Genomic DNA, 88,870 nt, shown 5'->3' with positions numbered 1-88,870 from the left:
GGGATTCGGGATTCGGGATTCGGGATTCGGGATTCGGGATTCGGGATTCGGGATTGGGGATTGGGGATTGGGAAGCGGGAAGCGGCTGTAGCAGCACACGAGCACGTTGCACACCGACGCCAGCCAGCCCCTGATTCATACCGTGTCGGCCGCGACACAGCGGCGCATCCCCGGCGCGGCCTGACGTGTCCGGTGGGGGACCGCGCCCGGCCGCCCGGCATCAGCGTGATCCCGGTCACGCGACTTCCACCAGTGCCCTTGGCGGACACGCGGCGGTCAAACAGCCGCGCTACACCTGCAGGCAGCCGCCGCTGACTGAAGGACTGCCCATGTCTGCCTCCGATCCCACCCGCCGCCGCTTGCTGCAAGGCTTAGGTGCCGGCCTGCTGTTGCCGGCCACAGCCGGCTGGTCCACACGCACGTTGGCCGCGCCGTCCGGGCGGCCGCTGATCACCGATGGCGTGCAAAGCGGCGATGTGCAGGAGGGCCGCGCGATGCTGTGGAGTCGCTGCGATCGCCCGGCGCGGTTGCGGGTGGAATGGGATACGCGCCCGAGCCTGCGCCGTGCGCGGCGGATCGACGGCCCGCTGGCGCTGCCCACCCAGGATTTCACCGCACGCGTGGACCTGGCCGCGCTGCCGCCGGGGCAAGACATCTTCTACCGGGTGCGCTTTGAAGATGCGCACAGCGGCGTGTTGAGCGCACCGGTGCACGGGCATCTGCGCAGCGCGCCACAGGCGCGCGACAACGTACGCTTTGTGTGGAGCGGCGACACCGTGGGCCAGGGCTTCGGCATCAATCCGGACATCGGCGGCATGCGCATCTATTCGGCGATGCGCGCACGCAACCCGGACTTCTTCCTGCACAGCGGCGACACCATCTATGCCGATGGCCCGGTCCCGGCCGAACTCACGGTGGAAGACGGCAAGCGCTGGCGCAATCTCACCACCGCGGCCAAGAGCAAGGTGGCTGAGACCCTGGACGAATTTCGCGGCAATTACCGCTACAACCTGCTCGACGACCATCTGCGCCGCTTCAATGCCGAGGTGGCGCAGGTGTGGCAATGGGACGACCACGAAACCACCAACAACTGGTCGCCCGGCAAGCAGCTGGATGCGCGTTACCAAGTGCGCGATATCGAGGTGCTGGCGGCGCGCGCACGCAAGGCCTTCCTGGAATACGCGCCGATGCGCGGCGTGCGGGCCGACGGCGATGGGCGCATCTACCGCAAGATCAGCTATGGCCCGCTGCTGGATGTGTTCGTGCTGGACATGCGTAGTTATCGCGGTGCCAACAGCGACAACCTGCAACCAACGCCCGGCGCAGATGCCGCGTTTCTCGGCCCGCAACAACTGGCCTGGCTGCAGCGCGAACTGGCCGGCTCGCGCGCGCAATGGAAAGTGATTGCCGCCGACATGCCGATCGGGCTGCAGGTTCCCGACGGCCAGGACGCGGATGGACGTGCGCGCTGGGAAGCCATCGCCAATGGCGACCCGGGCGTGCCGCGCGGCCGCGAGCAGGAGATCGCCGCATTGCTACGCTTCATCAGCACCGCGCGCATTCGCAATACGCTTTGGCTCACTGCCGACGTGCACTACTGCGCGGCGCATTACTACCACCCGGATCAGGCCGCGTTTCAGCAGTTCGAACCGTTCTGGGAATTTGTCGCCGGCCCGCTCAATGCCGGCAGTTTCGGGCCGAATGCACTGGATGCCACCTTCGGCCCCACGGTGGTGTTTCAGAAGGCGCCACCGGCACCGAACACCTCACCGTTGGCAGGCTTTCAGTTCTTCGGCGAGGTGGAGATCGACGGCCACAGTGGCGTGCTCACGGTGACCTTGCGCGACCTCGATGGCGTGGCGCAGTTTCGCCAGCCGATCCTGCCGCACGGTGCATTGCCGCCTCACACCGCCAACGGGTAACAGGCCAGCGCCGCGCGGCAGTCGGGCGCGGCCAGCCATTCGTGCAGCTGCCAGCGCGCAGCCTCGCCCAGCGCCGGGTCGCACCAGTGCAGCCGCAGCGCTCCGGAGGCAACCGGTGCAAACGCCAACCGGTGCAGGCCGAACGATAGCCCGTGGCCATGGGCCTTGAGCAGCGCTTCCTTGGCGCACCACAGGCGAAAGAACAGCGCCTGTTGCGTCTCGGCGGGCAGCGCCGTCAGCCAGGCGATTTCGTCCGGGTGGAAGAACCGCTGCGCGATGTCCAGCAAGCGGGGGCGTTCGCGGATGCGTTCCAGATCCACACCCAGCCGCACGCCCTGGCCCAGCCCTACCAGCAGGTGATCGCCGCTGTGGCTCCAGCCGGTGTCCCACTCGGGCAGGGCCGGCTGCAAGGTCGGCCGCCCACGCGCGTCACGCAGCAGCGGCACCTGCGCCGGGTCCAGTCCCAGCGCCTTGCCCAGCAATTCGCGCGCCTGCGGCTCGCCGCGTTCGCCGTGCCGATGCGCACGCCGCCAGACCTGGGTGGTGCCGAATTGCCAGTGGTCCGCCTCCGCGGCTGGCTGCATGCCGGACGCCATCACGTGGCCTGCACCAACCCGAACCGCAGGCCGCGCCGTTCAGCGCGCTGCACAGGCGTTTCACGGCCGGCTGCGTTGAATGGCGCCCACGCACCAGCTCCGGTGCGAACGAACGAGGAGAGTGGCGGCATGGGCATCATCATCTGGTTGATCGTCGGTGGGATCGTGGGTTGGCTGGCCAGCATCATCATGCGACGTGATGCGCAGCAGGGCATCATCCTCAACGTGGTGGTGGGCATCGTGGGTGCGTTGATTGCCGGTTTTCTGTTCGGCGGCGGCATCAACCAGGCCATCACGCTGTGGACCTTCGTGTGGTCGCTGGTAGGCGCGGTGATCCTGCTGGCCATCGTCAATCTGTTTACCCGCGGACGCGTGCGCTGAGTCCAGCGCACGGCTGTGAGCACAACGCCCGGGCTTGCCCGGGCGTTGTTGTTTCAGCCGACCAGGGGCTCACTGCGGCGCAACGCGATCGGCCGGGTGATGGATGCCGTCTTCCACCGGCACGGTGATGTTCAACGCGTACGGGTTGACGCCCTCCAGGCAGCCGACGTTGTAGCCGTATTCGTTGGGATTGGAACGCCGGCGGTGGTGCGTGTAGATGCCGCACACCCCACAGAAATAATGCGCCGCCGCATGCGTGTTGAACTGGTACAGCCGCAACACGTCCTCGCCTTGACGCACGTGCAGGCCTTGCAGCGGCACCGACGCGACGATGGCCCCACGCCGGCGACACATCGAGCAATCACAGCGGCGCGGATCCACCAGGCCGTGCGGCAGGTCCAGATCGATCTGCACCGCCCCGCAGTGGCAATTCAACCGATGCACGGCGCCCAGCGTGACATCGCCCACCTTGTGCGTGCTGCGCCGTAGATGCCGCTCGCTCATGCGCCTGCCTCGGCCAGCCGCACCCACGCCGGTGCGTGGTCGCTGGGGCGCTCCCAGGTGCGCGGTTCGCGGTCGATGCCCGCTTCCACCGCGCGGGCGCGCAGCGCATCCGACACCAATGTCAGGTCGATGCGCAGCCCCAGGTTGCGGCGGTAGGCGGCCTGGCGGTAATCCCACCAGCTGAAGTGGCCGGCATCGTCGTGATGCAGGCGAAAGGCATCGTGCAGGCCCAGCGCCAACAGCTTGTGCAGTGCGCCGCGCTCGGCGGTGGAGGTGAGGATGTGGTTGTCGCTCCACACCTCCGGCTCGTACACGTCGCGCGCGTCCGGGGCGATGTTGAAGTCGCCCAGCAGCACCAGCTGCGGGTAGCGTTGCAGCTCCTGCGCGATCCAGTCGTGCACCGCCTCGAGCCAGCGCAGCTTGTAGGCGTACTTGTCGGTGCCCACGTCCTGGCCGTTGACCACATACAGATTGATGATGCGCACGCCATCGACGGTGGCGGCGATCACGCGCTGCTGCACGTCATCGAACCCGGGGATGCCCATCTGCACGTCCAGCGCCGGCGAGCGCGACAGGATCGCTACGCCGTTGTAGGTCTTCTGCCCGCAAAACACGCTGCGGTAGCCCAGCGCGGCCAGTGCCGCATCCGGGAACTTGTGGTCTTCCAGCTTGGTTTCCTGGATGCCCACCACGTCCGGCGCAAAATCCGCCAGCCACTGTTGCAGGTGCGGCAGGCGCACGTTGAGCGAGTTGACGTTCCAGGAGGCAATCTTCATGGCGCGGACCGTGGTTCAAACCACCAATGGTACCGCGCCCTCGTCCATGGCCCGATCCGCCCACCCGCCCACGACGCTCAAGGCTTCCCGTCATGGACGCGGTTTGACCACCCGGTATTGGCTGCGTTCGCCGCTGCGTGGCCCGCGCGCATCGACATTGGCGCACAAGCGGTCACCACATAGAACGACATCGCTGTTGGCCACCGCCTGCAGCACCTTGGCATCGAGCCGGTAGCGCGTCAGGTCCCGGCGCGCTTCGGTCAGCAGGTACACACTCGAGGCACAGGCCAGCACCGTCGCAACGATCAACCCGGCGCAGGTGAGCCAGGCACGGGTGAGCCACCGCCCGCGCAGCGCTTCGTGCGCGGTTTCCACCGCCTGCAAGGCCGTGCCGGAGCGCGAGATCACCGCGTCCAACCGGCGCGCGGCGGGTGCGAGACTGCTATCGAGCGCCTGCTGCCAGGCCTGCTGCAGCTGCGGCACCGCGCCGCCGACCAGGCGGTTGATGTCATCGCCGTTGCGCGCAGCCAAGGCACGCAGCGCTGCCATGTCCCGCTCCAGTGCCGCATGCTGGCGCTGGTCGCGCGCTTCGATCGTAGCGGCCAGCGTGCCCAGCGCCCTGGCAAGTTCCTTCAGCTCTTCTTCGCGCATCCGTCGTCTCCGTCACCGCGCATCGCCAACGCGCATCCGCCTTGCCGCACATACCGGTGCCTACCCGCCACCGCCGCCTCCACCACCGCCCCCTCCTCCGCCATCACCGCCACCACCACCGCTATCGGCGGCGGCCATCGCCGGCCCCTGGTGCATCAGGCTCATCACGCGTACCGGCCCGTGCGCCATCTGCACATCGGCCGGCTGCATGTCGGCCGGGGTCCAGGCCATCTGATTGGTCACCGCCTCCTGCTCGCGCTGCTGCATCAACGCCTGCCCCTCCTGCAGCAGCGCTTGCCCTTCGGGCGAATACCGGATCCGCTCGGCCGCCTTGAATACCCCCGCCTCGTCGTGATTGCGCAGCGCCTGCAGCATCGCGTCGATATCCGCATCGCCGGTCCGCAGCGCCGTCGGCGCCTGCGGATCCTGCTGCGCAGCCGTGCGTCCCTGGCCCAGGACCTGGCGGGCCTGCTGTTCTTCCGCATCGATCCGCGCCTGCAGGCTCGGTACCACCGTCTCGGTCATCAGGTGGCGTTCCAGCGCCTCGTGCAGCGAGCCTTGGCCATGCACGGACAAGGTGGCCGTCTGCGCCACATTGCCAAGATTGTGCGGGGTGCTGGGCGTGAACCGGAGTTGGGTGGCAGCACCGGCGGCCAGCAGCGCACCTTCCAGCGCACCGGCGCTGGGCGCATGCGCGGTGAGACCGGCGAGCGCATCGCCGCCAGCATCCAGGGTGCGATTCAGGCGACCGCCAACAGCGTCCAGCACCTGCTGCGGCAGCGCCGACGCGGTACGCACCTGATCCGCGGCGGCCGTTGCCATGCCTGCGGTCGTGTGCATCAAGGTCTCTGCCTGCCGCGCGCTATCTTCGCGCAGCCGCGCGGCGTGCTGCTCGGCCTGCTGGCGGTCCGCCTGGGCCTGGCGCTCCAATGCCTGGGCCTGCTCCAGCAGGGCGGCCTGGGCGGTATCGGGCAACCAGCGTGCGGCACCGCGCAGTGCGACCGCGGCGGTGTCCTGCGCCTGCGCCTGGGCCTGCAACGCCCAGCGTTGCGCGCTGGCATCCAACTCGCCTGCAACCGCACGGCCTGCGGCCAGGCCACGGCCCAGCGTGTCGCCACCGGCTTCGAGTGCCGCACCCGTAGCGCTACCGCCATGGCGCACGGCCGCACCACCCATCTGCATGCCGCGCGCCGCGCCGTCGCCGGCCGCATCCAGCGCCGCATCGCCCGCCCGCCCCAGCGCGGCGCTGTGTTCGCCCAGGCCACGTCCGATCTGCGCACCGGCAGCGCCGGCCCGCAACACGCCCAACGCCGGGCCAGCCAGGTACAGGCTCTCCTGCAAGGTCAGCGCCTGCGCGCGGTCCACCAACGCGCCATCCTGGCCCTGCATCTTGGCCGGCAACACCGGCTCGATGCGGCCGGCGGCCAGCGGCAGCTGCTGCAGCAACTGGGCGGTATCGCCCTGCGCCAGCCGGTCCACGAACGCATGCACCGCCGGCTGTGCATTCACCGGCACATCGCGGGTCAGCGCTTGGTCGAGCAAGGCCTGCCCCTCCGGCAAATTGCGCATCAGGGTGGCGGTGTCGCCCATCACCGCCGCCAGCTGCTGGCGCCGCGCCGCATCCAGCCGGTGGATATTGTCCTGAATGCCGTTGTTGAGCATTTCGCCCTGGACTTGATAAGCCACGACGGTGTCGGCGGTGTCATAAAGCTGTACACCGGGTGTGCTCTTGGCAAAACGCTGCGCAGTCGCCGGATGCAACCCTGCAGCGTTGAACGTGGTTGCCGGCACGCCACTCACCGCCGAGCCTGCCGAGCCCATGCCGCCGCCCAAGGAATGGCCGGCAATTTCGAAATCGACGTTCTGCAACTTTAATTGCGATGCCAAACGCATGGCACGGTCGTAGTAGTCGGTCTGCATGCCAACCGACTGCGGGAAGTTGTTGGCCAGAAAATCTTCGGCGCTGGTATCGCGCAGACCACTGGCGGTTGCCACTTCACCCGCCGAGCCTTTGTAGACCACGGTGGGCTTGTAGCCGGGCCCGAGGATTGCCGGATCGGGAATGTAGATTTCGGCACGGAAGCCAGATTGTTCAGGCCGGAGAAGGTCCCGAAGCTCCTCATCGTTTACCCTCGCCAATTCCGGGATGCCGTCACGAAGCCTATCGAGATTCTCGCTGCCGCGAACCCATCCAGCTGGCGCCTGTCCATATCCCTTTGCAGAGTCGTAGACATCGTCTGCAAGCGAAGCCATCTCGTGCGCGTGATAGAGCTGCTGCAGCTCGGCAGCGCGAGATGCAGCTTCCGCAGTGCCGCTGGCACGCAGATCGTTCAACAGTTGCTCGCGTTGTCTGTGCAGATCTGGCGTTTGCATGCGATCAATCCTTGCGCATGGAGGTCAAAGCAGCGGAATCTCTTTTTCTTCCGAGGGGAAGTGGAACGCCTTGCGCATGCGTTTGTAGTGCTCCGGCATCGCAGGCCGCGCGTATCCACGCGCGAGCAGCCATTGCTGGCACTTTCGTTGCCAGCGGGGATCCTTTGGATTTCCCGGATGCCAATAGATCGATGTGATCGTGCGCGAATCCAGTTTCCTCGTCGCAGTCCGTCCGGAATACTCAATCCGTGGATCCGCCCCGTGCTCCAATAACCAAAACGCTGGTTCGAACCCGCCCGTACCAACGTAGTTCTCGATAAGAGTCCCTCCCATTCCTGCTAGCGCATTGACATCGGCACCACGCTCCACCAACAACTGGATATTCGGCCACTTGTCTTGCTTGATGAGCGCGTGAAACAACAAACTCTCGTTGTTTGCATTACGCGTATTGGGATCACCGCCATGATCCAGCAGCATTTTGAGATAGATCGGGTCGTCCTGCTCGGCTGCCCACACCATGGCATTCGGATTATTGCGAACGCCTCGATCCAGCGTTTGATAAGGCAGCGCCACATTCGGATCAGCCCCATTGTCCAGCATCGCCTTTAGCCCGGTCGGGTTGTGGGTGAAGATCGGCCAGAACAATAGTGGATATCCATCCTTGGAGAAGATCGTGTCCGGGTTCACGCCCTCCACCTTCATCAACCGCCGCACTTCCTCGGCATCGCCCTGCTCGGCCGCCAAGGCCAGTGCCAGGGCTTTGGGGTCGGTGAAGTTGCGCTCGGGCGCATAGCGCGATTGCGCGGCAGGCGAACAGCCGGTGATGGCCAGCAGCACCACGCAGCAGAACCGGATGAAACAATGCGATGGCTTCACGCGCGCCTCCGTTGCGGCTGATTGCATAGGGACAGGATGGTAAGCCAGTTGGCCGCTTGCAGCGCAGGACCTGCGCTGCATTTCGTGTGCGCTGCGTCTCCTCGGTGCTGCGGTGCCGGCTGGGTGGGCGTTTGCATGCGATCAATCCTTGCGCATGGAGGTCACAGCAGCGGAATCTCTTTTTCTTCCGTTGGGAAGTGGAACGCCTTGCGCATGCGTTTGTAGTGCTCCGGCATCGCAGGCCGCGCGTATCCACGCGCGAGCAGCCATTGCTGGCACTGTCGTTGCCAGCGGGGATCCTTTGGATTTCCCGGATGCCAATAGATCGATGTGATCGTACGTGAGTCCAGTTTCCTCGTCGCAGTCCGTCCGGAATACTCAATCCGTGGATCCGCCCCGTGCTCCAATAACCAAAACGCTGGTTCGAACCCGCCCGTACCGACGTAGTTTTCTATAAGAGTCCCTCCCATTCCTGCTAGCGCGTTGACATCGGCGCCATGCTCGACCAACAACTGAATGTTCGGCCACTTGTCTTGCTTGATGAGTGCGTGAAAAAGCAATGTTTCGTTGTTTGCATTACGTGTATTCGGATTACCACCATGATCCAGCAGCAACTTGAGATAGATCGGGTCGTCCTGCTCGGCTGCCCAGACCATTGCATTACTGACATTGGTCTGATTTCGTCCAGGCTCCGGGGGATAGGGCTTGGCCACATTCGGATCAGCCCCATTGTCCAGCATCGCCTTTAGCCCGGTCGGGTTGTGGGTAAAGATCGGCCAGAACAACAGTGGATATCCATCCTTGGAGAAGATCCTGTCCGGGTTCACGCCCTCCACCTTCATCAACCGCCGCACTTCCTCGGCATTGCCCTGCTCGGCCGCCAAGGCCAGTGCCAGGGCCTTGGGGTCGCTGAAGTTGCGCTCGGGCGCATAGCGCGATTGCGCGGCAGGCGAACAGCCGGTGATGGCCAGCAGCACCACGCAGCACAACCGGATGAAACAATGCGATGGCTTCACGCGCGCCTCCGTTGCGCCGTGTCCGCTGGTTGGACGCGGTAAGGGTGACCGCTGCACCGCGCGGCCTGCCACTGATTGCCGTGGCAACGAACTGGCGAATGCAAGCGATACTGACGGACGCAGCATAGCGCAGACGGGTGGCCTGGCAAGCGCATCGCGCGCTTACTTTACGGGTATAGCCGCATCGGCAGACCGGTGCGATGGCGCCACGGTGTGCCGGCCGGCGCGTCACCGAGGTTGATAAAAGCTTGGCGAACTTTCGCCACGGGACTGTGGACGATGCGGGCAGTCGTGCGTGGACGCGTCATCCACGCCGCATCCAGAAAGGCAGCACCTGTCTGGCACCCGCTTGTCAGGTTTTGTCGGTGGCTTTCAGTCAGCAGGCGCGATGCGCACGCCGAGCTGGTTGGCCACCGGGCGCTCGCGGCCCGGGATGCCGGTGTGGATGGGGCGATTGAGCGCGCGCACGTCGCCGTCCACGCGTGCGGCCAGGGTGCTGGAGCCGCCCCCATCGAGATTGATCGCCGCACGCGCGCCGAGTTGCTCGAACACGGCGGTGAGCGCGTCCAGTGTCATGCCGGCGCTGTAGCCGGGCTGGCGCCCGTCGGCCACCACCATCCACAGGGTGTGGCCGCTGCGGTCCAGGCCCACGGCGCTACGCGGTTCGGGGCCATCGTAATAGGCGGCGCGGCTGGCTTCGCGCGGTTGGCGCTTGCCATCGAGCAACAGCAAGGGGCCTGCACCCACGCCCAGCCGCGACCCGGCCGGGCAGCTGCCGCGCACGATGCGCACCACCTCGCGCTGGCTGACGCATAGCGCCGCGTTGACGCGGGGGTCGCTGGTGTCCGCCGCCGAATCGGTGCGGCCGGCGTCGATAGCCAGACCTTCGGCGGTGACGCCCTGGCCGGCGGCCGGCACGAACGGCTTGTCCAGCAGATGACCGCCATCGAAGGGCAGGAAGTAGTCGGCATTGATCGCCAAGGCCAGCGCGCCGTCGCGCACGAACGCGGTGGTGGGCGTGGCGCGGAATTCGCCGCCGTCGCTGCGGTCGCCGGGGGTGCCGACCAGCTGCAGGCCCGGCGTGGTGAGGTCGATCTGGGCGATGTGCAGCATCACCGGCTGCGCCCCGCCGATGGCTTGCCGCCAATAACGCACCCCCGGTGCCAGCGTGAGCGGTGCGGTGGGTGCGGGCACCGGCGCGACCAGCGGCTCGATGGTGACGCGCGCACGCGCCTGGGCCTGATCCAGCACCGCGAGGACGTTGTCCAGTTGCGCCGGCGGCACGCGCAAGAGCAAGCGCTGGGTGGGCGCCAGCTGCAGCACCTGCAACAACCCGGCGCAGCGCGCGCCCGTGCACGGCGTGGCATCCATCCCCACCCGCGCAGGGCCGCGCGCCTCATCGCGCACCTGCAATGCAAGGCGGTTGCCTTCGGCCGCTTTGCAGCGACTCACCGCCGCCAGCACATCCTGCGGCCACTGGCCCCAGCAGTCGCCGCTGACCACGGTTTCGATCGGCACGAACGGCACGCTGGCAGCGGGTGTGTTGGTCTCTGCACCGGCGGCAGCGCCGATCGGGGCCAGCAGTGCGCACAGCAACGCGGCAGCACGCAACGGGTCAGAACGCATAGTCCACTCCAAGGTAATAGGCACGGCCGTTGTCGAGCTGCTCCCGCATGAGTTGTTGCTCTGCACCGATCACGCGGGTGAGCCGCGCATTGCTGAGGTTGCGGCCCTGCAGGGTAAGCCGCAGCTGCGCGCTCAGGCGCCAGGCCAGCTGCGCGTCGTAGCTGCTAATGGCGTCGTAATAGCGGTCGTTGACGCGGTTGTCGGTGGCTGCGGAAATCAGCTGCGCGCCAGTGTAGTTGGCGCTGATGCGCGCACTGAACGGGCCCACGTCGTACAGCAATGACGCGTTGGCGCTGCGCTTGGGCGATTCCATCAGCCCGGGCAAGCCGCGCTGGCTGCCATCGGCCATCTGTATCTCGGCCGTGCGCGGGTCGAGCACGGTGAGGTTGAGCATCGCGCCCAGGTTGGACCAACCGCCGGGCAGAAAATCGAAGCGGCTGTCGATGGCGGTGAACTCGATGCCCTGCACCTGCGCGGTGCCGGCATTGATCGCTTGGGTGGTGGTCACCTGGTAAGTGCCGCTCAACCCGCCGGGATCGCGCTGGGTGTCGGTGCTGGTGGTGCGCACGATCTCGTCGTCGATGCGCTTGTGGAACAGCGCCACCGACAGTTGCGAGTCGCGGTCCGGGTACCACTCCAGCGACAGATCCAGGTTGTCCGAGCGGCGCGGGCGCAATTGCGGGTTGGCGATGCTGCGGTTGATGGTGAAGCCGGTGACATCCACCACCGGGCTGCTGTTCTGGCCGATGTCGCCATAGGTGGGCAAGCCAATCGTGCGGCTGCCGGCCATACGCAGCTTGAGTGCCTGGGTGATGTCCCAGGCGAAGTTCGCCGATGGCAGCAAGAAGCGGCGGTCGCTGTCGGCCGATTGCTGGACGTAGTTGCTGGTGCTGGTCAGCGGCTGCGGCACCGCGCTGAGCACGGTGCGCTGCAGGTATTCGTTGCGCAGGCCCAGCGTGGCCTGGGTGCGTGCGCCATGCCAGACGCCCATCGCATACGCGGCGCCATTGCGCTCATCGATGCGGAAATCACTGATCGCGCTGTTGCGCGCATTGGTATTGGCCAGCACGTAGGCGCCAGGTGCTGCAGCGGCGAATGCGGCCACCTTGCCGGGGTCGACCAGCAGCAGGCAGTTGAAATCGGCGAACGGGCAGATGCGCGCGTCATCGGTACCAACAGTGGCCAGCGTCACGCGCCCGGATGGATTGCGGCGCACTTCGTCCAGGTTGTAGCGCTGTTGCAGATCGCGGTACTGCAGGCCGGTGCGCAGCCCCCAGCCTTGCGCGTCCGCATCGGCGTTCTGGCTGTAATCCAGCTTGACCGTGGTGGTGTCGGTGCTGCTCTTCTCAGTGCGGGTCAGGAAATACGACTGCGTGTAGTTGGCCGGGTTGGCGTAGTACGCCGGGTCGGCCAGCGTGATGGTGGGCCGCGTGTCGCTGCCCAGCGCATAGCCAAAGCCCAGCCGCGCGGACGCGGCCGCCGCAAAGACGTCTTCGCGGGTGTCCTGCACATAGCGCCCGGTGGCGCGGTTGAGCACCAGATCCACATGGCCTTCGGGATTGAGCCGGAAGCTGCCGCCAAGCTGGGCGTAACGCAGCGTGCGGGTCTGGTCGAAACGGTTGGCATCCACCTGCGCGCTGCCCTGCGCGAACCGGCCGCTGTCGGCATCGGTCACCGCCGCATTGCCGACGCGGTTGATCCACTGCGAACGGCGCTGCTCGTCGTTGCTGTGCTCGAACACGCCGGCGCTGAGCGCAAGTTTCAGGCTGTCGCCATCGTCGTATTCCAGTTTGCCGAACGCGCTGCGGCGCTGGCGCACGTTGTCGTAGCTGAGCGGGCGAAACCGGTCCGGCGCGATCGCCAGACCATCGGTGTCTAGCGTCGGGGTGAGGTCCTGGCGGCGGCCGTTGGCGTAGTAGCTGTAACTGTCGATGGCAGTGTTCAACGACGACGAATCGCGGCGAAAGTAGTCCGCCGACAACACCACGCCGAAGTGATTGTCCGGCCCGAAGGTCTGGCTGAAGCTGCCCTGCACCTGCCCGGACGGCTTGCTGCCCTGCAGCTGCCGGCGGTTTTCCCAATCAGCCACATTGGCCCGCACGGTGGCGAAGCGGCCGTCGTGATCGAAGGCGCTGCGCGTGCGCAACGCGGCGATGCCGCCAATGGCATTGCTGTCCATGTCGGCGTTGAAGGTCTTGTAGATATCTACCTGCTGCGCGAGCGAGGCGGGAATGACGTCCAGCGATTGCACGCGCCGGCTGGTTTCGGTGGACGGCAGCGCCACGCCGTCGATCAGCACCGTGTTGTAGTCCGGGTTGAAGCCACGCAGGCTCATGAACTGCGCTTCGCCGCGGCCGTTGTTGACCACCATCGAGACACCGGGCACGCGCTGCAGCGCCTCGCCCAGGCCGAAGTCCGGGATCGAGCCGATGTCATCGGCCGCCACGCCGTCGGAGACCACCGCCGCCTCGCGCTTGGCGCCAATCGCCTGGCGGATGGACAGGTGCTGGCCGGAGACCTGCACGGCATCCAGCTGCACCGGGGCGGTCTCGCCCCCGGCCGCGGCCACCACGGGTTCGGCGGCCTGCGCACTCAGGCTGGCCGCGACACCCAGCGCCAGCAGACCGCGACGAGGGCAAAGAAAGGGGCTGAAACGTGACATGGCGCAACCAATGAGGGCGGAAGCTGCCAATTTAATAACTTACTGTGAATTAATTATTTCAGCCGCAGCGGCTATGCTTGCGCGTTGCTCCCCGCCCTGCTCGCCCATGCCGTCCTCGACCGCCTTCGCCGCGCCCGCGCACCGCCAGCCCTTCGAAGGGCTGAGCCTCAATGAGCGCGACATGCTCAACCGCCTGCGCCTGGCCGGCGTGCTGACCCGTGCCGACCTCAGCCGTGGCACTGGGCTGACCGTGCAGACCGCGGTGCGGTTGATCGAAAGCCTGCAGGCGCGCGGCATGGTGCGCATGGGCGAGGGGCTGGCGCGGCCCGGCCGCGGCAAGCCGGGCATCGCGGTGTCGTTGCGCCCCGGCCACGGGCACACGCTCGGGGTCTCGATTGCCACCGACGCGCTGACCCTGGCGCTGATGGACTTCGCCGGGCAGGTGCTCGGCGTGCAGGAGCTGCCGCTCACCGATCCCAGCGCCGCCGGCGTGCTGGCGCAGCTGCAGGCCGGCGATGCCGCGCTGCTGGCCAGCCTGCCGCACGCACCGGGGCCACGCCTGGGCATCGGCGTGGCGATGACCGGGTTCTTCACCGGCCAGGACGGGCGTATCAATCCGCCCGACCCGTTGCGTGCGCTGGGCGAGTTCGCACTCTGCCCGTGGCTGGCCGAGGCCTGCGCGCAGCCGGTGTGGATGGACAACGATGGCAGCGTGGCCGCCGCCGGCGAGGCGATGCTGGGGGTAGGCCGGCGTCATCGCGACTTTGCCTATCTGTATCTCAGCTACGGCCTGGGCGGCGGCCTGGTGATCGATGGCCGGGTGCTACGCGGCGCGCGCGGCAACGCCGGTGAATTCGCCGGCATGCTGCCCGCGCAGCGGCTGGAACGCGCCACGCTGGAATTGCTGCGCGAGCTACTGGCCGAAGACGGCGTGGAGCTGCCGGATATCCGCGCACTGCTGGCCGCCTACGACCCGCGCTGGCCGGCGATCGAACGCTGGCTGGCGCGTAGTGCCCCGGGTGTGTCGCTGATCGTCTCGGCCATCACCGCGGTGTGCGACCCGGAGGCCATCGTGTTCGGCGGCCGCCTGCCTGCGGATCTGGCGCGCCGCCTGATTGCCGCGGTCCGCATCGACAACCTGCCACGCCGCGGGCAAGCACGCCCGATGCCACTGCTGCTGCCGGCCGAAGCACCGGCCGATGCCTGCGCGATTGGTGCGGCGACATTGCCGTTGCAGGCGCGCTATTTCGGTTGAGCAATTGCACCGCGGTTAGGTGCGTCATCGGCTGCACGACGACAGCAGGCATCGAAGATCCCCCACGCCAGGGTGCGTGCCTGCGCGCCCTGCTGTTCGCTCAAACCGTCGAGCAGTTCCTCCTCGCCTTGCAACGCTGTGGAAGCATCGTGCGATGACCCCGCAGGTTGGCGCGCGGCCAGGCGCCAGGCCGCGGCATACACCGGGTCAGGCGCACGCAGCAGTGGTGATGCCACCACCTGCGCCAGGCTCTCGATGGCATCGGGCAGCGCCAGCAACTCCAGCGCACTGACGGTCGAATCTCTCATCCCCCAAACGCAAGACGCCGGCACAAGGCCGGCGTCTGCGTGACAGCACTCAGTGATGCGGTGGATCAGTGACCGGAGGCACCGGACGCACCCAGGCCGGTTTCGGCACGGATCTGCTGTGCCTTGAACGCGGCGCGCTCGTTGGCCGCCTGCGGGCTGCGGTCCAGGACCGAGAACAGCCAGATACCGACGAAACCAATCGTCATCGAGAACAGCGCCGGCGAGGTGTACGGGAACGGCGCCGAACCGGCTGCGTTACCCAGCGTGTCCACCCACACCGACGGCGACAGCACCGTGAGCACCAGCGAGGAGATCAGGCCCAGGAAGCCGCCGACCACCGCACCACGCGTGGTGCAGTTCTTCCACAACAAGGACAGGATCAGCACCGGGAAGTTGGCCGAGGCGGCGATGGCGAAGGCCAGCGACACCATGAAGGCCACGTTCTGCTTCTCGAACACGATGCCCAGCAGCACGGCGATCACGCCCAGCACCAGGGTGGTGGCACGCGAGACCTTCAGCTCCGAACCCGGCGCCGGGTTGCCCTTCTTGATCACCGTGGCGTACAGGTCATGCGACACCGCCGAGGCGCCGGACAGGGTCAAACCTGCGACCACCGCCAGGATGGTGGCGAAGGCTACCGCCGAGATGAAGCCCATGAACACGTTGCCGCCTACGGCGTTACCGACCAGCACCGCCGCCATGTTGGCCGCGCCCTTGCCGCCGTGGATGGTGCCGGTGGCGACATCGGCGAACTGCGGGTTGGTCAGCACCAGCGCGATCGCACCGAAGCCGATGATGAAGATCAGGATGTAGAAGTAGCCGATCCAGGTGGTCGCCCACAGCACCGACTTGCGTGCCTGCTTGGCATCGGGAACGGTGAAGAAGCGCATCAGGATGTGCGGCAGGCCGGCGGTACCGAACATCAGCGCCATGCCGAAGGAGATCGCCGAGATCGGGTCCTTCACGAAACCGCCCGGCCCCATGATCGACAGGCCCGCCTTGGCTGCGTCCTCAGGCGACGCACCGCCATTGGCCGCAATCGCGGTTTTGACCCGCACGCCCTCGGCAAACAACGCCTCGAAGCTGAAGTTGAAGTGCCACATGATCGCCACGGCCATGAAGGTCACGCCGGTCAGCAGCAGCACCGCCTTGATGATCTGCACCCACGTCGTGGCGGTCATGCCGCCGAACAGCACGTAGACCATCATCAGCACGCCGACCAGGGTGACCGCCACCCAGTAGTCCAGGCCGAACAGCAACTTGATCAACGCACCGGCGCCGACCATCTGTGCAATCAGATAGAACAGCACCACTACCAAGGTGCCCGAAGCCGCAAAGCTACGGATGGCGGTCGGCGCGAAGCGGTAGCCGGCCACGTCGGCGAACGTGTACTTGCCGAGGTTGCGCAGCCGTTCGGCCATCAGGAAGGTCAGGATGGGCCAGCCGACCAGAAAGCCGATCGCGTAGATCAGGCCGTCGTAGCCGTTGGCCATCACCGCGGCGGTAATACCCAGGAACGAGGCCGCCGACATGAAGTCGCCAGCGATCGCCAGGCCGTTCTGAAACCCGGTGATGCCACCGCCTGCGGTGTAGAAGTCAGCGGCCGACTTGGTCTTGGCGGCCGCCCATTTGGTGATCCACAAGGTGCCCAGCACGAAGAAGCCGAACATGCCGATCGCCACCCAGTTGGTGGGTTGCTTGTCGACCTGGCCCATGTCGCCGCCGGCGGCCAGCGCGAGGCCGGCCGGCAGCAGGCCGGCCAAAATCAGAAGAAGGCGCGAAGTCTTGCTCATCTGCGGGCTTCCTCCAGGATCTGCGCGGTCAGCTGGTCGTAGGTGTTGTTGGCACGACGCACGTAGATGGCGGTGATGATGATGGTGAACACCATCACCCCGATCGCGATCGGGATGCCGACGGAGGTCACGCCGTCGCCGATGGGCTTGGCCAGGAACGCCTTGTCGAAGGCGATCAACCCGATGTAGCCGTAGTAGGCCAGCAACATCAGCGCAGTGAGGGTCCAGCCCAGCGTGTTGCGCTGGCGCTTGAGGGCGTGGTACTTCGGATTGGCATCGATCTTGGCGATCAGTGCGTCATTCGAGACGGTCATGGTCAGTCTCCAGTGCTGCAGGGGCGGTACGGCCCCCACCACCGCGGTGGCAGGGGCAACCGATGGGTGAAACTTAGAAGCTGTACTTGGTGGTGAACTGCAGGCGCGAGATGTCGCCGCTGTCGCCGTTTTCGGCTTCGCGGCGGCCGTACATCAGCTCTGCGCCCACATCCACCTTGGGCAGTGGCGAATAGAAGACGTTGGCGCGGATGCTCTGCTGCGACTTGCTCGCCAGCGCGCCGGTGTTGGCAATGTCGTGGTCGTAGTTCACGCGCGAATACATGATCGTGCTGCGCAGCTTGGCGTTGTAGTCGTGGCGCCAGGCCACCCAGCCGGCAAGCGTGCTGACGGTCTGGATCTTGCCGTCGATGTCGATCTCCACGTCCGAGCCGTTACCCAGGCCCAGATAACGCCCCAAACCTTCACCGTAGCTGAGCTGGTAGCGCAGATCGTTGTTGGCATTGATGATCCAGCGGCCACCGCCGGCGATGGCGCCGCCGAAGTCGGTGTCGTTGGTCAGCGCGCTGCGCGTGCGGTACTGGCGCGCAATCGCCGACAGGCCGAAGGTGCCCCAGGTGCCTTTCCAGTTGTAGCGCGCGGTCAGGTCCGGCATGGCGCCGTGGTCCGAGGCCAGGATGGTGTTGCCGCCCTGGTAGGGCGTGGTCAGGGTCTCGGGGTTTTCTGCCGACACGCTGAAGGCGCCGCGGGTATAGCGGATCTGGGTCTGGCGGCTGAACAGCGCGCCGTCGGTCGGCCCGACGATGTCTGCCGCTTCGGGCAGGATCGTGGCGTCGACGAAGTTGGACCAGGTCTGGCCGGCCAGCCAGTTGTTCCAACTCATGTAGGCATGCCGCAAGGTGCCGCCGTACAGATTGTTGACCTGGTTGGCCAGCGCGTTGCCGAAGAAATCCAGCTCGATGAAGCCGGTGAGCTTGTCGCCGTTCTCGGTGACGGTGTCCACGCCCAGGTTGAAGCGCGAGAACTTGGCATGGAAGTCGGTGTCCGTGCTCGAGGCCTGTCCCCCGACAGGCGTCTGCGTCGGGATATACAGGTACCGCCCCACCGCGCCTTCGGGCAATGCGCCGTCGGAGGTGCGGGTGGTCATGAAGTCGGCCTTGATGAAGCCACCGTAGCGGAACGTGGTGCCCGCCGCCGCATTTGGCGTGATGCTGGTCAGCTGGATCGGGCGCTTGCCCGCCGGCAGTGCCGGGGCCGCAGGTGCCTGTGCCTGCGCGGCACGCACCTCGCCGACCTGGGTCTGCGTCTGGGTGATCTGGCCCTGCTGTTGCTGCTGGGCGGAGACCAGCATCTGGACCTGGCGTTCCAGATCGGCAATGCGTGCTTCCAGCGCCTTTTCCTTGGAGGTCTGCGCGAACGCGACACCCGGCAGGATGGTGGCCACGAACAAAGCGGCAGCCAGCGGTTTGCGCACCAACGGTGCTTTACGGTGTTTCATGGAACCCCCTCCCCGGTGAAGGCATCGCGCATGGACGGCGACGCTAGGCGGAGCGTGCGGCAGGCCACGCTTTGCCGCCTATTCGCCTTTGGTCGTAGCTGCAATGCAGCATTTCGCAAGGCGACCGACGGTCGCAGCGGCAGTTACGACCATGGTCTAAGACTCCGTTGACCGCCGGGACAGAATGGATGCGGCACACTGATTGTCTACGGGGCGCGCGCAAGCGGCCCTCTTCCGACAAGTTGATCGCAAGTGAGGGTGCCATGGCTGATGTTTATCCCGTCGATCCCGCGTTCGCCGCCGGTGCGCGCATCACGCGGGAACAGTACGCAACGCTGTACCGCGAATCGATCGAACACCCCGAGCAGTTCTGGGGCAAGGCCGCGCAGCGGCTGGACTGGTTCAAGCAACCCACCCAGATCAAGGACGTCAGCTTCGCGCTGGACGACTTCCACGTGCGCTGGTTCGGCGACGGCGAGCTCAATGCCAGCGTCAACTGTCTGGACCGCCAGCTCGCCACCCGCGGCGACAAGACCGCGCTGCTGTTCGAACCCGACAGCCCGGATTCGCCGTCCTACCGGGTCACCTACCGCGAGCTCTATGAGCGCGTGTGCAAGCTGGGCAACGCGCTGCGCAACCTGGGCGTCAAGAAGGGCGACCGGGTCACCATCTATCTGCCGATGATCGTCGATGCCGCCGTGGCGATGCTCGCCTGCGCGCGCATCGGTGCGGTGCACTCGGTGGTGTTTGGCGGCTTTGCGGCCAACTCCATCGCCGACCGCGTGATCGACTGCCAGAGCAAGCTGATCATCACTGCCGACGAAGGCCTGCGTGGCGGCAAGAAGATTCCGCTCAAGGCGAACGTGGATGCGGCACTGAAGATCCCCGGCACCAACACAGTCGAAACCGTGCTGGTGGTGCGCCACACCGGCGGCGCGGTGGACATGCAGGCCCCGCGCGACCGCTGGTTCCATGACGTGGTCGACGGCCAGCCGGCCGAGTGCGAACCCGAGCGCATGAACGCGGAAGACCCGTTGTTCATCCTCTACACCTCCGGGTCCACCGGCAAGCCCAAGGGCGTGCTGCACACCACTGCCGGCTACCTGCTGTTTGCCAGCTATACGCATGAAGTGGTGTTCGACCTGCGCGAGGACGACATCTATTGGTGCACCGCCGACGTGGGCTGGGTCACCGGCCACAGCTACATCGTCTACGGCCCGCTGGCCAACGGCGCCACCGCGGTGATGTTCGAAGGCGTGCCGAATTACCCCAACGTCTCGCGTTTCTGGGAAGTGATCGACAAGCACCAGGTCACCATCTTCTACACCGCGCCCACCGCCATCCGCGCGTTGATGCGCGAAGGCGAGGCACCGGTCAAGAAGACCTCGCGCAGCAGCCTGCGCCTGCTCGGCAGCGTTGGCGAGCCGATCAATCCGGAAGCCTGGCGCTGGTATTACGAGGTGGTTGGCGACAGCCGCTGCCCGATCGTGGACACCTGGTGGCAGACCGAAACCGGCGGCATCCTGATCTCGCCGCTGGCCGGCGCGGTGGACCTCAAGCCCGGCTCGGCCACCCTACCGTTCTTCGGCGTGCAGCCGGCCCTGGTCGATGCCGAAGGCAAGATCCTGGAAGGCGCCACCGAGGGCAACCTGGTGCTGCTGGATTCGTGGCCGGGCCAGATGCGCACCGTCTACGGCGACCACCAGCGCTTCATCGACACCTACTTCCGCACCTACCCGGGCAGCTACTTCACCGGTGACGGCTGCCGCCGCGACGCCGATGGCTACTACTGGATCACCGGCCGCGTGGACGACGTGATCAACGTCTCCGGCCACCGCATCGGCACCGCCGAGGTGGAAAGCGCACTGGTCTCGCACCCGAAGGTGGCTGAAGCGGCCGTGGTCGGCTTCCCGCACGACGTCAAGGGCCAGGGCATCTACGCCTACGTGACCCTGATCGCCGGCGAGACCCCCAGCGAAGAACTGCACAAGGAGCTGGTGAGCTGGGTGCGCAAGGAGATCGGCCCGATCGCCTCGCCGGACCATCTGCAATGGGCCCCAGGCCTGCCGAAGACCCGCTCGGGCAAGATCATGCGCCGCATCCTGCGCAAGATCGCCGAAAACGCCCCAGATCAGCTAGGCGACACCTCCACGCTGGCCGATCCATCGGTGGTGGATTCGCTGGTCAATGAGCGGCTGACGCGCTGAGGAGCTGGGAGTGGGGAATCGGGAGTGGGGAATCGTGAGAGCGGTTCCCTCAGTATCCGGGAGTTGAAATTGGGGATTGGGGATTCGTAAGAGCGGGTTCCCACTCCTGGGCCTCCCTCTCGTCGAACTTGCATTGCTGAAAGGCAAATGTGAGGCGGGCGGTCCTTCTTACGTCGGCTGTTGCGAATCTCGATTCGCAGTCCGACATCCCTGCTTTTACGAACCCCCACGACCGAATCCCCGAACCGCACGCCTTTACGAATCCCCAATCCCCAATCTCAAATCCCGGCCCCTTAATGACCACCCTGCTGATTGCCGACGACCATCCTTTGTTCCGTGAAGCCTTGCGCGGGGCGGTGCAGCGGGTGATGCCGGGGGTGGAACTGTTCGAGGCCGACAACGTCGATGCGCTGTATACCTTGGCCGATGCGCAGCCCGATGCCGACCTGCTGTTGATGGATCTCAATATGCCGGGCGCGCAGGGATTCAGCGCGCTGGTGCATATGCGCTCGCTGCATCCGCAGCTGCCGGTGGTGGTGGTGTCTGCACGCGAAGAACCCACCGTGATGCGGCGTGCGATCGACCATGGCGCGTTCGGCTTCATCCCCAAATCCGCCGACTCCGACACTATTGGCCGCGCCCTGGCCACGGTGCTCGATGGCGAACGCTGGATTCCGGCCGAAGCACAGAACCTGCCGCCGACCGACAGCGAAGAACGTGAGGTTGGCCAGCGCCTGCGCGATCTCACCCCGCAACAATTCCGTGTGCTGCAGATGCTCGGCGCCGGCCGCCTCAACAAGCAGATCGCCTACGACCTGGGCGTGTCCGAAGCCACCATCAAGGCACACGTCACCGCGATCCTGCGCAAGCTTGGCGTGACGAATCGCACCCAGGCGGTGCTGATGGCCGGCAAGCTCGCAATCGATGCAGACGGCATCGTGCTGCCTCCACCGGAAGACGACTGACGCGCGCCAGCGCGCGTGTGCGGGCGTTGGGTTGGTCGGGGGAAGCCCGGTCGCGCGCGAGCGCGCTCCTACGTGTGATACCGCTACCCCTTGCCGTCGTTGTCGTTGTCGTTGTCGTTAGGCAATCGATAGAGTTGCTATGCCGCGCAACGCAACCCGCACCAGCGCAGGAGCGCACCTGGGCGCGATGGGCTTTCTCGGCGAAGCCGCGTGTTGCAGAAGAACCCTGATGCGCGTTGGCGCGTACGACTGTGGTCGGCGTTACCGGTAAAGCTCCCTCGCGCCCGGGTGCGCGCCTACATGTGGAGCTCTGCTGTCTATTCCGGCGCGCGCACGAACAAGATGTTCAGATCGTGCATCGGTACGAAGTTGGCCTGCGTGAACTGGAAGGTCTGCGGGTCTATCTTTTTCAGCTCACCATCGAAGCACAGGCTGAGGATGTCGCTGGCGGCCTGCTTGCGGATGGTCAGCTGGAAGTCCTTGATCGGGCCGTTCCAGTTCTTGCCGGTGGTGAGCACGTAGCGCAAGTTGGCCCAGGCCAGGCCGGACTGGCCTTCGCGGCGTTGCATGCTGGTCTTGGTGCCCGGTTCAATGCAGGTGTCCTTGGCATAGGACTCCAGCAAATACGTGCTGGGCTGCGGCACGCCGGTGGACAGGCTGGGCGCATACGCATGCCGGATCTGCACGCTGCGGCGCGCCGGAAAAGCCTGTTGCCACACGAAGTACTCGTTGAGGGTGAAACGCGGTTGCGCATCGGCATCGACCCAGCGCGCGGGCAACGGTTTGCGTCCCTTGGGTGGGGTGCCGGATTCGGTGAAGGCGGCCACATCGTCCTGGGTCCAGCCGGTGGCGGCGAACGCCTTGGAGATATCGCCGCCGTCGTCCAGCAACACCACCAACTTGCGCGTGGTGGCGATCGGCTTGCCGTCCGCCCACAATTTGAAATCGGTGAGCTCGCTGTGATCGGCCATGCCGAAATACATCGGCGGCATCGGGAAGGCCACCGGCACGCTGAGGTCGCGCTCGCTGTTGTTGGTGAACACGTAGTCCACCTGCACGCGCTCCTCGCTCAGGAACAGCACTTCCTTGTCCATGCTGATGTCGGGCTGGTGCAGCAAGCGGATGGTGCCGTTGTCATCGCCAAAACTGCTGTCATTGGCCTGCGCGCTGGCGCAGACAAGCACGGCCAGCGCCAGCAGGCGGCGTGCGGAAAAGAGCGTATGCATGGGTCCCCTGGTACCGGCGCGCACCGACGCGCCGTAGAGCGCTAGCATGCCACGCCGTCTTCAGGCGCAGCAGGCCCAAGCGCCACACCGCAGTCACTGCTCGCACGCGGGTGCGAGGCGCTTGCTCACCTTTTGCCGGCCGCTGGCGAACCCACACGTTCTGCAACAAGACTTGTTGGCAACATGCGCACCGCGCGCCAACCGCTTGCACTTGCGCAACTAACGGCTGCGTCACGCAAGAAGACTGGCAAGCCCAAGCGCTGCGGCGTGATCGCTTCCACATCCAGGTGCCGCGCGCCATCGCAGTTGTCGATATCACCATTGACCATCTGCTGATGCCTGGACAAGGCTCGTGCTCACGCGATGCAGCAGGAGCACAGATGGCGCGACGTTTTCCATGGCTATGGTTGGGCTTGCTGGCGGCGTGCATCCTGGTGGCGGTGCTGGCGTGGCAGAACCAGCAATTGCGCACGCAGCAACAGTGGCTGCAGACGCGCGTAACTGCGCCCTACGCCGGCATGTACGTGCCGACCATCGCTGCCCCGGGTGTGGATGGACGCAGCTATACGTTGGGCGCTGCGCAGGGGCAGCCGCAAGTGCTGTTCTTCTTTACCACCACCTGCCCGTATTGCCGGCGCTCGGCGCCGACGGTGGTGCGTGCGGCGCGCCAGTTGCAGGCCAACCTGCCGGGCCGCCCGCAACTGTTGGGCGTCTGCCATTGCGACCCGGCGCAGGCTGCGCGCTATGCGCACGTGCATGGTTTCGATTTTCCGGTGGTCACGCTGACCGACCGCCGCGCGCTGATGCTGTTTCGGGCGCGCAATGTGCCATTGGTGATGGCCGTCGATGGGGAGGGGCGCGTGCGCCATTCCCATGTTGGCCTGTTCGATACCACGGAGCGGGTGCAGGACTTGGTCGCCGCGTTGCGCCGCACGGATGCGCCAGCGGCATTGGCAACGGTGAAGGAGTGAGTGCATGAACAAGCGTTGGTTATCTGTACGCAATGCGTTGGTGGCGGCGGCGTTCCTGGCCAGTACCGGCTTCGGCGCATTCCAGGTCATGGCAGGCAGCAACACCCAGCCGACGACCGAGGCCTGCAGCGCATGGCAATGCGCGGCCGAGTGTCCGGAATTCGGCGGCCAATTGGGGCAAGGCAACGTGTGCTATTGCTGCGGCTAAGCCGCCAGGCGGGGCCACGTGGCCCCGCTTTTCCGCACGCGGGAACTGTGCGGCGCACTGCGTGCAAGTCAGCAAGCGCCTGGTGGGATGTCGCAATAGACGGCGCGCGTGATGTGCGCTGTTTTTCCTGCTGTTGTCACAACGTCTGGTCGTGCGCATGCGCTGAGGTGCCGAGACGGTAGCGCTGCCTAAACGTGTTCCCGCACAGCTTCGCGCATGCTGTCCACACGTGCGCATGCACCAGCAACGCACCCGCGTACTCAATCGCATCAACCCAGAGCGCGATAGCGGAAATCACGTAGCACCACGCTGCCCTCCTGCGCGGCGTAGATGCCCAGCTGCAGACTCAGAAAGCCACCGAACACGTTGTGATGCATGCCGGAGACTTCCATGCGGGTGGGATGGCGCACCCAGGTCCGGCCCTCATCGAACGAATAGTGGTAGGTCACTACCTGCTGATCATTGGTCAGGCGCACGCGGATGTGGCGCTGCGTGTTGGGCGCGCGTGCCCACACCAGTTCTTCGGAATATTCGTAGGTCTTCATGGTGTCGGCGGTGAAACCGATCCCGACGAACGCCTTGTGGTTGTAGAACAGCAGGATGCCGCCTTCGGCATTGCCGACCAGCTCCAGCGTCACCTCGGCTGCGTAGGCGCGATCCGGTACGCCGCAGGTCAGCGGTGCGCTGTCTGCCGGCGATGTGCCGGCGCAGGCCAGCGTCAACGCCTGGTTGGCCCGCCGCACGCGCGCCTGCTCGCCGGGCTTGGGCGCATGCAGGCTCCATTGGGTGCCAAGCTTGTCGGTGGAAAAGTCGTCCGACAACGCGAAGCCTGTCGCCATCGGTGCCGCCGCCGTTGCCAGACGCGCCGGCGTACGCAACGGCCTGGACAGATCACCGCCGGTGGCCCGGAACCAGCCATCGGCGGTCCACTCGATCGGCTCCAGCAAGGTCTGCCGGCCCAGCGTGCGGAAGCCGTTTTCGTAGCCGTGATAGACCATCCACCAGTCGCCGCGTGGGCCTTCCACCAGCGTGGCATGGCCGCGCGACCACCACGGCTCCTGCGGTGATTGCGTGCGCACCAGTGGATTGTGCGGGCAGTGTTCCCACGGCCCATGCACCGAGCGCGAACGCGCGGCGATCACCATGTGCCCGGTCACCGGCCCGGCAGTGCCACCGACCGCGGTGACCAGATACAGCCAGCCGTTGTGCCAGATGAGCTTGGGGCCCTCGGGCGCGAAGTTCTCCACCACCCAGTCGTCTGGGTAACGCCACGGCGCGTACGCCGGTTCGAGCGGGCCGTCGGTGGCCAGGCCATCGGCGCGTAGACGGATCTTGCGGATGCCGTTGACGAACAGATAGCGCGCGCCGTCTTCGCCCACCACGTGGCCCGGGTCGATGCAGCCGGCGATCTTCAAATCGATCGGCGCGCTCCACGGGCCACGAATGTCATCGGCCCAGATCACGAAGATCGACCAGCCGCGGTCGTCCGGATTGGCCGGGATGTAGATGAAGTAGCGGCCGTCGTGCTTGCACAGGTCCAGCGCCCAGATGGTGCCGAGCTGCTGGCGCAGGGCCGGGCCGATCGGCGTCCAGTTGACCAGGTCGGTGGAATGCCACAGCACGATGCCCGGGTAGGAGAAGAACGACGAAAACGTCATGTAGTAGTCGTCGCCATCCTTGAGGATGGTTGGGTCCGGGTGGTCGCCGGCCACGATGGGATTGCGATAGGTGCCGTTGCCCAGATCCGCAATGCGCTGGCCCTCGACCCCGCGCCCCCACTGCAGGAGTTGCCCGCAGGCTGCGGCCGGCGGCGCTGCGGTGGTGCACAGCGCCGCCGGTGCCACGGCGGCACCGGCACTTGCCGCCAGCAGCTTGAATACGTCCCGCCGGGTGGTGGTTGGCATGCAGGGCCTGTGGCGTCATGAGGACCTGGTATCTAGCCCCGGCACCTGCGTGCAGGCAACCGCAATCGGCCCTGCTATAGGAACTTCGACTGGCAGGCGCGCCTGCCGGCATATGCTGCACTGCAGCGTGCCCTGTTCACTTATGATTGCGATATTCATATGCGAACAGCCCGGCCCCACCGGCTGCTGGATGTCCCCGATGTCGCATCACCGCTGTGCCGATCACGTTCGCCCACTTGCCGCCCGCGCCCTGCGCACCCGGTGGCCGGCATGAATGTGCCGCGCCAGCGTGTGGGCAGCACCGCAGTGCAGTTGTCGGCACTGGGCTTTGGCGCGGCGCCGATCGGCAATCTGTACAGCGCGGTCGACGAGGGCGACGCGCTGGCCGCGGTGACGGGCGCGTTCGAGGCCGGCATCCGCCATTTCGATACCGCTCCCTACTACGGCTACGGGCTGAGCGAGGCGCGCCTGGGCCGCGGCTTGGCCGGCGTGCCGCGCGCGGACTACACGCTGTCAACCAAGGTGGGCCGCTGCGTCTATGACGACGCAACGGCGGTTGCCGGGCGCGACGGCTTTGCGGTGGCCGGCCGGCGCGCCGAGTTCGACTACAGCGCCGATGGCGTGCGCCGCGCGTTCGCCTCCAGCCTGGAACGCCTGGGCACCGACTACATCGATGTGCTGTTGCTGCACGACATCGGTGCGCTGACCCACGGCGACAACCACGCCAACGTGCTGCGCCAGGCCTTGGAGGAGGCCTTGCCGGCAATGGCGGAGCTGAAGGCGGCCGGTGCGTGCGGGGCGATCGGGCTGGGCGTCAACGAGCAGGACGTGGCACTGGAGGTGCTGCCACAGTTTCCGCTCGACTGCGTGATGCTGGCCGGCCGCTACACCCTGCTGGAACAGCACGGCGCACGCGCGCTGCTGGACCAGGCGCAGCAACGCAACGTGGCGATTCTGTCGGCCGGCCCGTACAGCTCGGGCCTGCTGAGCGATGCGCGCGGCCCCGGCGCCACCTATAACTACGCCCCGGTGGATGCAGCCACGCTGGACCACGCGCAGCGTCTGTACGCCGCCTGCGCCGCGTTCGGCGTGGATATCGGTGCGGCCGCGTTGCAGTTCCCGCTGGCGCATCCGGCGGTGATCACGGTGGTGGCAGGCATGCGCAGCGTGGCCGAAGTGCAGTCGGCCAGTGCGCGCCTGCAGGCGACGGTGCCGGCCGCACTGTGGCAGCGGCTGCGCGACGACGGCCTGCTCGACGCGGCGTTGCCCACGCCATGAGCCGGGTCGATGCGCACCTGCATTTCTGGCACCTGGGCCGTGGCGATTACGACTGGCTCACGCCGGAGCTGAGCGCGCTGTACCGCGACTTCGGTCCGGACGATGTGAGCGCCGCGCTGGATGCGGCCGATGTCGACAGCGTGGTGGTGGTGCAGGCCGCCGCCACCGAGGCGGAAACCTGCTACCTGTTCGAGCTGGCGCGCGACACCCCGCGCATCGCCGGCGTGGTGGGCTGGGTGGATCTTGCCGCGCCCGATGCACCCGCGCGGATCGGCGCATTGGTGCGCGCCGGCGGTGGCCTGCTTAAGGGCCTGCGCCCGATGGTGCAGGACATTGCCGATGTGCAGTGGCTGGCCAGCCCCGCGCTGGATGCCGCCTTCGATGCATTGATCGCGCACGACCTGGCATTCGATGCCTTGATCCGCGCCGCGCACGTGCCCGCGTTGCAGGCGCGCCTGCAGCGTCATCCCGGCCTACGCGTGGTCGTCGACCATGGCGGCAAACCGGCGATTGCCGCCGGCGAATTCGTTGCCTGGGCCGCCGGCATCGCGGCGCTGGCGCAGCATCCCGGCGTGCACTGCAAACTCTCCGGCCTGCTCACCGAAGCGGCGCGCGGCGCCACCGCGCAAACGCTCGAGCCCTATGTGGCGCATCTGTTCGCACGCTTCGGCGCGCAACGTGTGCTGTGGGGTAGCGACTGGCCGGTGCTGACCCAGCGCGCGGACTACGCACAGTGGCTGCAGATCGCACAGCAGCTGGTACAGCAGTACGCCGACGGCAATGCCGCGGCGGTGTTCGGCGACAACGCACGCACGTTCTATCGTCTGCCACGGCCGGCGGCCCCCACCCACGGAACCTTATCGGTATGACAGTCTCCATTCCCACTACACCCAGCACCCGCCTGCAGGGCAAGCGCTGCCTGATCACCGCTGCCGGCGCCGGCATCGGCCGCGAAAGCGCGCTGGCCTGCGCACGCGCCGGTGCGCACGTGATCGCCACCGACATCGACGCCGCCGCGCTGCAGGCGCTGGCCGCCGAATCCGACGCCATCACCACCCAGTTGCTGGATGTCACCGACGCGGCGGCGATCACTGCGCTGGTCGCGGCGCACGGCCCGTTCGATGTGCTGTTCAACTGCGCCGGCTACGTGCACCAGGGCAGCATTCTGGACTGCGACGAGCCGGCCTGGCGCCGTTCGTTCTCGATCAATGTCGATGCGATGTACTACACCTGCAAGGCGGTGCTGCCGGGCATGCTCGAACGCGGCCGCGGCAGCATCATCAACATGTCCTCGGTGGCTTCCAGCATCAAGGGCGTGCCGAACCGCTTCGTGTACGGCGTGACCAAGGCCGCGGTGATCGGCCTGAGCAAGGCGATCGCCGCCGACTACGTGGCCCAGGGCGTGCGCTGCAATGCGATCTGCCCGGGCACCATCAAGACGCCGTCGCTGGGCCAGCGCGTGCAAGCACTCGGCGGCGACGAGCAGGCGGTGTGGAAGAGCTTCACCGACCGCCAGCCGATGGGCCGCCTGGGCGACCCGCGCGAGATCGCGCAGCTGGTGGTGTACCTGGCATCGGACGAATCGTCATTCACCACCGGCCAGACCCACATCATCGACGGCGGCTGGTCCAACTGAGCGCGGCAACGCATCAAGGTGGCGCTCACCACAGCGTGGACGCGGCCAGTGCCAGATGTGGTCTGTATCGCACGTCCGCCTTGATTTGAGCACCCCGTCCTTACCCACCCGATGCACGCGCGCTAGGTTTGCTAGCCGCTCCATTCCTCATCTGCAAAGGAAGACTGCATGAAACTCGTACGCGTAGGCGCCCCCGGCCAGGAACGTCCCGGCCTGATCGACAGCGACGGCAAGCTCCGCGACCTGAGCGGCGTGATCAGCGACGTGGCCGGTGAGCACATCACCAACGCCGGTCTGGACACGTTGCGCGCGCTGGATGTCGCATCGCTGCCGCTGATCGAAGGCGAGCAGCGCTACGGCGCGGCGGTTGGCCAGATCGGCAAGTTCATCTGCGTTGGCTTGAACTACGCTGACCACGCCGCCGAATCGGGCATGGAAGTGCCCAAGATGCCGATTCTTTTCATGAAAGCCACCACTGCGGTGTGCGGCCCCAACGACACCGTGATCATCCCGCGCGGCTCGGTGAAGAGCGACTGGGAAGTGGAGCTGGGCGTGGTGATCGGCGATGTGGCGCGCGATGTGTCGGTGGACGAGGCGCTGAACCACGTGGCCGGCTATGCGGTGATCAACGATCTGTCCGAGCGCGAATTCCAGCTCGAACACGGCGGCCAGTGGGTCAAGGGCAAGAGCGCCGACACCTTCGGCCCGATCGGCCCGTGGCTGGTGACGCGCGATGAGATCGCCGACCCGCAGAACCTGTCGATGTGGCTGGAGGTCAACGGCCACCGCTACCAGAACGGCAGCACCCGCACGATGGTGTTCGGCGTGGCCGAACTGGTCAGCCATATCAGCCGCTACATGACGCTGATGCCGGGCGATGTGATCAGTACCGGCACCCCGCCGGGCGTGGGCCTGGGCCAGAAGCCGCCGGTGTACCTCAAGCCGGGCGACGTGATGGAGCTGGAGATCGAAGGCCTGGGCCGCCAGCGTCAGCCGGTGGTGGCGCATCCGCGGGATGCTGTTTGAAGCTGCCTAACTCCCTTCCCGGGATGCTGGTCCCCTGGGAGCGAGCTTGCAGTCAAGACAGGTAATGATGCATCCGCGCGATGCAACTTAAGCCCCTCTCCCCGCGGGAGAGGGGTTGGGGTGAGGGTACGTAGCGACGTATCCAAGCAGTTCGTCGCAATGTGTCTTTGTTGTTAGGCCTGACATGTCGGCACGTGTGTCGATGCGTCATGCGCAAACTTTTTATATGCGGGGTGCGAGGGCGTTGAACTTCCAAGCGTCGCAGCGCGTCGATACCGACGCGCAGTGAGTCAGGAAGTTGATTTAGAGCGGCTAACAAAACGTAGCGAGCAGTCGTCAGGTAGGTGCGGACGGCGCGGAGGAACCGGAATGTACGTGGGTACATGAGTATTCCGAGCACCGGCCGCGCCCGCCTGGCGGCTGCGCAGTCGTTTTGATAGCTGCTCTTACTGATCTGCGTTGCAGGCGCATGGTCATTGCAGCGCTTCAGTATCTCAGGCGCTTTGCGTCCGTACCCTCACCCCAACCCCTCTCCCGAGGGGAGAGGGGCTCAAGCGCACCGCTTCGCTCACGTTTTTTCAACCCATTTTCCTATTCCCCGTTTCCATCGCCCAGGACTTCCATGCGCACCATCATCGCCCTCGAGACCCACGACGTCCGCTTCCCCACCTCGCGCGAGCTCGATGGGTCGGACGCGATGAATCCCGATCCGGATTACTCGGCCGCCTATGTGGTGCTGCGCACCGACGGCGCGGAAGACCTGGCCGGGTACGGTCTGGTGTTCACCATCGGCCGCGGCAACGACGTGCAGACCGCCGCCGTGGCCGCATTGGCCGAACACGTGGTTGGCCTGTCGGTGGACGAGGTGATCGCGGACCTGGGCGCGTTCGCACGCCGCCTCACCAACGATTCGCAGCTGCGCTGGCTGGGCCCGGAAAAGGGCGTGATGCACATGGCGATCGGCGCGGTGATCAACGCCGCCTGGGATCTGGCCGCGCGCGCGGCGAAAAAGCCGCTGTGGCGCTTCATTGCCGAGCTCACGCCCGAGCAGCTGGTGGACACCATCGACTTCCGCTACCTCAGCGACGCCCTCACCCGCGACGAAGCGCTGGCCCTCCTGCGCGATGCACAACCGCAGCGTGCAGCACGCATCGCCACGCTGATCGAACAGGGCTATCCGGCCTACACCACCTCGCCCGGCTGGCTCGGCTATTCGGATGAAAAGCTGGTGCGCCTGGCCAAGGAAGCGGTGGCCGATGGCTTCCGCACCATCAAGCTCAAGGTCGGCGCCAACGTGCAGGACGATATCCGTCGCTGCCGCTTGGCGCGCGCCGCGATCGGCCCGGACATCGCGATGGCGGTGGACGCCAACCAGCGCTGGGACGTGGGCCCGGCGATCGACTGGATGCGCCAGCTGGCCGAATTCGACATCGCCTGGATCGAAGAACCTACCAGCCCGGACGATGTGCTTGGCCACGCCGCCATCCGCCAGGGCATCACCCCGGTGCCGGTCTCCACCGGCGAGCACACCCAGAACCGGGTGGTGTTCAAGCAGCTGCTGCAGGCCGGCGCGGTGGATCTGATCCAGATCGATGCCGCACGCGTGGGCGGCGTCAACGAAAACCTCGCCATCCTGCTGCTGGCCGCCAAGTTCGGCGTGCGCGTGTTCCCGCACGCCGGCGGCGTGGGCCTGTGCGAACTGGTGCAGCACCTGGCCATGGCCGACTTCGTCGCGATCACCGGCAAGATGGAAGACCGCGCCATCGAATTCGTCGACCACCTGCACCAGCACTTCCTGGACCCGGTACGCATCCAGCACGGCCGCTACCTTGCCCCAGAGGTGCCCGGCTTCTCGGCAGAAATGCACCCCGCCTCGATCGCAGAATTCAGCTACCCCGACGGCCGCTTCTGGGTCGAAGACCTGGCAGCCAGCAAGGCGAAGGCCTAAGCAGCGTCAACGCACCGCGTGTGCAGCAGTGCGCGGTGCAATAACGGCTTCAATAGCGACAGGCAGTTTTCGCTGAGCCTGATCGCGACTGAAGCCGTTTCTCGTTGGTTGCAGTGGACCCCGCGCGTGGACCGAGCGGTGCACTGACAAACACAGCTAGGCGATGCGGGGCGCTGCGCTATGCCTACACAGTGTGCAGGTGTGGAGTGACGCACCTCCAACGAGCGACGATAACGTGCCGCATTCCACAACAACCCCACACCGATCGGCTGCCCAACAGCCGCGGCCGGCACTGCGACCGCCACAGCAAGAAACGCATCTTCGGTGCGCAACGTCAGCACCGAAGCACGAAGCACGAAGCACGAAGCAACACGAAAACACGAAAACACGAAAACACGAAAACACGAAAACACGACAGCACGACAGCACGACAGCACGACAACAAGTCCAATACAGGCCAGGCACATCGCGCAGGCGTCACCACGCAACGTGACCGCCTTCTTCGCGCTTTTCTTCAGCGCCTTGGCAAACCGGGTCAAACCGGGTCGGGAAACTGACGTTGATGTACAGACCTTCTGGCGCCTGATATCGCTTGCCCATCCGCGCTTCCAGCGAGCGAGCCGGCAGCACACCAACCGGTGAGAACCTACTGCCCTCGCCTAATACCTGAGCCGCCGTTATTGCTTGGCTATTGTTGCTTTGGCACTGCTGCAATGCTTGCTGCACCGACTTTTTGCTTCGAGCGTGGCTCCGAATGTTGCGCTGACTCTCGCTCTCACTCGCTCACTCGCTCACTCGCTTTGGCTTTGGCTGCTGCTCTTGCTTTGCCATTCCGCTTCCGGGGCCCCATACCGCAGCGGCAAGGCTGGCAGATACAACCCGCAGGGCGGCGCGCATGGATGCGCGACGTTTTTGTAAGGGACACGGATGTCCCTTACAAAAATTTCTGCCGGCCTTGCGCACCCGTCGCGCGCAGCGCGCCGGGCGCGAGGACGGGGTGTGCTTTCTTTTGGTTACTTTTCTTTGCACAAGCAAAGAAAAGTGACTCGCGCCCGCAAGGGCGTGAAAGCCCCTGAACTTCCGAACGCGAGTTCAGAGCAAAGGTGTCAAGGAAAGCGGAAAGGTGCCCACCCCACTCAAGGGCAAGAGTTCCAGTCAGCGCAACCGCAAAACGCAGCGGCCCAAACAAGATCACATTGGACAAGAGCGCTGAAATTCCAATCAAGAAATCGGCGACGCCTTAGAAGCAACAGCACTCAACCCTGCTGCACACTCACCGCCTCACTCAACGCAAAAATCCGCCCAGCCTCCCGCCACTTCTCCCCAGGCGCACTCCCAGGCAATGCCTTCTGAAACCGCCACATCAGCTCCTCCCATGCCTGGATGCGGGGATCCCCCGCATCACGCGTCGCCTTGGCCGCCGGGTCGTAATCCTCACCGACCGTCATCAACATCACCAACCGGTCACCGCTGCGAAAGATTTCCAGCTCCGCGATCCCGGCCTGCTGCAACGACGCCACCACCTCCGGCCACACCTCGTTCGGCCGGTGCCAACGCTCGTACTGGGCAATCAACGCCGCATCGTCGTGCAGATCCAGCACATAGCACAGCCGCTGCATGCTCATGCCCCCGCCACCACAGGCGCAGCACGACGGGCACGCAACGCGAACAGCAGGATCACGCCGAAGCACACACCGGGCACCACCATCGCCCAATGGATGCCGGCCATGTCCGACACCGCACCCATGAGCGCAGTGAGCAAGGCGCCACCAATGATGGCCATCACCAGCAACGAAGACCCCAGCTTGCGTGCGTCATCGTGCATGCCATCCAGGCCCAGCGCGAAGATGGTCGGGAACATCACCGACATGAACACGCTGGCCGCAACCAGCGCATACAGGCCAGTCCAGCCGGGCAACGCGATCGCGACTGCACACAGCAGCAGATTGATCGTGGCAAAGCTGGCCAGCAACTTGGCCGGCGCCAGATAGCGCAGCAGCGCGGTGCCGATAAAGCGCCCGGCCATGAACAGCACCAGCGAGATGGTCAGATAGGTGGCTGCGCTTTTTTCCGGCGTGCCCGGCACCGCATCCTGCAGGTAGCGGATCAAATAACTCCAGATGCCGACCTGCGCGCCCACGTAGAAGAACTGCGCCACCACCGAAAACACGAACAGCCGGTTACGCAGCAATTCGCCGAACTTGGCACGCTTGGGGGCCGCCGCGCCCACGCCGGCATCGCCGGTCGGGAAGCGCACCAGCGCGATCAGGATCGCCCACAGCACCACCACCACGCCGATGATCAGATAGGGCATCTGCACGGCTGAGGATTCGGTGGCGAAGAAGGCCTCGCGCGCGGCCGGCGCCATTGCCGCCAGCTCGGCTGGGGTGTGCTCCACGCCGGAGAAAATGAAATGCTGGCCCACCAGCACGCCGGTGATCGAGCCCAGCGGATTGAAGGCCTGCGCAAGATTGAGCCGACGCGCCGCGCCATCGGCCGGGCCCAGTACGGTGACCAACGGATTGGCGGTGGTTTCCAGAAACGCCAGGCCGCTGGCGATCACGAACAACGCCAGCAGAAACAGCCAGTAGGTGTGCACCTGCGCGGCCGGATAGAACAGGAACGCGCCGCAGGCATACAGCAGCAGGCCCAGCACTACCGCGGCCTTGTAGCTGTAGCGGCGCATGAACATCGCCGCCGGCATCGCGAACACGAAATAGCCTAGGTAGAAGGCGCTCTGCACCAGCCCTGCCTGCAGGTCGGACAGCTCGAAGGCCTTCTTGAACTGCTTGATCAGGATGTCGTTGAGGTTGTTCGCCATGCCCCATAGAAAAAACAGGCTGACGATCAACAACAGGGGCACCACGGCGGTACGCGCCAGGTTGCCGCGCGGTGACGCGGCGGTATCGCTGTAATGCATGCGACCTCTCCCCTCCCAAGGCTGTGGCGCTTGCGCAGATTGTGCAGGCGAGCGTACTGCGCGCCGCAGTGGCATGCAAATATAAAAACTTTGTTTATATTTGCACCGGACGGCGTTGGCGGGCCTCCAGCCGATGCCTGTACCCTGACGCGCTGCATCGTGCCTGGAGTTGCAAACGGATGAGCATCGAACCCGCCAAGTACCGTGCCCCCGCCCTGGACAAGGGCCTGGACATCCTGGAGCTGCTGGCGCGCCAGGCGCAGCCCATGAGCATGGGCGCGATCTCGCAGGGCATCGGCCGCTCGCGCGGGGAGATCTTCCGCATGCTGCAGGTGCTGGAAGAGCGCGGCTATCTCACCCGCGATGGCGAAGGCGACTACGTGCTGACCAATCGGTTGTTCATGCTCGGCATGCAGCAGCCGCAGGTGCAGACCATCACCGACGCCGCGCTGCCGGTGATGCGCCGGCTGGCCGATGCGATCTTCCAGCCCTGTCATTTGGTGGCGCCGTCTGGCGACCAGATTGTGGTGATCGCGCAGATGGATGTGCCCAGTGACCTGGGCCTGGTGGTGCGGCCCGGGCATCGCCGCCCGCTCGCCCATTCCACCTCGGGCCTGGTGCTGTTCGCCTTTCAGCAGCCGGAAGTGCAGACCCGCTGGCTGGAGCAGCTGGACGCCAGCGAGGTGCCCTACGACCGCGCGCAGTTCCTGCGCGATGCCGAGCAAACCCGCCAGGCCGGCTACGCGATGCACGCCAGCGAGGCGGTGGTGGGCGTGGTGGACCTCACCGCACCGATCTTGCAGCGCGGCAGCGCCGCCTACACGCTCACCGTGCCCTTCATCGAACGCCGCCCGGAACTGGTCGGCCCGCAGGCCGCATTGAGCGCGCTGCGTGCGGCAACCGCCGAGATCTCGGCCGGGCTGCACTGACACACGGTTGTTGCGCGGCTGCGGAGATGGCTGCACACGCCTGATGCACCGCGCCGCGGACGCGGGCCTATACTCGGCGCGATCGGCACAGCGGGATGACATGTCCAGCATCAGTTTCGGGATGTGGAGCACCAGCCTGCTGCTTGGCAGCGCACACGGCGTGATCGGCGCGGGCCTGCTGCTCTGGGCGCCGCGCAACCGCATTGCCAACCGCTGTCTGGCCGCACTGCTGCTGGTGGTGGTGGCGCTGATCACGCCCTATACGCTCGGCTACGCCGGTGCCTATGACGCCTATCCCGACCTGACCTACGCCCCTTTGTTCTGGGAGCTGGCGATTGGCCCGCTGGTCTGGCTCTATGTGCGCCAGTTGGCGCGCGCGCATCTGCCACGCCGGTGGGCGCTGCATCTGCTGCCGGCACTGCTGCAGGGCGGCTACTACGCCTGGCTGTTCACCTGGCCGCTGCAGCGCAAATGGGCCTGGGACGACGCCGTGCAGCGGCCCTGGATCGCGCCGCTGCAGGACGCGCTGGTGCTGCTCTCGCTCGGCGTGTATCTGCTGATGGCCTGGCGCGAGTATCTGAGCTACCAGCGCTGGCTGGAACATCACAGCGGCGCACGCGAGGAACTACGCCTGCCCTGGCTGCGCGGCTTCCTGCTGGCGGCCAGCGCGCTGCTGCTGTTGCGGCTCGGCTTCACGGTCAGCGACCGCTGGTGGCACCGGCTGTCGTACTTCGACGAATTTCCACGCTACCTGGCCACCGTGGCAGTGGTTTATTACCTGGGCCTGGAAGGCTGGCGCCATGCGCGGGCCCGGTACCCGCGCCGCGATCTCCTGCTGAGCGGCGATGCGCTGGCCGATGCGCCGGCACGTGCAGGGTCCGCGCCACCCGCCGTTCCGCTGCCGGAGCACGCCAGCGCCCCGGCGGGGCTGGCAGTGGTCAGCGCGGCCCAGGAAAAAGACTGGCACGCGTTTGGCGCGCGCATTGCGGCCGAGGTCGATGCACATTGTTGGTGGCGCGAGCCGGACCTGAGCCTGCCGGAGCTGGCGCGGCGCATGGGCACCAACAGCAACTACCTCTCGCGCGGCCTCAACGAGGGGCTGGGGCAGACCTTCAGCGGGTTCATCAACGGGCTGCGGATTGCGGAGGCGCGGCGTCTGCTCACCAGCGACCAGGACATCCTCACCATCGCACTGGCGGTCGGCTTCGGCTCCAAGGCCAGCTTCAACCGCGTGTTCCGCGCCAGCCTGCAGTGCACACCCAGCGACTACCGCCGCTCGCAACGTCCCATCGCCTGAAAATCGTCGCGTCATTGGGCTGTTGAGTCGTCTGCTGCAGCAGCGATCAGCAGGCTGGGTGCTCCCAATCAAGGAGTCGCCATGTCCCGTCGCCTTCGCCTGTTGTTGGTCGTGGCATTGCTGAGCTGGCAGCCGGCTGGCGCCACCACTGCAGCCCCTGCGCCACCAGTGCGCAGTGATAGCGTCCTGCCCGGCCCCGCCCTGCTTGCCGACATCGCAGTGCTGGAGCAGGCCTACGCTGCGCTGCATCCTGGGCTGTATCGGTATTCCAGCGAGCAGGCGGTGGCGCAACGCTTTGCAGCGCTGCGTGCCGAACTCGGCCAGGGCGCCACCCTGGCCCAGGCCTATCTGGCGATCTCCCGCCTGACCGCCAGCGTGCGTTGCGGCCACAGCTTCCCCAATTTCGTCAATCAACCCGAGGCGATCCAGCACGCGTTGTTCGACCACGACCGCCATCTGCCGTTCTACTTCCGCTGGCTGGATGGGCGCATGGTCATCAGCCGCAACGGCTCGAACCAGCGGTCGCTGGTCCCCGGCACCGAGGTGCTGGCGATCGACGGCGTGCCCGCCGCGCAGATCCTGTCGGCCCTGATGAGCGTGGCACGCGCGGACGGCAGCAACGATGCCAAGCGCATCGCGCAGATGGAGGTGCAGGGCTTCGCGCGCATCGAGGCGTTCGATGCCTACCTGCCGCTACTGTTTCCGCAGATCAGCGCCGAACCGTTGCTGCGTGTGCGCGGGCCTGGGGGTGGCGCAGTGCGCACGCTGCAGGTGCACAGCCTGACGGCAGCGCAACGGCAGGTAATGACGCCGATCCAACCGCGCGACAGCACCGCGCCGGCATGGCGCCTGGAAATGCCAGACGCGCGGCTGGCGATCCTGCGCATGCCCGATTGGGCCTTGTACGACAGCCAGTGGGACTGGCGCGGATTTCTGGCGCAGAGTTTTTCCACCCTGGCCGCGCGCAAGGTCCCCGCGCTGGTGATCGACCTGCGTGGGAACGAAGGCGGGCTTGATGTGGGCAGCGTGCTGCAGGGGTATCTGTCCGCGCGTGCGCTCGGTGTGCCGCCGATGCGCAAGCGGGTGCGCTACCGCCGCCTGCCCGCGTCGCTGGCACCGTTTGTTACCACTTGGGACGCCTCCTTTCGCGATTGGGGCGCGCGCGCGGTTGAAGACGCTGACGATGCACGCTTCTATACACTGCGTGACGCGGCCAGCGACGATGCACCCACCGAGACGTCAACGCAGATCGCGCCGCGCGCGCCGCATTTCGCCGGCAAGGTGTTCGTGCTGATCGGCGCCGAGAACAGCTCGGCCACGTTCGAATTCGCCCAACGCGTGCAAGCCAATGGGCTGGCCACGCTGGTCGGGCAACCCACCGGTGGCAATCTGCGTGGCATCAATGGCAGCGCGTTCTTCTTCGTGCAGCTGCCCAACTCGCACATCGAAGTGGACCTGCCGCTGGTGGGCCAGTTCCCTTTGACCGCACAACCGGATCGCGGCGTGCTGCCCGACATCACCGTGCGGCCAAGCGCTGCAGATCTGCAGCACGGTACCGATGCGGAAATGGCGGCGGTTACCGCGTTGCTGCCCGGTGCGTGAGTCGGGTGAGTCGCCTTCCGCAGTGCTGCCACATAGCTTCGGCTATAAAGATCAGACCGACCTTCGCGTGCAGGCAAAACGCGCTGATCCGTGGCGCACGTTGGTACACTGCGCGCCCCCTTGGGGAGTAGCCTGCTTCCAGTCGATGGAAGCGCCCGCGTCAACATACTCGGCCGTTGCGCCGTGGTGCGGGCAACCACTCTTGGTTTGGCGAGACCAGCGGCATGCGTGCACAACGATGGTTGGGCGCGGGCGCATGCCGTTGTGATCGTGCCCAACCCGAGGTTGTCGATGTCTCCGCTCTCTATCGTGTTGCTTGGTTTTGCGATGTCCACCGACGCATTTGCCGCGGCCATCGGCAAGGGCGCGGCGATGCGGCGGCCGCGCTGGCGTGATGCCGTGCGCGCCGGGTTGGTGTTCGGCTGCATCGAAGCGATCACCCCGGTGATCGGCTGGATGCTCGGACGCGCGGCCTCCGATTACCTTGCCGCCTTCGATCACTGGATCGCCTTCGGCCTGCTCGGCGCGCTGGGGGCGCACATGATCGTGGCCGGGCTGCGCAACGAGTCCGCGGTGGATGAGGCACTGCGCGATACGCCCAAGCGCTATGGCTTGCTGGCACTGGCCGCCACCGGCTTTGCCACCAGCATCGATGCGATGGCGGTGGGCGTGAGCCTGGCGTTTCTGGATGTGCACATCGGCGTGGTGGCGGCCGTGGTCGGGCTGTGCACGTTGAGCATGGTCACCGCCGGCGTGATGCTCGGCCGTGCACTGGGCGCGCTGATCGGCAAGCGCGCGGAGATCCTGGGCGGCGTGATCCTGATCCTCATCGGCAGCACCATCCTGTACGAACACCTCAGCGGCGCGGCGTAGACAGCGCGATTGCCGTGGTAGGAGCGCGCTCGCGCGCGATGGGGCGTTCCCGGTGATGCCGTGTTCTCGGTAACGCTTCTTCGCGCGCGAGCGCGCTCCTACGGAATTCGCGTCTGCTGTAATCAGCATGGTGCATCCATAAACCCCGCGTATCAGCGGATCATGCGCAATAGGCACTCAGGGATGGGCGCGTCGAGATCAGCGGAAAATTGCCTGAGCGCAGACACCGGTATCGGCCTGGGCACTGGTAGGAGCGCGCTTGCGCGCGATGGGGCGTTCCCGGTGATGCCGTGTTCTCGGTAACGCTTCATCGCGCGCGAGCGCGCTCCTACGGTGTTGGCTGTCCTGTAAGCAGCGTGGTGCATCAAAGATGCCGCCGTGCATCAACGCATCATGTCGCGATGGGCGCTCAAGAATGCGCACGGCGACATCAGCGACCGCTGCCTGCGCACAGGCTCCTGGATCAGGGCGCGACTCACTCGTAGGAGCGCGCTCGCGCGCGATGGGCATTCCCGGTGATGCCGTGTCCTCGGCAAAGCCTCATCGCGCGCAAGCGCGCTCCTACGGTGTTGCGTGTTTTGTAAGCAGCGCGATCAAGCCGCAACTAACGCACGTCACCGCATGGTGTCGTGATACGCACTCAAGAACGCGCGCAATGACGCCGGTTTGACCGGTTTGGTGAGCAGGCGGTAACCGCGTTGGCGCGCCAGTTGCTTGAGTTCATCGCGGCCGTCGGCGGTGAGCAGTGCGCCGGCGATCGGGCCCACGGCGGCGGCCTGCAAGGCGTCGAGGGTGTCCAGGCCATCGAGGCGGTCGTGCAGGTGGTAGTCGACCAGCATCACGTCCGGGCGCTCGCGGGCACGCTCCAGCGCCTGGTCCACGGTGCTGGCGGTGATCACCTCCACCTGCCAGCGGCCGAGCAGCGCGCGCATGCCGTCCAGAATCTCGCGGTCGTTGTCCACGCACAGCACGCGCAACCGGGCCAGCGAATCGCCGCTGGCCTGCGGGCGCACCGCCAGCACCGGCACCGGTGCGGCCGGCACCGCGTCCACACGCGGCAGCAGGATCGAGAACATGCTGCCCTGGCCGACCTGGCTACGCGCGCTCAGGTCGTGATCGAGCAGGCGCGAGATGCGCTGGCAGATCGACAGGCCCAGCCCCAGCCCCTGCTCGCCCCAGTCGAACGGCTGCTGGTAGCGGCGGAACTCCTCGAAGATCTGCCGCATGTGGTGCTCGGGAATGCCCGGGCCGGTGTCCCACACCTGCAGCTCCACCTGCGCGCCGCGCCCGCGCATGCCCAGCACGATGCGGCCCTGGCGGGTGTAGCGCAGCGCGTTCGCCAGAAAGTTCTGCATCACCCGGCGCAGCAGGCGGCGGTCGCTGCGCACCCACAGCGCGCGGGCGTGCACCTGCAGCCGCAGCCCGCGGCTGGCCGCCACCGGCGCGTACTGCGCGGCCAGCTCGTGCATCAAGGCACTGGCATCGAAGTCTTCGACCGTGGGGCGCAAGCCGCCGGCATCCAGCCGCGAAACGTCGAGCAGGCCGTCCAGCAACTCTTCGGCTGCACGCAGCGAGGCATCCACGCGCTCGGCCAGGTGGCGCTGCTCTTCGTTGTTCTGGTGGCTCTCGCGCAATGCCGAAGCAAACAGCCGCGCGGCGTTTAGCGGCTGCAACACGTCGTGGCTGATCGCGGCCAGAAAGCGCGTCTTGGACTGCTGCGCCAGCTCGGCCTCGCGCGAGCGGTCGGCCACGCGTTGCTCCAGGTTTTCGTTGGCGTCCAGCAGCGCGCGTTCGGCGCGCTTGTAGTCGGTGATGTCGTTGTAGCTGGTGACGTAGCCGCCGCCGGGCAGCGCCTGGCCACGCATTTCGATCACCTTGCCGTCGCTGCGGGTGCGCTCGAACACGTGCGGCGAGCCGGCGCGCATGTGGCGGATGCGGCGGTCGATCTGATCTTCGATATCGCCCTCGCCCAGCTCGCCGCGCTCGGCGTTGTAGCGGATCAGGTCCGCCACCGGGCGGCCGACATAGAGCATGCCGTCGGGGTAGCCGAACAGCTGCTGGTAGCGGCGATTCCACGCAGTCAGGCGCATGTCCGGGTCGACCACGCTCACCGCGGCGCTGATGTTTTCCAACGTGGTGGAGAGAATTTCGCGATTGAAGCGCAACTCCTGGCCGGCCTCGTCGAGCACCGCCACCACCTCGCCCAGCTCCATGCCCGAGCCCCGCAACAGGCTGGTCAGCACCAGGCGCGCGGACGCGGCGCCGATGGATGCGGCCAGCAGGCGCTCGGTGAACTGCACCCAGGCGCGGTCGGCCACGGCGGTGGGCTGCAGCTCGCGTTCCAGCAGCTGCGCCTGATCCAGAAACGCACGATGCGCATGCCGCTCGCCCACCACGCGCTCGGCCAGCGCCTGCAGGTCGGCCACATGCACGTGGCCAGGCCATTCGCCGGCCACCGCTGGCCGCTGCGAATACGGGTCCAGGAACGGCGCTGCGCGCAGGCGCTCGTCCACACCGGGACGCCAGCGCGCCGATACCACCATCATGGTGCCGGTGTTGATCAGCAGCGACCAGAACGTGCCATGCGCCAGCGGGTCCCAGCCGCTCATGCCGAACAGTTGCTGCGGCTGAAGCCAGCCGATGCCGAACGGGCCATCCACCAGCCACTCCGGCTGCAGCCAGCCGGCGCGCGTGGCCGCCGGCAGCAGCAGCGTGTAGATCCAGGTCATGAAGCCCAGCACCATGCCGGTCTCCACGCCCTTGCGGCTGGCGCCGCGCCAGTACAGCCCGCCGATCACGCCCGGCGCGAACTGCGCCACCGCCGCGAACGCCATCAACCCGTAGGCGGCCAGCGTGGTGTCGTTGGCCACGCTGCGGTGGTAGCCGTAGGCGATCAACGCCAGCAACAGGATTGCCACCCGGCGGATCCACAACACCCGCGAGGCCACGGTGGCGCGCGCGTCGGCACTGCTGCGCCGGCGCAGCAGCACCGGCATCACCAGGTCGTTGCTGACCATGGTGGCCAGCGCGATGCTGGCCACGATCACCATGCCGGTGGCCGCGGAGAACCCGCCCACGTAGGCCACCAGTGCCAGCACGGTATTGCCCTGGCTCAGCGGCAGCGCCAGCACCACCGCATCGTCCACCACCGAGCTGTCCTGGCCGAACAAGGCCACACCGGCCGAGGCGATGGGCACCACCATCGCCGAGATGATCACCAGGTAGGCCCCGAACAACCAGCGTGCGCGGCGGATGTCGCCGACATCGCTGCATTCCACCACCGCCACATGGAACTGCCGCGGCAGGCACACCACGGCCAGGAAGCTGAGCAAGGTCTGCGAGATGAAGCCTACCGATGGCGTGTGCTGGAACAGCGTGCGCGCCGAATCGGCGATGTGCAGCTGGTGATCACCCAGCCACAGCCAGGCGAACACGCCCACCGCCACGATCGCCACCAGCTTGATCACCGACTCCAGCGCAATCGCCAGCATCATGCCGTGGTGATGCTCGGTGGCATCCACCTGGCGGGTGCCGAACAAGGTGGCGAACAACGCCATCAGCAGCGCCACGTATAGCGCCGGATCGGCAAAGATGCCGCGCCCGGCGCTGCTGTGGCCGGTGAGCACTTCCAGGCTCATCGCCACCGCTTTGTACTGCAGGGCCAGGTAGGGAACGATGCCGACCAGCGCGATCACCGCCACCAGCGCCGCCAGCCGGCGCGAGCGGCCATAACGCGAGGAAATGAAGTCGGCGATGGAGACGGTGTTTTCGGCACGCGCGATCAGCGCCAGCCGTTCGATGATGCGCCAGCCAAACAGCAGCAACAGCAGCGGGCCCAGGTAGATCGGCAGGTAGCCGATGCCGTTGCGCACCGCCGAGCCCACGGCGCCGTAGAAGGTCCACGACGAGCAGTACACCGCCAGCGCCAGGCTGTAGACCGCCGGCCGCAGCCACGGCCGCTCCGGGTACAGCGGGCGGTGATCGCCCCACCACGCCACCCCGAACAGCAGCGCGGCATATCCCAGCGAGACCAGCAGCAGTATCCAGCTCGAGACCAACGGGCTTCCTAGGCGGGAATGCGAGGGGGGAGTTTACGCAGTGGGGTCGGGAATCGGGAATCGCCGTTGGGGAATCGGGAATCGGGAATCGGGAATCGCAAGAGCGGTTGGCTGGGGCGCGGTGGAGGGTGTTGGCTATGGCGGTGGATGCCGGTTATCCGCGCAGGGCACTGGCCGGCGTCCGCCAGCTCTCGTAGGAGCGCGCTTGCGCGCGATGAGCTTTACCGGGACGCCCATCGTGCTCCTAGCGCCCACGCTGCGCCGTTACCGGTGCAATTAGCGCGGGCAAGCGTATCTGCCGCTAGGCCGTAGCTACAGCTGCTTAGGTAAGACGTGCGCGCCCTGGGGAACTAAACAGCCGCGGTGAGACAGCGCTATGCGTTCGGCGTATCGGGACGGCTTCATCGCGCGCAAGCGCGCTCCTACCAGAGCGTTGTGTTCGTGGCGACTGGCTGGTGGCGGCCTGCGGGGGGCATCGAGAACCGCATGTGCTGTCGTATCGAAACCCGCGTGGCCTATCCGTTGGCGTTTAACGGGACGGCGCGGCCGATGGCGCCCATCCGCATAGGAACGATCTGGCCAACGTCCGCTGGCCCGCTCCCGTAGGAGCGCGCTCGCGCGCGATGGGCTCTGCCAGAGATGGGCGTCACCAGGAACCCCATCGCACACCTCACCCAACGCTCCACCGTCACCTGACGCCTAGCCCGGCAGCCGTACCTGTAGCTGGTAGGTGCGTCCGGCGACGATGCCGTGCACGCGCTGGTCCGGGCTGACCACGCCATCCACCTGCACTTCCAGCTGGGTGCGGCCCGGCTCGCGGGTTAGGTCCACCTCGAACTGCGCGCCGCGGAACTGCCGGGTCACCTGCGCCTGCGGCCAGTGCGAGGGCAGCTGCGGGCGCACCGCCAGTGCATCGCCGTCACCCACCAGCCCGAACAGGCCCTCGAGCACGCAGCGGTACACCCAGGCCACCGTGCCGGTGTTGAACAGCTGGCTGGAACGCCCGGCGGTGCGCGGATACTGATGCCAGGCACCGCGGTAGTAATTGGGCAGCGACACCGGCAGATGGCCGCGTTGCAGCGCATCGGCCATGTCCGGGCCCGGCAGCATGGCGCGCAGGATCTCCCAGGCACGATCGGCGTCGCCAATCTGGTACAGGCTGTAGAGATAGAACGCCACCGCGTGGTTGTAGACCGCACCGTTCTCCGCGGCGCCCGGCCATTTCTGGGTCAGGCGGCCCACGTCATCACGCATGTGCGTATACGCCGGCGCCAGCATCACCGGCCCGTACGGGGTGTGCAGTTGCTCGCGCACCGCGGCCAGCAGCGCCGCGCGTTGCTCGGCATCGGCGGTCCCGGCCAGCAGCGCCCAGCTCTGTGGATTGAGATAGATGCGGCCTTCTTCATCGTCGGCGATGCCGAAGCGCACGCCATCATCGGTGATGCCGCGCGCATACCAGTGGCCGTCCCACAGCTCGCGGTTGGCGGCAGCGTTGACCTCCTCCACCGCCTGGCCGAACTGCGTTGCCTGCGCGCTGCGCCCGTGAGCGGCGCAGATCCCGGACCACAGCCGCAGCGCATAGGCCGTGGCCACGGTCAGCCAGCCGGACACACCCACGCCGCGCCAGCCCACCATGTTCATCGGGTCGTTCCAGTCGCCTTGCGCGATGAAGCTCAGCCCGCGTGCGTCGCGCGCATCCAGTAGCCATTGCATCGCTGCGTCCAGCCGCTCGGCCACGCTGAGCGCCTGTCCGTCGTGCGTGCGCACCACCGCATCCAACACTGCTACGTCACCGGTTTCGGCCAGATACGCGTCCAGGAAGATCGGCAGCCACACGCAGTGGTCGGTATGCGGCACCTGGTTGATGTATTTGAGCTCGGCGCCTTCCACCAGCAGGATGCCGTCGGGCATCGCACCGCTGGGCTCCTGTTGCGACAACGCATGCAGCAACGCCGCGCGCGCGGTGGCCGGCTGCAGGTAGGCCATGCCCATGTGGTCCTGCAGATAGTTGCGCGTCTGCGGATCGGTGGTCAGGCGATTGACGTCGCCGTGATAGAACACCTGGCGCGGCAGCCAGTGATTGACCAGGTTGTCCAGCGCCGCATCGGGCGTGGCGATCTGCACGCAGCCGCGCCCGGCCTGCAGATACTGCGCGTAGTCCTGTGCGGCAGCGGCGAAGCCTTCGGCCGACAGGTACCGCGCACGCAGGGCCGCAATCTCCGCATCGTCCTTGGCCGGGCCGAACGCAAAGCGATACACCGTTGCCGCATCCGGCTCCAGGCTGAGCCGGTACTGCAGCGCGGCGGCGGGATTTTCGTAATGCGCGTCGTGGTTGCCTAGTTGCTCGGCCTGCACCGCCGACGGTGCATGCAACCCGCCCTCGCCTTCGAACGCCATCTGCTGCGCGTCCCAGGCCACTGGCGGCTGCTCATGCAGCAAGAAGGTGCAGTCCTTGAAATCGCGCTGGCGGAAGTAGTCATCCACCTTTTGATACGGCGTCACGCTGCGGCAGACGATGCCACCGAGCTCCGGCGAGTAGCCGCCGCTCTGGTGCATCCAGGACATGTAGCCGATCGGGAAATACGGATACAGGCTGAGCCGCCGCGCGCGTCCGGACTGGTTGTGCACGCGGCATTCCCACAACTCCACCGCATCGTCGGTGGGCAGCGACACGCACAGCTCCACCACGATGCCGTCGTGGCGCACCCGCCAGCGCACATCGTGCTTGCCGGCGGAAAACTCGAACGCTTCCGCCGGCGCACGCACCGGCTCATGCGGCACCGAATACAGCGCGCCGGTGTCTTCGTCCTTGAGGTAGAAGAAGCGCCCGGGGTGATGCGCGTAGTACGGCTGCTCCGGCATCATGAAATTGCGCGCTTCCAGCAGCGGCGCATGCGCGTACTTGGCCGGCTCCGGCTGCATGAATTGCGCGGTGGCGTAACCGCGGCAGGTCAGCTGCACCATCATGCGGCGGTTCCACAGGAAGCCGCCGGCCGTGGGCATGGCGGTGGGGCTGTAGAGCGCATAGCGCATGCCGTCGGCGCTGGGCGCCATCAACGTGGCGAGATCGTCGGGTGCGGGGGAGGCTGCAGACACTGTCAGGAGTGCTCCGGTTCGTCGCGCTTGCGCGCGGCCAGTTCAAGCTGGATGCGGCGTAGCAGGCCGTCGTCCAGCGGGTAAAAACGCATGGTCCAGGCGGCCAGCAAGGCCACCACGCCGGGGATCACCGTCAACAGCAGCACGATGCCGGTCAACGACGCTTGCGACTGCGCGCTGTTGGCGACATAGCCCATGCCGGCCAGCACCCAGGCGATGCCGGCCGAGGCCAGCGCGCCGCCAAGCTTTTGCGAGAACGTGGCCGCGGCAAAGGTCATCGCGGTGGCACGCCGCCCGGTGCTCCATTCGGTGTAGTCGGCGCTGTCGGCATACATCGAAAACGCCAATGGCGATTTCGGCCCCAGCGCCACGCCGATCAGCATGTTCAAGGCGAAGATCGCCCACACCATATCGGCGGGGATGAAGAACATCAGGCAGCTGAGCAGGCCCACGCTGGCCATGAGCGCAGTCATCAGCGTGCGCTTGTCCCAGTGACGCGTCAGCAGCGGCGTGATTGCCGCACCCACCGCCAGCGACACCGAATAGCCACCCAGAAACAACCCGGTGAGCTCCGGGCGCTGCACGTAATACTTGAGGTAGTACACGCCGGCGCCGCCGCGCATCACGATGGTGATCATGATGATCAACGACAGCACGAACAGCACGCACCACGGGCGGTTGTGCAGCAGGTCGGCGATGTCCTGGCGGATCGGCGAACGCTGCTGTGGGGGTGGCTGCACACGTTCGCGCGTGGTCAGCGCCACGGTGACGAACAACGCCACCGCCACCGCGCCGTACAGCATCATCGTGCGTTGCCAGCCCAGCGCATCGTTGCCGCCGCCGAACCACTTCACCAGATCCATCGTGCAGTAATTGACCAGCGTGGTGCCGGCAAAGGCGGCGATGAAGCGCAGGCTGATCAGACTGGTGCGCTGGTTGCTGTCGGCGGTGATCACGCCCGACAACGCCGAGTACGGAATGCTCACCACCGTGTAGGCCAGCATCATCACCAGGAAGCTGATCGTGGCCCACCACATGCGCCCGTTCTGATCCAGCGCCGGCGTGGTGTAGGCGAGCACGCCGGTCACCGCCATCGGGACGGCGCCCCACAACAGATACGGGCGGAACTTGCCCCAGCGGCTGCGCGTGCGGTCGGCCAGCGCGCCCATCGCCGGGTCGGCGATCGCATCGGCGATCTTGGTGAGCAGGATCATCGTGCCCACGGCCGCGGCCGGTAGGTGCATGGTGTCGGTGTAGAAGATCAGCAGGAACGCGGAAATGTTGGCCCAGTACAGATTCAGGCCCAGATCGCCGGCACCGTAACCGAGTTTTTCGCGCAGGCGCAGTGGCGCCAACGGCGGAGGCGTTGCAGGCGATGACGTCATCGACAGACCTTCGGATGCGTTGAACCCGGCGGAGCGCACCGTTACGCTGCTGGACCGCTCACCTGGCAAGGAGCGCCGACGCTACACCACGCATCGGCCTGCCGCCAACGTGAAATCCGGCAACATGCCGAATCGATCCGGAGATATAACCTGACGTGATGGAGACTGCAGCAGCTGCCACGCCCGCGTCCGCTTCGCCCCTGGCCATCGTGGTGATGGGCGTTTCGGGCAGCGGCAAGACCACCATTGCGCAGGCCCTGGCCACGCACTACGGCTTCCGTTTTCTCGATGCCGACGACTATCACAGCGTGGCCGCGCGCGCGCAGATGGCATCCGGGCAACCGCTTACCGATGCGATGCGGCTGCCCTGGGTGGAGCTGCTGTCGGCGACCTTGCGCGACTGCGTGCAGGGCGGTGAATCAGTGGTGCTGGCGTTCTCCGGATTGCGCGGCACGCACCGCCAATTGCTGCGCCGCAGCGGGGTTCCGATGCGCTTTGTGTTCCTGCATGCCGCGCCGCACGTGATCGCCGCACGCCTGAGCGCGCGCGCGGGCCATTTCATGCCGCCGAGCCTACTCGACAGCCAGCTGCAGACGCTGGAACTGCCGCTGGACGAAGCCGACGTGGTGTCGGTGGACGTGGATGCCACCGTGCCGGAGGTGGTGCAGGACGCGATCGCGCAGCTGGCATTGGCGTAACGCAAACGCGTTGCAGTGGTAGTGGGATCGATGGGTCGCATGCGTGCGTGGCGGCGTGCGATAGCGCCGCTGCAGCGCCGCCCGATTGCGGTGACTACGTGATACGTGGCAGCGCGTGGGCCAGCTGCAGATCACGCAGCTTCAGCTTACGGATGCGATAGACATTGCTGTCAGAGAACGTGCTGCTGACGCTGCGGCGCACGGCACGTTGCAGCAAACGGCACCATCGCGTTCGCATTCGGCGACGATGCGCAGCTGGCTGCTTCCGCGACATCCAACTCACGCGGCCTCGCATACCCGCGGGCATGCGCCAATACGTAATCGGTGCATGCACCGAACCCTCACCGCGACCCGCGCGGGCGTGCACACGCAGCGTACTGCACCGCTACAAGATCGAACGCATCGAACGCATCGAACGCTTGAAGCGCTATGTGTTGGTGGTCTGCAGATGCCGCGATGCAGGGCAGCTCACGCGTGTGCCGGGCGTCACACAGGATGCGCAACGTGGCCAGGTTACTTTCAGTAGACCGCTGTTTTACAGGGGTTTGCGTGATCATCCGATTGAATCATTTTGTCTATCGCAGCCCGCGCAGATCGTGATGCATCATCACTATTTGTGCGAATAACGAACGCGCTGAACAAAATTTTTCCAAGCTGGTACTACCAGATACAACCAGACCCGACCGTGACATGAACACGGCGCCGCCGACGGGTTGCACGGTCATCGCAATCGGCGATCTTCACCACGCAGATCCGGGGGGATTCAGCGCTTTCCTTCACCAATGGACACGCCGTGATGACCAATTCTCTTCGCCGCTTGCGGTTTCGCAGTTTGACGCTCATCCCCTGCCTGCTCGCCAGCGCAGTGGCTTTCGCCCAGTCCGGCACAACCGCCCCACCGTCGGTGTCCTCCCTGGATACCCGCGCCTTTGCAGCGTCCGGCCAGGTCTGGCGTTCCTTTGGCAGCAATCTTCCGTTTGCCAGCCCAAATAATTGGCCTACCGCCGGTGGCGGTTATTTCAACAGCCGCTTCGCGCCTGGCGAATGGAAGATCAATCGCACCACCGCCCCGACCCTCAAGCCGGCGTGGACCTTGACCACCACTGGCGATATCTCGGCGACGCCGAGCGTAGAAGGCGGCACGCTGTACGTGCCCGACTGGGGCGGCACGCTGTATAGCGTGGACACGCAGAGCGGCAAGCCGAACTGGCAGGCCAAGCTGTCCGACTACACCGGCAACGCCAACTCGGTGACCCGCAATACCCCAGCCATCAGCGGCAAGAGCATCATCGTTGGCGACCAGGCCTCCGGTACGGTGATGGCAATCGACAAGAAGACCGGCAAGCTGTTGTGGAGCAGCCTGGCCGAATCCAACCCGCAGGCACGCATCACTTCTTCGCCGGTGATCTACGGCAACCGTATCTACGTAGGTATTTCCTCGGGTGACTGGGGCAACCTGGCCGCCAACCACACCTTCAGCTTCCGCGGCAGCGTAGTGGCACTGGATCTGAACACCGGCAAGAAGGTGTGGCAGTTCTACAACGTGCCCGAGGGCTATACCGGCGCATCGGTGTGGGGCCAGGTGGCAATCGATCCGATCAGCCGCCGCCTGTATTTTGGCACCGGCAACAACTACAACATCCCCGCTGGCGTGGGCAATTGCGTCTCCAATGCGCGCTCCTACCGCGGCAGCGAACTCACCGTGCAGGATGAGTTGAACTGCATGGCGCCGGACAACTACGTCGACTCGGTGGTCGCCTTGAACCTGGACACCGGCAAGCTGGCCTGGGCCGACCGCGCGCAGGGCTACGACGCCTGGAACCTGTCCTGCATCGTGGCGCCCACCAATGGGCTGTGCCCGAACACGCAGGCCACCAACCTGACCGGGCCTGACTACGACTTCGGCGGCGCCGGCGTACAGCTGTTCACCGTCTGGCGCGACGGCAAGCCGCAGCAGCTGGTCGGCGCCGGCCAGAAGAGCGGCATTTACTGGGCCTTCGACGCCAGGACTGGCGCCAAGGTGTGGTCCACGCAGGTGGGCCCGGGCGGCACCACCGGCGGCGTCGAGTGGGGCACCGCGTTCGACCCGTACAAGTCGCAGGTCTATGTGGCCATCAATAACAGCTCCAACGCTACCTACACCCTGGGGCCGGACAACACCGTCAGCCACAACGGCGGCTCGTGGGCAGCGCTGGATGCGGCCACCGGCAAGATCAAGTGGCAGGTCAAGGTGCCCGGCGTAAACAGCGTCAATCCGAACGTGCCGGCCGGTGGTCAGGGCTCGCTGACCGTGTCGCCGAACCTGCTGTATGCCGGTTCGATGGCCGGCAACATGGTCGCCCTGGATACCGACACCGGCGCCACATTGTGGAACTACAACGCCACCGGTTCGGTGATCAGCTCGCCGGCAGTGGTCGACGGCGCGCTGTATTGGGGCGCGGGCTATGGCCGCTTCAACTTCGGCACCGCCGCCACCAGCAACCAGCTGATCAAGTTCGTGCCGGATAGCGGCGCGGCCAAGTAATCGTTGTTGAGCGCGTCGTCTGCAGTCGACGACGCGTTATTTGAGCACTACAACGTCGCCGCCTTCGGGCGGCGTCGTTGCTTCTGTAAATCGGATTGCAGGCGTGGTGCGTCCCGCCTGCGCTTCGTGTTGGGGATGCTTGAAGGCCGCGGGATGTTTTCCCAGCTCTAGCGACATTGCTCAGCGCAGATGCGTTCTGCCGTGCAACTCTCGCGCTACGCAACGCTACAGGCGCGTGACCTGACACAACCGGATCTGCCCCGCTTCCAGCCCATGCGCCTCGGCCGCACGGCGGCGCAAGGCACACACCAGCCCGGCGGCATCCAGCACGCCATCGGCCGGTACGTCCACGCTATGGGCAAGCTGCCCCCACAGCACAGGCCGACCATCGCAATAGCCTTCATAGTCGGCGAAATAATGCAGCTGGCGCCGCTCAGGTACCGACGTGGACATCGCCCTGGATCTCCGTGCAGCCCAGATGTTCAAGCGCAATTTCCAACCCCAGCAGATAACTTTGCGCGCAGTAGCCCCGCACCGTGGCGATACGTTGCCCGAAGCCTTCCGGCAGGCAACGCTCCGGCCGATCCACGCTGTCGTCGTGAGCCTCCACGAACGGATACGGCAATGCGCTGAGCACACGATGCAAGCGCACGCTGTCCACGCAACTGCCCGGATCGATCAGCGCGATTTCCATCCGCGCCTGACCAGCCACACGCAGCGCATCCAGCAACTCCTGTTCCGACCCGCAGGCACGCAAGGCTACCGTCTTACCCGCGTCCCCGGCGCACGCCACCAGTTGCCGGATAACGGCACGCGGCAACGGCTGCGGACCACGCACCAACGGCATCGCCGCTTCCGGCCCACGCACGATCATGATCGACATGTCAGCCTCCTCAGGCAGCAACGCGCAACGGCGCGCACAAGGACGGCAGACAACGCGCCGCAATCCCCAATGACATCGCATAGGCGCGTGATGCATCGTGCGGCGTAATCACCACCGCCAGCGGCGCATGATGCGGATGCAGCCATGGCTCCAGTTCCTGCGCCGCATCAGCATGCAGCTCGATGTACGGCGTGGGTAGCGCATCCAATGCTGCGCGCAAGGCTTTCGCATGCGCATGCGCGGACGGCGAAAGATCGCCTGAGTCCAACAACACCAGCTCCACCTCGGCATCGCCACCAGCCGCCTGCAACCCGGCGATCAAACTATCGACATCCGCACACACCAGCGTGCGCAACGCACGGCCAGCACACTCGGGCAACTGCATCGGCAACAACTGCGCCGGATCGGCCTGAGGACCTCGCAAAATCAGGATACACATCGTGTTTGGCTCAACGCACCACAGTGCGGGAGTGCCAAGGTAGGTCTGCACGGCGTAAAGAGGCTATGCCCGCTACACTTCGCGGGCATAAAGAGTACGTAACGGCTTGCCGTCATCAGTCGAAACGGCGCGACATGCAAGTGATGACAATGCTCAACGCACAGGGCTGAAACGCGTTTATGCCCTGGGAACACTGTCCCGCAGGGCGTTCAATTACCGCCTAAGCATTTTTTTGTAGTCGATTGCCAGCGCTACCATTAGCAACAATTCCGAGAAGAAAAACATCTTCACGGTTTTGGCCAATGCCAAATCGACTCCAGACCACTGGAGTATCAGAAAGAACACGGAAAACAAAATGATGTAACCGACCTGATAAGCGACAACCGTCCGAAGCCATCTTCTTCTCGCACCCCTCATGCTGTGCTCGCTTGCCTGAATTACCTGGAAATCATTGTGCAACACCACTTCCGGGTCAATCGTAGATCAGTCCGACTGGAGTCATTTCTCACCACCACTCGGAAGCTACATGCCGACGCAACTGATATAACCTTCTATCAACGCAACAAAGATCTGCAAGCCACCGGCGGCAGACTTCGCAGATGGACCAGCAGTTTCCGCCAGCGAGCTGTTGACCCCTACTTCTCCCGCCGCCAATTGATCGAGCCTTTGGTCTCCACCGTGCTCGATTCGGCTTCCACATCGAAGCCGCGGCTGAGCAGGTATTTGAGCGTCAATACCGAGCCGCTGCCGACCATCGAGACGCCGTAGCCGACGTAGAGTTTGGGCGAAAGATATTTGCCGAAGCCCACGACCGAGCCGACGGTGCTGGATTCGCTCACCCCGGCTTCGTCGAGGCCGAGCTTGGCGCCGATCTGCGAGGCGATCAGGCTGCTGCCGGCCGAGAGCGCGGCTGAGGCGGCGCTGACCTGCTGAGTTTCGTCGCTGCTGGCGGTGGACAGGCCGCGGCCGAGCACCAGGTACGACAGCGCTTCGGATTGCGACATCGCCGGCTCCGACCACACATCCGCACGCGGCGATTCGGCGCGTCCGCTGACGTCGATACCGGCGGTGACGTCGCCGATCTTGCGTTCGGCGCGCAGGCTCACGCGCGGGTCGGAAACGATGTTGTTGTTCCAGGTCAGCTGGCCGCGGCTGATGGTCAGATCCTGGCCATAAGCCTTGTAGCGGCCACGCACGTCCAGCCCGCCATTGGCGGTCATTTCGCGGCCCGGGCGGGCGCGGATCTGCATCTGGCCGCTCAGCCCGCCTTTCAGGCCGAAACCGCTCATGTTGACCTTGTCGCCGAGCACGATGGCCAGGTCCATATCCAACGGCGAAGCGGGTGCGGCTTCCGGGTCCACCGGGTCCAGCACCACCACGTCTTCGGACACCGAGGTGCCGCGGTCGAGCCGTTCCAGATCGATGTCGGCCTCGGGCACGGTGACCTTGCCGCGCAGCTGCATGGTGGTGTCGACGATGCCGAACTGCATGTCCGGGTTGGCGACGATGCGCAACTCGCTGGTGTTATAGGCCAGCACGTTTTCACCGCGGATATTAAGCAGCAGCGGCGTGCTGGTGCCGAACCACGACAGCCCGCCATCGATGTTGAGCGTGCCGTCGCCGGACTTGGCCGACGCAGTGATCTTGGCCGAGCCATCCGGCAGCGCGTCGAAGCGGCCCTTGCCCTCGCTCAGGGTCAGGCCCATCGACGGGTATTCAGCGGTGAAATCGCTCAAGGTCGCATCGCCGCCGAGCAGCGGTTTGTCGCGCGTGCCGCGCAGGCTCACGTGGCCTTCGACCAGCCCCTTGGGGCGCACCACATCGGCCACCACCAGCTCCAGCCAATACAGCCGCGACATGTTGAGATACAGCTCGCCGTTGAGCGGCGCGTACGCATCCCAACCGGTGTTGAACTTGGCGTCCACAAAGCCATTGCCCTGGAAGCCCACGCCGAGCTTGCCCTGGATCTGTTGCGGGGTGAAATCGGCCTGCACGCTGAACTGGTCGTAGCGCAGCAACTCGCCACGATTGGGATTGCCGGCCACCGCCGCGTAGCGGTTCTCGCCCAGGCGCACGCCGCCTTCTGGCGAAGCGATGCGGAACGAGCCTTCCCAGGCATTGCCGCGTGGCTTGAAGCTGCCGTCCAGGGTGAGGTCACCGCGCAGATAGATCTGCCGGCCTTCCTGCTTGGGCAGCCACGGCTGCACCAGCGACAATGGCAACGCATCGCCATGCACCACCATGCCCTCACGCGGCCAGTTGGCGCTGGCGCACAGCGCACCGCCGGTGGCTGCGCCGAGGCAGGTGTCCGACAGGGTGAATGCGGCACCTTCGGTGCTGAACTGCGCCGGCTGGCGCAGCGCCCAGGCATCGCCCTTGGCCGGCACGATGCGCAGCGTGCTCACCTGCCCCTGCCAGCGCGCGCCGTTGCGGCGCACATCGCCCTGCAGCGCGACGCTGGCCATGCTGTTGGCGATGTCCGCATCCAGCCGCAGCGCTTCCACCGCACCGCGTGCCTGCACGCGCACGCTATCCAGCACCACGCCCGCTTCGATGGCAGTGCCCTGCAAGGCCAACTGCCCGTCGCTGCCGCTCCATGGCAGGCGCCCGCGCAGGCTCACGCTCTGCGCGCTGTAGTCGTTCCAGCGCAGGCCAGTGCCGGCCAGGTCGGCGGTGATGGTCGGCGCATCGCGGCGGCCGTTGACCTGCAGCTGCCCACGCACGGTGCCGGTGGCGCCAGGCAACAGGTCGTCCAGCTGCAGCGGCTGCAATTGCGCCGCGATGTCGAGCTGGTCGCCCACCGTGCCCTTGGCGTCGATGCGGCTGCTGCCCAGTGCCAGCTGCAGCTGGCCTTCGCCCTGCGTGCCGCGCAAGGCGAACTTGCCATTGGCCGACAGCGCCCGTTGGCGCAACTGCCCGGTCAGGGTCGGGATGTCGGCGGTGGCCTCGTAGCCGGGCGAGACGCCCCCGGCCGGTGCCGGCAACTGGCGGCCCTTGGAGGCGACCTGGCCGGAAAGATTGCCGTTCCAGCCCGGCACGAAATAGCCCGGGTCGAACTTGGCCAGCTGCGCGGTGAGGTCCCACTGCAGTGCGGGTGCCCAGGCCACCTTGCCGGTGAGATCCAGCGAGCCGCCCGGGGTCTTGGCCTGCACCTGCCTGAGCTGGGCACGCTGGTCGTTGCCGCGGCTGTCGAACACCAGTTCGGCCTGCTGGCCATCGCGCTGCACGGTGGCCCGCCCGATGGCGGCCCAGGCCTTGAGCGTCCCGGCCAGGCCCAGGCGTGCGTCGGTGAGTTCCACCGGCACCGCCGGCGCGTCCGGGGTGGCGGGGTCTGCTGCAGGCGTGAAGCGCAGGCCGCTGGCATTGACCGAAAACCGGAAGCTCGCGTTGTCGGGGTCGCGGAAGTCGGCGCTGCCGCGTAGCTGGGTGCGGCCTTCGAACGCATCGATGATCAGCGGCTCCACCGTGAGCACCTGGTCTTGCAGGCTCACGTACGAGGGCTGCAAGGTGGCGCTTAACTCGCCTTGTTTGACGCTGCCACGCAGGTCGGCCTTGCCGCCCTTGCCCGAGGCCTGCAGGTCCAGCGCGATCGGCGTGGCCGGCGGGGTCTCCTGCCCGGCGGGCGCCGGTATAAGCAGCGAGGTATCCAGAGCCTCGGTCACCGCCTTGAAGGCCCAGGTCGGGTCGTCGCGGCCGGTGAACACCAGGCTGGCACGCAGCGGCGCCGGCGCACGCCCGGCGATCGCCACTTCCATCTTGTCCAGGTCACCGCGTGCCACCAGCCCCAGGCTGGCCGGCGTGCGCCCACGTGCGGCCGGCAACACCGCGGTGGCGGTGAGGTCGGCGCGGTAATCGTCACTGGGCACGTAATCACCGTTGAGGCGGAAGTCGCCCATGTCGGTATCGACCACCAGATTGCGCGTGCGCAATTCGCCGGTGGCCACTTCCAGGCCGCCCTGCACGCGGTGCAGGGTGATCATTGGCTGTTGCAGCTGGGTGATACGCAGGTTGTCCACGCCAATGTGGTCGGCCTGGATCGCCAGCGGCACATTGATCTGCGGCAGCGACTCCGGCCAGCTCGGCAGGGTGAAGGGCTCGTCGCTCTTGCCCAGGTTCAACGTGGCATTGCTGACCTGCACCGCATCCAGTTGCAGCTTGCGGCCCAGCAGCGGGCGCAGGTCGGGTTCCAGGTACACGCGCTCGGCGGTGAAGTGGATGTCCTGATACCTGAAGTCGACATTGCGCAGGGTCAGCGGGCCGGCCACCGGGCCTTCGACGCTGCCATAGGTGAAGCTGGCACCCACCGGCAGGCGCGCGGTGACCTGGGCCAGCAACACATCGCGCCCGGCCACGGTCTGCAGCAACCAGTACAACGCAATCAATGCCAGCAGGCCCAGGCCGAGCACGGTCAGGCCGGAGCCCACCCAGAACCGGCGCCGCCGGTAGAAGCGCGGGCGCGGCACGGGGCTGGTGGGGGGCGTTGGTGTACTCACAGGTTCGCCCCGATGTCGATGTAGAGCTGGAACTGCGAATCGGGATCGTTCAAGCCGTGCGCAATATCCACCCGCACCGGCCCCACCGGCGAGCGCCAACGCAGGCCGAAGCCAATGCCGGTGCGCCAGTCCGGGGTGTCATCGAAGGCACTGCCGCTATCGACGAACACCGCTCCGCCCCACGGCCCGCCCTTGAGGTAATGCTCGTATTCGGCGCTGGCGGTGACCACGTTCTTGGCACCCAGCGCGAATTCGTCCGGCTTGGGCGTGCGCGGGCCCACTTCGCGGAATGCATAGCCGCGGATGCTGTTGGGGCCACCGGCAAAGAACCGCAGGCTCGGCGGCATCGCCACCAGATCGCTGGTCCAGGTGGTGCCACCTTCGCCACGCAGGATCACCCGCCCATTCTCGCCGGCGCCCAGGAACCACCGTAGCTGGCCATAGAGCTGACCGAAATTGGTGTCCGACCCGGCGCCCTCGGCGCCGCCGCGGATGAACATCTGCCCGGACACGCCACTACGTGGAAACAGCCGGTCATCGACATTGACGTAGTTGGCCTGCAGCTGCGGATAGATCAGCGTGGAGGTCTCGTACACGGCATCGGTGAAATCGCTGCCACTGCTGAAACGCCAACGCTCGCGCAAGGCGTTGATCGAGGCGATCGCACTCCAGCGCTCGTTGATCTGGCCACTGCGGCTGCCGGTGAGTTTGACGTTGCGCAGGTCGATGTATTCGGTCTGCTCGTCGTACAGGCGCGCCGAGGCGGTGTACCAACCATCCAGCCAGCGGAACGCCGGCACCCGGTAGCTGGTGGTCAGGCTCTTGCGGTTCTGCGCGTAGTCCAGCTGCGTGTCCATCTTGTGGCCGCGCGAATTCACATAGCGCCGCTCCACGCCCCCGCGCACACCGGCGCCGCTCTCGCTGCCATAGCTCAGACCGGATGTATACACGGTGCGCTTGGCGCGGGTGAGTTTGACGTCCACCGGCACCCGGCCCTGGTCATCGGCTTCCTCCGGCTTGGGCTGGATGTCGATGGTGCTGAAGTAATCGAGCTTGGTCAGCGACTCGCGCAGCCGATCCAGCTTGCCTTCGTGGTAGTAGCTGCCCTCGTCCCAGTACACCAGCGGCTCGAACAGCCCCGGGCGGAAATAATCGTAGTCAAAGCGCACGGTGCCCATGTCGTAGCGGCGGCCGCTGTCCCAGTTCAGATCGATGTCGGCGGCATGCTCGGCACGCGTCACCGCCACCCGGCGCTGGGTGAAGTCGGCATCGAAGTAGCCGCGCTCGGCCAGGCGGCGGGTGATGCGCACCTTGCTGGCTTCGTACTGCGGATGGCTGAAGACCTGCCCTTCGCGCGGCTCGAACTGCTTGAGGTCCTGGCCCAGGTAGCGGTCTTGCTCGGCCCAGCCGGTGATCGAAATATGCGACTGGCGCACCCGCACCGGCTCGCCACGGTTCACCGTGATCACCACGGTCAGGCGCTCGCCATCGCGCGGCGCGGCGATGTCGATGGTGGGCGAGTAATAACCAAACGGCTCCAACGCCTCGCGCGTCTGCCGCTCCGCCTGCGCCAGCAGGTACTCCAGCCGCGACTCACCCTGCTCCTTGCCGACAGCCTCATACAGCGACAAGGACACCTCGATGTTCTCGATCATCTCGGCGTCGTCGTCGCCGTCCAACCCCTTGATCTCGATCTTGTCGATGGTTCCGCGGGCAGCCGCTTGCAGCGGAATCAGCAGAGTGCACAGCAGGGAAAGAGCAAACGCGACTTTAAGCATCGGCAAAGGATACCCAGCCTATGCGTGAAGGGACAAAAAATCTGAAGAAACATGCCTATACGGTACCGGACTGAACTGGGTACAGTCGGTACGCGTTAACGTTTTGTTGACACCCATTGCGTGTGGCCTCCCGATTGCCGCACGCCCGTTAGACCTTTGGAGAGAGAGGTTCGTTACATGAAGCGTCATTTGCTGGTTACCGCCGTGTGCACCGCCCTGACCATGCCATCGCTTGCAATGGCGCAGGCGCAAGGCGAAGTGACTCAACTGGACAAGGTGACGGTGACCGGGTCATTGATTCCGCGTTCCCAGGTCGAAACCGCAACCCCGGTCTTTTCAATTACCGCCCAGGACATCCAGCGGCGCGGCTTCAAGGACGTCTACGACGTGCTGCGCTCGCAGCCGATGGCGACCGGTGCGGTCCAGGATGGCCAGTTCAGCAACGGCTTCACCGCGGGCGCGAAGTCGCTGAGCCTGCTTGGCCTGGATCCCGGCTTCACCCTGGTGCTGATCGATGGCCGGCCGATGGCCGACTACCCGTTGCTCTACAACGGCCAGAGCAACTTCGTCGATCTGGCCAGCGTGCCGGTGGGCATGGTGGAGCGCATCGACGTGGCGCCCGGCAACCAGTCCTCGATCTACGGCTCCAGCGCCATTGCCGGTGTGGTCAACATCATTCTGAAAAAGCGCATGGACGGCGTGCAGATGAATTACCGCATGGGCACCTACGACGGCGGTGGCGGCAACAACCAGCGTTTTCAGCTCACCGGCGGCAACGAGATCGGCGGCGCCAACATCGTGTGGGGCCTGCAGCTCAACAATCAGGATCCGATCTACGGCTATCAGCGCCGCGATTTCGATTCCACCAACGACAATCCGGACCCGACGCTGCGCTATGGTTCACGCATCGCGCTGCATAGCCTCCCCGGCCCGCCGGCGACCTATGTCGATCCAGGCGCAGACAACTGCGCTGCGTTGGGCGCGCTGTTCAATGGGTCGGTGCAATACGACAACCGCGCCAACCGCGGCAACTTCTGCAGCAGCCGCGCAGTACCAGGCTACGCCAGCATCCTCAACAAGGAACGCAGCGCCAGCGGCTATGCGAACCTGAGCTATGCGTTCAACGACAACACCGAGTTGTACTCGACCCTGTTGCTCAATCGCACCAAGGTCGAGGTCAATAGCGGACCCCGCTTCTGGCAGAGTGCTGTCGACACCGGCGGCTTGTTCTACAACGGCGACAGCCAGCAGCTCGAAAGCTATCAACGCGTTTTTGCACCGGAAGAAACCGGCGGCAACGATTTCAACAACAACCGCCAGACCGCCGACTCCTACAACATCGCGCTCGGCCTGAAAGGCGGCCTGGGTGCCAGCAACTGGACCTACGATGCGTATTACGCACGCTCGGAATATCGCATCGACAGTCGTCAGCAGTGGCCGCTGGCCGACCGCATCGAGGATTTCTTCCGCGAACAGTTCCTTGGCGCTCAGCAGGGCGAGTACTACGGCTACCCGATCTATTCGCCCAACGATGCCAACTTCTATCGCGCGTTGACGCCGGCGCAGTACCGCAGCTTCAACGACGAAATCCGTACCAAGTCCAGGACCTGGACCCAGAACGTCAACCTGCAGCTGACCAACACCGAGTTGTTCAACATGCCGGCCGGTGCGGTCGGCATTGCCGGTGTGTTGCAGGCCGGTAATCAGTACTGGACAAACCCGACCGACCAACGCGTGATCGCCGGCGACTTCTACCAGCTGACCGGCACCCAGGGTAGTGGCAAGCGCGAGAACTGGGCGGCCGCCTTCGAAATGCGGGTGCCGATCCTGAGCACCCTCACGGCCAACCTGTCCGGCCGCTACGATGACTACAAGAACCAGGGCGGCGGTGGCGACTCCAAGTTCACCTACAAGGCTGCGCTGGAGTTCCGCCCAATCGATTCGCTGCTGTTCCGCGGCAACTACGCCACCGCGTTCAAGGCACCGGACATGGCGTTCTCGTTCGCTGGCGACAGCGGCTTCTTCCAGGGCGTCAATGACTATTACCGCTGCGCGGTTGAAGAACCCGGTGTGCCGATTTCCGACTGCACCTATGCCGGCACCAGCATCCAGGGCCGTCGGTCCGGCAATGCGGATCTGAAGTCGATCACCGCAAAATCCTGGGGCGCCGGCGTGGTGTGGTCGCCGAGCGCACGCTTCAGCGTCAATGCCGATTACTACAACATCAAGATCGATGACAAGGTCAGCGACCTGAGCACCGATGCATTACTGCAGAACGAATCGGCCTGCCGGCTCGGTGCCCTGGACATCAACTCGCCGACCTGCGTGGATGCGCTGTCGCGCATCGACCGCACGGCCGCTGATGCGCCGGTACCCAATCGCCTGAGCAACATCCGCATCAACCCGGTCAATATTTCCAACGAGGAAATCTCCGGCGTGCTGACCAAGGCGACCTACAACCTGGCCACCGAATCCTGGGGCCTGTTTGTCTTCGACGCGCAGTACAACCTCACGCTCAAGCACGAAAGCCAGCAGTTCCCGCAAGACCCGGTGCGCGACCTGCTGAGCGAGCCGTTCTTCTCTTCGGAGTTCCGCAGCATCACCAATGCCTCGATCACCTGGCAGAAAGATGCGTGGACCACCACCTTGTTCGGCCAGCGCTACGGCCGTACGCCCAACTTCACCGCGGGCCAGAGCACCGATGGCTATGCGGTGGAAGGCGCACGCAAGGTCGGCGCCTGGACCACGCTCAATGCAACACTGGACTATGCGATCAACGACGACATCTCGCTGACGGCCACCGTCAACAATCTCGCCGACACCCGCCCACCGCGTGATCGTACCTACACCGACTACCCGTACTACAACATCTTCAACTACACCGGCTATGGCCGTTCCTACATGCTGGAATTGAACTGGCGTTTCGGCGCGCTCTGACGTTACCGTCAGGCCGTCTTCGACCAACGGCAGCCACTGGCTGCCGTTGGTGTTTCAGGGATTGGCTGGTGCAGCCGTGTTTGTCCATCAGAGGGCCACGCGGGCGGGCGATACATCAAAGGGATGGGCTGCATCGGCGCGTCGGGCAGCGACCCAGTGCCCCAGTGCCCCAGTGCCCCAGGCAAGTGGCTCAGATCAGCCCGGCCTGCAACAAGGACTGCCGCAGCGGCTCCAGCTGCGTGGCATAGCGGCGCCATTCTTCGACGTTGCGTGCATGCACGCCCTCGCGCACCTGTACGCTGCTCAAGGTGGCCGAGGCCGCCGCATTGCGGGTGATGTCGACCTGCTCCGGTTCGATCTGCAAGCCGCAGCGCGCCATCAACTGTTCCAGGATCGCAGATGGCGCGCGCACCATCTGCGCATAGTCCACATCGATCACGCGCCCGGGCAAGGCCGCGCGCCACTGCGCCATCAATGCGTGGTACGCCTGGTAGTGACGCGCCAGCGTGGTCAGATCGTAGCTATACGCATAGGAGTCACCGAACAGCGCACGGTAGTTGGAGAAACACACCGCCATGGGGTCGCGCACCAGATGCACGATCACCGCATTGGGCAGGGCGCGAGCAATCGCGCCGATCGCAACCGCATTGGCCGGCAGTTTGTCGATGAACCAACGCGCGCCACCGGCACGCCATTGGGTCTGTTTCAGATAACGCTGGCCGATCTGCGCGTAGTCCAGTGTGGGAAACGCCTGCAGCAGGCGCGCGTCCAGCAGGCTGCGGCCCGCCTGGTCGGCGCCCCAGCGCAACTGATGACCAAAGTCGTTCAATTCGCCAGCCGACACGATCTGCGAATGATTGCCGAGCATGCGCTCCAGCACCGTGGTGCCCGAACGTGGCAGGCCCAGCACGAATATCGGTTGCGGCCCCTGCGTCTGTTGCGCGCCGGGCGTTGAGAACACGCCCTGCTCGGCCAAGGCACCCAACTGCGCATACAACCCGGCCTCGGCGGCGGCGTCATGGCGCAGGCGGGCATGCATCACCGCATTGCCGTGCGCAAGCGCCTGCCAGGCGCCCTCGGTATCGCCCAGATCTTCCAGTTCCTTGTACAACGCGAAGGCGATCGCAGCGCGATCTTCACTTTGCGGCGCAGCCTGACGCAGCTGGTGCTGCAAGTGGTCGACATGGTTGCTGGCGTGGGTCTGGCGGCGCAGGCGCGCACGCGTCAACGACGCACGCCCATAGCCGGGCGACTGCGCTAGCACATGGTCCAGCGCCTGCGCGGCCGCATCAAGATGCCCATTGAATTGCAATTGCACGGCCAGGAAAAACCGGAAGTCCGCGCCATCGAAGCCAGCGGCCTGCGCGCGTTGCATCATCGCCAGCGCTTCGGGGTGTTCGCCCAGGGATTGATGCACATGCGCCAGCAGCGCCAAGGTCGCGCCATCGTGACAGCCAGTGACCGAAGGATGCCGCAACAGTGCATGCAATGCACGGTGCTCGCCAACACGCAGCAGCGCCTGCGCCACCCGGCAACGTAAGGCCACATCATCGCCCAGGTCCTGGGCGGCCAGCCGCAACTGCGCGACGGCTTCGCGCATCCTGCCGCTGGCGAGCACGGTGCCGGCCAGCAGCACACGTGCCGCAACATGCGCAGGCTCTTCGGCCAGCAATGCCTGCAGCGCGGCGGCCGCCACGCCCATGTCGCGACGTGCCAGCGCGGCCTGGGCGTGTTGCCAGTGAACCGCGCCGGCGGAGGTCGCCATCAGCTGGACAGATGCTCGATGGCGGCCACGCTGCCCAGGCGGTCGCCGAGCTTCTTCAGCAGGGCGAGCCGGTTGGCGCGTAGTTGCGGGTCGTCGGCATTGACCATCACGCCGTCGAAGAACGCATCCACCTGCGGACGCAGGCGCGCCAGGCGGGCGAGCACGGCGACGTAGTCGTGGCGGTGCAGCGCATCGCCGGTGTCGCCGATGGCCGCTTCCACTGCTTCGGCCAGGGCTTCTTCGGCCGGTTCGCGCAGCAGCGTGGTGTCGATGTCGCCGGGGATTTCACCTTCGACCTTGCGCAGGATGTTGCGGATGCGCTTGTTGGCTGCAGCCAGCGCTTCGGCCTCAGGCAAGGTGGCGAAAATGCCGATGGCGTCGATGCGGCGGTCGAAGTCGTAAAGCGATGCGGGCGTCAACTCGGCAACGGCATTGAAGTGCGTGGCCGCCACACCCTTGTCGGCGTAGTAGCCCTTCAGGCGGTCGAGGATGAAGTCGTAGAGATCCGCCCGTACCGTCTCTGTGTTGCGGTCGGCATGCGGTTTCACTGCATCCGGCAACGACGCCAGGCCCACATCAATCAGCTTCGGCAGATCCAACTCAAATCCAGACTCAATCACCGTCCGCGCCAATCCCAACGCATTGCGCCGCAACGCGAACGGGTCCTTGTTGCCAGTCGGCTTCAGGCCGGCCGCAAAGCCACCAGCCAAGGTATCCAACCGCTCGGCAATCGCCAGCACCTTGCCCAGCGGCGACAGTGCGATGTCGTCGCCGGCAAAGCGCGGCTGGTAGGCCTCGTCGATCGCCAACGAAATTTCGCTCGGCTCACCGGCAGCCTTGGCGTAATGCCGGCCGGCGATACCCTGCAGTTCTGGGAACTCGTTGACCATGCGCGACTGCAAGTCGTTCTTGGCCAATTCCGCGGCGCGACGCGCCTGCACCGGATCGGCACCTACTTGCGGCGCAATTGCTTCCGCCAGCGCCGCCACACGCGCAACCTTGTCGGCCACCGTGCCCAGCTTGGCCTGATACGTGACGCTGGCCAGGCCCGCGCCCATCGCCTCCAGGCCTTGCTTGAGGTCTTCGTCGAAGAAGAACTTGGCATCGGCAAACCGCGGACGGATCACGCGCTCGTAGCCCTTGGCCACTTCGGCGACATCCTTGGAGACGATATTGGCAATCCCGATGAACTGCTCGGTCAATTTTCCGCCGTCGTCCAGCACCGGGAAGAATTTCTGGTTGATCTCCATCGTCTCGATCAGCGCTTCCTGCGGCACCGCCAGGAACGCGCGCTCGAAACTGCACAGCACCGCCGACGGCCATTCGACCAGGTTGACCACCTGCTCCAGGTTGTCGTCGCTGATGCGTGCGCTGCCGCCGGCCTGCCTAGCGGCCGCATCGACTTCTTCGACAATGCGCGCACGGCGTGCATCGGCATCCACCAGCACGTGCGCGGCGCGCAGCGCGTCGATGTAATCGCCCGGCGCCGCCAGCGCGATGTCGCCGTCATGCATGAACCGGTGGCCGCGGGTGATGCGGTCGCCACGCACGCCCAGCAGCTCGGCCGGGATTACCGTATCGCCGAACAACAGCACCAGCCATTGCACCGGCCGCGCGAAGGCGTATTCGTGCGCGCCCCAGCGCATCGGCTTGGGGATCGGCATGGCGGCAATCGCTTCGCGCAGGATCTCCGGCAGCAGCGCGGCGGTCTGTGCGCCCGGCGTCACCGCGCGATGCACGAAGCGCTCGCCCTTGGCGTCACTGGTGCGCTCCAGCGCGGTCCAGTCGATCCCGGCCTTGGCCGCAAAACCGGCCAGCGCCTTGGTCGGCTTGCCTTCGGCATCGAGCGCGATGTTGAGATACGGGCCCAGCACTTCGGAGCGTTGCTCGGGCTGCTCGGTGGCCACGCCGGGCAGCAGCACGGCCAGGCGCCGCGGTGTGGACAGCGGCTTGGCATCGCCACGGGTGACGGCGACGCCGCGCTTTTCCAGCCCGGCCAGCACGCCGTCGAAAAAGGCCTGCGCCAGGCCCGGCAGCGCCTTGACCGGCAGCTCTTCGGTGCCCAGTTCGATCAGCAGGGGTTGCATGCTCATATCACGTCCTTCCGGGTCGCCAGCAGGTCGCCGCGCCCAATCGTTTTGTCTTTCGACTTGCCGCGGCCATCGCGGTCGTCGCCATTGATTGCCAGCAGCCAGAGCCCGGCCACCGGCAGCAGAAAGCAGCCAAACAGGAACCAGCCCAGTGCGTTGCGGCCGCGCTGCTGCGCCCACCAGGCGCAGAAGTAGCCGAACGCCAGCGGCGCCGACCACAGCGCGCCAATCGCCCAGATCATTTCGCTGTTCGGTCGCACCGGTGTCGGCTCAGCGCTTCACGCCGGGAAAGCCCAGCTTCTCGCGCTGCGCGTAGTAGGCCTGCGCGACGCCCTGCGCCAATGCACGTACCCGCAGGATGTAGCGCTGGCGCTCGGTCACGCTGATCGCACGGCGCGCATCCAGCAGATTGAAGGCGTGGCTGGCCTTGGTGACCTGCTCGTACGCCGGCAGCGGCAGGCCCACCTCCACCAGATGCTTGGCTTCGGCCTCGCAGGCGTCGAAGCGGTGGAACAGCTCTTCCACATTGGCATGCTCGAAGTTGTAGGCGCTCTGCTCCACTTCGTTCTGGTGGTACACATCGCCGTAGCTCACCGGCGTGCCATCCGGGCCGTAGGTCCACACCAGGTCGTAGACGTTGTCGCAGCTCTGCAGGTACATGCATAGCCGTTCCAGCCCATAGGTGATCTCGCCGAGCACCGGCTTGCACTCCAGCCCGCCGGCCTGCTGGAAGTAGGTGAACTGGGTCACCTCCATGCCGTTGAGCCAGACTTCCCAGCCCAGCCCCCAGGCGCCCAGCGTGGGCGATTCCCAGTTGTCTTCGACAAAGCGCAGGTCGTGCACCAGCGGGTCGATGCCCAGCGCCTTGAGCGAACCCAGGTACAGGTCCTGGATGTTGTCCGGGTTGGGCTTCATCGCCACCTGGTACTGGTAGTAACGCTGCAGCCGGTTGGGGTTTTCGCCGTAGCGGCCATCGGTGGGACGGCGCGAGGGCTGCACGTAGGCCGCATTCCACGGCTCCGGTCCCAGCGCGCGCAGGAAGGTCGCCGGATGGAACGTGCCCGCGCCCACTTCCAGGTCCAGTGGCTGGATCAGCACACAGCCCTGTTCGGCCCAGTACTGGTTGAGGGTCTGGATCAGGCCCTGGAAAGTGATTGGAACGCGCCGGGAATCGGACATGCAGCAAAGGCCGTGCGGAAGGGGTGCGCTAGTATACCGGCCGACCCGCAGCGCTTTGCCGCGGGAGCACCGCCGCAGGGGACTACAGCAGATGGAACAGCGGCGCCCGGCCGATCCCAGCACCTCCGCACCGCTGCCGCGCGGACGCCTGATGTTCGATCCGGTGGCCGCCGCGCTGCTGGCCGATGGCATGGTGGTGCCGCACGAACACGAGCGCGTGCAGTTCTCCGCTGCCGGCGTGCGCAACGCCAGCGAAGTGCATCCGCTGGTGCTGCTGGCCAACCTCAAGCTGCACGCCGCGCAGCCGCCGGCCGGTGAACTGGGCCTGGAGCGGCTGACCGAATGGCTGGCCACCCGCACCGGGCTGCGCTACCTACGCATCGACCCCACCCGCATCGACGTGGCCGCGGTCACCGGCGTGGTCTCGCATGCGTATGCACGCCGCCACCGCATCCTGCCGCTGGCACTGGACGCCGAGCGCGTGCTGGTGGCCACCAGCGAGCCGCTGGCGCTGGACTGGCTGGCAGACGTGCAGCACCTCAGCCGCCGGCGCATCGAGCTGGCGCTGATCAACCCGCTGGATCTGCACCGCTACACGATGGAGTTCTTCGGGGTCACCCAATCGGTGCGTGGCGCGCGTGGCGATGCGCGCAGTGCCGAACCCGGCTCGGGCCTGCCCAGCTTCGAACAGCTGGTGGAACTGGGCCGCGCCGGCGACGTCAACGCCGACGATCACCACATCGTGCATATCGTCGACTGGCTGCTGCAATACGCCTACGAACAACGGGCCAGCGACATCCATCTGGAACCGCGCCGCGAAGCCGGGCGCATGCGTTTTCGCATCGACGGTGTGCTGCACAAGGTGCTGGAAGTGCCGCCCACGGTGATGACCGCGGTGGTCAGCCGGATCAAGGTGCTCGGGCGCATGGACCTGGCCGAACGCCGCCGCCCGCAGGACGGCCGCATCAAGACCCGGTCGCCGGGCGGGCGCGAGGTGGAAATGCGTCTGTCCACGATGCCCACCGCGTTCGGCGAGAAGTGCGTGATGCGTATCTTCGACCCGGATTCGGCATTCAAGAGCATCGAACAACTCGGCTTCAGCGCCGAAGAAGCCGCCGGCTGGAGCGCGCTGGTGGAGCGCCCGCATGGCATCGTGCTGGTCACCGGCCCGACCGGCTCGGGCAAGACCACCACGCTGTATTCCACGCTCAAGCGCCTGGCCACGCCGGATGTGAATGTCTGCAGCGTGGAAGACCCGATCGAAATGATCGCCCCCGAATTCAACCAGATGCAGGTCCAGCAGAACATCGACCTGGATTTCGCTAGCGGCGTGCGCACGCTGCTGCGGCAGGACCCGGACATCATCATGATCGGCGAAATCCGCGACCTGGAAACCGCGCAGATGGCGGTGCAGGCCTCGCTCACCGGGCATCTGGTGCTGTCCACCCTGCACACCAACGACGCCGCTTCGGCGATCACCCGCCTGCTCGATCTGGGCGTGCCGCATTACCTGGTCGCCTCCACGCTCAACGGCGTGCTTGCCCAGCGCCTGGTGCGCACGTTGTGCGTGCATTGCAAGCGCCCGCACACGCTCAGCGAGGCGGATTGGGCGGCCATCCAGGAACCGGGCGAAGCCTTGCCGGAGGTGCTCACCGTGCACGCCCCGGTCGGCTGCCTGGAATGCCGCCGCACCGGTTACCTGGGCCGCGTGGGCCTGTACGAACTGCTGCCGGTGACCCCACGCCTGCGCAGTCTGATCCGCGCCGACACCGACCTGGCCAGTTTCAGCCAGGCCGCCCGCGGCGACGGGCTACGCACCCTGCGCCGCACCGGCCTGGAAAAGGTCGCCGCCGGCCTGACCACGGTGGAAGAGGTGCTGTCGGTGTTGCCACCTCGGGAATAGCGGATTGCCGGGGTTTGCACCGTTAACGGCGCAGGCAACCCTCACCCCAACCCCTCTCCCGGCGGGAGAGGGGCCTCGATCGCGCCCCGGCCCGCGTTTGCGACGTGGGCGCCCGAAGGCACGCGCGCCAGTGGCGCGCAAGCCGTGCCCTATCGCCCGGGCGGTAGAGGGGCTCGCTCCGTTCTCACACCGTTGCTCCCTTCTCCCAGCGGGAGAAGGTGCCCGAAGGGCGGATGAGGGTACGTCAGCACGCACATGTCGCCATCGGCGGGGGAATTCTCACCATTGACCAAGTCCGCGGCACGGCCGAGGACGGCCGGATCGGTGGCGCGGCGATCACTGCACACTCAAGTCGGGGACCAACGTGACCACAAACCATCTCAACCATCACTGCTCTTCCCTGCACAGCGCGCGTAGCCAGCCCCCCCCCGCCTAGCCCGGTCTCCAAACCTCATACATAGCCATCCGGCATAACCTTAGTTACATGCGTTGGCACGCCAGTTGAAAAAACCCGGGCGCTGCTGCCTACAATCGGACCCATCCATCGCTGCCGGGTGTTTCGTCCGCATGTCCGCCTTGCCGTTCCTGATCATCGAAACCGGCCATCCTGTGTCGGGGATGAAACGGTACGGGCGATTTCCGCACTGGATCCGTGTGGCGGCCGGGCTGGGCGAGCGTGAGACGGTGGTCATCGATGTCACCAACGGCGACCGCCTGCCCGACCGCCGCGGCTTTGCCGGCACCTTGATCAGCGGCTCGGCCGCGTTCGTCACCGATCGCGCCGACTGGAGCGAGCGCAGCGCCGAGTGGCTGCGCGATGCCGCCCACGCCGGCATGCCCTTGCTGGGCATCTGCTACGGCCACCAGTTGATCGCGCACGCGCTTGGCGGGCAGGTCGACTACAACCCGGCCGGGCGCGAATCCGGCACCATCGCCCTGGAACTGCACCCGCCCGCGCACGAAGACCCCTTGTTCGCCGGGCTTCCGCCGCAGTTCCCGGCCCATGCCACCCATTTGCAGACCGTGCTGCGTGCGCCCGACGGCGCGGTGGTGCTGGCGCGCTCGCCGCAGGATCAGTGCCACGCGTTCCGCTGGGGCCAGTCCACCTGGGGGGTGCAGTTCCACCCCGAGTTCGCCACCCATCACATGCGCGGCTATGTGCGCGCGCGGGCGGACTGCATCGCCCGCCACGGCCGCTGCGCCCGCACCGTGGCCAGCGAGGTCAGCGCCGCACCGATGGCGCGCAAGCTGCTGCGGCGCTTCGTCCACCACGCACGTGGCTTGCAAACTGTGGCCGGCCATCCCGCCGCGCACACGCAAAAGCAGCGATAATCCCCATTCGCCGGGTGGTCCGGTGCGTATCGATCCGGAATGGGAATGAGCGAAATCCGCAAGGTGCCGGCATCTGCCGGCGCAGAATGGCTGTTGACCGGGTTCTCCCTGCTGAAGCGGGCGCCGCTGGCGCTGGGCACGCTGGGGGTGATCTGGAGTGTGGCCGCCACCCTGGTGGTGTCGCTGTCGGTGCTGGTGCCGTTGCTGGGCCCGGCGCTGCAATTCCTGATGGTGCTGGCCGGCCCGTTGTTCATGGGTGGCCTGCTGTGGGCGGTGCGCGAAGTGGACGAAGGCCGCGTTGCCCGGCCTGGGCACCTGCTGCACGGCCTGCAGGACGGCCGCGCGCCGCATCTGCTGGTCTCGCTGCTGCCGCAGTTGCTGGCCGGCCTGGTGCTGGGCGTGCTGCTGCTGGTGATGATCGGCCCGAGCGGGCTGCAGCAGCTGTCCGAGGTGATGGTCAAGATCAACGAGATCAGCCAGTCCGGCGCGCAGCCGGACCCGGTGCAAATCGAGCAGCTGGCCGCCAGCTTGCCGGCCGGCCGCATCCTGCTGTGGTTGCTGCTGATGGTGGCGACCTTCGCCGCGCTGACGCTGGCCCTGTTCGTGATGCCGCCGCAGGTGATGTTCGACCGCAGCACCGGCGGCCATGCGCTGCGCGAAAGCCTGCGGGCCAGCCTGCACAACCTGCCGGCAATGCTGGTGTTCTTCGTGCTGGCCTTCATCGCCATCTTCGCGATCTATTTCGCGGTGATGATCGTGGCGCTGATCGTCGGCCTGGTGGCCGGCCAGACCGTGGCGATGTGGCTGGCCCAGCTGCTGCTGATGGCCGTGCTGATGCCGGTCTTCGCCGGCTCCGTGTACGCGGCCTGGAAGCAGATGTTCACCCACGAAGGCGCCGTCGCCCGCCCGCCGCCGCCCTCGCGCCCGGACGTGTTTGCTGCCTGATACCGCAGCATCCGTAAGAGCGCGCTTGCGCGCGATGAAGCGCTACCGGTAAAGCCTCATCGCGCACAAGTGCGCTCCTACCAGAAGCCATTCTGGCGAGCGCGGAGGCTAGCCTCTCTGGGCGCCGGAGATTTCCCGGCAAAGCCCTTCGCGCCCGGGTGCGCTCCTACGAAGCCGCATTTGCTAGCGCTCTCTCATCGCGCGTGTGGCCGTTGCTTTGGGCGGCTATGGCACGCCCTAGAACCAGATCATGCCTTCACGTCTACTTTTGGATGAGCCGAGCCTGGTAGGAGCGCGCTTGCGCGCGATGCGGCTCTACCGGTAAGGCCTCGTCGCGCACGAGCGCGCTCCTGCAAGCAGCCGTACTGCTGCGCGCACTAACTCGCCTTCGGCGCCACGGCACGTGAGGCGATGATGCCCAGTTCGTAGAGCAGGCACATCGGGATGGCGAGCATCAGCTGCGAGACCACGTCCGGGGGGGTCAGCACGGCGGCCAGGACGAAGATGCCGACGATGGCGTAGCCGCGGCCTTCGCTCAGCTGCTTGGGGCTGACCCAGCCCATCAGCACCAGGATCACCAGCGCCACCGGCAACTCGAAACTCGCGCCGAAGGCAAAGAAGATCGCCAGCACGAAGTCCAGGTAAGAGTTGGCGTCCGGCGTAATGGCGATGACGTCCGGCTTGAAGGTCGTCAGGAAGTGGAACACCGCCGGCAGCACCAGGAAGTACGCAAACGCACAGCCGATGTAGAACAGCGCCACCGCCGAGGCCAGTAACGGGAAAGCCAGCTTTTTTTCGCGCTGGTACAGGCCCGGCGCCACGAATGCCCAGGCCTGGTACAACAGCCACGGCACGCTGAAGAACACCGCCACGAAGAAGGTCAGCTTGAGCGGGGCGAAGAACGCGCCGGCCGGGTTCATCGCGATCATCGTCTGCCCCAGCGGCAGCTGCGAGATCAGCGGGGCGGCGAGCCACGAGTAAATGGTGCGCGAGAACGGCAGCAACGCGATCAGCACCACACCCAGACCGATCAGCGCGCGGACCAACCGGCTGCGCAATTCGACCAGATGCTCGATCAGACTGCTTTCGGCCTGTGCGTCGTCGAACAGGCTCACGGCGTCTTCTCCTGGGGACTGGTGCTGCTGGCGGTCACCGACGCGCTGGGAGCATGCGTCGTGACCGGGGTGGAGGTCAGGCTGCCGTGCGGTGCCGGCACCAAGGTCTGCTTGGGCGCCGGCGCCATCGGTTGTGCCTGGGCAACCACCGGCGCAGGCGCTGGAACAGGGGTGTGCGGCTGCGCGTTGCCGGGCTCCAGTACCACCGGTGCATCGGCCGGCAGCTCGAGCGGTGCGGCAAGCGGCGTGGCGCTGGTGCGGATGTCGATATCGCGGCCGACCTCGTCGTGAAGTTCGCGTGCCTGGTCATGCAGGCCGCGGGCGCCGTCTTCGACCTGTTGCTGCGTATTGCGCAGCTGGCCTTCGGCTTCGCGCAGCGAGGCCTGTACATCCTGCAGGCTGCGCTTGAGCTCTTCAGCTTCGAGCTCGCGTTCGAGTTCCTGCTTGACCGAATCCCACTGCATGCGCGCGCGGCGCACCCACAACCCGGCAAATCGCGCGGCCTTGGGCAGGCGCTCGGGACCGAGCACCACCAGGGCAACCACCGCGATCAGCGCCAGCTCGCTAAACCCAATATCGAACACGGACGCTGTTCCGGATCAGCGCGCGTCGCGGTCGCGCTCGGCCTGCGCCTCGCGGGCCTGCTCGGCGCTACGCGAGTCGTCGCCAAGCTTGCCGGCCGGCTTGTCGTCGTCGTGCATGCCCTTCTTGAATTCCTTGACTGCGCTGCCGAGATCCTTGGCACCACTGGTGAGCCGCTTGGTGCCAAACACCAGCAGCACGATCACCAGCACGATCAGCCAGTGCCAAATGCTGAAACTGCCCATGATCCGCTCGCTCGCTTGAAGAATAGGAGACTCAGGATACCCCACCGCACCGCGCAGGGGGATGACAGCCGGTCAGCGGTTGCCGTCTAGTGATTCGGTGCGGATTTCACCATCGGAGACCGGCTGAAAGCCTTGCTGCTGTGGCGGCGTGGCCGAAGGCTGGATCGGCATGGTGCTGGCCTCGTTGCTCGGCGGCGGTGGCGTCGCCGGGGCCTGCGCGGGTGACTGGCTGACCGGGCGCGGCGCGGGCGGCGGCGTGTCGCCATCGCTGCTGCGGTTGGTGCGCGCGGTGTAGGTGACCTCTTCCAGACGGTCGCGGAAGGCGATCACGTCGGTGGACGGGCGCTCGTTGGTGCGGCCTTCGAAGATCATGCGCGGGGTGGCGCCGCCGCCGTAGGCATTGAGGTCGGCGGCATCGTCGATCTGCAGCACCGCGCCGTCCAGCGCCACGCCGGCAAACAGGCCACGGGCGCGCGACCAGGACCAGATTTCGGCCTTGAGCTGGCCGTCGGTGGCGGCGGCCGCGTTGCGGCCTACCGGGCCTGCGGCTACGCCTGCATCGGCGCCCAGGGTGAACTTGCCGTTGACGATGTTGTCCAGGCTGCGGTCGTTGCGGAACACCAGCACCACATCAGAAGACTGCACGCCGGCCTGGAAGCCGATGCTGCCGCCGGTGAGCTTGACGAACACCGGTTGCGACCAGCTGCCGTCGGCGTTCTTCATCGACATCAGGCCGTGGCCGCGACGGCCGCCGATCACCAGGCCGGCCTTGAGCGTGTCGGGGATCACCACGATCGCGCGCGCTTCGTCGAGCAGCTTGTCGGGGATGGCCTGCTCGGGGATGTTCATGATCTCGTTGAGCACCCGCACCGCATTACGCGCGCGCTGGTCCTCTTCCGGGCCCGCCACGGCATGGCCGGCGGCGAAGGTCAGCGACAACAACAGGGCCAGGCGCGACAAACGGGGCATGACAAGCTCCAAAGGGCAATCCGTCAAAGATAAATCAATGGCGCGACGTTAGTCGCGGGGCAATGAATCGGTGGTGAGCGCACCCGGGGCGCAGACGGGCCCGATCGCAGTGATCGGATCGGTGCATTCGGCACGCTCGCCAAGCTCTGCCAGAATGGTCGCCATGAACACCACTTCCGACACCGCCCTGCTGGTGGTCAACCTCGGCACCCCCGAGTCGCCCACTGCCCCGGCCGTGCGCCGCTACCTGGCCGAGTTTCTCAGCGACCGCCGCGTGGTCGCCATCCCGCCGCTGTTCTGGAAGCCGCTGCTGTATGGCGTGATCCTGCCCATCCGCGGCCCCAAGTCGGCAGAAAAATACGCCAAGGTGTGGCTGCCGGACGGCTCGCCGCTGGCGGTGTACACGCGGCGCCTGACCGAAGGCCTGCAGCAGGTCATGCCCGACTGGCACGTCACCTGGGCCATGCGCTACGGCGCGCCGGCCCTGCGCAAGGCGCTGGACGGCCTGCGTGCGCGCGGCATCAAGCGCATCGTGGTGCTGCCGCTGTATCCGCAGTATTCGACTACCACCACCGCCTCGATCCAGGACGTGGTCGATGCCTGGCGCCCGAGCGCGCCGGAGATCGCGGTGGAGGTGATCCAGGACTATTGCGAAGACGCCGGCTGGGTGGCGGCGATCGCCGATTCCATCCGCACGCACTGGCAGGTGCATGGGCGCAGCGAGAAGCTGATGTTCTCCTTCCATGGCCTGCCGCAACGCGTGGCCAACGCGGGCGACCCGTATCCGCAGCAGTGCGAACGCAGCGCGCAGGCGATCGTCACCGCGCTGGGCCTGGGCCCGGATGAGTGGCAGATGGGCTACCAGTCGCGCTTCGGTGCAGAACGCTGGTTGCAGCCGTATGCCGAACCCACGCTGTGGGCACTGGCCGAGGGCGGCGTGCGCAGCTTCGACCTGGTGTGCCCGGGCTTTGCCACCGACTGCCTGGAAACGCTGGAAGAAGTGGCGCTGGGCTTTGCCGAAACGCTGGCCGAACGCGGCGCCACGCTGAGCTACATCCCCTGCCTCAACGACAGCACCACGCATGCGCAGGCGTTGGCCGCAGTGGCCCGCCGCGCGTGAGGTTGCAGCCGTTTCACTGCGACCTGCCGATTGGCCGTATCACCGGGCTGCGCACTGCCGAGCGCGGGCCACGCCGGGTGTTGGCGCTGCATGGCTGGCTGGATAACGCGGCCAGCTTCCTGCCGCTGAGCGCGCACCTGCCGGCCGATGCGCTGGATCTGGTGTTGCTCGACCTGCCCGGCCACGGCCACAGCGCGTGGCTGCCGGTGGGCGCCGAATACACGCTCAGCAGCGCCATCCACAATTTGCTGCTGGTGGCCGATGCGCTGGGCTGGGAACGCTTCACCGTGCTGGGCCACTCGCTCGGCGGCGGTGTGGCCAGCCTGATGGCCGCGGCCGCGCCGGAACGGGTCGAGGCCTTGATCGCCATCGAGGCGCTGGGCGCGCTGGCCGAGCCGGTGGAGAGCACCGCCAGCCGTCTGCGCGAGGCTGTCAGTTCCACGCGCACGCTGGCGCAGCGGCCGCTGCGGGTGTTCCCGTCGATGGAGATGCCGGTGCGCGCGCGCATGATGGCCAACCAGCTCACCGAGCCGGCGGCCCGCCTGCTGGTGGAGCGCGGCGTGCGCGTGGTGGAAGGGGGCTATAGCTGGTGCTCGGACCCGCGGCTCACCCTGCCCACCGCCATCCGCATGACCGAAGTGCAGATCGATGCGCTGTTGAGCAGCATTGTTTGCCCCACCCAGGCCATTTTCGCCACGCCGGCGCAGCCGTATTTCCCCGACGACCTGCGCGACCATCGCGTGGCGATGGTAGCCGACGCGCGCCTGCATCTTTTACCCGGCACGCACCATGTGCATATGGAGGCACCCGAGGCAGTGGCCGCGGTGATCAACGCGTTCCTGGCCGGGCTGCCGACGCCGCGCGTGCAAGAACACACGCTCCGCTGACAACGGCACTCGACAAACGCGTGCACTGAAAAACGCATCGTGTGTAGTTGTTTGCACGGCGATCACTGCACATCACCATCGAGGTCTCGCGTTGAAGACGCCTGTCCACGTTGTCACCGCGATCGAAGCGTTCCAGGCGTGGCATACGCCGTGGACATTCTTAGACAGCGTGCGCAGCACTGCAAGCGCAGGACCGCCCTCTTCTGCAGCAGGTCTGGGCTGCAGCCTGCGACCCGCCGCAGTGGCGCGGCAACGAGCCCCTTGCTGTGATGATTGATGCCGTGCAGACCGCATTGGCCACCCGTTATCCGTGGCTGTCGTTGCCTGCGTGTGGGCAACTTGCGCGCGCAGCGGCGTATGCGTGGCGGTAGCGAGATGCACGTGGCGCCGCACGCATTGCCGTGAGGTCTGCGTTGTCCAGCCCGACCCTGCCCGTTCTTTCAGCACTGTCAGGCGTCGGCGAATCAAGACGGCTGGACAGATGGGAGAGCTCGGTGTGGCGTCAGCGCAACACGCGTCCGTTCTCTGGCGCCAGTGACGTTGCGTTCGCCCAGAGTGTCCAGCACGCGCGCACCAAGCCCCGCTCGCACGCACGCCTACACGCCGCCGATCACTCCGCCTGCAGCAACCGCCGCAGTTGCGCCTTGAGCTGGCGGCCGTGTTCGTGGAAATAGCTGCGCTCGTCGCGCCAGGCGGGAAAGCGCTGTTCCACCTCGGCCCAGAACGCCGGCGAATGGTTGGCCTGCACCAGATGGCAGAGCTCGTGCACCAGCACGTATTCGAACGCCGAGGGGCGGCCGAGCACCAGCGCCAGGTCCAGTGCCAGCGAGCCGTCCGGTGCCAGCGAGCCCCACTGCGAGGACATCACCTTCAACCGCAGACGGGCAGGCGCGCGCGGTAATCCTGGCAGGTAGGTGGGCAGCCAGCGGCCGATATCGGCGCGCGCCTGCGCTTCGTAGAATTCCTTCAAGGTGCGCCGCAGCCCGGCATCCCCCAGGCGCGCCGGGACGTGGAACTGGGCGCCGTCATCGGTGATGTCGATGCGGGCATAGCGGCCGTCGTGCCAGCTCAACGGCAGCAACGCGCCGCGCAACGGCAGCAGGCCGGGCACGCCACGCTCCAGCGGCGGTAGCGCATCCACCTGCTGGTAGCGCGACAGCTGCGTGCTCAGCCAGTCCAGATGCGCGTGCAAAAAACGCTCGCCGGCCACCAGGCTTGCACGCAGCGGCAGGGTCAGCCGCGCGCCGCGTTCATCCACGCTGAGCTTGATGCGCCGCGCGCGTGGGTCGCGCACGCGCAGCACGACGATCTCGCGCCCTTCCACCTGCAGGCGCACGCAGTCGCGTTCGACGACCTGCGGTGCGGGTGCGATGAGGCGGCGGACAGGCTTGAACATGGCCACAGGATAGCGCTGCGATGTGTCAGCCGGTGAGACCGATCAGGCCTCGGCCTTGCTCAGCTTCAAGGCGTCTTCCAGCAACAGGAACAGGCGTCGCACTTCGGCGCTCATCAGCGCAAAGCGCGCGTCGAGTTCGGCACGTGCGCCGTCGCCTTCGCTGTGCTCGAGCTGGTCCAGTGCGCCATCGAGGAACTTGAGCTTGCGGATCACCAGATCGTCGCCGAGCACGAAGGACAGGTTGTCGTCCATCACCAGGGCCAGCTTGGTGACCTGCTTGCCGGCTTCCAGGTGCTTGTCGATCTCGTCGCCGCGCAATTCCTGATGCTGGCACTTGACCACCGCACCGCCTTCGATCGGGTCCTTCATCTCGCACTCTTCGCCCAGGCTCAGGCCTTCGGGCAGCGGTTCGCCGGCGATCCAGCCGGTGAGGATCGCACGCGGGGCGACTTCGGCATTCAAGGGCAGCGCCGGGAAGCTGCCGAGTGCGCCGCGGATCTCGCTCATCACGTTCTCGCCGCTCTTGCGGCTGGAGGTGTTGACCGCGATGTAGCCGTGCTGCAGGTCCAGGATGGCGTCGGTGCGCGAACTCTTGACGAAGGCACGCGGCAGCAGCTCATGGATCAGGTCGTCCTTCAGACGCTTGCGCGCTTTGCCACCCGGGCGGCGGCCTTCCTTCTCTTCGATCTCGGCCACCTTGCGCTCGAGCAGATCGTTCACCACCGCGCCGGGCAGGATCTTGTCTTCGCCGCCAACGGTGAGCCACAGGAAATCCTCAAGCCGGTGCGAGAGCACTTCGTGCTCGTCGCGGCCGAACGGGGAGATGAATCCGCGCGAGGTCATTTCCAGCGGGCCAACCGGCTTGAGCTGCACCTGCGGCAACAGCGTTTCGATTTCGGAAAAATCCAGGGTGGTCGGGAAGCGGAACAGCGTGAGATTGCGAAAGAACATGCGAAAGACCGAAGAGGAGGAAAGAAGGTGGCGCGGGAGTGAGGTGGTCGGTAACGGCGTCTGCGCTAGTCGCGCGCGTGCTCGGCAGCGCTGCCGGCCAACCAGCCAGCGGCATCGGGCAGCGGTGCGTCGGCGCCGCCGCCCAATCCCAGAAAATCAAATAACGTGCGGTCGGCCAGCTGCTCCGGACGCACATCGCCCAGCGCGCGGGCGATCTGGTCCACGCGGCCGGGCTGCTCGCGGTCCCACTGCTGCAGCATGCGCCCGACCTGCTGACGCTGCAGGTTTTCCTGGCTGCCGCACAGGTTGCAGGGAATGATCGGGAACTGGCGGGCCTGCGCGTAGGCGGCGATGTCGGCCTCGCGCACATAGGCCAGCGGGCGGATCACCACATGCGCGCCGTCGTCGCTGCGCAGCTTGGGCGCCATCGCCGCGAGCCGGGCGTGGTGAAACAGGTTCATGAAAAAGGTCGCCACGATGTCGTCGCGGTGATGGCCCAGCGCAATCTTGGTCACCCCGTGCGCCTGCGCGTAAGCGTAGAGCGCGCCACGGCGCAGCCGCGAGCACAGCGAACACATCGTCTTGCCCTGCGGGATCACCCGGCTGACCACCGAATAGGTGTCCTGTTCGATGATGTCGAACGGCACCTGCTGGGCGCGCAGGTAGGTGGGCAGCACGTCGGCGGGAAAGTCCGGCTGCTTCTGGTCCAGGTTCACCGCCACCAGCGTGAACGGCACCGGGGCCTTGCGCTGCAGCTGCAGCAGCATGTCCAGCAAGGTGTAGCTGTCCTTGCCGCCGGACAGGCAGACCATCACCTTGTCACCGGGGGCGATCATGCCGAAATCGGCAATCGCCTGGCCCACCGCGTGGCGCAGCCGCTTGGCCAGGCGCAGCGGCTCGCGCTGCAGCCGCGGGGTGCGCGGCGCGGGATCGGCCAGGGGAAGCGGCAGCGGCAGGACAGCGGTCATAAGCCGGCCATTGTAGCTGGCCGGACCGCCGCTGCCTGAGCGCCGGCCCGCTGGCGCGGCGTGACCGCGCCGATGCCGGCGATGGCCGTCGCGCCTGCCTTGGCGGCGGCCGGCCACTGGCAGCCCCGCCCCCTGCGGCGATTGTGTGACAGCGCACGCGGCCGCGCTGCGCATCTCGCAGCGCAGCAAGCCTTTCTGGCGCGGGCTGGGTAAAGTCGCCCGGACCGTTCGACGCAGGATCGGCATGACCCACTCGGCTTCGCTCCATGGCGCGGCTTTTTTCAGTCGCAGTTTTGGTAGCGCTAACATTGTGCAGTCCCCGAGCGTGCGCTGCATGCAACCCTGCTCCGCGCGCAGCACCGTCACGGCGTTGCGCGCAGCCCCATTGCCCTCTCCCTCTGCAGGAGCTTGACCCCATGAGCAACACCGTTTTCATCGGCGCGAAAGAATATTTCCCCGGCATCGGCAAGATCGGCTTCGAAGGCCGCGATTCGGACAACCCGCTCGCGTTCAAGGTCTACGACGCCAACAAGCAGGTCGCCGGCAAAACCATGGCCGAGCACCTGCGCTTTGCAGTGGCCTACTGGCACAGCTTCTGCGGCAATGGCGCCGATCCGTTCGGCCCGGGCACGCGTGCGTATCCGTGGGATGTAGGCAACACCGCGCTGGCGCGTGCCGAAGCCAAGTCCGATGCCGCGTTCGAATTCTTCACCAAGCTCGGCGTGCCGTACTACTGCTTCCACGACATCGACCTGGCGCCGGATGCGGACGACATCGGCGAGTATGAAAACAACCTCAAGCACATGGTGGGCATTGCCAAGCAGCGCCAGGCCGACACCGGCGTCAAGCTGCTGTGGGGCACCGCCAATCTGTTCTCGCACCCGCGCTACATGAATGGTGCCTCCACCAATCCGGACTTCAACGTCGTGGCGCGCGCTGCGGTGCAGGTCAAGGCCGCGATCGATGCCACGGTGGAGTTGGGCGGGGAAAACTACGTGTTCTGGGGCGGCCGCGAAGGCTACGCCTGCCTGCACAACACGCAGATGAAGCGCGAGCAGGACAACATGGCGCGCTTCCTCACCCTGGCACGCGACTACGGCCGTGCGATTGGCTTTCAGGGCAACTTCCTGATCGAGCCCAAGCCAATGGAGCCGATGAAGCACCAGTACGATTTCGATAGCGCCACGGTGATCGGCTTCCTGCGCCAGCACGGCCTGGACCAGGATTTCAAGCTCAACATCGAAGCCAACCACGCCACGCTGTCGGGCCACAGCTTCGAGCACGACCTGCAGGTGGCCAGCGATGCCGGCTTGCTTGGCAGCATCGATGCCAACCGCGGCAACCCGCAGAACGGCTGGGATACCGACCAGTTCCCGACCGACCTGTACGACACCGTCGGCGCGATGCTGGTGGTGCTGCGTCAGGGCGGGCTGGCCCCGGGCGGGCTGAACTTCGATGCCAAGGTGCGGCGTGAATCGTCCGACCCGCAGGACCTGTTCCTGGCCCACATCGGCGGCATGGACGCGTTCGCACGTGGGCTGGAAGTGGCCGACGCACTGCTGACCTCTTCGCCGCTGGAAACCTGGCGCGCGCAGCGTTACGCCAGCTTCGACAGCGGCGCGGGCGCAGACTTTGCCAACGGCACCAGCACGTTGGCGGATCTTGCCACGTACGCCACCGGCAAGGGCGAGCCGACGCAAGTCAGCGGCCGCCAGGAAGCCTACGAGAACCTGATCAATCAGTACCTGACGCGTTGATGCCTCGCTAATGCTCGCCCAGTGCATCGGGCGAGCGTGCAATGCCGTGACGCTGGCGACAGCGTTTACGGCCCGGCGGAGGGCTGCTCTGCCGCCTCGGCTGCCGGTGCAGCCACCGAATCCCGCTTGACCAGCAGGTGTGCGACCACATGATCGACCATCGTCCGCGCGGGCCGCTCCTTGGCGCGAATCGTCTTCAACAAGATGTCCAATGCGGCATCGGCCATGGCGGCGATCGGCTGCTGCACGGTGGTGAGTTCCGGCCACACCGCGGTGGCGGCGGAGGTATCGTCGAAGCCGACCACCGACAGATCTCGCGGCACATCCAGCCCACGCCGGTGCGCGACCGAAATCGCAGCGGCGGCCATGTCGTCGTTGCTGGCGAAGATCGCGCTGGGGCGCCGCTTGCGCGCAAGCAATTTTTCGGCCGCAAGCAGACCCGAGCGGTAGGTGTAGTCGCCGGGTTGCACCAAGTGACGATCCAGACGCAGGCCGGCATCGGACAGCGCGGCCTGGAATCCCTCAAAACGCCGCGTGCTGGCCGACAGGTTCGGGTGGCCGGCGATATAGCCGATGCGCGTGTGGCCCTGCGCGATCAGATGCTCGGTGATTTCCTTGGCAGCGGCGAATTCGTCGATGCGCACACAGGCCACATCCGGGCTGAAATGGTTGGAGGCGATCGCCACCACCGGCACCTTGGCACGCACCAGTTCCAGCACCGCCGCCTTGGATTCGCACAGCGGCGGCGGCAGGATCACACCGGCCACGCCCTTGGCGAGTTTGCGTGCAGCCTTGCGCTCGGCATCGGCGTCCAGATCGTCCCAGCAGTCGATGACCAACTGGATCGAGGTGCGCGAGGCCACACGCAACACGCCGAGCAGCAATTCGCGCAGATACGCACCGCTGGGGTCGCTGTAGATCAACGCGATGCGCGTGCTCTGCGCGGCAGCCAACGCGCTGGCAGCGAGGTTGGGGGTGTAACCCAGTTTGTCGACTGCGCGCATGACGCGCGCGCGCGTGGCATCACGCACATTGCCGTTGCTGTTGACCACGCGCGATACCGTCATCGGCGAGACCTTGGCCAGCGCTGCCACCTCGTTGATGGTGATCGCACGGCTGGTGCGGCGGACCGATTTCCTGACCTTCTCCAAGCGTGGCCTCTTCAAATGGCTGACGAACATGCGGTATGCAAGCGCACCGCGGCGCTGGTGCAGCGGCGAGCAACGCGCTTGGCTGTGCATCGCATGGTACCGGGAAGCAGGCAGAGCGGCGACCGGCACGCACATCACGATCAGGCAACCGGATGCAAGGTATGAGCGCACGCATGACCAGGAAATTTGTGCGGCGCACGCAGGCCGCCTGCGCGCATTGGCTGCTGCTGGCGTTGCTGGTGTGCAGCGCGGTGTTGCCGGCGATGACCGCGCATGCCGAGGACGGCTACGATTTATGGTTGCGCTACCATTTATTGCCCGATGCGGCACAGAAGCAAGGCAGCGCGCGCGAATTGGTCGTGCTGGGCGCAACGCCCACGCTGCAGGCGGCCGGTGACGAGCTGCAGCGCGGCCTGCACGGTCTGCTCGGTGTGGCGCCGGCGCTGACGCAAGCCGCCACGCGCGATGGCGCGATCGTGCTGGGGACCGCGCAGACACCGCAGATTGCCGCGTTGGGCCTGGCAACCCAGGCGCTGGGGCGCGAGGGTTACCTGATCCGCAGCACGCGCGTGGATGGTCACCAGGCGACGGTGATTGTTGGCGGCAGCGATGTGGGCGTGTTGTACGGCGCGTTCCATCTGCTGCGGCTGGTGCAGACCGGGCAGTCGCTGAGCGCGCTGGATCTCCGGCAGACGCCACGGCTGCAGCTGCGCCTGCTCAATCACTGGGACAACCTGGATGGCGTGGTGGAGCGCGGCTATGCCGGCGCCTCCTTGTGGAACTGGCAGACGCTGCCCGGCTACCTGGACCCGCGCTACACCGACTACGCACGCGCCAACGCCTCGCTCGGCATCAACGGCACGGTGCTCAACAACGTCAACGCCAAAGCGTGGAGCCTGACGCCGCAGTATCTGGACAAGGCCGCGGCGCTGGCCACGGTGTTTCGCCCCTATGGCATCCGCGTGTTTCTCAGCGCGCGCTTCAGTGCGCCGATCGAGATTGGTGGCTTGAAGACCGCCGACCCACTGGACCCGCAGGTGCAGCGTTGGTGGCGTGAAACGGCCGATGCGATCTATGCGCGGATCCCTGATTTTGGCGGGTTTTTGGTCAAGGCCAATTCCGAAGGCCAGCCGGGCCCGCAGGATTACGGCCGCAGCCACGCCGACGGTGCCAACCTGCTTGCCGATGCGCTGGCGCCGCACGGCGGCGTGGTGATGTGGCGTGCGTTCGTCTATTCGCACGAGCAGCCGGACGACCGCGCCAAGCAGGCCTATAGCGAATTCCTGCCGCTGGATGGCGCGTTCCGCGACAACGTGATCGTGCAGGTGAAGAACGGTGCGATCGATTTCCAGCCGCGCGAGCCGTTTCACCCGTTGTTCGGTGCAATGCGCAAGACGCCGCTGATGCCGGAGTTCCAGATCACCAAGGAATATCTGGGCTTCTCTACGCATGTGGCCTACCTGGGCAGCCTGTTCTCCGAAACGCTGCAGGCCGATACCTATGCGCGCGGCAAGGGCTCGACCGTGGCAAAGACGGTCGATGGCAGCCTGTTCAAAGCCACCACGCGCTCGCCACTGACCGGGATTGCCGGGGTGGCCAACATCGGTGCGGATCGTAACTGGAGTGGCTCGATCTTCGACCAGGCCAATTGGTATGCGTTTGGGAGGCTGGCCTGGGATCCAGACCTGCGCCCGGAAGCGATCGCGCAGGAATGGGTGCGCATGAGCTTCTCCAACGACAGCGCGGTGGTCACGCCGGTGGTGGACCTGTTGCTGCGCTCGCGCGAGGCGGTGGTGGATTACATGACCCCGCTCGGCCTGCATCATCTGATGGGGCGTGGCCATCATTACGGCCCGGCGCCGTGGGATGCCGGCAGCGAGCGCCCGGACTGGGACCCGGTGTATTACCACCGCGCCGATCGCAACGGGATTGGATTTGATCGCAGTGCCAGTGGCAGCAATGCGGCTGCGCAATATGCCGCGCCGGTGGCGCGCGTGTTCGGCAACGTGCAGCGCGTGCCCGAGCCTTACCTGCTGTGGTTCCACCACGTGCCATGGGACCACCGCATGGCCTCGGGGCGGCCGCTGTGGGACGAGCTGGTCTGGCATTACGACCACGGCGTGGATGAAGTGCAGCAGATGCGTGAAACGTGGCAGCAGCTGCACGGCCGCATCGATGCGCAGCGTTACCAACAGATCGCAGCGTTCCTGGCGATCCAGCAGGACGAGGCGCAGTGGTGGCGCGATGCCAGCGTTGCGTATTTCCAGCAGGTGTCCGGCCGTGCGTTGCCGGCTGGCACGGCGCCACCGGCGCATCCGCTGGCGTACTACCAGGCGCTGAAGTTTCCATACGCACCGGGGAACCCGAAATGAGTGCACGGACACGGGTGGCATTGATCGCGGCGCTGGGCGTGTTGCTCGCACCTTCCCATGCAGCGGCGGCCGATGCGCCATTGCTGCATGCGTTATTCCAGCCGCACATGGTGCTGCAACGTGATGCGCCGATCCGGCTGTGGGGCGATGCGCCGGCCGGCGAACAGGTGACGCTGCGCCTGGGCGAGCAGCAGGTGCAGGTGCGTGCCGACCGCCAGGGACATTGGCAGGCACGCCTGCCGGCGCGTGGCGCCGGTGGCCCTTACACGCTGAGTGCGCGCAGTGCAGGCGGCGTGACCCAGCAACTGGACGATGTGCTGGTGGGCGATGTCTGGCTGTGCTCGGGCCAGTCCAACATGGAGCTGCAGGTGCATCGCACGCTGGATTCCCGCAGCGAAATCGCCGACGCCGATCACCCCAGCATCCGCATGTTCAAGGTGCCGGCGCAGTCCAGCCCGACCCCGCAACGCAGCTTCGGGGGCGCTGCCGTCTGGGAGCCCACCACGCCTGAGACGGTGAAGGATTTTTCTGCGGCTTGCTATTACTTCGCACGCGAACTGCAGAAAACCGTGGCGGTGCCGATGGGCCTGATCAATGCTTCGTGGGGCGGCTCGCAACTGCAGGCGTGGATCGGCGACGCCGCACTGCGCGCGGCCGGCGACGATGGCCCCGCACTGGACGTGCTGGCGCGTTACGCCACCAGCCCGACCGATGCCGCGCCACGCTGGGGCAGGTTGTGGGAAACCTGGTGGCGTGCGCATGGCGATGGCGCGCCGTGGCAGCCGGATGCGCCGGGCGCATGGCAGCCCGCGCCAGCCACGCTCGGTGCCTGGGACGAGTGGGGCGTGCCGCAGCTGGTCGGTTTCAACGGCATGGTCTGGTACCGCAGCACTGTCGAGCTGACCGCGGCGCAGGCCGCGCAGGACGCCACGCTGCTCCTCGGGCCGGTGGACGAACTGGACCAGACCTGGGTCAACGGCCATGCGGTGGGCAGCAGCTACGGCGCCGACCAGCCGCGCCGCTACAGCGTGCCACGCGGGCAGCTGCAGGCCGGGCGCAACAGCATTGTGCTCAACGTGCTCAATACCTATCGGCGTGGTGGGTTACTGGGCGATGCGTCCTCGCGTGCGCTGCAGTTTGCCGACGGCAGCCGCGTGCCGCTGGACCGCCCCTGGCAGTACCAGCTCGTGCCGCCTGCAGTGGGCATGCCGCCCCGTGCTCCCTGGTCGTCGGCGGCCGGGCTGACCACCTTGTACAACGGCATGATCGCCCCGCTCGGCCAGCTGGGCCTGCGCGGCGTGCTCTGGTACCAGGGCGAATCCAATGCCGGCGATGCAGTGCACTACCCGGCCTTGCTCGACGCCTGGCGGCGCGACTGGCGGCAGCGCTTCGGCGCGCAATTGCCGCTGCTGGTGGTGCAGCTGGCCAACTACGGCATGCCGCCTACCGAACCGGTGGAAAGCGGCTGGGCGCAGCTCCGCGAGGCGCAGCGCCGCTTCGTGGCCGGCGATGCGCATGCCGGGCTGGCGGTGGCCATCGATATCGGCGACCGCTACGACATTCATCCGGCCAACAAGCAGGAGCTGGGCCGCCGCCTGGCACGTGCAGCGCGCAAGGTGGTGTATGGCGAGGCGATTGCCGCTTCCGGCCCGGTACCGCGCGATGTGCAACGCGATGGCGAGGCACTGCGCGTGCGCTTCGATGCCGTGGACACCGCCTTGCAAAGCTACAGCGCCAGCGCGCCGATCGGCTTCGAGGTCTGCGGCGCGGCCAGCGGCAGTTGCCGCTACGCGCCGGCCAGCGTGCACGGTGACACCGTGACGCTGCGCGTGCCGGCCGACCTGCAGGCCACGCGCGTGCGCTACTGCTGGGCCGACAGCCCGGTGTGCACCTTGTACGACCGCAGCGGCCTGCCTGCAGGCCCGTTCGAACTTCCCATCACTGCCGCCACTTCCCGATGAGCGAGACCCCGATGTCACAGACCGTCGACTCCCCCTCCCCGCTGCAAGGCTCGGCCCGCGATCGCGAGATCGTCGAGGCACGCGTCATCGTCACCTGCCCGGGGCGCAACTTCGTCACCTTGAAGATCCGCACCCGCTCGGGCATCACCGGGCTGGGCGATGCCACGCTCAACGGCCGCGAACTGGCGGTGGCGGCGTACCTGCAGGAACACCTGGTGCCGAACCTGATTGGCCGCGATGCCGGGCGTATCGAGGACATCTGGCAGTTCTTCTACCGCGGTGCGTACTGGCGGCGCGGGCCGGTGACGATGAGCGCGATTGCCGCGGTGGACGTGGCGTTGTGGGACATCCTGGGCAAGATGGCCGGCCTGCCGCTGTACCAGTTGCTGGGCGGGCGCTCGCGCGAAGGCGCGCTGGTCTACGGCCACGCCAACGGCCGCGACATCGCCGAAACCAGCGACGAGGTGGGCCGCTTCCGCGAGATGGGCTTTATCGCCATCCGCGCGCAATGCGGCGTGCCCGGCATCAAGAAGACCTACGGCATCTCCAGCGGCGGCAAGCCGTACGAGCCGGCCGAGAGCGAACTGCCCACCGAAACCGTGTGGTCCACGCCGCGCTATCTGGGGGTGGTGCCGAAGTTGTTCGAGCAGCTGCGCGCCGACCACGGCGATGAAATCGAATTGCTGCACGATGCGCATCACCGCCTCACGCCGATCGAAGCCGCGCGGCTGGGCCGCGACCTGGAGCCGTACCGCCTGTTCTGGCTGGAAGACGCCACCCCGGCGGAGAACCAGCGCGCGTTCGAAGTGATTCGCCAGCACACGGTGACGCCGCTGGCGGTGGGCGAGGTGTTCAATTCGCTCTGGGACTGCAAGCACCTGATCGAGCAACAGCTGATCGACTACATCCGCACCACCATTGTCCATGCCGGCGGCATCACGCATGTGCGCAGGCTGGCCGATTTTGCCGCGCTGCATCAGGTGCGCACCGGCTTCCACGGCGCCACCGATCTGTCGCCGGTGTGCATGGGCGCGGCCCTGCACTTCGACACCTGGGTGCCCAATTTCGGCATCCAGGAATACATGTTCCATTCCGACGAGGCCAATGCGGTGTTCCCGCACGACTACGTGTTCCGCGACGGGCGCCTGCATTGCGGGGAGACGCCCGGGCATGGCGTGGACATCGATGAAACCCTGGCCGCGAAGTATCCCTACGTGCCCAAGCAGTTGCCGATCGCGCGTCTGGAAGATGGCGCGATGTGGGACTGGTGAGGCGCATGCGTGCCTTACTGCTGGCTGTAAGCGTGGCGTTGGCCGCCCCGCTGGTGGCGCATGCGCAGCCGGCAGCGCCGAAGCAGGCCGTGGCGTTCGACTGGTTCGAGTACCGCGGCGATGACCCGGTGTTCGCCACGCCACTGCCGGCTGGGCATTACCGCAATCCGATCCTGGCCGGGTTCTATCCCGACCCCAGCATCACGCGGGTGGGCGAGCGCTATTACCTGGTCAATTCCACCTTTGCGTATTTCCCGGCGATTCCGGTGTTCGAGAGCACGGACCTGGTGCATTGGACGCAGGTCGGCAATGTGGTCGAGCGGCGTGAGCAGCTCGATTACGATGGCCTGGGCGTGTCGCGCGGCATGTTCGCCGCCAGCATCCGCCACCATGCCGGGCGGTTCTATGTGGTGGGCACCGCGGTGGATAGCGGCGGCAACTTCATCGCCAGCGCAACCAGTGCGGCCGGGCCGTGGTCCACGCTCAGCTGGTTACCCGGCGTGGATGGCATCGACCCGTCGTTGTTCTTCGATACCGATGGCAGCGCGTACCTGCTCAACAACGGCCCGCCGGAAGGCACGCCGTTGTACGAAGGCCACCGCGCCATCTGGATGCAGCGGTTTGATCTGGCCACCAATCAGCCGCTGGGCCCACGCAAGGTGCTGCTCAACGGCGGCGTGGACCTGGCCAGCAAGCCGATTTGGATCGAAGGCCCGCACGTCTACCAACGCGATGGTTGGTACTACCTGTCGTGCGCCGAAGGCGGCACCGGGCCACAGCATTCGCAAGTAGTGTTGCGTAGTCGCAACGTGTGGGGCCCGTACGCGCCCGCGCCGCACAACCCCATCCTCACCCAGCGCGACCTGCCTGCCGGGCGCGCGCAGCCGATCAGCAATGCCGGCCATGTCGACCTGGTGGACACGCCCGACGGGCAGTGGTGGGCGGTGTTCCTGGCCAGCCGGCCGTATGCAGACGACCGTTACAACACCGGGCGCGAAACCTTCCTGCTGCCGGTGCAGTGGCGCGATGGCTGGCCGTCGATCCTGACGCCGGGCGCACCGATTCCCTACGTGGCCAAGGCACCGCACGGCACGCCGGCGCGCATCGACCAAGCGCCGTTG

Annotated in this window: 67 protein-coding genes, 1 other RNA gene, 1 pseudogene and 1 riboswitch (1 of these 70 running past the window's edge); of the genes and pseudogenes, 30 read left to right on the top strand and 39 right to left on the bottom strand. The window is 66.3% G+C overall.

Annotated features, from left to right (window positions below; genetic code table 11):
• Positions 1–329 precede the first annotated feature (329 nt).
• Positions 330–1,922 (top strand): alkaline phosphatase D family protein, encoded by a 1,593-nt coding sequence (locus QRM89_RS13935; RefSeq protein ID WP_285448278.1) that lies wholly within the window; start codon positions 330–332, stop codon positions 1,920–1,922.
• Here QRM89_RS13935 and QRM89_RS13930 read toward each other — a convergent pair.
• Positions 1,904–2,518, bottom strand: coding sequence for a 4'-phosphopantetheinyl transferase superfamily protein (locus tag QRM89_RS13930; RefSeq protein ID WP_285448277.1), 615 nt, complete (start codon positions 2,516–2,518; stop codon positions 1,904–1,906). The genes QRM89_RS13935 and QRM89_RS13930 overlap by 19 nt on opposite strands.
• A 129-nt stretch (positions 2,519–2,647) precedes the next feature.
• On the opposite strand from QRM89_RS13930, the gene QRM89_RS13925 reads away from it, so the two are divergent.
• Complete coding sequence (locus QRM89_RS13925; RefSeq protein WP_039404974.1) at positions 2,648–2,899, top strand: GlsB/YeaQ/YmgE family stress response membrane protein; 252 nt, start codon at positions 2,648–2,650, stop codon at positions 2,897–2,899.
• Between the two features lie 69 nt (positions 2,900–2,968).
• Here QRM89_RS13925 and QRM89_RS13920 read toward each other — a convergent pair whose 3' ends face one another.
• The 8 genes from QRM89_RS13920 to QRM89_RS13885 form a co-directional block, all read right to left on the bottom strand.
• Positions 2,969–3,403 (bottom strand): GFA family protein, encoded by a 435-nt coding sequence (locus QRM89_RS13920; RefSeq protein ID WP_014506121.1) that lies wholly within the window; start codon positions 3,401–3,403, stop codon positions 2,969–2,971.
• A complete protein-coding gene (xth, locus tag QRM89_RS13915; RefSeq protein ID WP_285448276.1) occupies positions 3,400–4,179 on the bottom strand; it encodes an exodeoxyribonuclease III in 780 nt (259 codons plus the stop codon). The genes QRM89_RS13920 and xth overlap by 4 nt, the downstream gene beginning before the upstream one ends.
• A 90-nt stretch (positions 4,180–4,269) precedes the next feature.
• Positions 4,270–4,830: a hypothetical protein gene (locus QRM89_RS13910; protein ID WP_285448275.1), complete on the bottom strand. Its 561-nt coding sequence runs from the start codon at positions 4,828–4,830 to the stop codon at positions 4,270–4,272.
• Between the two features lie 60 nt (positions 4,831–4,890).
• The gene (locus QRM89_RS13905) at positions 4,891–7,083 is read right to left on the bottom strand and encodes a phospholipase (RefSeq protein ID WP_343237683.1); all 2,193 of its coding nucleotides are present in this window, start codon (positions 7,081–7,083) and stop codon (positions 4,891–4,893) included.
• A gap of 144 nt (positions 7,084–7,227) precedes the next feature.
• Positions 7,228–8,106, bottom strand: coding sequence for an ankyrin repeat domain-containing protein (locus QRM89_RS13900; protein WP_225041058.1), 879 nt, complete (start codon positions 8,104–8,106; stop codon positions 7,228–7,230).
• 134 nt (positions 8,107–8,240) lie between these two features.
• Positions 8,241–9,095: an ankyrin repeat domain-containing protein gene (locus QRM89_RS13895; RefSeq protein ID WP_285448273.1), complete on the bottom strand. Its 855-nt coding sequence runs from the start codon at positions 9,093–9,095 to the stop codon at positions 8,241–8,243.
• 372 nt (positions 9,096–9,467) lie between these two features.
• Positions 9,468–10,721 (bottom strand): phosphodiester glycosidase family protein, encoded by a 1,254-nt coding sequence (locus QRM89_RS13890; RefSeq protein ID WP_285448272.1) that lies wholly within the window; start codon positions 10,719–10,721, stop codon positions 9,468–9,470.
• Positions 10,711–13,383, bottom strand: coding sequence for a TonB-dependent receptor (locus tag QRM89_RS13885; protein ID WP_285448271.1), 2,673 nt, complete (start codon positions 13,381–13,383; stop codon positions 10,711–10,713). Before QRM89_RS13885 ends, QRM89_RS13890 begins: the two co-directional genes overlap by 11 nt.
• 106 nt (positions 13,384–13,489) lie before the next feature.
• Here QRM89_RS13885 and QRM89_RS13880 point away from each other — a divergent pair, with 106 nt between their 5' ends.
• Positions 13,490–14,638 (top strand): ROK family transcriptional regulator, encoded by a 1,149-nt coding sequence (locus QRM89_RS13880; RefSeq protein WP_115541550.1) that lies wholly within the window; start codon positions 13,490–13,492, stop codon positions 14,636–14,638.
• On the opposite strand, the pseudogene QRM89_RS13875 reads toward QRM89_RS13880, so the two are convergent.
• From QRM89_RS13875 to QRM89_RS13860, 4 genes and pseudogenes are all read right to left on the bottom strand, one after another.
• Positions 14,626–14,931, bottom strand: a pseudogene (locus QRM89_RS13875) (hypothetical protein); the annotation flags it as partial. The gene QRM89_RS13880 and the pseudogene QRM89_RS13875 overlap by 13 nt on opposite strands.
• 80 nt (positions 14,932–15,011) lie before the next feature.
• A complete protein-coding gene (locus tag QRM89_RS13870) occupies positions 15,012–16,739 on the bottom strand; it encodes a cation acetate symporter (RefSeq protein WP_012439600.1) in 1,728 nt (575 codons plus the stop codon).
• Positions 16,736–17,053 carry a DUF485 domain-containing protein gene (locus QRM89_RS13865; protein ID WP_285448270.1) on the bottom strand — a complete coding sequence of 106 codons (318 nt, stop codon included), beginning with the start codon at positions 17,051–17,053 and terminating at the stop codon, positions 16,736–16,738. The genes QRM89_RS13870 and QRM89_RS13865 overlap by 4 nt, the downstream gene beginning before the upstream one ends.
• A gap of 73 nt (positions 17,054–17,126) precedes the next feature.
• On the bottom strand, positions 17,127–18,509 hold the full coding sequence (locus QRM89_RS13860) for a DcaP family trimeric outer membrane transporter (protein ID WP_042595882.1): 1,383 nt from the start codon (positions 18,507–18,509) through the stop codon (positions 17,127–17,129).
• Between the two features lie 263 nt (positions 18,510–18,772).
• Here QRM89_RS13860 and acs point away from each other — a divergent pair, with 263 nt between their 5' ends.
• Together acs and QRM89_RS13850 are read left to right on the top strand one after the other, a co-directional pair.
• Positions 18,773–20,716, top strand: a complete 1,944-nt coding sequence (gene acs, locus QRM89_RS13855) for an acetate--CoA ligase (RefSeq protein ID WP_285448269.1) — start codon at positions 18,773–18,775, stop codon at positions 20,714–20,716.
• Between the two features lie 296 nt (positions 20,717–21,012).
• Entirely contained in the window at positions 21,013–21,681 is a 669-nt protein-coding gene (locus tag QRM89_RS13850; RefSeq protein WP_011039130.1) for a response regulator transcription factor, read from the top strand.
• A 317-nt stretch (positions 21,682–21,998) separates the two neighbouring features.
• Here the strand turns inward: QRM89_RS13850 and QRM89_RS13845 are convergent, their stop codons facing one another.
• The gene (locus QRM89_RS13845; protein WP_285448268.1) at positions 21,999–22,907 is read right to left on the bottom strand and encodes a DUF4424 domain-containing protein; all 909 of its coding nucleotides are present in this window, start codon (positions 22,905–22,907) and stop codon (positions 21,999–22,001) included.
• A gap of 407 nt (positions 22,908–23,314) precedes the next feature.
• Between QRM89_RS13845 and QRM89_RS13840 the strand changes: the two genes are divergently transcribed.
• Positions 23,315–23,878, top strand: coding sequence for a TlpA disulfide reductase family protein (locus QRM89_RS13840; RefSeq protein WP_029629078.1), 564 nt, complete (start codon positions 23,315–23,317; stop codon positions 23,876–23,878).
• A 4-nt stretch (positions 23,879–23,882) separates the two neighbouring features.
• The gene (locus QRM89_RS13835) at positions 23,883–24,086 is read left to right on the top strand and encodes a hypothetical protein (protein WP_012439607.1); all 204 of its coding nucleotides are present in this window, start codon (positions 23,883–23,885) and stop codon (positions 24,084–24,086) included.
• A gap of 269 nt (positions 24,087–24,355) precedes the next feature.
• On the opposite strand, the gene QRM89_RS13830 is transcribed toward QRM89_RS13835, so the two are convergent.
• The gene (locus QRM89_RS13830) at positions 24,356–25,990 is read right to left on the bottom strand and encodes a family 43 glycosylhydrolase (RefSeq protein ID WP_285448267.1); all 1,635 of its coding nucleotides are present in this window, start codon (positions 25,988–25,990) and stop codon (positions 24,356–24,358) included.
• 270 nt (positions 25,991–26,260) lie between these two features.
• On the opposite strand from QRM89_RS13830, the gene QRM89_RS13825 reads away from it, so the two are divergent.
• From QRM89_RS13825 to QRM89_RS13810, 4 genes are all read left to right on the top strand, one after another.
• Positions 26,261–27,268, top strand: coding sequence for an aldo/keto reductase (locus tag QRM89_RS13825; protein ID WP_285448266.1), 1,008 nt, complete (start codon positions 26,261–26,263; stop codon positions 27,266–27,268).
• Positions 27,265–28,137 (top strand): amidohydrolase family protein, encoded by an 873-nt coding sequence (locus tag QRM89_RS13820; protein ID WP_285448265.1) that lies wholly within the window; start codon positions 27,265–27,267, stop codon positions 28,135–28,137. Before QRM89_RS13825 ends, QRM89_RS13820 begins: the two co-directional genes overlap by 4 nt.
• Positions 28,134–28,904 (top strand): SDR family oxidoreductase, encoded by a 771-nt coding sequence (locus QRM89_RS13815; RefSeq protein WP_161960684.1) that lies wholly within the window; start codon positions 28,134–28,136, stop codon positions 28,902–28,904. Before QRM89_RS13820 ends, QRM89_RS13815 begins: the two co-directional genes overlap by 4 nt.
• A gap of 168 nt (positions 28,905–29,072) precedes the next feature.
• Positions 29,073–29,930, top strand: coding sequence for a fumarylacetoacetate hydrolase family protein (locus QRM89_RS13810; RefSeq protein ID WP_042595873.1), 858 nt, complete (start codon positions 29,073–29,075; stop codon positions 29,928–29,930).
• A gap of 310 nt (positions 29,931–30,240) precedes the next feature.
• Here the strand turns inward: QRM89_RS13810 and QRM89_RS13805 are convergent.
• Positions 30,241–30,315, bottom strand: a non-coding RNA gene (locus QRM89_RS13805) — sX9 sRNA.
• Between the two features lie 237 nt (positions 30,316–30,552).
• On the opposite strand from QRM89_RS13805, the gene QRM89_RS13800 reads away from it, so the two are divergent.
• Both QRM89_RS13800 and QRM89_RS13795 read left to right on the top strand, forming a co-directional pair.
• Positions 30,553–31,878: an L-fuconate dehydratase gene (locus QRM89_RS13800; RefSeq protein WP_103702745.1), complete on the top strand. Its 1,326-nt coding sequence runs from the start codon at positions 30,553–30,555 to the stop codon at positions 31,876–31,878.
• Positions 31,879–32,202: 324 nt separating this feature from the next.
• Complete coding sequence (locus QRM89_RS13795) at positions 32,203–32,520, top strand: hypothetical protein (RefSeq protein ID WP_285448264.1); 318 nt, start codon at positions 32,203–32,205, stop codon at positions 32,518–32,520.
• Between the two features lie 292 nt (positions 32,521–32,812).
• On the opposite strand, the gene QRM89_RS13790 is transcribed toward QRM89_RS13795, so the two are convergent.
• Genes QRM89_RS13790 through fucP form a run of 3 tightly spaced genes read right to left on the bottom strand, consistent with a single transcriptional unit; the run spans position 32,813 to position 34,798 of the window.
• The gene (locus QRM89_RS13790; protein ID WP_285448263.1) at positions 32,813–33,082 is read right to left on the bottom strand and encodes a hypothetical protein; all 270 of its coding nucleotides are present in this window, start codon (positions 33,080–33,082) and stop codon (positions 32,813–32,815) included.
• Positions 33,083–33,134: 52 nt separating this feature from the next.
• Positions 33,135–33,503 (bottom strand): L-fucose mutarotase, encoded by a 369-nt coding sequence (locus QRM89_RS13785; protein ID WP_115541539.1) that lies wholly within the window; start codon positions 33,501–33,503, stop codon positions 33,135–33,137.
• Positions 33,500–34,798: an L-fucose:H+ symporter permease gene (fucP, locus tag QRM89_RS13780; RefSeq protein ID WP_070693564.1), complete on the bottom strand. Its 1,299-nt coding sequence runs from the start codon at positions 34,796–34,798 to the stop codon at positions 33,500–33,502. Before fucP ends, QRM89_RS13785 begins: the two co-directional genes overlap by 4 nt.
• Before the next feature lie 179 nt (positions 34,799–34,977).
• Between fucP and QRM89_RS13775 the strand changes: the two genes are divergently transcribed.
• The 4 genes from QRM89_RS13775 (at position 34,978) to QRM89_RS13760 (ending at position 39,499) form a co-directional block, all read left to right on the top strand.
• A complete protein-coding gene (locus tag QRM89_RS13775) occupies positions 34,978–35,727 on the top strand; it encodes an IclR family transcriptional regulator (protein WP_115557256.1) in 750 nt (249 codons plus the stop codon).
• A 121-nt stretch (positions 35,728–35,848) separates the two neighbouring features.
• The gene (locus QRM89_RS13770) at positions 35,849–37,024 is read left to right on the top strand and encodes an AraC family transcriptional regulator (protein ID WP_285448284.1); all 1,176 of its coding nucleotides are present in this window, start codon (positions 35,849–35,851) and stop codon (positions 37,022–37,024) included.
• 81 nt (positions 37,025–37,105) lie between these two features.
• On the top strand, positions 37,106–38,626 hold the full coding sequence (locus tag QRM89_RS13765) for a S41 family peptidase (protein WP_285448262.1): 1,521 nt from the start codon (positions 37,106–37,108) through the stop codon (positions 38,624–38,626).
• Positions 38,627–38,741: 115 nt separating this feature from the next.
• A riboswitch (yybP-ykoY riboswitch) is annotated at positions 38,742–38,913 on the top strand.
• A gap of 4 nt (positions 38,914–38,917) precedes the next feature.
• Positions 38,918–39,499 carry a manganese efflux pump MntP family protein gene (locus tag QRM89_RS13760; RefSeq protein WP_040942077.1) on the top strand — a complete coding sequence of 194 codons (582 nt, stop codon included), beginning with the start codon at positions 38,918–38,920 and terminating at the stop codon, positions 39,497–39,499.
• A 614-nt stretch (positions 39,500–40,113) separates the two neighbouring features.
• On the opposite strand, the gene QRM89_RS13755 is transcribed toward QRM89_RS13760, so the two are convergent.
• The 3 genes from QRM89_RS13755 to QRM89_RS13745 form a co-directional block, all read right to left on the bottom strand.
• Positions 40,114–43,557, bottom strand: a complete 3,444-nt coding sequence (locus QRM89_RS13755; RefSeq protein ID WP_285448261.1) for a PAS domain-containing hybrid sensor histidine kinase/response regulator — start codon at positions 43,555–43,557, stop codon at positions 40,114–40,116.
• A gap of 699 nt (positions 43,558–44,256) precedes the next feature.
• A complete protein-coding gene (locus tag QRM89_RS13750) occupies positions 44,257–46,611 on the bottom strand; it encodes an NdvB protein (RefSeq protein ID WP_285448283.1) in 2,355 nt (784 codons plus the stop codon).
• Between the two features lie 44 nt (positions 46,612–46,655).
• On the bottom strand, positions 46,656–48,038 hold the full coding sequence (locus tag QRM89_RS13745; protein WP_076040948.1) for an MFS transporter: 1,383 nt from the start codon (positions 48,036–48,038) through the stop codon (positions 46,656–46,658).
• Positions 48,039–48,196: 158 nt separating this feature from the next.
• Here QRM89_RS13745 and QRM89_RS13740 point away from each other — a divergent pair, with 158 nt between their 5' ends.
• Together QRM89_RS13740 and QRM89_RS13735 are read left to right on the top strand one after the other, a co-directional pair.
• Positions 48,197–48,736: a gluconokinase gene (locus tag QRM89_RS13740; RefSeq protein ID WP_285448260.1), complete on the top strand. Its 540-nt coding sequence runs from the start codon at positions 48,197–48,199 to the stop codon at positions 48,734–48,736.
• Positions 48,737–49,532: 796 nt separating this feature from the next.
• Positions 49,533–51,260 (top strand): PQQ-binding-like beta-propeller repeat protein, encoded by a 1,728-nt coding sequence (locus tag QRM89_RS13735; RefSeq protein WP_285448259.1) that lies wholly within the window; start codon positions 49,533–49,535, stop codon positions 51,258–51,260.
• 225 nt (positions 51,261–51,485) lie between these two features.
• On the opposite strand, the gene QRM89_RS13730 is transcribed toward QRM89_RS13735, so the two are convergent.
• The 5 genes from QRM89_RS13730 to QRM89_RS13710 all read right to left on the bottom strand — a co-directional run bounded on the left by QRM89_RS13730 (position 51,486) and on the right by QRM89_RS13710 (position 58,853).
• The gene (locus QRM89_RS13730) at positions 51,486–51,713 is read right to left on the bottom strand and encodes a hypothetical protein (RefSeq protein ID WP_075286351.1); all 228 of its coding nucleotides are present in this window, start codon (positions 51,711–51,713) and stop codon (positions 51,486–51,488) included.
• Complete coding sequence (locus tag QRM89_RS13725) at positions 51,694–52,143, bottom strand: 3-dehydroquinate dehydratase (RefSeq protein WP_161962901.1); 450 nt, start codon at positions 52,141–52,143, stop codon at positions 51,694–51,696. Before QRM89_RS13725 ends, QRM89_RS13730 begins: the two co-directional genes overlap by 20 nt.
• A gap of 10 nt (positions 52,144–52,153) precedes the next feature.
• Positions 52,154–52,582, bottom strand: coding sequence for a hypothetical protein (locus tag QRM89_RS13720; RefSeq protein ID WP_228424401.1), 429 nt, complete (start codon positions 52,580–52,582; stop codon positions 52,154–52,156).
• A gap of 635 nt (positions 52,583–53,217) precedes the next feature.
• Positions 53,218–57,075 carry a translocation/assembly module TamB domain-containing protein gene (locus QRM89_RS13715; protein ID WP_285448258.1) on the bottom strand — a complete coding sequence of 1,286 codons (3,858 nt, stop codon included), beginning with the start codon at positions 57,073–57,075 and terminating at the stop codon, positions 53,218–53,220.
• On the bottom strand, positions 57,072–58,853 hold the full coding sequence (locus QRM89_RS13710; RefSeq protein WP_285446673.1) for an autotransporter assembly complex family protein: 1,782 nt from the start codon (positions 58,851–58,853) through the stop codon (positions 57,072–57,074). Before QRM89_RS13710 ends, QRM89_RS13715 begins: the two co-directional genes overlap by 4 nt.
• A 237-nt stretch (positions 58,854–59,090) precedes the next feature.
• Between QRM89_RS13710 and QRM89_RS13705 the strand changes: the two genes are divergently transcribed.
• Positions 59,091–61,790, top strand: a complete 2,700-nt coding sequence (locus tag QRM89_RS13705; protein ID WP_285448282.1) for a TonB-dependent receptor — start codon at positions 59,091–59,093, stop codon at positions 61,788–61,790.
• Positions 61,791–61,980: 190 nt separating this feature from the next.
• On the opposite strand, the gene QRM89_RS13700 is transcribed toward QRM89_RS13705, so the two are convergent.
• The 4 genes from QRM89_RS13700 to glyQ are packed head-to-tail and all read right to left on the bottom strand — an operon-like array spanning position 61,981 to position 66,824.
• Entirely contained in the window at positions 61,981–63,555 is a 1,575-nt protein-coding gene (locus QRM89_RS13700) for a tetratricopeptide repeat-containing sulfotransferase family protein (RefSeq protein ID WP_285448257.1), read from the bottom strand.
• The gene (gene glyS, locus QRM89_RS13695) at positions 63,555–65,648 is read right to left on the bottom strand and encodes a glycine--tRNA ligase subunit beta (RefSeq protein WP_285448256.1); all 2,094 of its coding nucleotides are present in this window, start codon (positions 65,646–65,648) and stop codon (positions 63,555–63,557) included. Before glyS ends, QRM89_RS13700 begins: the two co-directional genes overlap by 1 nt.
• Positions 65,645–65,887 (bottom strand): hypothetical protein, encoded by a 243-nt coding sequence (locus QRM89_RS13690; RefSeq protein ID WP_225041038.1) that lies wholly within the window; start codon positions 65,885–65,887, stop codon positions 65,645–65,647. The genes glyS and QRM89_RS13690 overlap by 4 nt, the downstream gene beginning before the upstream one ends.
• A 28-nt stretch (positions 65,888–65,915) precedes the next feature.
• Positions 65,916–66,824: a glycine--tRNA ligase subunit alpha gene (glyQ, locus tag QRM89_RS13685; protein ID WP_103701759.1), complete on the bottom strand. Its 909-nt coding sequence runs from the start codon at positions 66,822–66,824 to the stop codon at positions 65,916–65,918.
• 91 nt (positions 66,825–66,915) lie between these two features.
• Here glyQ and QRM89_RS13680 point away from each other — a divergent pair, with 91 nt between their 5' ends.
• From QRM89_RS13680 to QRM89_RS13670, 3 genes are all read left to right on the top strand, one after another.
• A complete protein-coding gene (locus QRM89_RS13680) occupies positions 66,916–68,727 on the top strand; it encodes a GspE/PulE family protein (RefSeq protein ID WP_011039157.1) in 1,812 nt (603 codons plus the stop codon).
• A 567-nt stretch (positions 68,728–69,294) separates the two neighbouring features.
• Positions 69,295–70,059 (top strand): glutamine amidotransferase, encoded by a 765-nt coding sequence (locus tag QRM89_RS13675; RefSeq protein WP_285448255.1) that lies wholly within the window; start codon positions 69,295–69,297, stop codon positions 70,057–70,059.
• Between the two features lie 45 nt (positions 70,060–70,104).
• Entirely contained in the window at positions 70,105–71,004 is a 900-nt protein-coding gene (locus QRM89_RS13670; RefSeq protein WP_011039159.1) for a BPSS1780 family membrane protein, read from the top strand.
• 377 nt (positions 71,005–71,381) lie between these two features.
• Here QRM89_RS13670 and tatC read toward each other — a convergent pair whose 3' ends face one another.
• From tatC to QRM89_RS13650, 4 genes are all read right to left on the bottom strand, one after another.
• Positions 71,382–72,119 (bottom strand): twin-arginine translocase subunit TatC, encoded by a 738-nt coding sequence (gene tatC, locus QRM89_RS13665; protein WP_011039160.1) that lies wholly within the window; start codon positions 72,117–72,119, stop codon positions 71,382–71,384.
• The gene (tatB, locus tag QRM89_RS13660; RefSeq protein WP_042595857.1) at positions 72,116–72,703 is read right to left on the bottom strand and encodes a Sec-independent protein translocase protein TatB; all 588 of its coding nucleotides are present in this window, start codon (positions 72,701–72,703) and stop codon (positions 72,116–72,118) included. Before tatB ends, tatC begins: the two co-directional genes overlap by 4 nt.
• Positions 72,704–72,718: 15 nt before the next feature.
• Positions 72,719–72,946 (bottom strand): Sec-independent protein translocase subunit TatA, encoded by a 228-nt coding sequence (gene tatA, locus QRM89_RS13655; protein ID WP_011039162.1) that lies wholly within the window; start codon positions 72,944–72,946, stop codon positions 72,719–72,721.
• A 72-nt stretch (positions 72,947–73,018) separates the two neighbouring features.
• Complete coding sequence (locus QRM89_RS13650; protein WP_012439632.1) at positions 73,019–73,915, bottom strand: YSC84-related protein; 897 nt, start codon at positions 73,913–73,915, stop codon at positions 73,019–73,021.
• Between the two features lie 154 nt (positions 73,916–74,069).
• On the opposite strand from QRM89_RS13650, the gene hemH reads away from it, so the two are divergent.
• Together hemH and QRM89_RS13640 are read left to right on the top strand one after the other, a co-directional pair.
• Entirely contained in the window at positions 74,070–75,035 is a 966-nt protein-coding gene (gene hemH / locus QRM89_RS13645; RefSeq protein WP_285448254.1) for a ferrochelatase, read from the top strand.
• Positions 75,036–75,037: 2 nt separating this feature from the next.
• Positions 75,038–75,922: an alpha/beta hydrolase gene (locus QRM89_RS13640; RefSeq protein WP_285448253.1), complete on the top strand. Its 885-nt coding sequence runs from the start codon at positions 75,038–75,040 to the stop codon at positions 75,920–75,922.
• Between the two features lie 610 nt (positions 75,923–76,532).
• Here QRM89_RS13640 and QRM89_RS13635 read toward each other — a convergent pair.
• The 3 genes from QRM89_RS13635 to ttcA form a co-directional block, all read right to left on the bottom strand.
• Positions 76,533–77,318, bottom strand: coding sequence for a SprT family zinc-dependent metalloprotease (locus tag QRM89_RS13635; protein WP_228424415.1), 786 nt, complete (start codon positions 77,316–77,318; stop codon positions 76,533–76,535).
• A 42-nt stretch (positions 77,319–77,360) separates the two neighbouring features.
• A complete protein-coding gene (locus QRM89_RS13630) occupies positions 77,361–78,269 on the bottom strand; it encodes a recombination-associated protein RdgC (protein ID WP_014509525.1) in 909 nt (302 codons plus the stop codon).
• Between the two features lie 65 nt (positions 78,270–78,334).
• The gene (gene ttcA, locus QRM89_RS13625; protein WP_115541525.1) at positions 78,335–79,237 is read right to left on the bottom strand and encodes a tRNA 2-thiocytidine(32) synthetase TtcA; all 903 of its coding nucleotides are present in this window, start codon (positions 79,235–79,237) and stop codon (positions 78,335–78,337) included.
• A gap of 416 nt (positions 79,238–79,653) precedes the next feature.
• Between ttcA and xylA the strand changes: the two genes are divergently transcribed.
• Positions 79,654–80,994 (top strand): xylose isomerase, encoded by a 1,341-nt coding sequence (xylA, locus tag QRM89_RS13620; RefSeq protein WP_285448252.1) that lies wholly within the window; start codon positions 79,654–79,656, stop codon positions 80,992–80,994.
• A gap of 65 nt (positions 80,995–81,059) precedes the next feature.
• On the opposite strand, the gene QRM89_RS13615 is transcribed toward xylA, so the two are convergent.
• A complete protein-coding gene (locus QRM89_RS13615; protein WP_285448251.1) occupies positions 81,060–82,145 on the bottom strand; it encodes a LacI family DNA-binding transcriptional regulator in 1,086 nt (361 codons plus the stop codon).
• A 161-nt stretch (positions 82,146–82,306) separates the two neighbouring features.
• Here QRM89_RS13615 and QRM89_RS13610 point away from each other — a divergent pair, with 161 nt between their 5' ends.
• The 4 genes in view from QRM89_RS13610 to QRM89_RS13595 are tightly spaced (at most 20 nt apart) and all read left to right on the top strand, a layout consistent with a single transcriptional unit that may run on beyond the window.
• A complete protein-coding gene (locus QRM89_RS13610; RefSeq protein ID WP_285448250.1) occupies positions 82,307–84,517 on the top strand; it encodes an alpha-glucuronidase family glycosyl hydrolase in 2,211 nt (736 codons plus the stop codon).
• Positions 84,514–86,478 carry a sialate O-acetylesterase gene (locus tag QRM89_RS13605; protein WP_285448249.1) on the top strand — a complete coding sequence of 655 codons (1,965 nt, stop codon included), beginning with the start codon at positions 84,514–84,516 and terminating at the stop codon, positions 86,476–86,478. The genes QRM89_RS13610 and QRM89_RS13605 overlap by 4 nt, the downstream gene beginning before the upstream one ends.
• 11 nt (positions 86,479–86,489) lie before the next feature.
• Positions 86,490–87,749, top strand: coding sequence for a D-mannonate dehydratase ManD (manD, locus tag QRM89_RS13600; RefSeq protein WP_011039173.1), 1,260 nt, complete (start codon positions 86,490–86,492; stop codon positions 87,747–87,749).
• A gap of 20 nt (positions 87,750–87,769) precedes the next feature.
• Positions 87,770–88,870, top strand: partial view of a glycoside hydrolase family 43 protein gene (locus QRM89_RS13595; protein ID WP_285448281.1) — the 5' portion only. 582 nt of this gene lie beyond the right edge of the window; 1,101 of the gene's 1,683 nt are visible here — the first part of the coding sequence; its start codon is at positions 87,770–87,772; its stop codon lies beyond the right edge, outside the window.

This window comes from Xanthomonas sp. LMC-A-07, assembly GCF_030208825.1.
In the GTDB taxonomy this organism is placed as follows: Bacteria; Pseudomonadota; Gammaproteobacteria; order Xanthomonadales; family Xanthomonadaceae; genus Xanthomonas; species Xanthomonas campestris.
This window is presented reverse-complemented; position numbering and strand designations above follow the sequence as displayed.

Bases quoted from the DNA above. Each gene is read 5' to 3' on its own strand.
- QRM89_RS13680 (WP_011039157.1), top strand. From the start codon at position 66,916: ATGGAACAGCGGCGCCCGGCCGATCCCAGCACCTCCGCACCGCTGCCG.
- QRM89_RS13700 (WP_285448257.1), bottom strand. From the start codon at position 63,555: ATGGCGACCTCCGCCGGCGCGGTTCACTGGCAACACGCCCAGGCCGCG.
- xth (WP_285448276.1), bottom strand. From the start codon at position 4,179: ATGAAGATTGCCTCCTGGAACGTCAACTCGCTCAACGTGCGCCTGCCG.
- QRM89_RS13720 (WP_228424401.1), bottom strand. From the start codon at position 52,582: ATGTGTATCCTGATTTTGCGAGGTCCTCAGGCCGATCCGGCGCAGTTG.
- QRM89_RS13725 (WP_161962901.1), bottom strand. From the start codon at position 52,143: ATGTCGATCATGATCGTGCGTGGGCCGGAAGCGGCGATGCCGTTGGTG.
- QRM89_RS13690 (WP_225041038.1), bottom strand. From the start codon at position 65,887: ATGATCTGGGCGATTGGCGCGCTGTGGTCGGCGCCGCTGGCGTTCGGC.
- tatA (WP_011039162.1), bottom strand. From the start codon at position 72,946: ATGGGCAGTTTCAGCATTTGGCACTGGCTGATCGTGCTGGTGATCGTG.
- QRM89_RS13770 (WP_285448284.1), top strand. From the start codon at position 35,849: ATGTGGAGCACCAGCCTGCTGCTTGGCAGCGCACACGGCGTGATCGGC.
- QRM89_RS13830 (WP_285448267.1), bottom strand. From the start codon at position 25,990: ATGCCAACCACCACCCGGCGGGACGTATTCAAGCTGCTGGCGGCAAGT.
- QRM89_RS13750 (WP_285448283.1), bottom strand. From the start codon at position 46,611: ATGGCGCCCAGCGCCGACGGCATGCGCTATGCGCTCTACAGCCCCACC.
- fucP (WP_070693564.1), bottom strand. From the start codon at position 34,798: ATGCATTACAGCGATACCGCCGCGTCACCGCGCGGCAACCTGGCGCGT.
- QRM89_RS13745 (WP_076040948.1), bottom strand. From the start codon at position 48,038: ATGACGTCATCGCCTGCAACGCCTCCGCCGTTGGCGCCACTGCGCCTG.
- QRM89_RS13765 (WP_285448262.1), top strand. From the start codon at position 37,106: ATGTCCCGTCGCCTTCGCCTGTTGTTGGTCGTGGCATTGCTGAGCTGG.
- xylA (WP_285448252.1), top strand. From the start codon at position 79,654: ATGAGCAACACCGTTTTCATCGGCGCGAAAGAATATTTCCCCGGCATC.
- QRM89_RS13935 (WP_285448278.1), top strand. From the start codon at position 330: ATGTCTGCCTCCGATCCCACCCGCCGCCGCTTGCTGCAAGGCTTAGGT.
- QRM89_RS13810 (WP_042595873.1), top strand. From the start codon at position 29,073: ATGAAACTCGTACGCGTAGGCGCCCCCGGCCAGGAACGTCCCGGCCTG.
- QRM89_RS13900 (WP_225041058.1), bottom strand. From the start codon at position 8,106: ATGCAATCAGCCGCAACGGAGGCGCGCGTGAAGCCATCGCATTGTTTC.
- QRM89_RS13905 (WP_343237683.1), bottom strand. From the start codon at position 7,083: ATGGCTTCGCTTGCAGACGATGTCTACGACTCTGCAAAGGGATATGGA.
- QRM89_RS13670 (WP_011039159.1), top strand. From the start codon at position 70,105: ATGAGCGAAATCCGCAAGGTGCCGGCATCTGCCGGCGCAGAATGGCTG.
- QRM89_RS13735 (WP_285448259.1), top strand. From the start codon at position 49,533: ATGACCAATTCTCTTCGCCGCTTGCGGTTTCGCAGTTTGACGCTCATC.
- QRM89_RS13705 (WP_285448282.1), top strand. From the start codon at position 59,091: ATGGCGCAGGCGCAAGGCGAAGTGACTCAACTGGACAAGGTGACGGTG.
- QRM89_RS13605 (WP_285448249.1), top strand. From the start codon at position 84,514: ATGAGTGCACGGACACGGGTGGCATTGATCGCGGCGCTGGGCGTGTTG.
- QRM89_RS13820 (WP_285448265.1), top strand. From the start codon at position 27,265: ATGAGCCGGGTCGATGCGCACCTGCATTTCTGGCACCTGGGCCGTGGC.
- QRM89_RS13635 (WP_228424415.1), bottom strand. From the start codon at position 77,318: ATGTTCAAGCCTGTCCGCCGCCTCATCGCACCCGCACCGCAGGTCGTC.
- QRM89_RS13925 (WP_039404974.1), top strand. From the start codon at position 2,648: ATGGGCATCATCATCTGGTTGATCGTCGGTGGGATCGTGGGTTGGCTG.
- glyS (WP_285448256.1), bottom strand. From the start codon at position 65,648: ATGAGCATGCAACCCCTGCTGATCGAACTGGGCACCGAAGAGCTGCCG.
- QRM89_RS13815 (WP_161960684.1), top strand. From the start codon at position 28,134: ATGACAGTCTCCATTCCCACTACACCCAGCACCCGCCTGCAGGGCAAG.
- QRM89_RS13860 (WP_042595882.1), bottom strand. From the start codon at position 18,509: ATGAAACACCGTAAAGCACCGTTGGTGCGCAAACCGCTGGCTGCCGCT.
- QRM89_RS13800 (WP_103702745.1), top strand. From the start codon at position 30,553: ATGCGCACCATCATCGCCCTCGAGACCCACGACGTCCGCTTCCCCACC.
- QRM89_RS13880 (WP_115541550.1), top strand. From the start codon at position 13,490: ATGCCGTCCTCGACCGCCTTCGCCGCGCCCGCGCACCGCCAGCCCTTC.
- QRM89_RS13890 (WP_285448272.1), bottom strand. From the start codon at position 10,721: ATGCGTTCTGACCCGTTGCGTGCTGCCGCGTTGCTGTGCGCACTGCTG.
- QRM89_RS13710 (WP_285446673.1), bottom strand. From the start codon at position 58,853: ATGCTTAAAGTCGCGTTTGCTCTTTCCCTGCTGTGCACTCTGCTGATT.
- QRM89_RS13885 (WP_285448271.1), bottom strand. From the start codon at position 13,383: ATGTCACGTTTCAGCCCCTTTCTTTGCCCTCGTCGCGGTCTGCTGGCG.
- hemH (WP_285448254.1), top strand. From the start codon at position 74,070: ATGGTCGCCATGAACACCACTTCCGACACCGCCCTGCTGGTGGTCAAC.
- QRM89_RS13785 (WP_115541539.1), bottom strand. From the start codon at position 33,503: ATGAGCATGCAGCGGCTGTGCTATGTGCTGGATCTGCACGACGATGCG.
- QRM89_RS13835 (WP_012439607.1), top strand. From the start codon at position 23,883: ATGAACAAGCGTTGGTTATCTGTACGCAATGCGTTGGTGGCGGCGGCG.
- QRM89_RS13825 (WP_285448266.1), top strand. From the start codon at position 26,261: ATGAATGTGCCGCGCCAGCGTGTGGGCAGCACCGCAGTGCAGTTGTCG.
- manD (WP_011039173.1), top strand. From the start codon at position 86,490: ATGTCACAGACCGTCGACTCCCCCTCCCCGCTGCAAGGCTCGGCCCGC.
- QRM89_RS13740 (WP_285448260.1), top strand. From the start codon at position 48,197: ATGGAGACTGCAGCAGCTGCCACGCCCGCGTCCGCTTCGCCCCTGGCC.
- QRM89_RS13675 (WP_285448255.1), top strand. From the start codon at position 69,295: ATGTCCGCCTTGCCGTTCCTGATCATCGAAACCGGCCATCCTGTGTCG.
- QRM89_RS13910 (WP_285448275.1), bottom strand. From the start codon at position 4,830: ATGCGCGAAGAAGAGCTGAAGGAACTTGCCAGGGCGCTGGGCACGCTG.
- QRM89_RS13630 (WP_014509525.1), bottom strand. From the start codon at position 78,269: ATGTTCTTTCGCAATCTCACGCTGTTCCGCTTCCCGACCACCCTGGAT.
- QRM89_RS13650 (WP_012439632.1), bottom strand. From the start codon at position 73,915: ATGCCCCGTTTGTCGCGCCTGGCCCTGTTGTTGTCGCTGACCTTCGCC.
- glyQ (WP_103701759.1), bottom strand. From the start codon at position 66,824: ATGTCCGATTCCCGGCGCGTTCCAATCACTTTCCAGGGCCTGATCCAG.
- QRM89_RS13865 (WP_285448270.1), bottom strand. From the start codon at position 17,053: ATGACCGTCTCGAATGACGCACTGATCGCCAAGATCGATGCCAATCCG.
- QRM89_RS13850 (WP_011039130.1), top strand. From the start codon at position 21,013: ATGACCACCCTGCTGATTGCCGACGACCATCCTTTGTTCCGTGAAGCC.
- acs (WP_285448269.1), top strand. From the start codon at position 18,773: ATGGCTGATGTTTATCCCGTCGATCCCGCGTTCGCCGCCGGTGCGCGC.
- ttcA (WP_115541525.1), bottom strand. From the start codon at position 79,237: ATGACCGCTGTCCTGCCGCTGCCGCTTCCCCTGGCCGATCCCGCGCCG.
- QRM89_RS13730 (WP_075286351.1), bottom strand. From the start codon at position 51,713: ATGTCCACGTCGGTACCTGAGCGGCGCCAGCTGCATTATTTCGCCGAC.
- QRM89_RS13870 (WP_012439600.1), bottom strand. From the start codon at position 16,739: ATGAGCAAGACTTCGCGCCTTCTTCTGATTTTGGCCGGCCTGCTGCCG.
- QRM89_RS13610 (WP_285448250.1), top strand. From the start codon at position 82,307: ATGAGCGCACGCATGACCAGGAAATTTGTGCGGCGCACGCAGGCCGCC.
- QRM89_RS13845 (WP_285448268.1), bottom strand. From the start codon at position 22,907: ATGCATACGCTCTTTTCCGCACGCCGCCTGCTGGCGCTGGCCGTGCTT.
- QRM89_RS13930 (WP_285448277.1), bottom strand. From the start codon at position 2,518: ATGGCGTCCGGCATGCAGCCAGCCGCGGAGGCGGACCACTGGCAATTC.
- QRM89_RS13760 (WP_040942077.1), top strand. From the start codon at position 38,918: ATGTCTCCGCTCTCTATCGTGTTGCTTGGTTTTGCGATGTCCACCGAC.
- QRM89_RS13775 (WP_115557256.1), top strand. From the start codon at position 34,978: ATGAGCATCGAACCCGCCAAGTACCGTGCCCCCGCCCTGGACAAGGGC.
- QRM89_RS13920 (WP_014506121.1), bottom strand. From the start codon at position 3,403: ATGAGCGAGCGGCATCTACGGCGCAGCACGCACAAGGTGGGCGATGTC.